The organism is Escherichia sp. WS3063, assembly GCF_046486595.1.
Lineage (GTDB): Bacteria > Pseudomonadota > Gammaproteobacteria > Enterobacterales > Enterobacteriaceae > Escherichia > Escherichia coli.
The window spans coordinates 1-112,718 of record NZ_JBJQKY010000014.1; the positions used below are offsets into that span (position 1 = coordinate 1).

The window sequence follows — 112,718 nt, forward strand, 5'->3', positions numbered from 1 at the left end:
AGACTAAAATTTGGCTCCTCTGACTGGACTCGAACCAGTGACATACGGATTAACAGTCCGCCGTTCTACCGACTGAACTACAGAGGAATCGTGTGAACGGGGCGCATATTACTTAGCGGTACCTTGTCTGTCAACAATAAATTTCATAAGTCATTTCAATTGGTTAATTAATCTGCAAAGTTGTTAATTAATGAACATTCGTCGCCGAAAACGAGTCTGTATCATTAGCGTGATGCAGTCTCTGCAAAGGATCTTGTTGATAAAATTGGCAGAAACGTTGCCACAATGAAGGGAAACGAGGAGCAAAAAGTTCTGGGGCGCTAAAGAAATATTCAGAAAGTACGGCAAAACATTCAGCAGGATCACTGGCAGCATAAGCATCGATGCTCGCCGCATTCTCGCCAACCAATTCGATTTCTTCCTGAATGTTGTTCATTGCAGCATGAAGATCGTGTTCCCAGCCAGCAACCTCACGCAACGGAATAAAGGGAACTCCGCTGGCGCGATCGCCGTTACGGGTGTCCAGCTTATGAGCGACTTCATGAATAATCAGGTTAAAACCAGAAGCATCAAAAGAATCTTGTATATCCAACCAGTTCAAAACGATAGGCCCTTGCTGCCAGCTCTGACCTGACTGAACAATACGTTGGTTATGCACCAGACCGATATCGTCTTCCCATTCATCATCGACCACAAATGGCGCAGGATAAATTAAGACTTCATGAAAACCATCCAGCCATTCCAGTCCTAACTCCAGAACGGGTAGGCAAAATAGAAGTGCTATCCGGCAGCTTCTTAATGAATCCAGTTCAAAGCCCTGTAAAGGAACAAGCCGCTTTTGCTGTAAAAAACGTTCGGCAAGAGTGACTAATTTGCTTTGTTCCTGTTCCGTCAGACACGTTAAAAGGGGGATCGATAGTGCTTCCTGCCAGGGAAGGGCAGTTTGATGTGCTGATTCTTGTACTTTCCAGGGCCACTTAATCATCGTTTTGCTCGCAAACTCGTCACTTGAACAAAATTGCACGGACAGGGACTGTTAAAATGCCAAATTTCCTGGCATCATGGCAACCATCTGAACGGAGAGATGCCGGAGCGGCTGAACGGACCGGTCTCGAAAACCGGAGTAGGGGCAACTCTACCGGGGGTTCAAATCCCCCTCTCTCCGCCAATCATTCAACAAAATCAATCACTTACAAAGTATTTTTGATTTTGTCATGCATAAATCCCTGCATTAAAATTCCTTTCTCTCGCTCAATTTTTCTTACTACTGATGCTGTTTTTTACCATTTTGCCGCGCGTCGGGCATCCACTTTTATGCTCTCGAGTTCACACTCTTAACAACAACTTAGCCATTCCCCCGTCTCTGATGACAAAACAGTTGAACTTCAATTGTTCCAAACGGATCCTGTGAAGATATATCAAAGGAAATGGATTGTTGGAGGATGGATGAAAAGAAGTGAAATCAGGAAAGCACTGGAAGCATGGTTTGATGTGGAACGATATGAGGCGATAGAGAAACTCACCTTACAGCAGTTTTATGTTGAGGTTGAGCGGCGTATCTTGGCTTACAGAATGTTGTTGAGCCGGAACACCATACCTACCTTTAACCGATTAATGCTGGATGATTACCGCAACAAGATCCTCAGCGGTGAAATCTTTTTCAGTGGTGATACCGCTACCCTTGGACATGAGCTTGCCAGAACCTACGCGGTAAATCCTACGACACGAAGCCACGCGCAATTTTATGCGAAAACGCTGGCATTAACCGAAGCCACGCCTGAGCTTTCCGCGTTAAGCGAATCCGAATTTCTGTCCGAGTATCTAAAAGAAACATCCCTTAATAATCTTTCACGCATTACTGTCGATATTCATCTGGAAGAGGCATCAACTGAAGAAATCATTGAACATCTGAAAGTGCTGATCCCTCAATGGAAGAGACAGCTTAAGATGAAGTCTCCAGCGCCAAGAGAGTATCGTTTCGGCAAAAGCACATTCAGAAAAATCATTGAATATCGTCTTATCCCGATGATGGACCTGATCTTCTGGGGAGAAGATAACGGCATTAAAATCCCGCTTTCACTGATTTCTTCGCTGCTTCACGAGGACAGCGACAACGATCGTGATGAAGGAATGCTAAAGGCAACGGACTACCCGTTAGCAATGGCTTTTCTGACGGATGCGAGCTATCTGAAATCGCTTGAAGATTACATGATGGAAAACAACCACTTGAAAGACTCCCCTGTTGAAAAGCATGTAGAAGACGACAGGAATAAGAAAAAATAAGCCAAGTAAAAGGGTTACGTTCGCTCCGAGCGAACGTGATCTCATCCAGTGTTAACCGTTATCTTTCCATCCGTGCCCCTTCGAATTTTTCAAAAAAAACTTCTTTGAACGTCCCTAAATTACCATAAGCAAAATCGCTATCATTGTTCACGTCGAAACAACATAGAGAAAAGCGAAATCTCATAGAGATTACTTACAATAATAGAGGACAGACAATGAAAGAAAATATTGAAACCAGCGTAAAACGATTTATCCGCGTTCCTGATGTTTTAAATCGAGTGGGATTCAGTCGCACGACTTTATATGAGCGTATTAAGGAAGGAAACTTTCCTGACAGAGTAAAAATAGGTCCGAGGTGTGTTGCTTTTGTTGAAAGTGAGATTGATGAATGGATTGAAACGACTATTCGAAACTCACGCCAGAACGCTGCATAAAAACAGAAACAAGATCTCGTGTCGAACAGATAACTGTTCGCACAGGGCATTTTATTATCCTAAATAATAATGGAGAAGAATATGAAGATAGAACTTATTACGACAAAACAGTTTATTGAACAAGCCGAATGTTATTTTAGGAACTATATGGACGAATTGCAGAGGAATGCACCAGATGATTTTTATTATTTTCTCAACAATAAATACAATATGAATGACATTATGGAAAGTATCATTAAAAAAACGAGATATCATTTTTATGATGACACAGAAGAAGACCAAAGGAATCGGATTTATGGAGAAGTAAGCCACAGTAAGGTAAAACAACACCTTCGTCAGCTTTGGATTGTCTATAAGTGTGTATACCGCTAATGCTACAGCATTTCATTTTTAATATTAACCAAAAGGAAAAGCCAATGAATACATTTAAAAATAAAAATACTGAAATCTTTTATGTTGTGTCCTTGCATATCTACGCGGAGCTTTTTAACTCAAAGGATAAAACGACCAGTAATATGATTATAACGCATGTAATGGATCATGAGTTTGTCTGTAGGCTAATCGATCTGGCGATGAGAAATGCGGAGAAACATCTTCTGAAAAAAGCATGGAAAAAGAACGCGGCTGAAAAACTATCTGAGGTGGATTTTAAGGGGGTTAAGCAGGCATTAGCCAAAATGCATTATACGGTTCTGGCGGAATCAATATGTTGATATGTTCTGGTGTCTATCGGCCCCTTCTTGGGGCTGATAACAAATATTATTTGTCTATTCAAGGAGCTAAAAAATGATCGATGAATTTCATGTGATGTATATGTATAAAAAAATCCAAGCGGAAGCCGCAACTACTGACATCAAAACACTTGAACAGCTTTTGAAAAATTTCAGGAGCGTGGTCAACGAACGTCGTGAAGAATACTATCAGGAGATTGGTGAGAAAAAAGCGCGTAAGTTGAAAATGAAAAGATTACAAAGAATGCTTGAGAAAATGGCATGTGACCGGGTTTCGCCAGAAGATCTAAAGGAATGACTATTTGAGTTATTTTTGACTTACATACATGGAATTGATAATCATTATTGTCTATTGTGGCTTTTTATCGATAGATGAGTAAAGGTGGAGCTGGAGGGAACCGTATGGGCTTTGAAGCTAAAAAGAAACACGCTATTGCCATCATGGAAAGCAAGAAGATGTGGCGAAGTAATTATGCCCCTCCTTTGCTACACCTCGCATGGAAAGCTGGACTCAAGATACCACCGCTACCTTTTGCCTCATTCTGGCAAATCACTTTGTTGATGGGTGGATGGTTTGGTCCGGCATGGGGGATCTGTATGTGGTTTTTTACTTGGAAGGATACAGGGATACAACCGGGCACTGCATTTGTCTCAAGCGTCGTCGCAGGTATTTGTTTTGGTGTTCTTATGGCTGCGTATCATTGGTGGCGAAAGGTCGTTAACAACCTGCCAGACTGGGATAGCCTTGGATGAAAAATCGAATATTTTCCGGGCCTGTTATCTTGAGAACAGTGAAGCCCGGATATGCTGTAGCGGTTAGATTGCAAAGTCTTCCAGTGTCTTACCAGCTTCGATAGCAGCGGCGATTGCTTTAGGAGTACGGCCCTGACCCGTCCAAGTCTGCTCATTACCGTTTTCATCTGTATATTTGTATTTAGCAGGACGAGGAGCACGAGTTGATTTGGCTTTAGGCTGGGATGAACTAACAGCAGCGAGTAGTTCTGTAGGATCGATACCGTCTTCTAACAATTTCTGGCGGAAGGCTTCCAGTTTAGCCTGACGTTCTTCTTGTTCTTTACGGGCTGAATTTTCTTCCTCACGGCGATCTTCAACGACAGCAGAGAGCTTTTCCAGCATCTCTTCCAGAGTTGTCAGATCTGTTTCACGAGCATGTGCGCGAAGTGTACGAATATTGTTCAGTGCCTTGAGAGCTTCACTCATAGTATGTCATCCGGTGTTTTAAAATAGGCGATTAATAAAAATAATGCTTACGGTGCTGTTGGAAAAATCAAAAAAAACAGTCAGTAAATAATATAGTAAACATTATTGCATAAGCAATCTAATACATCACATTTCACACGAATAGCATAGAGTCGTTTTAAAGAGACATTTTCCTGCGCTTTTGGCTTGCTGGTTCGAACTCTGACGAGATACGAGATAGTTGCTCAAGACTATGTTCAATTGAACGTTGGAACTCAACAGCGGCTTCTGTGCGTTGTTTTATGACCAAGGCTACTATTTCTTCATCACTCTTTTCTGAAATAGCCTTACGGTATAACACGCGTTCGTTAAATAAATCGAGATTACTAGTTGATCTCGCTGATGTGTTAGCTTTTGAACTGCTGATGGGATTTAACTCGTCAATAAAGTATTCAATAAGAGACTCTCTCTTTTTTTCAAGTCTGCGAAGTTCGGTATGGGCAGATTTAAATTTCTGAGCTTTAACCAATGGAATATCATCGGAACGCAGTTTACGATATTCATTTCTGTATTCTTCTATTGGAATGTGATTTTTTAGTTCTTTAACTGTATTTACGTATTCGATTAAATCACTGTTGTCTGTTTTTACTTTTCTCATAAGAAATACCTCGTAAATAAAATGGTTGATATATTTATATTACGAGATATGGTTCAGGTGTCAAATTGGTGATGTTTCTCTCTTGGCAAGAAAATACCTTTAATGTAATCGTAGTTTATTACGGCGATTTTTTAACCTGTTTTCCCGTTGGTAATTAATTTTTATTATTCGCTGTTTTCTTTTTACCCTTCAAGTAATAAGTTTTCATGAAAGTTAAACGATCACCATTAAACATATAGTCTGGATTAATAAAATAATAGTTCTGTATCATGGTCTCAGCAATAAATTTCTTGTCAGCAAGTTCTTTCATCCCTTTGAAATATGTCGTTCTTGATATTTTTACAATCTCTTGATCAACAATATCGAATGACATTAATATCGTATCTGTATCTTTATTGTCTCTAATAGCAAGATACAGTATCTTAAATACTTTCTTACCGGATGAGGATAAACCCTCAATAGCTGATACGCCATCCACATAAAGCTTCACGAACTGTGTCTTGTCTACTTCCATTGACTGAAAGAAACCACCATGCCCAACCTGTTCTCCTGTATTTTCATTTACTACGGCTAAGCGATCTTTTCCTGTTGTGATACGTCTGATACCTGTTTTTGTATGTATATTTGTATCATTAAGGAATGGGTTTTTTACATGGCGAGGTAGACCTCTTCTTGATTTTTTTATTTTATTATCTAACATAATACTTTCCCCTTTATTCTTTTTATATAAAGTAGATAACGTACTATTTTTAGTTAGTCAATATTTTAAGTGCAGTTTTTATAAAAATAATAATACTTGAAGTTTGGTTATTAAAAACTTCAAGTTCTGAAATAAGTAAAAATAGGAGCTGTATTATTTTTTATTATTGATAATGATTATCATCTTAAGTACCGGGATTCGGGACTTTAACTCCCGAGAGTGCGTACTTTGTTTTAAGCTATAACTGGCTTGAGAGCATTTTTCTTCTTCATTATTCAAATAGCGAAGCTTTGGATGACGTTTAAAAGGATGAAATATAGAAAACAGTTCTTCTTTTTAGTTGATTGGTGTCTTATATAAATGGCACCTACTAACGTTATTGAACTTTATCTTCCTTACTATGTTATTACAGCGAAGTGATTGTTGCATACAATCACGAACCGCTGCATTTACTGTGAGAGCTTAATTAATTTTCCTTTTACTTTATATGCGTCTTCGACGCGATCTTTTTTTGGATAAATCCATAATTAACAGGGACAAGCCCTGTTCAGCAAAGTGATTGTTGGCAACAATCACGAAGTGCTGCTACTAAAGATATAGTTTTCCTATACATTTAAGAGCAAATGCTATATGTCAGAGGAGGAATGCTATGTTCAAACATAGGAACCGAATTAAAAGTTAAAAGGAAAATAGATCTGACTATGATCGAATACATTCACTTATTACCTCATAGTAGTAAAATAAAATACAAAATGTCAGTTTTAGGGCGTAGCCGTGCATAAGCACAGAGATAAAAATCTTTTCAAAAAGAAGTTTAATAATAAGAAGTAAAATCATTAATAAATGAAAATATATTTGATTTTTACACTTGCGATAGAGTATTAACCAGTAATAAATAAAAAAGGACAAACACAATGAACAATATCAAAATGATCACACTCTTCCATCCACATGACAAAACACCATTTATGATCTGTATTATAAACAAAGTTGAAGATACAGAACTTGGATTGAAATTAACCCTTGAAAACGGCAACAATATTTGTGTCAATAATTATAGTCATTATCTGTTATCAGAGTCTGTAAGTCGTTGTGATAAAGACAGGTTGAAAAATATTTATATTCGTTTGGTTTCATAACTCACACAGATGAGTGAAGAAACTATAAAATCGCAGATGTTTTAAAAGTTATATTGAACATAATAAATATCTTTGATATTACGATCAGTTGCATGGTATTAAATAAAAACAATAACAGGAAAATATCATGCTAAAAATAAAAACAAAGATCTATATACCTACAACTTTAACAGGAACAATGGATAAACACTATATCCCTGTTTTAGAGGATTTAAGAAAATCGATATACAGCGACAGAATGTTATCAAGGCTTGCAGATAGCGGCAATATTGTTATCCATAGTTCAGTTGGGTATCCGGTTGCTAAATACAAAAATACGGGGATTAGCATAGGTATAGAATCATTGAATCCAATGATAAGACAAGATCTGACTCTTGGATATATTATGGTTGTCAGAAACGGAAAAGCATCACAGGAGATTAATGGTTTATTTAACAGGTCATTGCCCAAAGCAATAAGCACTTTTAAGGATCACACCAACGAATATGAATCAGTAAAAAGCAAAATGCGATAATAACCTATGATCTGGTAAAATATTTAGTCTGATAACTACAGGAGAAGGATGAGCAATGGAAGGTAAGTTAATTTTTGTTCCGATGCAATACTACGGTTTCAATCCAATTACGATGAAACCGCTGCCGTTCCATTGCTATCCATCCAGAACGTCATAGCCAATACCGATCCGTTCTTTCTTCTCCGGTTCTTCCACCATACCGTTCTGATTGAAGAAGGAACAACGCTGGCAAGTATCTTTCTGGCAATAGAACCATGGAAGGCTTTGTTAGCAGCTTATCTGGACAGAGATGTTGGTGCTTATATAGATGAGGTAAGAAAACCGTCCGGGCCAACGGCATGGGATATTGAATGGATCGGAATTGACCGTCGAAGCTCGGTTTATCGCGCTTACAAGCGTCAGGATATGGAAGAAGGGGAGGATTTTTCGACCTATTTTAATCGCGAGCGCTTCCCGACTGATGAGTTTGACATAGAAAGTAGCTGTGATGCTTCCGGCTTTATCAAAGGAGATAAAGAACGCTGGAGTATCAGCGGCGATGTTCAACAAATTAAAAATCTTCCTGTAATCCTCTATAGCAAACAGACATTAATGACTTCACCGAAAGACGGTTTGCTGAAGAAAAACGTATCGGGTGTGAAGAGTTCCAAGCACAGTTGCTTTGTTTATGGCGATACCTCGTTTTCTTTTAGAGAGGTTATGGAAGCCATCTTCATTAGCGGGCTGTTCTTCTATGCACCAAAAGACGCAGCCAGCAGCCTTGATGAGCTGAAAGCGAGTCTGGCTGAACTGGAAGAAGAACGTGCTGAAAGCACAAATACGGAGTCGATCGGCAATGAAACAGATGAAGAACCTACCATCGTCGTAGCCGACGGTGCTTTTGATTCGCTCACTTCTCACATGGAGTCTGAAAAGCGGAGTGGCAATCCATTAAGAAGTTGTGCCAGCAGGAAGGAGGGCTGCCCATACGTATTGGCAACATCAAAATGGCTGAGCCTCCAGCGTTATAGCTATTTTAAGAAAAGAAATGATGTAAATATGCATCTGGTTTTTCTTTATAATGTAAGGATGTCCGATGAAACATCACCATCGTGAATATTATCTGGTTAATAATTTTCGTATGTAATATTATCTATGCCATCTGGCCATGTTTTCAATTGTTTTAGTTCTCGACAACTGTTTTTATATCCAGTATGATTTTACTCGTATCCGGCAGAATATTTTTAGATGCTGTTTCATGAACTCCGGTTGAAAGGTTTATTCTCTACTTTTGGGAATAATAGTTAAAATGGAGATAAGTGTAATGACGTTTAGTAATGAAATTGAAGTTTTCATAAAAGATTTTGTTAAAGATCTTGAAAATGATTGTGCTGCTATTTTTTCTGGCGCAGGAATGTCTAAAAGTCAAGGTTATGTTGATTGGAAAGAATTACTTAGCGATATAGCAGAAGAGCTTAGTTTAGACATTAATAAAGAAGACGATCTAATATCGCTTGCTCAATTTCATGTTAATGAAAAGAAAGGGGCTACAAAACTCACAAGGAAGATAATCGAAGAGTTTTCTGAGCAAGCCGAGCCATCAGAGGTTCATAATATAATTGCTCGTTTACCGATTAAGACATTTTGGACAACAAACTATGACACTTTAATTGAAGATAGTCTGCGGAAAGTTTACAAAATTGCAGATGTAAAAAGAAACATAGATGATTTAAATACAACACGACCTAAGCGAGACGCGATAGTATATAAAATGCATGGTGATATTTCGTCCCCATCCAAGGCTATTTTATATAAAGAGCAGTATGAAAAATACTACAGAACACACGCTTCATTTATCACCGCACTTAGCGGAGATTTAATATCAAAAACCTTTCTATTCATAGGGTTTAGTTTTACCGACCCAAATCTGGATTACATTTTGAGTCGTTTGTATACTCATTCTGGGGACAAGAGGACACACTATTGCTTTATGAAGAATGAGGCTAATAATTCCCTAGATGATGAAGAAACAGTAAATTATAAGATCAGAAAACAAAAACTGCGAATCGATGATCTCAAGAGATTTGGTATACAAGTATTATTAATAGATGAATATTCTGACATCCCTAAAATTCTAGCTAAGATAGAGCAATCATTTAAAAAGAAAACGATATTTATTTCTGGTAGTGCAGAAAAATATGGGGATCTTGAAAGACCTAAAGCATTAGATTTTATTCACACATTAGCATATGAGATTATAAAGAATAATTATAGGATAGTGAATGGATTTGGATGGGGCGTCGGAAGTTCTGTGATAAATGGTGCGTTGGATGCAATTTATAGTAGGCCAGATAAATTATCAGAAGAACAGCTCATTGTTAGACCATTTCCACAAACTGTCAGTAAGGGGAAAGATATTCAAGAACTTTGGGAGGAGTATAGACAGAGAATGATTCCTCTTGGTGGTATTGCATTGTTTATTTTTGGAAATAAACAAGAGGAAAATAATGATATAGTAAATGCTAGGGGAGTATTTAGAGAGTTTGAGATTGCTGTTCAACATGGCCTTGTACCAATTCCTTTACCCAATACCGGGTATATGTCTAAATATATATTTGAACAAATATCACAAGATCCTAAGAAATATTATGGAAGTAATGAATGGATATATAATGATTTGTCTGAGCTTACTGAAAAAGATTTTTCGGTAAAAAAAACAATAGAAGTTGTAATAAAAATCATAAACAAACTGAATAAATAATATATTAGGTGAAGTTATGGCTCATGAAACATTCATATCATATAAATATAGTGAAGCACAGGATTTAAGAGACAAAATTGTCAAGGCATTAGGTGATGATGCTGTTTACTATAAAGGGGAAACATCGGAGTCTCCTGATATAAGTAATACAACAGTAGATAATATAAAGAACAATCTTAAAAATATGATTTTCGGGACATCTGTTTTAATCGTTATTATTTCCCCGAATATGATTAAAAGTAAATGGATTGACTGGGAAATTGAATATGCATTGAAAGAATACAAGAGAGGAGGAACCACTTCCCGAACTAATGGCATTGTTGGTGTGATAATGAAGGTTAATAATAGCTATGACTGGTTAGTATCTTCTTCAATCAAGCCTGATGGATGTTCATCAAGAACTATTGACACAACTAAACTATATGACATTATTAATAATAATAGGTTTAATTTAACTTCAGAAGATAAATATTGTTGCCCTGAGTGCAAATCATATGATCAATTGACTGGTTCTTATATTTCATTGATAGAAGAAGACCGATTTTTAGCAGATGTATCTTTATACATTGAAAATGCCTATGAGAAATCTAAAAAATTAAGTTCCTACGATTTATATAAACAAAAATAGATGATAACGGAAAAGGGCCACAACTATTTGTGGCCTATATATACACATATTAATCAAGCAGGCCACGAGATGTCTTACTTGCAGTCTGACGAAAATCATAACGTTCCACAACATCACCCTTAAACCAGATATCCAGTGATTTAATGTGTGCCGTGCTGCTATTGGTCAATAGAGCAAGGCCCGGTATGTAGTTAGATAGTTGGCTTTCTCCCGTCATACTTGAGTAGTTCCACATCTCCTGCCCATCATTCGTAGCGCGTGTCTGAGGCTCTCCAAAGGCAGCAAGAATTTCTTGTTGGGTAGTTTTCCCCTTGACGATTTTTAATTTAACCGTTTGATGATTTTCATCAGTTAGGGATTTATTACCATGAACCGTACAGCCACCAAGTGGTAATATGATAAAAATAGCAAGTAATAATTTTTTCATTTTTGTTCCATAAATAGATGAAAGGTGAGACTCAGAAAACATACTTTTTAAATACCAGCATCCATCGCTCACAAAGTTCGTGATTTGAAGTGCTTTTATTTTTCAGGGGAACATTAACTTTCCACATGGGATTTTTAATATCATCGGTTAAAATATTTAGGCCAGACCGTTTATTCGCTGAAAGTTGTTCTCTCCAGTTAGCAATAGCCGCATTATTCATACCTCGTAATGTTCCATTGCCGTAAAACTTACCACCCTCTGAAAGCGTATAATTTATTTCCCGGATTTCATCAAAAGTATATGTGCTGTCTTTATCTTTATTGAAAATACGGACAGTATGTTTTTGAGTATCAATTACAATACCTGTCTGCTGGCATTCATACGAAATAATGTCGCCGTCCAGAACTTCCGTAAAGCTGTTGTAGTGCTTTTTCTTCTGTATATCTGCTGCGGTCATGATAATGACGAAGAGCACCACTAAAAAAACGATACTTGTTGCTTCCACTCTTACTTCCTCCATGTAAATGAGTTAAAGAGACTGAACCCGCTCACAGAGCTTTGCTTCGTTTTATACGTCCTACTGCACCAAACTCATGGCGTCGGTCTCGGCGTTGCAAGGCTATCAGAACTTGAAATAATGATCGATATAAAAGATCGATAATGAGTTATTGATAGATTATAACGATTGAAATCGCGATATCGATCGGTTATTAATTGTTATAATCGATCGAATATCAATTTATGATAGTTAAAAACTATCATATGGTTGTTTTTGATCGTTTTAAACGATATGACGAGCCTCAAAAAGAATTGAATCCTATCAATTGGTTAAGCGGTGATTTTGCCATGTGATATCAGCCGGATCCCGCAACAACTCTAGCCCTGACCGGATTAGGTCAAAAAACATACGCAATTTTGATTATCAGGATGGATAAGCAGATGAAGAAGATTTTACTCGTTGTAGGCGCAACTCTGACACTGGCGGGATGTGGTGAGAAAGGTGAGTTTGAGAAAGCGATTAATGCCAAGATTGGGCAAGACAAATACTGCTTCTCGCTGGATAACAATAACACCAGCTTCCCCATCCGTCTTGCCAAGCCACGACTTGATTCGACTGGCACAGGGACGAATTCAGTGATCCTCGATGGTTTTATTGAGCAGGGCCTGATGGTTTTTGAGCAGGGTTATGATTCGAATGTATTAGGGATAACAGAGGAAGGCAAAAAAGCCAAAGTCTGGAGCACAACAGACGGTGCCTGTGTTGGTCGTCGTGCTGTTGACGAGATTAAGGAATGGACTGAGCCGGGAAACGGTAATCAGAAAGTAGTTCGCGTGACTTATACGTGGAAGCTGGTTGACGTTCCGGGCTGGATTGACAAAAAAGCCTTCGCCAGCGTTAAAGGGATGAATGAACCTGCTGATAGTGCCATGAATTTAGTTAAGACCAGTAATGGTTGGAAAGCTAACTAAAAGGATGCTGGATCAAAATGCCCCTGCTACGCTGTGGAAAGTGACAGAAGGGGCATGAATTGTATTTCATTTAATGTGGTGAATGATATTTTATTATATCGATTTGTTAGATACCTTCATCAATTTTTCTTGAGTTTTTCTTATTCTTTCAAGCTCTTCAACAATAGGATTTTTCTCACCTTCACTTTGCATGAAAGGGCTTAAGTCTATATTGTTTTTTTCAACAACTTCTTTATTCATATAACTATACGTTGCAGTTATTGTAAATTGTTGTGGTAAAGGGTTTTTGGATTCTCCAAAAATAACCCAACCTTGACCAAGGGCGAAGAATAACTCTTGATTGGGCGCTAAGCTATCAATAGTTGATGTAAAAACACTTGTTTCTTTTAGGTTTTTAGTTGGTTCATCGAACTGATAAAAATCCTTATCTAATTCTAATTTTACATTCAAGGCTGGTGTCTTACCGCTATTATAAATTTTCAGGTATAGGAATTGCGAGTGAGGTCTTACCATTGGCTGGATTATTATATAAGGACGAGACATTGCCTCGGTTTGCTCATTCATTATCTGAGCTGTTCGTTCGCTTATTCTCGACATCTTGTATGTCAAAAATGCATAAATTCCTGTAATGATAACAAGAATTGCTGTAAGTATTTCCATTGTCATGATTAACTCCTAAGTATAATGATTCATACCAGTAAGGTATAATATTTTAACTATTATTTCATTCTTTTCTGTTGAATAGTTGATTATATCCAAGTTCCATTTCTTCAATAAAATCTTCACTAAATGTTGGAAATCCATGTATAATAGGTTCTTTATCTCGAATTTTGAATAAGTTATAAAGATAACTACTTTCTTTATATACGACATGGATGGCAGGATATGGCCTGTTTTTTATAATTTTATTGTTTAGTTCCTTATCATTGATAATGTTATATTGATCCCCTGTTATATCAACTACAATATTATCTATCTCAAGCCAGTAATGGGTTATTTGACTATTTTTCCCGGTAGCTGCGCTAACTCCTTTTAGCTCACATTCAGGCCATAGTGTCAGAAAATGGTAAGAAAGAAGCATTGAGGTAAGCTTACAGCTCATAACAGGAAAACAGTCTATAACAAGGCTGGTATTCTTTTTATCACAACTTTCAATTAATCTACGAAATTTAACTGCTTCTACTTTTATTTCGTTAATGGTTGGCAAGATGAACTCCCTAACTACATGATGCGCCGAGTATTTAATATATACGATACTAAGATCATTAAAAAGTATGTTCTATATTTAATGTCTCTTATGGCTCGGTGGACTCAGTTTTGGCGCGCTTCCTTGCCTCATGTGTTCTGGTGGCATTGAAGGTGTGAGATCTATGCTTCTATTAACTTCCGGCTGTTCCTGATTAGGACGGCTTGGGAAACGCTTGATTTCATCAGGTGTTAATTTATAGTCACCATTGTTAAATTTGGTACGTTTTTCAAACTCCGAACGTGGAACATTGACACCCAGCACTTCATCATAGATATAGTTCTCTGCGATACGCTTGTCATGGTCAGCATCAGTGGTATCTGCTTTCCTTTTGGCCCAGATAAATTTCTCTCTTATATATCCTACTATCAGTAGCGTGAAACGTTTAAACAAACCATTCTGGCGGGGCTTGGTCTGTTTCCTACTCCTCACAGGAGCGCGGTTCATCGCTCTGGTTTTTTGAAGAGATGGGGTTTTCAATTTAGTGGATGCAGTTGGTTCAGGCGCAACCAGAACAGGGGATTTCTTCCCTGAAACATTTACTTTACTGACCTTACTGGGATCACGGTAAGATTTTGCTGCTGGTCTTCTGCTTATGGCTGGTGTCGCTGAAACAGGTTGCTGTTTAGTTGTAGCTGGGAAGTCAGGGAGAACGATCTCTTCCGGTTCAGGAAGCTGGTAAACAGAGTAAGAGCGAACATCAACCACGATTTCCAGTGGTAGCTCACTGAATGTAGTGTAGACCTTCTTTGCTTCCTCAATTTGATGATCGCGTTGAGCTTGTTCAGCAGCTCGCTGTTCCTGAGACTCGGTGTTATTCCATTTAGCACGATGAACACGCTGCATTGCCGGGCGGTTTGTTTCTGTTGCCTTGGCAAGCCAGAATGCTTTCTCTTCAGCGCTGAATGCTTCTTCTGCTTGGGTAAGGGCATCAGCACATTGCGTCCTGAGAGAACGGTGATCGATACGTTCTTCACTTCCAATAGCTTCAAGGTAGCTGTTTGACATCGTGGCCCATGACTCACGCCATTGGATCATTATCTTCTTATCATTCCAGCTTCTGTCTTTTTTACCGAAGCCTTCGGGACCAACAGTTTTCAGGGTTAACATAACGTGAGCATGGGGATTTTTACCGTCTAAATCATGAAATGCGATATCGGCAATCATTCCCTTATCAACAAAGTTCTTCTGGCAGTATTCAGCAACCAATTTTTTCTTGTCATCATTACTGAGTTCTACGGGGATAGCGACATCAAAATAACGGGCTGTTTGACCATTGTTCTGGCGTTCCACTCTTTCAACTTCATTCCAGAGTGTTGAGGAGCTTTCAACAATATGAGAGGGTGCGGAAACAGGTGCCAATATAATATGACCATGAAGATCTGTTCTGTGGCTGAAATCAAATGTTTCTCCAATGCGATCATCCGTAATACGTGTACGGGCATGGTAGGCAGCTTTCGCAACAGAAGTCATGCCTTCGCTTCGTTTCACAATTTTAAAATCCAGATGAAAAATCGCCATTAAAAATATAACCTCAAATATAAATGCTGCTGTTAGTTTTTCGTCAGAAAAACTTCGGGGTTGACGTTGACCTTGGTTTTGCTTTTAGCCTGCGGCAGGCAACCGTCGGTAGACCCCACACACTGCTACGCAGTGTATAGGTGGGCATTGTCTTTAAGAAAATAAGCCAATGTAAAATGCCCCTCTTATCAATTAATACGAAATATATGTATTGTTGTAAAATAATACGCCGGAATAAGCGGCGCAAACTGGATTAAAGGTGTAGGTTTCACATCCACAGGACAAAAAGAGTAAAGAAAAGGCCCGTAAGGGCAAAAGAGGTATTAATTATTCCCGCCGTAAGGCGGGATAGCTAAATTTGATGAAAAAAACCAATAAAACAGAGAGTGTTATGTGTTGCACAATTCACAGGTTGAGATTGAAAAATAGAGTTAAAAATTGATAGGTGAAAATAAAATCACGAATGCGCAAAAATAAGTAACGCGGAGAGTGTCAGATGTTTTTGGTTAGTAAATACTATCACATGCGTTGCACTATTTTATTTTTCTACTGAGCTTTACCCACTCATGGAATTTATTATAATTTTATGATTTGACTGATGAGAATAATTGTATTACTCCATGTATAATAATTAACATAAGGAGATATAATGGAGTTTAGAAAATCTAGATATGAAGACGGAACATATTTTCAGGAATTTACTTTTTGGGAAAATGCAACACTTAGAGCATTATTTGAATATCAAAAGTTACTGGATTTAGGATTGATTGAAAAACCAAAAACAGATCAAGAATTTTGTGATATTCTGGGAAAGATAATGGGGAATATAAAAGTGGTCGGCGATTTACCTTTTGCAGAGTATGAGTTGGAACAATTTGATACATCATCAATATCTATCGACTTGATAAAGCTGGTATTAAACCAGCCGTTATAAAAAATAATTAGCATTCCAGAATAAATACTATTGAATAATTGATTTTGCTAAATCGTTTAGCCGTGCTCTTTTTTTCATAGTATTAAAAAAATATGTGCCATCAAAATATATTTTTTCTTTATAGAGTATTTTTGCTGAATCTATAGTCTGATCCTGTTTTTTTTCTACAATATATAACATTACCGATTCATCATCATTTTCTGTCGAAATGGTATGATTAGAGAAATAAAACAGGATTTTATTATAAGGACTGCCTTTCTTTCTATTAACATAATACAGGCTCTTATCATAAAGTTCTGTACCGGATGTTATAAATGATTCTGAGTTTTTATCTATATTTTCTTTGATTTTTCCGTTTACTCTACAACCGTAAAGATCCTGAGCATTTGCGATGTAGACAAATGATAACGGTAAATTATATAAGTTAATCGCTCTATACTGGTGTCCATCACAAGCGTTGAAATCCTCAAGCATTTGAGCTAAAACGGAATCAGAAAAATTGATGCCTATATGTGATTCAATTGAGTATATAAGTAGATCGAAATAATTTTTAACAGCATCTTTTATTTCATTATTTGATTTATTATTAATATCTCTTTTGATTTTTGCATCAAGATTTGTTGGGTTTGCAAGTGAGCAATCATCATAACCTTGTTGAGAATATGATGCGATACCCATTACATCATGTTTAACATGCTTAGCATATAAAGTTTTTGATTCCGTCTGATTATTTATTCTATTAACCAAAAGGACCGGATTGTGACATCTTGGGCATAAAGCGTATGCTTTAGTTTCTCCATTAACCTTTTGAATATAGGGATAATGTCTATGCGTTTTTTTATAAAATTTATCTAAAGTCAAATAAACTGCATTATCAGGATCAGTGATGAGACTAAAAATATTCATAATTACCTCTTATGATTAATCGTTGCCTATCATGCATTGTAAACGTTGGAGGATATAGATAAAAGAAGTTTTAGAATAATGTGTATCATTTGATAACTTAATTACTGATGATTTTGGATTAGGTGAATCACTAATTATTGTGCATATGACTTAATATTTTAAATTAAGGATAATTACAAGGGATATTTTCGGTTGTAGATTTAGGATTAACATCCTATTGTAATATCTAATACTTTATTAATTTGACGTCATTTCTCTTTGGTGATAGTTAAATATAATATTCGATAACCAAAGGAGATAAAAAATGAATGCACAACTGGCCTATGTTTTTACTATTGATACTCATATTCTTCAGAGCAGTAATGAAAAAATTACTGAAATTTTCATTGCGAAATATAAAGACGGAATAACGTATCATTTTGGCCCTGATATAGAACGATTTCAGTCCTGCTTTGAAGCAGCGCTTTTTGCTATTGGTGAATGGCAAATAAAAGTTGATGCGATGACACGATACCATGAGGAAGATGAAGTGATGGAGTTCTTTAGGTCTATACCATCAGATGAAGCGGGAAATCTGGCGACGTCTATTTTGCTGTTCAGTGATGTTCTCGCCATGAAAGGCGTGGATGAAGTATTTGCCTATTTTTTGGGTAAGGATGATGTTGTATGAGTGATGAAAGTAAAAGATCAAGAACAGAAAAAACATTAAAGCAAAAGGTTGCTTTTGCTCAGCTTGAACTTAATCGTCTTAAGTCTCTGGAGAAATCAGAACGAAAGAAAATTGAAACAAGGCTAAAGATTATACTTGGCGCGGAAGTAGCTAAAGCTATGCATTGCGATATCGAACAGGTGGATAAAGAACTCGTTATGGGGATTTTGCTTTCAGTTCCTGACCTGAATGATATTGAAAAAATAACGTATATAAAAGCAGGCAGGAAGTTTCTGGCGCAAATGGATGGAAGACAAAAATAAAAAACTAAATTTATTTTGCTTCAGGTATTGATATCTAATTATTATCTGTTATCTATATAAAAGAACAGAACACAGGATCATCCTTTATTAATATTTTTTCCTTTTCAATCATGCGTTCTGTTTGACCAGTAATCTGTTAATTTTTATCTTTATGTAGTGAACGTCATTATTACTTTTTTATCAGATATGATAAATATCCCATGAGGAAGTAGTAATGACAGTAGTAGTGATAACAAATGTTGTTTTTAAATCTCCCGGAAGGCAAAGAGAAATCTTTGCCTTTTTTAATTCATCCGTCTGTCAGATAGAGTTAAATATATCTTGCTCTTTCTATTGCCAGATATGAGAGAAGCGTTATAACAGGAGTTATCATTAAAACAAAAAAGGAGATAATAATGGTTTTATTAAATAACAAAAGAAAAAGCAAGAAAGGTTTCTCACTACTCGAACTATTACTTGTTTTGGGCATCATTGCTGCATTAGTGGTAGCGGCTTTTATCGTTTATCCCAAGGTTCAGGCTTCACAAAGAGCGCAGGCAGAATCCAATAACATTGCCACCATACAGGCAGGTGTTAAAGCATTATACACGTCGGCATCAAGCTTTACTGGCCTGACAAATACTGTGGCTGTTCAGGCAAAAATCTTCCCTGACAATATGTTAAGTGGGTCAGGAACGGCAGCTAAACCCATTAATGCCTTTAAAGGTAATGTGACGCTGGCTGCTACAGCTACAGGACCATCATCAGCGGCTGGCTCTTCTTTCACTATCACATACGATAATGTGCCAGCAGCGGAATGTGTGAAGATTGCGACAGCGGCAGCAGGTAATTTCTACATTACCACGGTTGGAACCAAGGTTGTTAAAGCCGCAGGAGGAACACTCGATGTGGCAGCTACGGCAGCAGCATGTACGAATGCCACAAGTAATACATTAGTTTTCACGTCTATTTAATGAAGAGGGCGTAAGCCCTTTTCTTTCTTATTGCCAAAACAGGGAGATAATTATGATAAAGAATAAAGGATTTACCTTACTGGAAGTCAGTATTGTTTTAGGTATTGGAACGCTTATCGCTTTTATGAAGTTTCAGGATATGCGAAACAATCAGGAAGCGGTATTAGCAGATAATGTTGGAACACAGATTAAACAGCTTGGTGAAGCGGTTAACCGCTATATCAGTATTCGATATGACAAGATTTCCACACTGTCATCATCCAACAATCAAAGTAGCGATCCGGGGCCAAGAACATGTTCGGCTGCTGGTTGTGAAATCACTTACCAGACGTTAATTAATGAAGGTCTGTTGCCTGTAGGCTATACAGGAACTAACGCGCAAAAAGCATCCTATAAGATTGTGTTAAAGCGTTCAGGAACAGCGCCTGATTATGTCATTAACGGCCTTATAACAACCGCCAGCCCGTGGGAAGAAGGTGGTCGTATTCGTTATGACCTGTTAGGTAAAGCGGTTCAGGCGGCAGGTGTTGATGGTGGGATGAGCAGAAACACCAAGATAGCTTCCGGCTATGGTGGTCAGTGGAGTGAGAACTCTAACAGCTACAGCAATATTACGGGTGGTGGATTGCTGGCTTACCGCGTGGGGTATAACTCTTCAATGTATTCTGTTTATCTGCGCCGTGATGGAACGTTGCCGATGACGGGTGATCTGAATCTTGGTGGTAAGAGCATCAAAAACATCAAAGATATGACGGCATCAGGGACAACAACAACCGGAGCACTGAAAACCACGGGTAATGCGTCTGTTGCATCAGATCTGACTGTGGGTGGAACATCTACCCTTAATGGTCCTGTAAATATCAACAACAACCTGAAGGTAAAATCCGATACTTATCTGAATACGCTTTCAACAACAGGTCTGGCGAGATTTGGTAGTCGTATTGCCACGAACGGACTTAATCCAAACGATCTGCCAGCTGGCTGGGCTGGCGGTGTTCGCACCTATGACTTGTATGCGTCAGGGACTGTTGGTGTAGGAACCGGTAAAACAGTTAAAGCTTACATGAACAATGCGGGTAATATTTATGCGTCAGGTAATCTTACCGCCGGAACGATAAAATCCAATGGAACAATTGAATCAACTGGCAGGATCAAAGCAGGTGAATATCTCCATTTAAATGGTCAGGCAACGTTAAATGCGAAATGTACGCCTAATGGTCTGGTGGGGCGAGACAGTACAGGCCGAGTGTTATCGTGTGTCAGTGGTAAATGGCAGACAGCAAGTGGTGATGGCCTGAAAGGTATTTTTATAACAATAACCGATCAAGTATCTGGATATAAGTGTGTAATACCGAATAGTGATACAGGGACATGTGCCTGTCCGGGGTCAACGTATAGCCCTCAGTTTGGTTATATATCTGGAACTTTAATCGCTGAATATGATGAACAACGTTGTAGTGGTAGTAAGAACGAGCACTGTTATAGTAATTTCAGAAGGTTATATGCATGTAAATAAAAGTAGTATACAGAATTGATTTTGTATTAATTATTTGAATCAAAAATGCACGACATAGTAAGAATTAAATGTGTTGTGCATTTTGATTTCAACAGCCTACTTTAACCGAAAAGAGGAGTTGAACGATGATCTGACGATTTCTTTACAGTTTCTGTGCTATATCCCAGATAAAACCAAATGGGTCTTTCACACGGGCTTTTAAATCACCCCAGAACATTTCAGCAGGTTCATTTAGAACAGTCGAGCCAGCTTCAACCATTTCATTTACCAGAGTGATCATATCATCTACATACATATAAAAAATAAAGGGAGGCATAGCTCCCGAAGTATTTGGGCTTTTCAGGTCGGAATCCCATCCTTCCTTATTTATGGTGAAGTTTGTGCCACGGTAACGGATACGAGCAAATAATACATCACCACCATCACCCTCAAGTTCAGAAATTACCACCATCTTCATTACTTCAGTGTAAAAATTAATAGCTGCTTTTACATCAGGGACATTTAGTGCTGTTGTCAACCATGTCAGCCCCATACCTTCCCAAGGATGTGGGCGATTTTCTACGTTATTGAACCAGTCCAGTTTACTCGTTTCATTTTTCTCCTTAAAAACAGCATATTCATGTGAAACGTTTCTGTCGTATATTACTCTAAATTGATAAATCTTATACAATCATTAAGAATTTATGGTGTCAGTTCATAAAGGGCGGGGACTATTTGTAGCTAATTAGAACTTCTAAGAAACACAAAACCCCGTCCATTCATCCATCAACGCCACCCGCTTAGGCCATAATGTCCCACGTTGATACGCAGCCTCTGCCTTATCTGCCAACTGGTGAGCTAACGCATGTTCAATTACCTCACGCGGATAGTTGGTCGTTTCACCAGCCCAATCACGGAATGTCGATCTAAACCCATGCTGTGTTAAATCGGTGTATCCCATTCGCTTTAGGACTGCCAGCAAAGCCGTATCCGAGAGTTGTCCCTTTCGGGTGGCAGGGAATACAAAATTTATACCCTTAAAGCGTGGTAAAGCTTTTAACAAGGCAACAGCAGCATCAGACAGAGGAACTCGATGCTCCTTTGCTGCTTTCATTCGACTGGCGGGTATGGTCCACGTTTTACCTTCAAGATCGATCTCTGACCACTCGGCACCACGAATTTCACCTGAGCGTGCAGCGGTCAGTATGGCAAACTCAAGCGCACGAGGCGAAACGCCGCTTCGTTCACGCAGTTCTTTCATAAAGGAGCCGATCTGGCTATAGGGAAGAGCGGCATGGTGTTTGGTGATCTGAACTTTACTTGGCTGAGGCAACAGAGGTTTCAGCATACCTTTCCATGCGGCAGGATTATCACCTTCAAAGTATTCTTTGGCCTTAGCGTAATCAATCACTGTTTCAATGCGTCCACGTAGACGGCTGGCGGTTTCATTCTTGGTTAACCAGATAGGTTCGAGTATTGCCAGAAGATCTACTTTGGTGATTTCACTAACGGCCTTTTTGCCAATGAAAGGGTAGGCATAGGTTTCCAGTGTGGAACGCCATTGAGCAAGATGTTTTTTATTCTTCATCTCACTGTCTTTGACTTCCAGCACTTCTTCACAACATTCAGCAAAGGTCTTTTTCTTCCGGGCCAGTATTTCCTGCCGGGCTTTTTGCTCGTGTTTTTCCTGAAGGGGATTAATACCATTACGGATTTGTTTACGTAGCTCACGCGCTTTGTCACGCGCTTCGGCTAAGGAGACTTCCGGGTAGGGGCCAAGCCCCATATTCAAACGTCTTGGAACTGTTCTACCGAGATTGTTGATTCGGGTTCCCATAGCCACGCAAAGAACCCATGCACGGGACTGATTTCGGATGCGAAGGTATAAACCATCCACACCACCAACGGCATACATGCCTTCGGATTTTAATCGTGATACGACGAGTCCTGAGAGTTCCTTGGCCTTCTTTGGCATAGCAAAATCCTGTCATACAACCCGCCATACATACGGTACTGCATAAAATAGCTGATTGTTTGCACAGTAGCAATACACTACCGAACAAAAAAATAATGACAATATTTTGTTTTTAAAGGAAAAATAGCACTTAGGTGGGCATTGTCGAACACTAAAAATTTAGACCCTCTCTCCGCCACTTTATCAATGACTTATCTCCCGACTTCCCGCCTTGCTTTTCCTAAACAGAACAATCGTAGAATATTCTTGAAGGGGTAGATCGTCACTGTTTTCTGTTCGATACTGTGACATTCAGCACTTGATTCGCTATGGATCTGACAGGAAGGTTTCGAGCGAAAATCTGCAATTATTCAGTCGTTTTCTTATCGGTCACCATTATTCTTTTAGACATTGATCCTACAAAGCTGCCGCAAAGTTGGTGGTGGGAACTGAAGTTGCGTAGAGAAGGGGCCAATAATTGAGCAAAAAAAGGAGCGCGGCCGTCAGATTAAAGCCGCGGGACAAAGTCCATAATTTCCAAGAGTTGTTGAATTTCCCAGCTTTTTTGAAAGCCCTTGTATCATACTAACAAGTAAAAAAGGTTTAAATACCAAAATTAACCTATATTTATGGTTAGCTTTACCATGACAGATGACTTGCTCCTGGAGACATTGGCGCAGCCAGTCTGTATTGGTGAGTTGTATATTTATTGTTCGCCGTTTTCTCAGTTTTTTTCTGCAGACATAATAAAAAAGACACGTCTCAAGCATGAGCGTGTCTGAGTTTGTCTTATTTATTTGTCTTGGTAAATTATTGTCGTTACTACCAGGCACTGTTCTGTTAAATAATTGAAGTCAGCGCAAAAAAATCAATGAGACATCATCTCCTCGACTACTTCTTCGCTACTCAACTGATAGGGATAATACGTTGGCCAGTTTTCCATTTCATTCAATAAAGATTGCTGGGAATCATTACCCATAAAAATGTGAAAATGAGATGATTTTCGTGGTGCAATTATATGATCGCTAAATTGAATATATTTAGGGGCTTTGCTTTCAGGATCTTTACATTCGAATAAGTAACGAACGCCTTTCTTGCCTGATTTATAGGTGAGTATTTTGTATCCATCGTAATCATATTTGCAGGATGTTGTTTCATTATTTCTATGGAATTCAACAATGCCGTCCTCAATGCCAATCATCTCGATATCTGTCGCATAACCTTTGTGATAATAATCTTTAATTTCAGCAAATGTTTTAGTTTTATCTGCATCCGCTTTCTTCTGAAAGACGGGGTCAAGTTTGCCACTTTGCAGTAAAGGATAAACGGATTGCCAGACTCCATCCCAGTCACTGAGCGTTCGATTTTGTACATTGGCATCATCAAAAACACCATTAGCAGCTTTTTGTTCGATCTCTGTTAAAGGTTTGCCGTGTGAGTGATGACCATGCGAAAAGGCAGGAGCGCTGACAATAAAGACACCAAAAGCAACAGCCAGTTTATGAAGACGAATCGCCAAAACAGTTTCCTCCAGAGTTAATGTACATGATGTGTAATGTTATATTGTAACATATGAAAAAATGCAACAACTCATTAGGAAATGAGAGCATGGTATTCTCAGGTGTATTGAACTATCTTATTGAAATAAAATAAATTATTCTGGTGATGAAAGGTTGATGACAAACGAAACATAACCTGATGCGATCTGTGTGGGCCGGATAGGGCGCTCGCGCCGCATCCGGCCGGGATAACGCGAAGTTTGTCGGCAATATGAAGTTATAGAGATAATTTGTTGTGGGCCTGCTTGCGTAACCGGTTGAAAAGGGAAAGCAACTTCTTATACCGTAAGGCTAAAAGCAGTACAGCCAGCCCAGCGTAGATGAGTGGCTGCGGTGAAATAATCTTCACTGACCACAGATAATGTATTGGGGCCAGGATCGCGACAAGATAGACGAAGTTATGCAACTGTTGCCAGTGTTTGCCGAGTTTTCGCTGCATCGCCTGGGTTGAAGTGAACGCTAACGCAAGCAAAATTACCCAGCTGATAATACCTAACGTTAAATAAGGCCGGGTAATTAACTCCTTACCTAATAACGCCAGATTATTCACGCCCAGCTCCAGCAATGCGTAACTGGTTAAATGCAGTGTCGCCCAGGCAAAGCACCATAATCCTAACAGGCGGCGAGTGCGTATCAATAACGGCTGTTTTGCGTAGCGTGCCAGAGGTGTGATTAACAAGGTCGCCAGCAAAAATTTCAGTGCAGTGCGACCGGTAAAATGCTGAATATCTTTCACCGGATCGGCACCCAGTCCACCGTGATTAATCGCCCAGACCAGCCAGAGAAACGGCAACAATCCGGCAAGATGCAGGCAAACTTTCAGCCATGTCACCTGTTTTGCTGTCAGACGCATTTAGAAATTCTCCCGCAAATCCAGGCCACGATACAGCGATGCCACCTGCTCGGCGTAACCATTAAACAGTAGCGTTGGCTGGCGCTGTACATCGAGGATGCCGCCTGAACCAATAAATCGTTCGGTAGCCTGTGACCAGCGCGGGTGATCAACATGCGGATTAACGTTGGCGTAAAAACCGTATTCGTCAGGCGCTGCCAGATTCCAGGTGGTTGGCGGACGCTCGCGGGTCAGCTTAATACTGACTATCGATTTAATCCCTTTAAAGCCATATTTCCACGGCACAATCAGTCGCACCGGCGCGCCATTTTGTGGCGGTAACGCCTTGCCATAAACACCCACGGTCATCAGTGTGAGCGGATGCATTGCTTCGTCGAGACGCAATCCTTCGACATAAGGATATTTCAGCCCGCCGCCGATAAAGCGGTCCTGCTGGCCTGGCATCTGTTCCGGTGCATAAATTGTTTCGAAAGCGACATACTTCGCATTGCTGGTGGGTTCGGCAAGCGCCAGCAATTTGTGCAGCGGAAAACCAATCCACGGCACCACCATCGACCATGCTTCTACGCAGCGCATACGATAAATACGCTCTTCCAGCGGGAAGCGACGGGTTAAATCATCATGATCGAGGGTCAATGGTTTTGCCACTTCGCCGCTGATTTTCAGTGTCCATGGATCGGTTTTCAGGCTACCAGCATTAGCGGCGGGATCGGCTTTATCCAGCCCGAATTCATAGAAGTTGTTATAACCGGAAACTTTATCTGCTGGCGTCAGTGGCAGGTTATTTTGCCAGGCTGCAGGCTTGCTGAACTCCAGCGCTTTTCCGGCGGGGGCGGGTGGGCGATCGTTCCCTTTAAACCAGCTAAGCAGATCGGCATGCGCAGCGTGAGGCAAAGAAAGTGCAGCCGCGCTGATGCCCAGTGCTTTTAACACCTGCCGACGCTTCATAAAGAATACCGACTCGGCCGTAACATCTGATTCTTTTAAAAATTGATTCTTTTTCATAAGCCATCACACTTTTTTGTCTTTAGCCAGCAAGAGCCGTTTATTGTTAATCTGTCAGGGAGTGTCCTCCCTAACAGTAGCAGAGATCTGCTTTTACATATTTATGCATTAACTGCCACGATAGGTTGAATACCCATATTGGCTGAGTAACAAAGGCACATGATAATGCTCGTTCACTTTATTAATATGAAATTCAACGGGGATCTCAGGGAAGAAACTTTCAAGATTTTGTTTCTTGAAATAGTCCCCGGTTTTAAATACGACACGGTAATCGCCAGTAGTCGCAGTTTGCTCGGGCCACAGTGCCTTAATTCGTCCATCCTTATCTGTTTTGGCGGTATTAAGTTGTAACCAGCCGTTATCCGCTTTCTTTTCAAGAGTGACTGTCACGTCGGCAGCGGGTTTTCCTGTTTGCTGGTTCAAAATGTGCACGCTAAGAATGTTTTGTTGTGCGGCATAAACCAAAGAAGGTAATGAAAATGCAGCCGTTACTACGGAGAGTACTAAATAACGCTTTAACATGTTTATATCCTTGTCATGTGAATGAGTTTTGAGGATAGCGAAAAAACGTCCAGGGTAACCTTACAGCAGCATTACAATTTTGTAATGAACCAGGCTGTTTCTATAACATATGATTTATGGCATATTATTTTCATGAAGATTCTACTTATTGAAGATAATCAAAGGACCCAGGAATGGGTAACGCAGGGGCTTTCCGAAGCGGGTTATGTCATTGATGCCGTTTCAGATGGCAGAGATGGGCTTTATCTTGCGCTGAAGGATGATTATGCATTGATCATTCTGGATATTATGCTTCCGGGTATGGATGGCTGGCAGATCTTACAAACGTTAAGAACAGCAAAGCAAACCCCTGTTATTTGCCTTACTGCAAGGGATTCTGTCGATGACAGAGTCAGAGGGCTGGACAGTGGAGCAAATGATTATCTGGTAAAACCTTTTTCATTTTCTGAGTTGCTGGCAAGGGTTCGGGCACAATTAAGGCAACATCACGCTCTGAATTCATCATTAGAAATCAGCGGCTTAAGAATGGACTCTGTTAGTCAAAGTGTGAGCAGGGACAATATCAGTATTACACTGACGCGCAAGGAGTTTCAGTTACTTTGGCTACTGGCCTCCAGAGCTGGCGAGATTATCCCCAGAACGGTTATTGCGAGTGAAATTTGGGGAATCAACTTTGATAGTGATACCAATACGGTGGACGTCGCCATTCGCAGGCTCCGCGCAAAAGTTGATGATCCTTTTCCTGAAAAGCTAATCGCCACAATCCGGGGGATGGGCTATTCATTCGTAGCGGTAAAAAAATAATGAAAAGATTATCTATAACCGTCCGTTTAACCTTGCTTTTTATATTGCTGCTGTCTGTTGCTGGCGCTGGAATTGTCTGGACTCTCTATAATGGCCTGGCAAGTGAGTTGAAATGGCGCGATGATACAACACTCATTAACCGGACAGCGCAGATCAAGCAGTTGTTAATTGATGGGGTAAATCCAGATACGTTACCTGTGTACTTTAACCGGATGATGGATGTTAGTCAGGATATCTTGATCATTCATGGTGATGGCATCAATAAAATTGTTAACCGGACAAATGTCAGTGATGGCATGTTAAATAACATACCTGCTAGTGAGACAATTAGCGCAGCTGGCATTTACAGAAGCATTATTAATGACACAGAGATAGATGCTTTACGAATTAATATTGATGAAGTTTCGCCATCATTAACGGTTACTGTGGCTAAATTGGCTTCAGCCAGACATAACATGCTTGAACAGTATAAAATTAATAGCATTATAATTTGCATTGTCGCCATTATACTGTGCTCAGTATTAAGTCCGTTGTTAATCAGAACGGGGTTACGAGAGATCAAAAAGTTGAGTGGTGTAACGGAAGCGCTGAATTATAACGATAGCCGAGAGCCTGTTGAGGTTAGCGCATTACCGAGAGAACTAAAACCTCTTGGGCAGGCGTTGAATAAAATGCACCAAGCTTTAGTCAAAGATTTTGAGCGTCTAAGTCAGTTTGCTGACGATCTCGCTCATGAACTTAGAACGCCAATTAATGCATTACTGGGTCATAATCAGGTTACGCTCAGTCAAACCAGAAGTATCGCTGAATATCAAAAAACAATTGCCGGAAACATTGAAGAGCTGGAAAATATTTCGCGGTTAACAGAGAACATACTGTTTCTTGCCAGGGCAGATAAAAATAATGTTTTGGTGAAACTGGACTCGCTTTCTCTCAATAATGAAGTCGAAAATTTGTTGGACTATCTTGAATACCTTTCAGACGAGAAAGAGATTTGCTTTAAGGTCGAGTGCAATCAGCACATCTTTGCGGATAAAATTTTACTACAACGAATGTTATCGAATCTTATTGTTAACGCTATTCGATATTCGCCAGAAAAATCGCGTATTCAGATAACCAGTTTTCTTGATACCAACGGTTCTCTTAATATTGATATCGCCAGTCCTGGAACGAAAATTCATGAGCCTGAAAAACTCTTCCGTAGATTTTGGCGGGGAGATAATTCGCGTCATTCCGTAGGTCAGGGACTTGGTCTTTCTTTAGTCAAAGCGATTGCCGAATTGCATGGGGGAAGTGCTACGTATCACTATCTCAATAAGCATAATGTGTTCCGGATTACGTTACCGCAAAGAAATTAACATCGGGCTTCAGTACGCCATAAATTAACCGTGAAAAAACGCAGCCACGTCGTGAGTATTAACGTGGCTGCGATTGATTATACGCTTACATTACAATGTAACAGGGATTAACCCGCGTAAGCTGCCAGCATTTCCTGCGCCGCCAGTTTACCCAACGCATTCGCTGCGAAAGGACTGTCGCCGGTGAGAACTTTACGGTCCTTATGTACTCGCCCGGTGATGTCGTCATTAATGATGTTCATGCCCATTTTCTTCAGCTCTTCGCCGAAGTACCAGGTGAGATGACCCGGCATATAGCCTATCTCTGGCGTTTGTTTGTCTGCGGCGTCTGGGAATGCGCAAATAGAATAACCATTCAGTGGGTTATCGCCGTGGCGAAGCGCCAGAAAAGCCGCCGGGCCGTGGCAAAGGGAGATAACAAAACGGTCATTTTTGATTGCCCACTGTAAAGCGGCAGCCACGTCCTGGCTTTCAGGTAAACCAATAAGTGCGCCATGACCACCAGGAACAAAGATTGCTGCATATTCGCTGTCTGCGTTGAGGCTGGCGACAACATCCGCGAGTTTCTTCGGATTACGGAACAACGATTTATGCTGCTCAAAGAATGGCATTACTTTTTCATCTTTGTGTGGCATAGCCCAGTATTCAAACTTGGTCATCAGACCGGAAATCGTCGCCACTTCGAATTCGAAACCTGCAGCATGGAGATGATACAACGGCAGCAACGTTTCAATCGGATGGTTACCGGTCGAAAAAAGTTTGCCGTTATCGGTCGGCAAATAACGTTCGTCCGCGGCGATCACCAGAATTTTATGTTTACCGCGATACGGTTTTGGGTAGTCCACGCCATCAAGATCAGAGACGGGACTGGTATATTGGCTAAGCGAATATTCTGAAGGGAAGAAGGCATTATCTTCAGCAATATCGACCTGCGGATTTTTACTTATTTGAACAGTCATAGTGTATTCCTTGTTGTTGCTTAGTTAGGGTAGTCACTATATTTGCGACTGAGCTGGTCGCTATTTTTAACCAGGCTGGAAAATTGAGTCAATATATCGAAAGCGGTAGTCGGCGGGTGTAAGTATGTAATGATGATGCTGCACTGGTGTTGAATATTATTCACGCCAAATTTTCCTTATTGAACAACGTCGTCGCAAGTGGCCTCAATGATTTTAGACCATTATCAGAGGTACGGGGCGGCAGGGAGAGATTTAGTGCTGTGGAATATTGTGGTGCTGATGAATATTTATATCCCGGATTGGTAGAGAAAAAGCTTTTTCCATGCACTTTTTTTGCAAATATTTCTGTATGGGAGGCGGTTTTGTTGCAGATTAATTCATAAAGAAATGCATTTGGGTGTTGGCTGGAAGAGTCGCGGGTAGATGTTATTGTGCCAGCAGGGGCAGGGTAAGGTACTGTATCGATATGCTTTGGCAATTGCATGTGCCGCAGAGGGAGATGAAATGCCAATAAAAAAGCCTGAGTTCGATGAGGGACGAACTCAGGCTAGTGTTAAGTTTTACAGTAACACGCCGCGGCGCGTTGGCTGATTAGAACTGGTAGACGATACCAACTGCAAACTGGTCATCAGTTGCGGCATCGGTAATCGCTGCATCGTCTTTATCCAGCAGGTTAAATTTGTATGCTGTGTAGACGTTCATGTTCTTATTGAAGTAGTACCAGGTACCAACTTCGATATAATTTACGCGGTCAGCATCAACACCTTTATGTCCATCACGAGCATAAAGATCTTTGCCTTTGGAATATACGTAGCCTAAAGACGGACGTAAACCGAAGTCGAACTGATACTGTACAACAGCTTCAAAGTTTTGGGTTTTATTTGCAAAATGATCATTAGCCAAAACGGTCATGTTGCGGGTTTCACCGTACATCATTGCTGCATAGATATTATTTGCATCATACTTGGCTGCTAATGACCACACTTCAGCGTTATCACCGTAGCCGTCACCAGCTTGTTCATTAGTACGATCAGATTTGCTATATGCACCTACAAAACCAAAACCTTCGATGTTGTAGTCTACAGACAACGCATAGCCATCACCGTTTTGTTTAGTAACGCCACGATTGCTGTTCTTACCTTGATATTGCACAGCAAAATTCAGACCATCAACCAGACCAAAGAAATCAGAGTTACGGTAGGTTGCAACACCGTTGGTACGACCGTTCATGAAGTTGTCAGCGGACGCCCAGGAATCACCACCCCATTCAACTAACATATCGGTATAAGCTGCGGCATCATAAGCAACACCGTAGTTACGACCATAGTCGAAAGATCCTAACTCGTTATATTTCAAACCTGCGAAGGTTAAACGGGTTTTTTCCTGATTAGAGCCTTCGGGCTTGCTGGCGTCGAGGTTGTATTCAAACTGACCAAAACCAGTCAGTTCGCTGGTGATTTGGGTTTCACCTTTAACACCGAAACGAGCATAGGAGGTATCTTCGTTTTCGCTGTTATTATCATCAGTATTTGACCAGATGCGTTCGCCAACCATCTTGCCGTAGAAATCAACTTTATTGCCATCTTTATTATAAATTTCAGCCGCATTTGCTGCGCCAGCAACTAATAACGCCGGGACCAGCATTGCCAGAACTTTTCTTTTCATTATGTATTCCCTTGTGATTATAATCTTCATGAATATATCAATAAGTGCCGTTATCCAAAAAAAAGCACATTTGGATACTATTCTATGAAGTTCATTTTATTTTAAAGATTACATGTAACAAATGTATTTAAAAGATTTCAAAATGTTTCTAATCTATTTGATATAATTCAGAATTATGAATTCTAAATATAAATATTCATGAAAATTATAAATGTATATCAATATGTTATGAGTTGAGCGGAAACATGGGGGGTATCAATGATTGTTGCGCCAAACGGCTGGTGTGATCACGCGCACATTAATGAAGGCATAAAAAAAGCCGGCATCATGCCGGCCCAAAAAATATAAACAAGACGATAAAAGGCTAATAACGGAGGCATCATGACACAGAAAAATAAAAAGGTATAATTGTAATCAGTGCTAATATATTGATTGAATGAATTAATAAAGCCGATATCAAAGATAAATAAAATCGCTCAAAACGATTTTTCCTGTATTCACTGCCATTGCGCAAAAATTATCTATTTGTTCAAAAAATGATTGAGTCTTGACTGGCTCATCCAATGTGGAAAAATGTGACTTTTATCACATAATAGTTCTAAGTCTGAATTTTCCGGGTTATCTCAAAATGGAATACGGTTCGACAAAGATGGAAGAGAGACTCTCTCGCAGCCCTGGCGGCAAATTGGCTTTGTGGGCTTTCTATACATGGTGTGGCTATTTCGTCTGGGCAATGGCGCGATACATCTGGGTAATGAGCCGGATCCCCGATGCCCCCGTGTCGGGATTTGAAAGTGATTTAGGATCTACCGCGGGGAAGTGGTTAGGAGCATTGGTCGGCTTTTTATTTATGGCTCTGGTTGGGGCATTGTTAGGCAGCATTGCCTGGTACACCCGACCTCGTCCCGCACGTAGCAGACGCTATGAATAAAAACTGCTAAGGTTGCGACTCTTTGGCAACGGAGCGCGTATGGACTTACAACACTGGCAGGCACAGTTCGAAAACTGGTTGAAAAACCATCATCAGCACCAGGACGCGGCCCATGACGTATGTCATTTTCGCCGCGTCTGGGCTACGGCACAGAAGCTGGCGGCAGATGACGATGTCGATATGCTGGTGATTTTAACCGCCTGTTATTTTCACGATATTGTGAGCCTGGCGAAAGATCATCCACAACGGCAGCGTTCTTCAATCCTGGCGGCAGAAGAGACGCGTCGCCTGCTCCGTGAAGAGTTCGTGCAATTTCCGGCGGAGAAAATCGAGGCCGTTTGTCATGCCATTGCCGCTCACAGTTTCAGCGCGCAAATCGCCCCCTTAACAACGGAAGCTAAAATCGTCCAGGATGCGGATCGGCTGGAAGCCCTGGGGGCGATTGGCCTGGCGCGCGTGTTTGCCGTTTCAGGGGCATTGGGCGTGGCGCTGTTTGATGGTGAAGATCCGTTCGCACAGCATCGTCCGCTTGATGATAAACGCTACGCGCTGGATCATTTCCAGACTAAGTTGCTGAAGCTACCGCAAACCATGCAAACCGCAAGAGGCAAGCAGCTGGCGCAGCACAACGCGCAATTTTTAGTCGAGTTTATGGCGAAGCTCAGTGCCGAACTGGCGGGGGAGAATGAAGGTGTCGATCACAAGGTGATAGATGCGTTTTCACCCGCGGGCTGAGCGCGTGGCCCTAAATGGCTGTAATTATGTTAACCTGTCGGCCATCTCAGATGGCCGGTTAAATCTATGCAGGAAAATTTATCAGTAACCGATTCATACAGCACCGGGAATGCCGCACAGGTAATGCTGGAGAAACTGCTGCAAATTTATGATGTTAAAACGCTGGTGGCGCAGCTTAATGGTGTGGGTGAGAATCACTGGAGCGCGGCAATTTTAAAACGTGCGCTGGCGAATGACTCGGTATGGCACCGTTTAAGTGAGAAAGAGTTCGCCCATCTGCAAACGTTGTTACCCAAACCACCGGCACATCATCCGCATTATGCGTTTCGCTTTATCGATCTATTCGCCGGAATTGGCGGCATTCGTCGCGGTTTTGAATCGATTGGCGGACAGTGCGTGTTTACCAGCGAATGGAACAAACATGCGGTACGCACTTATAAAGCCAACCATTATTGCGACCCGGCGACGCATCATTTTAATGAAGATATCCGCGACATCACCCTCAGCCATAAAGAAGGCGTGAGTGATGAGGCGGCGGCGGAACATATTCGTCAACACATTCCTGAACACGATGTATTACTGGCGGGTTTTCCTTGTCAGCCATTTTCGCTGGCTGGCGTATCGAAAAAGAACTCGCTCGGGCGGGCGCACGGTTTTGCCTGCGATACCCAGGGCACGCTGTTCTTTGATGTGGTGCGCATTATCGACGCGCGTCGTCCGGCGATGTTTGTGCTCGAAAACGTCAAAAACCTGAAAAGTCACGACCAGGGTAAAACGTTCCGCATCATCATGCAGACGCTGGACGAACTGGGCTATGACGTGGCTGATGCAGAAGATAACGGGCCGGACGATCCGAAAATCATCGATGGTAAACATTTCCTGCCGCAGCACCGTGAACGCATCGTGCTGGTGGGTTTTCGTCGCGATCTGAATCTGAAAGCCGATTTTACTCTGCGTGATATCAGCAAATGTTTCCCTGCACAGCGAGTGACGCTGGCGCAGCTGCTGGACCCGATGGTTGAGGCAAAATATATCCTGACGCCGGTGCTGTGGAAGTACCTCTATCGATATGCGAAAAAACATCAGGCGCGCGGTAACGGCTTCGGTTATGGAATGGTTTATCCGAACAATCCGCAAAGCGTCACCCGTACGCTGTCTGCGCGTTATTACAAGGATGGCGCGGAAATTTTAATCGACCGCGGCTGGGATATGGCCACGGGTGAGAAAGACTTTGACGATCCGCTGAATCAGCAACATCGTCCACGTCGGTTAACGCCTCGTGAATGCGCGCGCTTAATGGGTTTTGAAGCGCCGGGAGAAGCGAAATTCCGCATTCCGGTTTCGGACACTCAGGCCTATCGCCAGTTCGGTAACTCGGTGGTCGTGCCGGTCTTTGCCGCGGTGGCAAAACTGCTTGAGCCAAAAATCAAACAGGCGGTGGCGTTGCGTCAGCAAGAGGCACAACATGGCCGACGTTCACGATAAGGCCACTCGCAGCAAAAATATGCGCGCGATTGCCACGCGTGATACGGCGATAGAGAAGCGCCTCGCCAGTCTGTTAACCGGGCAGGGCCTGGCGTTTCGCGTTCAGGACGCCAGTCTGCCCGGACGCCCGGATTTTGTCGTTGATGAATATCGCTGCGTGATATTTACCCATGGCTGCTTCTGGCATCATCATCACTGCTATCTGTTTAAAGTGCCTGCGACTCGAACCGAGTTCTGGCTGGAGAAGATAGGTAAAAATGTTGAGCGGGATCGCCGTGATATCAGTCGCTTGCAGGAGCTTGGCTGGCGCGTACTGATTGTCTGGGAGTGTGCGTTACGTGGGCGCGAGAAGCTGACGGATGCGGCGCTTACCGAGCGTCTGGAAGAGTGGATCTGCGGCGAAGGTGCCAGCGCGCAGATCGACACGCAGGGGATTCATTTACTCGCTTGATGCATCCTGAATAACTGGCGCGACAACGGGTTTGGCCGGGAAGAGATATTTTCCCAACGTGACCAGTACCACTGCGAAGACAATCACGCCGAGCGCCAGCCATTCAATCTTCGACAGCGTTTCGCCGCCCAGTCCCGTACCCAGCAAGACCGCAACCACCGGGTTAACGTAGGCGTAGCTGGTGGCGAGAGCCGGACTGACGTTGCGGATTAAATACATATAAGCGTTAATGGCGATAATCGAACCAAACAGCGCCAGATAGCCGACCGCAAGGAAGCCTGAAAGGGAAGGGAGCGCCGTCAGTTTTTCACCCGCAATCATCGACGCAATCATTAACACCACGCCAGCCGCCAGCATCTCAATCGCACCCGCCATCATCCCTACAGGTAAGGTAATGCGCGAGCCATAAACCGAGCCATAAACCGAGCCAAACGCCCAGCTAATCGAGCCGATTAAAATAAGAATCGCGCCCCACGGATTGCCGCTTAAGTTTCCACCGCTATTGAGCATGATGATTCCGGCAAGCCCAATGGCGATACCCACCCATTCCAGTTTGCGCGTTTTAATGCCAAACAGGCGGCTGAAGCACAGGGTAAAGAGGGGCACGGTTGCAACCACTACGGCGGCGATGCCGGAAGGAACATTTTGATGTTCGGCAACCGTCACCATGCCATTACCGACAGCCAGCAATAACAGGCCAATCAGCACGGCATTGAGCAGCGGACGTGGCGGGGGAAGTTTGTGTCCGCGCAGTAGCAAAAATGCCAGCAATAAAATACCGGCTGCCAGGAATCGAACGCCCGCCATCATTAATGGAGGCCAGCTTTCCACTCCAATCCGAATGACAAAATAGGTTGAGCCCCAAATGATATACAACGCAAACAGCGCGCCAAAAAGCGGTAACAACTGGCGGAAACGCATAATCCCTCACGGTGGAAATAAAAAGGTGGTTCATAGTAAACGTGAAAATCATTCTGCTGGCGAGAGATATAATTGCACTTGATTGTTAAAAAAATGTTGACCTGTGAAGCAAGTATCAGAGCTGCCGTTTTTGCTTCATACTTACACCCTTCAAAAATAAAAATGAGAGGGAATGCTTTTGGCCGGGAGTAGTTTACTGACGTTGCTCGATGATATCGCCACACTGCTGGACGATATCTCCGTGATGGGCAAACTGGCGGCGAAGAAAACCGCCGGTGTATTAGGGGATGATTTATCGCTCAATGCGCAACAAGTTTCAGGCGTGCGCGCCAACCGGGAACTTCCCGTGGTCTGGGGCGTGGCGAAAGGATCGCTGATCAATAAAGTGATTCTGGTGCCGCTGGCGCTGATCATCAGTGCGTTTATCCCGTGGGCGATTACGCCACTGTTGATGATTGGCGGCGCGTTTCTCTGCTTTGAAGGGGTAGAGAAAGTGCTGCATATGCTGGAGGCGCGTAAACATAAAGAAGATCCGGCGCAGAGTCAGCAGCGTCTGGAGAAGCTGGCGGCGCAGGATCCGCTGAAGTTTGAAAAAGACAAAATAAAAGGGGCGATTCGTACCGATTTTATTTTGTCTGCGGAAATCGTCGCCATCACGCTGGGGATTGTGGCAGAGGCACCGTTGCTTAATCAGGTGCTGGTGCTTTCAGGCATCGCGCTGGTAGTGACCGTGGGCGTCTACGGTCTGGTAGGGGTTATCGTTAAGATTGATGACCTGGGGTATTGGCTGGCGGAAAAATCCAGCGCGCTGATGCAGGCATTAGGTAAAGGGTTATTGATTATCGCGCCCTGGCTGATGAAAGCATTATCGATTGTCGGCACGCTGGCGATGTTCCTCGTCGGCGGCGGGATTGTGGTACATGGTATTGCGCCGTTGCATCACGCCATTGAACATTTCGCCGGGCAGCAAAGTGCAGTGGTGGCGATGATATTACCGACTGTTTTAAATCTGATTCTTGGATTTATCATCGGCGGCATCGTGGTGCTGGGAGTGAAAGCCGTAGCGAAAATGCGCGGTCAGGCACATTAATACTCGCACAGGCTATTATGCAAAATTCGCCATCTTCAACTAAGGTGAACAAGTTTCACTCGAAAAAAGGAGGCGAGTATGAGCTTTATGGTTAGTGAGGAAGTTACGGTTAAAGAGGGCGGCCCGCGGATGATTGTCACTGGATACTCCAGCGGTATGGTTGAGTGTCGTTGGTATGACGGTTACGGGGTCAAGCGGGAAGCTTTTCATGAAACCGAGCTTGTTCCGGGGGAGGGGAGTCGTTCTGCGGAAGAAGTTTGAAAGGGTATCATTAACACCAGGCCGGATCACATCCGGCCTGGTGTGCCAATGCCTGCAATGAATGATAGTCGCGTCTTATCATGCCACCATTATAAAATTATCGCTGTTTTGCGGTACGTTATCGCCGGGTTATGCCAGAATCATAAAAAAGCAGGTTTGGAGTCGTCAGGGTGCAGCACGAGACAAAAATGGAAAACCAGAGCTGGTTGAAAAAACTCGCACGCCGCCTGGGGCCTGGTCATATCGTTAATCTCTGCTTTATCGTGGTATTGCTTTTTTCCACCTTGCTGACCTGGCGTGAAGTGGTAGTGCTGGAAGATGCCTATATCTCCAGCCAGCGTAATCATCTGGAAAACGTAGCCAACGCGCTCGATAAGCATTTGCAGTATAACGTCGACAAACTGATCTTTTTGCGTAATGGCATGCGCGAAGCTCTCGTAGCGCCACTGGATTTCACCTCTCTGCGTAATGCCGTAACCGAGTTCGAACAGCATCGCGACGAGCACGCCTGGCAAATCGAACTCAACCGACGGCGCACCCTGCCAGTCAATGGCGTATCGGATGCATTAGTCAGCGAGGGGAATCTCCTGTCTCGCGAAAATGAAAGCCTCGACAATGAAATTACCGCTGCACTGGAAGTTGGTTACTTGCTGCGACTGGCGCACAACTCCTCGTCGATGGTTGAACAGGCGATGTATGTCTCGCGTGCCGGATTTTACGTTTCGACGCAGCCGACCTTGTTTACGCGCAATGTACCAACGCGTTATTACGGCTATGTCACCCAACCCTGGTTTATCGGCCATTCGCAACGAGAAAATCGTCACCGCGCGGTACGCTGGTTCACTTCGCAACCGGAACACGCCAGCAATACTGAACCGCAGGTTACCGTCAGTGTTCCGGTAGACAGTAATAACTACTGGTATGGCGTGCTGGGGATGAGTATTCCCGTGCGTACTATGCAGCAATTTTTAAGAAACGCCATCGATAAAAACCTCGATGGTGAGTATCAGCTCTATGACAGTAAGCTGAGATTTTTGACCTCTTCCAATCCTGACCATCCAACAGGGAATATTTTTGATCCTCGTGAACTGGCCTTGCTGGCGCAGGCAATGGAACATGACACGCGGGGCGGCATTCGTATGAACAGTCGTTATGTTAGCTGGGAACGTCTGGACCATTTCGACGGTGTGCTGGTGCGCGTCCATACGCTAAGCGAAGGCGTGCGTGGTGATTTCGGCAGTATCAGCATTGCATTAACTCTGCTGTGGGCGCTCTTTACCACCATGTTACTCATCTCCTGGTATGTGATTCGCCGGATGGTTAGCAACATGTATGTTTTGCAAAGCTCGTTGCAGTGGCAGGCGTGGCACGACACCTTAACGCGTTTATATAACCGTGGCGCACTGTTCGAAAAAGCCCGTCCGCTCGCTAAATTGTGTCAGACGCACCAACATCCTTTTTCTGTCATTCAGGTCGACCTTGACCATTTTAAAGCGATTAATGACCGCTTTGGTCATCAGGCGGGCGACCGTGTTCTTTCCCATGCTGCCGGATTAATTAGCAGTTCCTTGCGTGCGCAGGACGTTGCCGGGCGGGTCGGTGGTGAGGAGTTTTGTGTGATTCTGCCTGGCGCGAGTCTGACGCAGGCTGCGGAGGTCGCAGAACGTATTCGCCTGAAGTTAATTGAAAAAGAGATGTTGATCGCCAAGAGTACGACGATACGCATCAGTGCCTCGCTGGGGGTAAGCAGCAGCGAGGAAACCGGTGATTATGATTTTGAACAACTCCAGTCACTGGCCGACCGTCGGCTTTATCTCGCTAAACAGGCCGGGCGCAATCGGGTATTCGCGAGCGATAACGCTTAACGGGCGGAGAAAAAATGGTCCAGCCCTTCACGCCAGCCTTCCGGTCCTTCACGCTGCGTTCGCCAGACGCGGGCCGGATCCTCATCATGCAGATGCACCCCATCACGGTTTAACCCTTTCACAATCACCGCGTAATCCATTACCTCCAGTAAGGGCGCATCGTTTGGCCCATCGCCCAGGCCAAGTGTGGTTGGGCGTTTGCCTGACGATTGTTGATAGGTCGCGATAATCCAGTTGGCAGCCTGATCTTTTCCGGCAGAGGCATCCAGGACGTGCCAGAAGCGCGCACCCTGCATAAACTGCAAGCCCAGTTCGTTCAGACGAGCGGTAAATTGTGCCATACGCTCGTCACTGTCGCGCCAGATTAGCGTTACCGACGCCTCATGTAGCTGCGTCAGCGCCGCCTGGCTACGGCTTAATCCCGTCCATTCGGCGATGGTTGCATCGTCGACATCATCAAAAGTTGTGAATTTAAAATGTTCTTTCTCGCGTAGCGTATTTAAAACCTGGCTGATTTCGCCATGGCTAATACCTGAGATGATGCGTGGAAAACCGTCTATATCCTGCCATTGCTCAGCAAGCTGGATCACTGCGCCATTTTCGGCAATCAGCGGTAAACCTTGTAGCCCCAACGTTTTTTGCAAGTACAGCATTTCGGCTGATGTCTTACTGCTACAGAGAATGACGGGAACATTCGCTTCGCGTAAACGGCTGAGCCAGGGGGCAGCTGGTTGCCAGTCATAACTATGACTGTCCAGCAGGGTGCCATCAAGATCGCTAAAAACCAGTAGTGGTTGTTGAATTGAAAGCATGGTTGCGCAGTACTCCCCTTACCAGGATGATTCTCAAAACAGCACAAATTATCAAAGATGATTTTTTCGGGAGCGATCCCGTTGACGCCAGAGCCACCAAGGGGTGACGCGCGTCACATTTCTATTCATAAGTAGCGTTAATCATTCATATCACGAATATTTTCTTGTCAGCGAAAAAAATTGCGGATAAGGTGATGAACACATCAGATTTCCTGGTGTAACGAATTTTTTAAGTGCTTCTTGCTTAAGCAAGTTTCATCCCGACCCCCTCAGGGTCGGGATTTTTTTATTGTGCATTCAACGATTCACTTCAGAGACGCTGAAGTCATGAATATCCAGTTCGAAGGCATCCGCCAATTCACGCCATGTATGATATTCACGTCCATCGACGCTAACGTGTTCAGAATCGTTCTGGCTGCGATGAACTTCGCTTTCGCTAATTTCATTGATCGCCGCCAGCAGGGCATCGACATCGACGCTGACCTCACGTTTTGCGGTATCGCTGTACTCTTTTGCGGTTTTCATCATCTTTCCTCGCAACCGTTACTCTGTTGTTGCCGCCAGTCGTTAAGTCCGCCTGGCATCTCTTAAGTATAGACCGTCGAGAAAATCAGCACTCGCGCGCGCCTGGCGCTGCCAGAAAAACGAAATTGTTCTACACTGGCACAAAGCCACAGGAGGAAAACGATGAAGGTGAATGATCGGGTAACAGTCAAAACGGATGGCGGTCCGCGTCGTCCTGGCGTGGTACTGGCAGTTGAGGAGTTTAGTGAAGGCACAATGTACCTGGTTTCGCTGGAAGACTACCCGCTCGGCATCTGGTTCTTTAATGAAGCAGGGCATCAGGACGGTATCTTTGTGGAGAAAGCAGAGTAATCTAATTCAGCCTGACTGGTGGGAAACCACCAGTCAGAATGTGTTAGCGCATGTTGACAAAAATACCATTAGTCACATTATCCGTCAGTCGGACGACATGGTAGATAACCTGTTTATTATGCGTTTTGATCTTACGTTTAATATTACCTTTATGCGATGAAACGGTCTTGGCTTTGATATTCATTTGGTCAGAGATTTGAATGGTTCCCTGACCTGCCATCCACATTCGCAACATACTCGATTCGGTTCGGCTCAATGATAACGTCGGCATATTTAAAAACGAGGTTATCGTTGTCTCTTTTTTCAGAATATCGCCAAGGATATCGTCGAGAGATTCCGGTTTAATCGATTTAGAACTGATCAATAAATTTTTTCTGACCAATAGATATTCATCAAAATGAACATTGGCAATTGCCATAAAAACGATAAATAACGTATTGGGATGTTGATTAATGATGAGCTTGATACGCTGACTGTTAGAAGCATCGTGGATGAAACAGTCCTCATTAATAAACACCACTGAAGGGCGCTGTGAATCACAAGCTATGGCAAGGTCATCAACGGTTTCAATGTCGTTGATTTCTCTTTTTTTAACCCCTCTACTCAACAGATACCCGGTTAAACCTAGTCGGGTGTAACTACATAAATCCATAATAATCGTTGACATGGCATACCCTCACTCAATGCGTAACGATAATTCCCCTTACCTGAATATTTCATCATGACTAAACGGAACAACATGGGTCACCTAATGCGCCACTCTCGCGATTTTTCAGGCGGACTTACTATCCCGTAAAGTGTTGTATAATTTGCCTGGAATTGTCTTAAAGTAAAGTAAATGTTGCGATATGTGAGTGAGCTTAAAACAAATATTTCGCCGCAGGAGTATCCTGGAAGATGTTCGTAGGTATTATTTTTCGGATAATCCTTAGGATAACATGATAAACGTTACGGAATTATATTAATGGCAATTCACTAATAATATCAGCCAGCAAATTAAACATCTCACTGAATAAATGTTCGCAAAAAGGCGCAATTAACGGCATTAATGCCGCCATTAAAGAGATACCGACAGTCAGAGTTAATGGAAATCCAATAACAAAAATGGATAATTGCGGGGCCATACGATTAAGTAAGCCTAATGCCAGATTCAGGGTCAGCAGCAGAGTAATGAGCGGTAATGCCAGCATCAGCCCGTTAAGGAAAATCAAACTCCCTGCTTTGGTGAGTGCCAGAAACGCATTGCTGTTCAACGGTTCGCCACCAATTGGCAGGGTGTGAAAGGTATCGACCAGCAGTGAAATCAACCATAAATGACCGTTAAATGTCAGGAACAGCAGTAACGCCAGCATATCCATGATACGCGCTAAAACGGGCATATTGAGATGGCTGGCCGGATCGACAAACGTCGCAAATGACAGCCCCATTTGCAGACCGATAATTTCACCAGCGGTTCGCACAGCGGCAAAGGCAAATTGCATGGTAAACCCAAGCGCAATGCCGATCAGGATCTGCTGCACGGCCAGCCACAGAGCAAAGAACGAAAAAACAGGAACATCGTTGGCAGGTAATGATGGGGCAATAGCGAACGTGATCATCATTGCCAGACCCAGTTTTACCCGTTTCGGCACGCTGCGTTCGCTCAGAATTGGTGCGGTAGAAATGAGCGCCAGCACGCGCAGTAACGGCCAGAAGTACAGGCTTAACCAGGAAAGCCATTGATCGCTTGTTACCTGCATCATTGTACGGCCTACCCGATGATATACGGCAGGTTAGTGAACAAGGTGCGGACGTAATCCAGCAACAGATTGAGCATCCACGGTCCGGCAATAATAATGGCGATAAATACGGCGATGATTTTCGGAATAAACGACAGCGTCATTTCGTTAATCTGGGTGGCGGCCTGCAAAATACTGATGATAAGACCCGTGACCAGCGCCACCAGCAACAGTGGGGCAGCCATTGCCAGCGCGACTTTCATCGCTTCAGTCCCCATCATCATGACCGATTCAGGTGTCATTTTGCCTCTCTAGCTGTAAAAGCTCTGCGCCAGCGAACCGACCAGCAATTGCCAGCCATCCACCAGTACAAACAGCATCAGTTTAAAGGGCAGAGCAATGGTGGCTGGGGGAACCATCATCATCCCCAATGCCATCAACACGCTGGCAATCACCAGGTCGATAATCAAAAAAGGAATGAAAATCGTGAAGCCTATCTGAAATGCGGTTTTCAACTCGCTGGTCACGTAGGCCGGGAGCAAAATGCGCATCGGCACAGCTTCAGGTCCCTGCAACGGGCCAGTATTCGCCAGTCTGGCAAACAACCCTAAATCCGCCTCACGGGTCTGACGCAGCATAAACTCACGCAGCGGCTGCGCCCCTTTTTCCAGCGCCTCCTGCATTGAGATTTTCTCTTCGCTGAATGGCTGGTACGCATCGACATAAATTTTATCGATCACCGGCGACATAATAAAAAAGGTCAAAAACAGCGCCAGTCCCAGCAATACCTGGTTAGGTGGCGCGGAGGGTGTTCCCAACGCGTTACGCAATAAACCAAAAACAATGATGATGCGGGTGAAACTGGTCATCATCAGTAAAATTGCCGGAATAAACGTCAACGAGGTGATGAACACCAGCGTCTGCACCGGGAGCGACCAGCTTTGTCCACCGCCAGGCAGCGGCTGGCTGGTGATACCCGGCAGTTGCGCGAAGGCGAGGGGCGTAACCAGCCAGAGAAGGACAGGTGCGACAGACAACAAACGACGCATCAGGATCTCCCGCTACGCTTAAGCAAGTTTTTCATAACCGACTGAAAATCGGTCTGCGGTATCTCTTCCGTTGGTGCTGAAGGGGGAAGTTTATGCAGCAGATTGATTTGCCCTGCGGTAACGCCGAGCACCAGCCGTGCATCTTCCACATCGACAACCACAACCCGTTCACGCGCGCCCAGTGAAGCACTGGCGCTAATTTTCAGACCGTTAACGCCAGTGCGTTTCGGGGCAAATCCCAGCCGTTTTACCAGCCAGGCAGCAGCGAGGATCAGGGCAATAATGGCGATGAGTGCGCCGCTCACCTGCAGCAGTGGCGCAGCAGATACCGGCGCGGAAGATTGCACAGTAGCGTGGTTATTCATCACTAACGGCTCAGGCGACGCATCCGCTCAGACGGAGTAATGATATCGGTGATCCGCACGCCATATTTATCAGCGACTACGACAACTTCGCCCTGAGCAATTAAATAACCGTTGATCAGAATATCCAGCGGTTCGCCCGCCAGACCGTCCAGCGCCACGACGGACCCTTGCGTCAGACGCAATAACTCTTTGATGGTCATTCGTGTGCGGCCCAGCTCGACGGTCAGCTTGACCGGAATATCCATAATCAGGTCGATATCCTGCAACGTTCCGCTGACATCACCACCGCCAAATTGCTGGAACACCGCGTCGGCAGCGCTTTTGCTGCTGGTTGATTTTTGCTCGCTCAACGCTTCAGCCCACAGATCGTCCATTGCGCCGTTGTTGTCATCGGCCGGATTATTCATGTCACTCATTTGGGCTGTTCCTCGTTCAGAGAATTTAAAATCGGGTTAATCAAATGTTCTATCCGTAACGCATACTGACCGTTGAGGGTGCCGTACTGACTGGTCAGCACCGGGACGCCGTCAACATGGGCGATGATGCGATCGGGTTTTTCTATCGGCAGGACGTCGCCGGGTTTCAGTTTTAAAATCTGCGACAGGCGTAGCGAGATATCGGCAAAGTTGGCCACCAGTTCCAGCTGTGAATGCTGCACCTGGCGCACCAGGTTATCGCGCCAGTTCTGATCTTCATTACGCGAGTTTTCCAGCGGCGGGTTAACCAACAATTCCCGTAGCGGCTCGATCATGCTGAATGGCAGGCAGATATTAAATTCGCCGGTCAGGTTGCCAATCTCCACATGGAACGGCGTGTTAACCACAATGTCGTTCGGCGAGGTGGTGATATTGGTAAATTTCACCTGCATTTCCGAACGCACGTACTCAACTTCCAGCGGATTAATCGCCTTCCAGGCGTCGCTATAGCCTTCAAGCGCCAGCTTTAACATGCGATTGATGACGCGCTGTTCTGTATGGGTAAACTCGCGGCCTTCCACTTTGGTCGGGAAGCGTCCATCGCCGCCAAACAGGTTATCCACAGCGATAAACACCAGACTCGGTGAGAACACCACCAGCCCTGTGCCGCGCAGCGGTTTCAGATGGATAAGGTTCAGGTTGGTCGGCACCGGCAGGTTGCGGGCAAATTCATGGTACGGCTGAATGCGGATGGCCCCGACGGTAATATCCGGGCTACGGCGCAGCAGGTTGAACAGCCCCATACGAAAATGGCGGGCAAAGCGCTCATTAATGATTTCCAGCGCCTGCAAACGTTCGCGCACAACCCGTCGTTGGGTATTCGGATCGTACGGACGAATGTCACTATCGCCGCTAACACTGGCCGTCGGTTCGTCTTTGACTTCGCTGTCACCATTCAACAGCGCATCAATTTCAGCTTGAGAAAGAATACTATCGCCCATGTCGTTATCGCAGAATAAAAGCGGTATACAGCACGTCGGTGACATCCTGTTTCGGTTGCCCGGCAACAAGCGGGGTGGAAAGTGTGGTTTTAATCTCGGCAATCAGGTTTTTCTTGCCTTCTTCTGTCGCCAGTACGGCAGCATCCTGACGCGAAAACAGTAACAGCAAACGGCTACGGACTTCCGGCAAATACTCACTCAGCCGCGAGCGGGTAGCTTCATCTTTCAGTCGCAGGGTTATGCCGATATAAAGCACGCGATCCGCATCGCCCAGATTGACTGTAAAGGTATCCAGCGCATAGAAGACCGGGGAGGGCACGACGCGTTGCTGCGCTTTGTCTTCAGCGGCAACCTGATGCGAATGCCAGTAGCTGTAACCTGCGCTGGCACAGGCCGCGAGGGTAATGAATACCAGAATCGGGATCCAAAGCGATCGCTTGCTTTTCTTGCTTATCGCGTAATCAGTCATGTGTTGCGGTCTTCCTGTATCGCTACTGCTTATCGGCTAATTATCCTGCGTCTTGAGCGCAACAAAGCGGGGAAAAGACGCGGATTACGGTGCTACCTCTGACGTTAGGCGAAAATATCAACGCCGCTGTTGCCTGTTACACGCCCTTGTAAAGAGACGGGAACCGGAAGCGTATCGTCGTCTTCCCCCGCCAGAGGTTCATGGTTTGCTGTGCGTTGGCTTTGCTGTTGTTGGGAAGCGGCCTGCTGCTGACCACTAAAGCTTTCGCCACTGATGTTGCTTTGCCCTAACTGAATGCCACTTTCGGCCAGCTGCGTACGCAGTACCGGCAGCGCTGCTTCCAGGGCGGCGCGTACGTGCTGATGCGGTGAAACCATCTGGATTTGCGCCTGGTTATCATCCACTTTGAGGGAAATTTGCACTTCACCTAAATCCTGTGGGTGCAGACGCAACTCTGCACTTTGTTGCCCCTGGCGGGTGAACAGCGAAATATGCTGGCTTAATGATTGTTGCCATTCGTGAGAACCCAGCGGTGCACTCAAAACAGGCGCGGCGACGGTGGGCAGTGGCTGTGTCTGGTGTGGAGTGATTAGCGGGCTGGCGGCAGCGGTCACCGACGAAGGCGTGCTGATGACTTCCGCTTTACTCTGGGCTTCTGCTACCAGCGGTGTTAATGGCTGAGCTGGCGTGCCGGGGCCGTCATCAGGCTGTGCTGTAGTGAGTTGCGCAGAAGTCAGTTTTGTGAAAAGCGTTGGTTTCTCTGTCGGTAACACGGTTGACGGTGCATCAGTCACTTTGGGCGTATTGTCAAAACCCGGCAACATCGCAAAAAGGGCACTCAGGCTTGCGGTGACGTCTTCATTCAGATCATCCGCTTTTTCGTCTTTTGCCGTATTGTTGTCAGCCGCCGCAGCCAACGTTATCGTCTGAGCGGTGGTTAACGGTGTTAATGTGGATTGTTCGTCGTTGATGACAGGCGGTGTTTCATCCACAGGGATCAGTAAATCTGCTTGTTGCGCGTCTGAAAGAATATCGCTGACCAGCGGCTCGCCTTTTGCCGTGGGCTTATCTGTTGCCACCAGCAACTGGGGAGTCGCTTTGTCGGTTGTTGCCTCACCTGTTAATGCTTCGCTCAACAACGCGAGAAAATCTTGTGCAGCATCGCTGGCTTTGCCGCCAGGCAATGTGGCGTTATCAACGTCAGCGGTAATCAAGGGCGCTATGCGAATCATTCAGGTTTCCTCATGGCGGCGCGCTGGGCGAACTCATCCATCTTTTTCTGATCGAGGCGGTTTTCTGCAAGCAGTGCCGCCGTGGATTGCCGTTCCTGCAGTGTCTGCCAGGCCTGCAAACGTTGTTTCTTTTCTCGCCAGCTGTTCAGGGCAATGTCAACTTTCTGCGTCCACTGATTAAGTTGCTGGCGATGCTGAGTAATGGCTTTTTCCAGCGTCTGGATAAACTGCTGATAGTTGATCCAGCGGTTGCTGGTCATCCCGGCACTCATATCGCTATTGAGGTTATTGCGATATTCATTCTGATAATCGATCAGCATTTTGAGCTGTTCTTCCGCCTGCTGACATCCGCGACGCATTTCACCCAGCAGGCGCGCGGCATCCTCTACCTCTTTTTCTGCCAGATCTTTCAGGGTCGCCAGCGCACCATGTTCTGCCATCTGCCGTTATCTCCTGGGTTATGACACTGTCGGGAAAATACGCTCCAGCCCCTGGAGAGACGCTTCCCAGTCCGCGCGTTCAAAAATGCCTTGTTGCAAATAGCCCTCCAGCTGCGGCCACAGGGCGATGGCTTTATCGAGCATTGGATCGCTGCCTTTGGCATACGCACCGACGCTAACCAGATCGCGGTTACGCTGAAAACTCGACAACAGCTGTTTGAAGGTGCGCACTCGCGCATAATGTTGCTCGCTGATCAACGCCGTCATTGCGCGGCTGATCGACGCTTCAATATCGATAGCCGGATAGTGCCCGGCTTCCGCCAGTCGGCGAGACAGCACAATGTGACCGTCGAGGATTGCCCGCGCGGAGTCGGCAATGGGGTCCTGCTGGTCATCGCCTTCGGTGAGCACGGTATAAAACGCGGTAATCGAGCCGCCGCCGCTAATGCCATTTCCGGCACGCTCGACCAGTGCCGGTAATTTGGCAAACACCGACGGTGGATAACCTTTAGTGGCAGGTGGTTCGCCAATCGCCAGCGCAATTTCACGCTGGGCCATCGCGTAGCGGGTGAGGGAGTCCATAATCAGCAACACATGCTGACCACGATCGCGAAAATCTTCGGCAATGCGCGTGGCATAGGCGGCACCCTGCATTCGCAGGAGCGGAGAAACATCCGCTGGAGCGGCAATCACCACGGAGCGTGCACGTCCTTCGGCACCGAGGATATTCTCAATAAAATCTTTTACTTCGCGCCCTCGTTCACCAATCAAACCCACGACAATGACATCGGCGCGGGTGTAACGGGCCATCATCCCCAGCAGCACACTTTTACCAACTCCGGACCCGGCAAACAGCCCCATACGCTGCCCGCGCCCGACGGTAAGCAGGGCATTGATTGGGCGCACGCCGGTGTCCAGCACATGTTCAATCGGTGTACGTTGCAATGGGTTAAATGGCGGGGTAATCAGCGCACCGGTTTCCGTCGTATCGGGGGAGGGGAGGCCATCAAGCGGTTTACCGCTGCCGTCCAGAACGCGACCTAATAACGCCGGACCGAGCGGCAACTGCTTGCCGCTTTGCAGCCCTTCTGCCGAAATGTTTTTGGCATAAACACGCGCGCCGGGCAGGACACCTTCGACTTCCTCCAGCGGCATTAAAAACAGCCGTTGACCGTTAAAGCCAACGACTTCGCTTTCTACTTCGTGAGTTTCGCTGCCGTTCTGGCGCTCAATCACACAGGTTGCGCCGAGCGGCAATTGTAATCCGGTGGCTTCCAGCACCAGCCCGGTAGCGCGGGTTAATCGCCCGTAGCGACGTACCGCAGGCAACTGCGCCATTTTAGCTTCGAAGTTATCCAGCGTGGTTAGCCAGCGAGTCAGGCGCGTGGTCATTACACCACTCCTGGTGCTGCCAGACGGCAGAGTTCTTGCCAGCGGGTGGCGACACTGGCGTCGAGATCGCCTTCATCGGCGGAGACTTTACAGCCGCCAGGATGGAGGGTGGGATCGCCCCGCAAGCGCCAGCCATGCAAACTTAAAGTTGCGCCGAGCATATCATCAACACGTTGCAGATCATCGGGGTGCACGCGCAGCTGCGGTTTACCGCTGAACAACGGTTCTTGCTGCAACAACTGTTGGATCTGTTTGATCAGTGCCGAGTTGTCCACCGTTGGCGTCTGACCGATCACCTGGCGTGCCGCCTCCAGCGCCATCTGCATCAGGCGCGAAGCAATCACACTATCAAGCGCATCAAGGGTAGTTTGAAATTCGCTGACCAGTTGCTGCATCCGGGCATGAATTGGCGCTTGTTGAGACTTCGCCTCTGCCAGACCTTGTTCCAGCCCCTGGGCCAGGCCTTCCTGATAGCCCTGCTCATGACCTTGCTGGCGACCTTCGGCAATCCCCGCCTGATAACCTTGCTCGTGGGCCTGCATTTGCAGTTGCGCCAGTTGCTGCTCAAGGCTGGGTTCGGCCTCTTCAATGATGGTTTCTTCCGGCTCGACCATTGGCACAAACTCCGCCTGTGGTGGCGCGAGATCGTCCGGCATCCAGGTTTTCCACGGCAGATTATCAGACATAGGTATCCTCGCCGCTGCCAATCACCATCTCGCCGGTTTCGGCAAGGCGGCGCACAATCAGCAGAATCGCTTTCTGTTCGTTTTCCACCTGCGACAGACGCACCGGACCACGGTTGGCGAGATCGTCGCGCAGAATATCGGCGGCACGCTGCGACATATTGCGCAGGAATTTCTCGCGCAGTGGCTGCTCGGCCCCTTTCAGCGCGATCAACAGCGATTCGGAATCCACTTCCTGCAACAGTCGCTGAATGCTGCGATCGTCGACATCCACCAGATTCTCGAACAGGAACATCTCGTCGATGATTTTCTGCGCCAGCTCGCCGTCGAATTCACGCACGGCGGTAATAACGGCTTCTTCCTGCTGAGTTTTCATCAGGTTGATAATTTCGGCTGCTGTTCTCACGCCGCCCATTTTACTGCGCTTGAGATTCTGACCGTCGAGCAAGCCATTCAGTACTTCGGTCAGCTCCGCCAGCGCGGCAGGCTGCACGCCGCCAAAGGTGGCGATACGCAACATCACGTCGTGGCGCAGACGTTCATCGAACAACGCCAGAATATCGGCGGCCTGGGCGCGCTTCAGATGCACCAGAATGGTGGCGATAATTTGCGGATGCTCATCGCGAATCAGATCGGCGGCGCTCTGCGGCTCCATAAAGTTGAGCGTTTCAATACCGCTGGCGGTATCGCGAGTTTCGAGAATATCTTCCAGCAGGCTGGCGGCACGTTCTTCACCCAGAGCTTTGACCAATACCGAACGCAGATAATCGTTGGCGTTGATATTCAGTGCGGCAAACTGTTCAGCTTCTTGCTCAAACTCCGCCAGCACATCGGTTAGCTGCTTGTTGGAAATCTGCGTGACGTTCGCCATTGCAGCGCTCAGGGTTTGCACCTCGCGCTGGGAGAGGTGCTTGAACACCTCTGCCGCCCGGTCTTCGCCAATGGTCATCAGCAGGATGACGCTTTTATCGGTGCCTGTCAGGTTACTCATGATCGTTATTTATCCACTGGCGAATGACCAGCGCCACCACGCGCGGATCGTTATCAGACATTTCACGGATACGCTGGCTCATGACTTCTGCCCCCAGTCGTTGGTTAGCGCGCCGTTGTTGGAGTTGTTCGTCTTTGCTCAGACGGACTTCCACCGCATCTTCCACTTCCTCGCGGGCCTGCGCCTGTTGCTGCACAGTCTTCACCGCCTCGGCGCGACGTGTTAGCTGCGGGCGTACCGCTTTCCGCCACAGCAGCCACGCCACCAGCAGTACCAGCAACCAGCGACCGGCAGCAAGTAACTGATCGATAAACGCTTGCTGTTGCCAGAACGGCAGTTCTCCGCCGCTTTCGTCACTGCTATTGAACGGCGAGTTGACGACATTGAGCGAGTCACCGCGTTTTTCAGAAAAGCCCATCGCCTCGCGGGTCAGATCTTCAATTTGCTTCATCTGTTCGTTGCTGAGAGGCAACGGTTTACCGTCTGGCAAGGTTTTGTAATTCACCACTACCGCGACTGACAGACGTTGCACATCGCCCACGTTCATTTTGGTATGACGAATGGTGCGATCGACTTCGTAGTTACTGGTTTCATTCCGCTGTGTGCTACGCGGCCCGCTATTGCTGGTGGTGCTCGCCTGCTGCTGGCGGTTATTTTGATTTGCCGGAGGCGTGCTGATTGGCGCGTTATTCGCAGGTGCCGGTTGATTCGACAACGCCCCCGGTACGCCGCCCGGATAACCGGAACCGCTTTGCTCGCTCTCATTAAGCTGGCGTGAACGAAGCGCCGCATGAGATTCATCACCGTTAGGGCGATACTGTTCTTCCGTTTGTTCTTTACTGGCGAAGTCCAGCTGCGCCGTGACCTGGGCGTGAATATTACCGTTACCAACAATAGGCGACAGGATTGCTTCAATACGCCGCTGAATACGGCCTTCGACATCGCTGGCATATTTCAACTGAGCATCATTAAGATCGCGCCCGCTGGTATTGGACTGGGTTAACAGATGTCCGCCCTGATCCACCAGCGTGACGTTTCCCGGCGGCAGACCAGCAACGGCGCTGGAAACCAGATGCACAATGGCGCTAATTTGCCCTTCATCGAGTGCGCGGCCGGGTAACAGATTTACCGTCACCGATGCAGAAGGGGATTTTTGTTCACGGACGAATAAAGACGGTTTCGGCATTGCCAGATGTACGCGCGCCCCTTTTACCGGGCCGATAGTTTCGATGGTACGAGAAAGCTCGCCTTCCAGCGCCCGCTGATAATTCACCTGTTCGCTGAACTGGCTGATACCAAACTTTTCCTGATCGAGTAGTTCGAAACCGACCGCGCCGCCTTTGGGCAAACCTTGTTGTGCCAGGCGCAGACGCAGTTCGTGAACTTTATCTGCCGGAACTTCAATAGCGCCGCTGGCTTCGCTGAAGCGGTAAGGAATATTCATTTGCGTCAGTTGGCTGACAATTGCGCCACCATCCTGATCGGAAAGATTGCTGAATAATGTGCGGTAGTCGGGGGCTTTCGCCCACAGGATCAGTGCGACCATGACCGCCACTGCCGCGGAACCGGCAACAATCAATGGAATTTTCGGATTCGCACGCAGGCGATTAAGCCACTCAAGAGATTTTGTCTGGGCTGCAGTCGCATTCATCGCGCACCTCGTGGCTGATTATGGACGGCGTTATTGGCAAAGTGGAACAAGACTCACTCCCGGGTCAGCAAACTCGAAAAATTGACGCTGCCATTATTTGTGCTTTCGTTTTTTTCTATCCGCCAATAAACCCGTTTTTTTGTTGCTATTTAGCGCCTTTGTCTTATTGACTTACTGGTAGGCTTTGCTACCAGAAATTATTCGGGAGACGAAAATGTCAGCGATACAGGGGATTGAAGGGGTTATCAGCCAGTTACAGGCTACGGCGATGAGTGCGCGTGCGCAGGAATCACTGCCACAACCGACCATTAGTTTTGCCGGGCAGCTGCACGCCGCGCTCGATCGCATAAGCGATACACAAACAGCCGCCCGCACGCAGGCAGAAAAATTCACCCTCGGTGAACCCGGCGTGGCGTTAAACGATGTGATGACCGATATGCAAAAAGCCTCAGTTTCAATGCAAATGGGGATTCAGGTGCGTAATAAGCTGGTGGCGGCGTATCAGGAAGTGATGTCCATGCAGGTGTAGGTTTTGTAACCTGTTGACTATGCTTGTTTAATTACATCCGATCCCACAGCGTGGGGCATGGATGGGGCAAACTCACTCAATTTCTGGTTTAAAATGGATACCTGATCCTGATTGTTTTCTGCCATCCACGATCCGTATACGTGATAACCCCCCTGAACATCAGAGTGTCTCCTTTAACACGCATCACCAGGTCGGTTGTTGTTACGACCGCAGACGCAACAGTAACGTTTGAATAATTTAATCTTTGTTGATGTTTTTATTCATATTCCGGGCTAGGGAAATAATCAGGCGTAATTGTGTCACTGGAATAGAGGTTTCTTGTGGCGCATGTGGAAGGAGCGTCTACTTTGTCTAATAGAGATTTCTTATGACGCAGTATTATTGATCAATAGTCTCCTGGCTTATCAAACCGGTTGAATTAACTCCGCTCCCTGGTTTTTGATATTACCCACCGCGCGCGATACCGGGTGCCAGGTGAACTGGTTTGCTGGCACACAGCCGTTGGTAGCAATTTCTGATGCTTCTTTACCGCCAATCTCTTGCCGCATCCATTCCTGTGCAGCTTCTGGCGACAGAACCAGCGGGCGGCGGTCATGAATATCTACCAGACCCTGGTCTGCTGCTGCAGTGACAATTAAAAATCCTTCGGCTTCGTCACCGCGCTCAAACGGTGTGCTACCTATCGCGGCCATAAAAACAGGTTGTCCATCAGCGCGATAGATAAAATAAGGCTGTTTTTTGTCGCCTTCTTTTTTCCACTCAAACCAGCCATCGGCAAAACAGATTGCCCGACCATGTTGCCAGAGCGGTTTAAACATACGACTGGTGGCCGCAGTTTCTACGCGGGCGTTAATCAGCGGCGGTTTATCCCACCATCCGGGAGCATATCCCCAGAAAACCGGATCCAGATGAAGGTGTTCATCACGTTCACTGAGCAGAAGAACTTTGGTTCCCGGCGCGACGTTGTATCTGCCAATGGGTTCGGGATCGTAGGGAATATCGCGTTCAATATCTTCCGCGAGAAGCGCAAGGTAATCTTCACGCGTTTGGGATTGGGCAAAGCGTCCACACATAGAAACCTCCTGAGATCATACTGAAAAGAATAGGAGAGGGGGCGGGTAAAATCTATGTGTCAGAGGCAACGATGTTCCCGCTGTGGGCCACAGCGGGAATGAGGGATTACTTCTGAATTAAATAACGAATGGTCGGCCCGTCTTGCTGAATATCCAGCACCGTATAGCCGTGATTACGCGCATCCAGTGGAATATTATTGATCGACTGTGGACAGTCGCTCACCACTTCCAGGATTTCCCCTTTTTTTAACTGCGGCATCGCCTCAAGAGTTGCGACTGCCGGATAAGGGCAGGGTTCACCCACCATATCAAGGCGGTAATCAGGAACGATATTTTTCATGCGATCTCCTTAGCAGTCTGCGGTGCCGCACGGCGGAAGAAGCGTTTTTCCCAGCCGATAATCAACATCAGCGCAGTAAACAACAGCAAATATGTCACCAGCAGGCCACCCATCGGGCCAAAGGTTTTCAGCAGGTTGATTTTGTCCCAGTCGGTGGCCAGCGCCGGAGCGAAATCATCCCAGTAATACGCCAGAATCGTTGAGCCGATCACGTTGCCCAGACCGACCCACCAGTAGTGCACCTGGCCTTCTACCGCGCGGTACATCCAGCCGGTTTCGCAGCCGCCTGCCAGCACGATGCCAAAACCAAACAGTAAACCACCAATTACCGCGTTTGGTCCCGCCCACATGATTTTGGGTTCAACGCCTAACTGTACGTAACTGAAGATCCCGATGGCACTCACCGCCATACCGATAATGATTGCTTTCGCCATATGGGTACGTCCGGTGATCCACATATCGCGGAACGCCGAAGTAAAGCAGATTTGCGCACGTTCAATCAGTAAACCAAAGCCGACGCCAAACAGCATTGCCAGCCCCAGTTTTGGTTGGTTCATCGCCGTGAGCAGCGCCCAGCCCAGCATGCCGAAAAAGACCAGCATCCCGAGACGAAAACGACGCCGCGCCTGATCCGGTTTTTGCGTCAGCGGTGAGGCGGCAGAAACTTTCTGCATTTTCACGGGAATACGGAAGATGGGCAGCAGGGTAAAGCGCGCGCCAAACCATGAACCAATGGCAGTGGCGATGGCAAAGAACCAGGCATGCAGCGAGAACTGAGGAATACCGGTAAAGAACGCCGCCAGGTTACAGCCCATTGCCAGACGCGCGCCAAAACCAGCGATAATGCCGCCAATGATGGCCTGCATAATGCGGATACGGCTGCGCGGCATGCGTAGTTTGATATTGTTGGCCCACAGCGCTGCAGCAAAGCAGCCGCCAAACATACCGAGGATCATCATGCCGTCGATGCGGGTTAATGGCGATCCTTCCAGATGGATAATTTTAAAATAACCCCACTCTTCAGCATGGACGCCGAACAGCTGCAGGAGCTGACCGCCCCAACGGGTAAATTCACCCGTGACAGCCCAAAAGGTGCCAGTGATGCCAAAGTAGTAAGTGGAGAGAATACCCGCCGCGATGACCGCGGGGATGGGCGCCCAGAATTTGATCAACCAGGCGTGTTTGAATTGCTGCCATGACATGAATGTAGCCTCTGAACTCAGAAGGTTTGAAACAAGAGTCGCGAATCATACACCATGCAAATTTATTTTCGGGGTAATAATTCACAAAAATAATGGTTAGATCAAATTTCTCTCTGAACCTGGAAAGGCTGGCGACATCAGGGCTTTAATGCCACAATCCTCTTTTCTTCTCATGCAGGACGAATGATGAAAAAACTCGCAATTGCAGGCGCGCTCATGTTGCTGGCGGGCTGTGCCGAAGTCGAAAACTATAACAATGTCGTGAAAACCCCCGCGCCGGACTGGCTGGCGGGCTACTGGCAGACCAAAGGGCCGCAACGTGCGCTGGTCAGTCCGGAAGCGATAGGCAGCCTGATTGTCACTAAAGAGGGCGATACTCTGGATTGCCGTCAGTGGCAGCGGGTGATTGCTGTGCCGGGTAAGTTGACATTGATGTCTGATGATCTCACTAACGTTACCGTAAAACGTGAGCTGTACGAGGTTGAGCGTGACGGTAACACCATTGAGTACGATGGTATGACGATGGAGCGTGTGGATCGCCCGACGGCAGAGTGTGCCGCTGCGCTGGATAAAGCGCCGTTACCGACGCCATTGCCGTAATGAAATCTCCCCGGCTTGCCGCCGGGGATGAATTTAAATCACCTCTTCGATAACCCACACGCTGACGCTGCCGCCGTTGCAAAAGAAGGTCGCTTCGCCGTTTTCGTCGGTTACTACGCTCTCTTGCCGGTTCCCCAGAAAATCACGCCAGGTTTTATTGCCGTAATTCTCTCCCAGATGAATGGTTTTTTCGCCATCATCCCCGTTCGACATGACCACCACGCAGCCGGGATATTCGTCAGTGCCACTGCGGCTAAAGGCAATGCAGTTCGGATGGTCGAAAAATAACGTCTGTACACCGTGGGCGAAACGCTGACGGGCGAGAATTAACTCATCAAGCTGTTCGATTATTGGCATATCTATCGGATAGGTTTGCCCGTCACCGCCGATATCTTCGTAATGTGCACCATAGAGGTCAGGATAGAACACCGAAGGAACGCCATTTTCCCGCAACAAAATTAAAGCATACGCCAGCGGTTTAAACCACGGTTCGACGGGGGCTTCGAGGGCTTGCAACGGTTGGGTGTCGTGGTTGGCAACGAGGGTTACGGCGTGGAAAGGATCGGCTTCCACTAATGTACCCGTGAAAATCTGCGTCATGTCGTAGTCGCGCCCCATGCGCGATGCTTCATGGAATTTCATCTGCAGCGGCGCATCAAACAGCATGGTTTTGCCTTCCACCTGATCAATATACGTTTGCAGTTTATCGACTTCATGCGACCAGTATTCAGCCACAATAAACAGCAGCTTTGGCGCAACTTCCTGTACGTGTTCGATCCACTCTTTATAAAACCATGCCGGAATATGTTTGACCGCATCAAGACGAAAGCCGTCGCATTGCGTTTGTTCCATCACCCAGCGCGCCCAGTATTTAATCTCTTCCGTCACGGCATGATTGCGGAAATCGATATTCTCGCCCATCAGGTAATCGAAATTACCGAGTTCATCATCAACCTGATCGTTCCAGCCTTCGCCGGTGTAGTCGTTAACAATTTTAAAAATGCCATCTTCATCAGGGTTTTCGATATGGTCGATACCGCTAAAACATTTAAAATCCCAGATAAACTGCGAGTATTGCCCGGCACGCGCGGGGAAGGTGTAACGCGTCCAGCCTTCGCACTCAATGATTTCTTCGTCAATTTGCGTACGATCGTCAGCATTTACACGTTGCACGCGAATAGCTTCTTTTTCATCCGCCCCCATTTTGTGGTTGACTACCACGTCCAACAGCACCGCAATGTCATTACGTTTCAGGGCGTCAATGGCGGCCAGCAGTTGTGCTTTATCGCCATATTTAGTAGGGATGCTGCCTTTCTGATCAAACTCACCTAAATCAAATAAATCATAGGAGTCGTAGCCGACCGAATACCCGCCCGATGCGCCTTTATAGGCGGGCGGCAACCAGACCATATTGATACCAATATCATTAAAACCGTCGGCGCGCTCGGCCAGTTCAGGCCAGAGCTTACCGCCTTCCGGGTAATACCAGTGAAAACATTGTAACAGCGTGGGATTACGCATTCTTCGACTCCATTCAAGGGGAACATTAGAAGCGTAGCCGTAATCGGATTATTCGCGAGCCATTAGCTCGTTAAGATTCACGAGAAGTTATCTTGCGGAGCCAGCACAAAGCCGCCCTGATCGCCATAGGCACTTAACACCGATTTTTGCACCGATGACTGACCGACCAGTTTCGCCAGTTCATCCATCCGAATCTGTAATAACTGCTTTACCTTGCTTTCGTTATCGAGAATCAGGAGCAGCATCGGGCGGAGCTGCTCCTGCATCGTGATGGACGGGTCAATCTCTTCAGTCAGATGTGCAATCTCCTGCACCGCATTCACATACGCCATTTCGCTGGCGATGAGTTCGTCCCATTGTTCTTCCGTTGCCAGGCGTAACATGAGCTGGCTTTTTTCGACGAGTTGTTGCCAGGCGAAATACAAATGCGGTGCGTGGTTCATCAGACTGGGTCCTGAATCAAAGAAGGGGAGAGTAAAGACTCTTTCCAGGCATCGGCAATATTGCGCATTAATGCTTCCACTTCTTCGACTGCGGAGACATCGTTGCGTAAATTGGCTTGCAGCAAACGCCTGACCATATAGCTATAAAGAGCAATCAAGTTTTGGGTTAATTCGTCTTTGCTCTCTTCATCAAGACTCACCCGCAGCCCGTTCTCAATGATGTTGATCGCTTTTGATAAAGAGACGCCTTTGCCTTGCTGATTGTTGTCCTGCATAAACAGGCGCGCTCTAACCAGTGCGCTCAGCACTCCATCAAATAGCATGGTGACCAGCTGCTGTTGGCTGGCGCTCATTACGGCGCTTTCGACGCCAATTTGTGCATAGGCCTGGGTGCCTTTTGCCGCGTACATAGTTTCTCCTGAAGATTATTTCGAGTTGCTATTTGAGGTGTCGAATTGCTGTGTCAGATAGCTACTGGTGGAGTTAAGCGAGTTCATTAACACATCTAATTGGGTGAACTGGGCTTTATAGCGCGTCATTAAGGTATCGATACGCTCACTGGCTGCGTTGTACTGGTCGGTCAAATTATTCAGCGTTTTGCTGACGCCATCTTTTGCGGCCTGGATTATCCCGGTGGAAGAGAGCCAACTGGTTAGGTTGCTACTAATGCCGGTGGTTACCCCTGTACTTTTACCGTCACCTATAAACATTTCACTGATGCCAGCGGCATCTTTTTTTAGCGCCGTTTGCAGTTTGTCGGTCGCGATTTCCAGCTTGCCGGTACTGGCATCGCTGGTAATGCCAATCTGTGCCAGCGTTTTATAGTTTGAACTGCTGTGAGTATTGGCGAGCAAGGTTTTAAGCTGAGTCTGGATGGTACGCAGTGTGGAGTCACCGAGTAATGCGCCATTGCTGGAGTCCTGACTCTCTGCTCCGGCATCGACAGCGGTGTATTTGGTTAAGCTGCTGAACGTATCCTGCAATGAGTTATAGGCATCCACCCACGTTTTAACCGCATTTTCAGCTTTGGATGTGTCTTTACTGATGGTCAGTGTCTGATTACCGGTGGTGACGTCATTCAGGTTGAGGGTGATATCTTCCAGCGCGTCGCTGATAGTGTTACTGCTGTTTTCAATCTCAACGTTATTGACTGTCAGTTTGGCGTTTTGCGCAGTGACGCTTTCAATCATGCCATTGCTGCTATCACCCGACGTTCCGTTGTAACCCATAAAACTTTCCAGGGCGCTGTCGCCGCTGACGCTAAGTTTCATAGCGTTATCGCTGCCCGTATCGTTAGCAGTGATGGACAGACGATACTCGCCGTTACCCACATGGATGATACTGGCGCTGACACCAGCTTTGGCGTTGTTAATGGCATCGCGAATGCCGGAAAGTGACGAGTTAGCCGCGCTGATATCAATCGTGACCGGATCTTTACCGCCACCTTGCTGGATGGTTAGTACGCTATCGCTGGTGGCGATGGCAGCTTTACTGTCTTTTTGACTATTTTGGGTGGTCAGCGTCTGTGCCTGCGCCAGTTGGCTAACGCTAATGGTGTATTTCCCGGCAATCGCGCTGCCCGTGGTGGTGGCGCTGAAAGCCGATGAACTGCTGGTGGTTGAGGTGGCGGTAAATAAATCGGCTTTATTCAGTGCTGTGTTGGCTGTCTGGAAGCTCTCTAGTGCGCTTTTCAGCGTCCCGTAGGCGCTCAGTTTCGCGGTATAAGAGCTTTGCTGTTTTGATATCGGCGTCAGGGTAGATTTTTCTGCCGCCTCCAGACTGTCAAGGATGCTGCTTAAGTCCAGCCCCGACCCAACCCCAAGCGTTGAAATACTAGCCATATAGATTCCTTAATCATGCGACGTATAGAACGAATATCGGGGTTATCGGCGTAAGCGGGGCAAAGTTTACGATTTATTTTTTGGCTTAATGACACGAACAGCAACGAGGAAGGGGAGTATTTCGACCGCTAGAAAAAAATTCTAAAGGTTGTGAGTGACCAGACGATAACAGGGTTGACGGCGACGAAGCCGAAGGGTGGAAGCCCAATACTTAAACCGTAGACTTGAAAACAGGAAAAGAAATCATGGCACAAGTCATTAATACCAACAGCCTCTCGCTGATCACTCAGAACAACATCAACAAAAACCAGTCTGCGCTGTCGACTTCTATCGAGCGCCTCTCTTCTGGTCTGCGCATTAACAGCGCTAAAGATGACGCTGCGGGCCAGGCGATTGCTAACCGCTTCACTTCTAACATCAAAGGTCTGACTCAGGCCGCACGTAACGCCAACGACGGTATCTCTCTGGCGCAGACCACTGAAGGCGCACTGTCTGAAATCAACAACAACTTGCAGCGTGTTCGTGAACTGACCGTTCAGGCCACTACCGGTACTAACTCTGATTCTGACCTATCTTCAATCCAGGACGAAATCAAATCCCGTCTCGATGAAATTGACCGCGTATCCGGTCAGACTCAGTTCAACGGCGTTAATGTTCTTTCCAAAGATGGTTCAATGAAAATTCAGGTTGGTGCGAATGATGGTCAAACTATCTCCATCGATCTGAAGAAAATTGATTCTTCAACTTTGGGGCTGAATGGCTTCTCAGTTTCTAAAAACTCTCTTAATGTCAGCAATGCTATCACATCTATCCCGCAAGACGCTGGCGATAAACCTGTTGATGTTAACTTCGGTAATACTGATGAGTCTGCAGCAATTGCAACTAAATTGGGTGTATCCGATACGTCAAGCCTGTCGCTGCACAACATCCTTGATAAAGATGGTAAGGCAACAGCTGATTATGTTGTTCAGTCAGGTAAAGACTTCTATGCTGCTTCTGTTGATGCCGCTTCAGGTAAAGTAACCTTAAACACCATTGATGTTACTTATGATGATTATGCGAACGGTGTTGACGATGCCAAGCAAACAGATCAGCTGATCAAAGTTTCAGCAGATAAAGACGGCGCAGCTCAAGGTTTCGTCACACTTCAAGGCAAAAACTATTCTGCTGGTGATGCGGCAGACATTCTTAAGAATGGAGCAACAGCTCTTGAGTTAACTGATCTGAATTTAAGTGATGTTACTGATACTAATGGTAAGGTAACTACAACTGCGACTGAGCAATTTGAAGGTGCTTCAACTGAGGATCCGCTGGCGCTTCTGGATAAAGCTATTGCAACAGTCGACAAATTCCGCTCTTCTCTAGGTGCCGTGCAGAACCGTCTCGATTCCGCTATCACCAACCTGAACAACACCACTACCAACCTGTCTGAAGCGCAGTCCCGTATTCAGGACGCCGACTATGCGACCGAAGTGTCCAACATGTCGAAAGCACAGATCATCCAGCAGGCGGGTAACTCCGTGCTGTCTAAAGCCAACCAGGTACCGCAGCAAGTTCTGTCTCTGTTACAAGGCTAATGGCCTTAACCTGCCTGACCCCGCCACCGGCGGGGTTTTTTCTGCCCGCAATTTACCGGTAACCCCCAAATAACCCCTCATTTCACCCACTAATCGTCCGATTAAAAACCCTGCAGAAACGGATAATCATGCCGATAACTCATATAACGCAGGGCTGTTTATCGTGAATTCACTCTATACCGCTGAAGGTGTAATGGATAAACACTCGCTGTGGCAGCGTTATGTCCCGCTGGTGCGTCACGAAGCATTGCGCCTGCAGGTTCGACTGCCCGCGAGCGTGGAACTTGACGATCTGCTACAGGCGGGCGGCATTGGGTTACTTAATGCCGTCGAACGCTATGACGCCCTACAAGGAACGGCATTTACAACTTACGCAGTGCAGCGTATCCGTGGCGCTATGCTGGATGAACTTCGCAGCCGTGACTGGGTGCCGCGCAGCGTGCGACGCAACGCGCGTGAAGTGGCACAGGCAATAGGGCAACTGGAGCAGGAACTTGGCCGCAACGCCACGGAAACTGAGGTTGCGGAACGTTTAGGGATCGATATTGCCGATTATCGCCAAATGTTGCTCGACACCAATAACAGCCAGCTCTTCTCCTACGATGAGTGGCGCGAAGAGCACGGCGATAGCATCGAACTAGTTACTGATGATCATCAGCGAGAAAACCCGCTACAACAACTGCTGGACAGTAATCTGCGCCAGCGGGTGATGGAAGCTATCGAAACGTTGCCGGAGCGCGAAAAACTGGTATTAACCCTCTATTACCAGGAAGAGCTGAATCTCAAAGAGATTGGCGCGGTGCTGGAGGTCGGGGAATCGCGGGTCAGTCAGTTACACAGCCAGGCCATTAAACGGTTACGCACTAAACTGGGTAAGTTATAACGTCAGTAAATGCCGCACTTTAATTTTGACTACCAGGAGTTCTTAATGATGGTGCAGCACCTGAAAAGACGGCCATTAAGCCGCTATCTTAAAGACTTTAAACACAGCCAGACCCATTGCGCGCATTGCCGTAAATTACTCGATCGCATTACCTTAGTTCGCGACGGCAAAATAGTGAATAAAATCGAGATTTCCCGCCTGGACACGCTGCTTGATGAAAATGGCTGGCAAGTGGAACAACAATCATGGGCAGCATTGTGCCGATTTTGCGGTGATTTACATTGCAAAACGCAGAGTGATTTTTTCGATATTATCGGCTTTAAGCAATTTCTTTTTGAGCAAACTGAAATGAGCCCTGGTACGGTGCGTGAATATGTCGTTCGTCTGCGCCGTTTGGGGAATCATCTACACGAGCAAAATATTTCCCTCGATCAGCTGCAGGACGGTTTCCTTGATGAAATCCTCGCCCCGTGGCTGCCCTCCACCAGCACCAACAATTACCGCATCGCGTTACGGAAGTATCAACACTATCAGCGTCAAACGTGTACCGGACTTGTGCAGAAATCCTCCAGCCTGCCTGCTTCTGATATATATTAAATAAGAATAAGATGTAGCGGAGTTGTTTTTGTGTTTACAAACAATGGCTCTACACTGCAAACAGACATAACAACATTCGGGGTGAATATGAAATTAGCACATCTGGGACGTCAGGCATTGATGGGTGTGATGGCCGTGGCGCTGGTTGCGGGTATGAGCGTTAAAAGTTTTGCAGATGAAGGTCTGCTTAATAAAGTCAAAGAGCGCGGCACGCTGCTGGTAGGGCTGGAAGGAACTTATCCGCCGTTCAGTTTTCAGGGGGATGACGGCAAATTAACCGGTTTTGAAGTGGAATTTGCCCAACAGCTGGCAAAACATCTTGGCGTTGAGGCGTCACTAAAACCGACCAAATGGGACGGTATGCTGGCGTCGCTGGACTCTAAACGCATTGATGTGGTGATTAATCAGGTCACCATTTCTGACGAGCGCAAGAAAAAATACGATTTCTCTACCCCGTACACCATTTCCGGTATTCAGGCGCTGGTGAAAAAAGGTAACGAAGGCACCATTAAAACGGCTGATGATCTGAAAGGCAAAAAAGTGGGTGTCGGTCTGGGCACCAACTATGAAGAGTGGCTGCGTCAGAATGTTCAGGGCGTCGATGTGCGTACCTATGATGATGACCCGACCAAATATCAGGATCTGCGCGTAGGCCGTATCGATGCGATCCTCGTTGACCGTCTGGCGGCGCTGGATCTGGTGAAGAAAACCAACGATACGCTGGCAGTAACCGGTGAAGCATTCTCCCGTCAGGAGTCTGGCGTGGCGCTGCGTAAAGGAAATGAAGACCTGCTGAAAGCGGTGAATGATGCAATTGCGGAAATGCAAAAAGATGGCACTTTGCAAGCCCTTTCCGAAAAATGGTTTGGTGCTGATGTGACCAAATAATCAGCATAATGACAAAAAAGGGCGCTTTCACTAGCGCCTTTTTTATTTACGCGTTTTCAGCGTGCATAATAAGAAAATCACAACAACACACATCGGAGGCTGTTATGCCACTGCATAATTTAACCCGTTTTCCACGGCTGGAGTTTATCGGCGCGCCAACGCCGCTCGAATATCTGCCGCGCTTTTCTGATTATCTTGGACGGGAAATTTTCATCAAACGGGATGACGTCACCCCCATGGCAATGGGCGGCAATAAATTACGTAAGCTGGAATTTCTCGCGGCAGATGCCCTGCGCGAAGGTGCCGATACGCTGATTACTGCCGGGGCGATCCAGTCTAACCATGTGCGCCAGACTGCCGCAGTCGCTGCGAAACTCGGTCTGCACTGCGTGGCGCTGCTGGAAAATCCTATTGGCACAACCGCAGAAAACTATTTAACCAACGGCAATCGTTTGTTGCTGGATCTGTTCAATACCCAGATTGAAATGTGCGACGCACTGACCGATCCCAATGCCCAACTGGAAGAGCTGGCGACGCGAGTCGAAGCACAAGGTTTTCGCCCGTATGTCATTCCGGTTGGCGGTTCTAATGCTTTGGGCGCGCTGGGTTATGTGGAGAGTGCGCTGGAAATCGCGCAACAGTGTGAAGGGGCGGTTAATATTTCGTCGGTGGTGGTCGCATCGGGCAGTGCCGGAACTCACGCCGGACTGGCTGTTGGGCTGGAACACCTGATGCCTGAAAGCGAGCTGATTGGCGTGACCGTGTCGCGTTCTGTTGCCGATCAATTGCCGAAAGTGGTTAACCTCCAACAGGCGATTGCGAAAGAACTGGAGCTGACCGCATCAGCGGAAATTTTACTCTGGGATGACTATTTTGCACCTGGCTACGGCGTGCCGAACGACGAAGGCATGGAAGCAGTGAAATTGCTGGCGCGGCTGGAAGGCATTCTGCTTGATCCTGTGTATACCGGAAAAGCGATGGCGGGGCTGATTGACGGTATCAGTCAGAAACGCTTCAAAGATGAAGGGCCGATTCTGTTTATTCATACCGGCGGCGCGCCTGCGCTGTTCGCCTATCATCCCCACGTTTAGCTCCGGAAATGCTCATGCAAGAAAGTATACAACTGGTTATTGATTCCTTGCCGTTCCTGCTGAAAGGGGCTGGGTATACGCTGCAACTCAGTATCGGCGGTATGTTTTTTGGCTTACTGCTAGGGTTTATTCTCGCGCTGATGCGCCTTTCGCCAATCTGGCCCGTGCGCTGGCTGGCGCGTTTTTATATCTCTATTTTTCGTGGTACGCCACTCATCGCACAACTGTTTATGATCTATTACGGCTTGCCGCAGTTTGGCATCGAACTAGATCCCATTCCGTCAGCAATGATTGGTCTGTCGCTAAACACTGCCGCCTATGCTGCCGAAACGCTGCGTGCCGCCATTTCTTCTATTGATAAAGGTCAGTGGGAAGCTGCTGCCAGTATTGGTATGACGCCGTGGCAGACCATGCGTCGCGCGATTTTGCCACAGGCGGCGCGGGTGGCGTTGCCGCCGCTGTCGAACAGCTTTATCAGCCTGGTAAAAGATACGTCGCTGGCCGCGACAATCCAGGTGCCGGAGCTGTTCCGTCAGGCGCAGTTGATTACCTCGCGCACGCTGGAGGTGTTCACCATGTATCTGGCGGCTTCGCTCATCTACTGGATTATGGCGACTGTGTTATCGACGTTGCAGAACCATTTTGAGAATCAACTTAATCGCCAGGAGAGGGAACCCAAATGAGTGCCATTGAAGTTAAGAACCTGGTGAAAAAATTCCACGGTCAGACGGTGCTGCACGGTATCGACCTCGAGGTAAAGCCTGGCGAAGTAGTGGCAATTATCGGTCCGAGTGGTTCCGGTAAAACCACGTTGCTACGCAGCATAAATCTGCTGGAACAACCGGAAGCGGGAACCATCACCGTTGGCGATATCACTATTGATACTGCACGTTCATTAAGTCAGCAAAAATCGCTGATTCGCCAGTTGCGTCAACACGTCGGGTTTGTCTTCCAGAACTTTAATTTGTTTCCACATCGTACGGTGCTGGAAAACATTATTGAAGGGCCGGTGATCGTCAAAGGCGAACCGAAAGAAGAGGCCACGGCGCGCGCTCGCGAGCTGCTGGCGAAAGTTGGGCTGGCCGGTAAAGAAACCAGTTATCCACGTCGTTTGTCTGGCGGTCAACAGCAGCGCGTTGCGATTGCGCGTGCTCTGGCAATGCGTCCTGAAGTGATTTTGTTTGATGAGCCAACGTCGGCGCTGGATCCAGAGCTGGTGGGCGAAGTCCTGAACACCATTCGTCAGCTGGCGCAGGAAAAGCGCACGATGGTGATTGTGACGCACGAAATGAGCTTTGCCCGGGATGTTGCGGACCGGGCGATTTTTATGGACCAGGGGCGGATAGTCGAGCAGGGGGTAGCAAAAGCGTTATTTGCCGATCCTCAGCAGCCTCGCACCCGCCAGTTCCTCGAGAAGTTTCTGCTGCAATAATAAGAAAAAATCAGCCCCGACGATTCACCAGTCGGGGCGGTGCGCCACTTCAAACGTGATAAAACTGCTTAACAAATCAGCATAACTCATTAATAACATAAGAGAATGCGATGGCTTGCAAAAGTAATTCATTGCCTGAATAATATAAATTATATATAAATCTTATTTATGTGATAGTTTGAATTATCATTATAAATGATACTCACTCTCAGGGGCGTTGCGGTTTACTATGCAGGATACGGATTTTTTCAGCTGGCTTCGCACGATGCTGTTGCGTTTTCAGAGGATGGAGGCCGCAGAAGAGGTCTACCATGAAATAGAGCTTCAGGCTCAGCAGCTGGAGTACGATTACTATTCGTTATGTGTTCGCCACCCGGTACCATTCACGCGACCTAAAGTGGCTTTCTACACCAATTACCCTGAGTCGTGGGTTAGTTATTATCAGGCAAAAAATTTTCTCGCAATTGATCCGGTGCTGAACCCTGAAAACTTTAGTCAGGGCCATTTAATGTGGAATGATGACTTATTCAGCGAAGCACAGCCGTTATGGGAAGCTGCGCGCGCACATGGTTTACGCCGCGGTGTCACTCAGTATTTAATGCTGCCAAATCGGGCGCTGGGCTTTTTGTCCTTTTCCCGTTGCAGCACGCGCGAAATACCCATTCTTAGTGATGAACTGCAATTAAAAATGCAGTTACTGGTGCGCGAAAGTCTGATGGCTCTAATGCGTTTAAATGATGAAATAGTGATGACGCCAGAGATGAATTTCAGCAAGCGCGAAAAAGAAATTCTGAAATGGACGGCGGAAGGGAAGACATCAGCAGAGATAGCGATGATTTTGTCAATCTCTGAGAATACGGTCAATTTCCATCAGAAAAACATGCAGAAAAAAATCAATGCACCGAATAAGACCCAAGTGGCCTGTTACGCGGCCGCTACTGGCTTAATTTGATCGCTTTTCTTTCTGCGTGCCAGATGCAAAAACCGGCTGAAAGACACGCTCTCAGCCGGTTTTATATTACTGACGGTAGGCTTGTTTAATTTGCTTAACCGTTTTGGAAAATACTGCAGCCTGGGTTTCGTCTTCGATCAGCGCAAGCTGTTTTTCCATCTTTAACATCACGCGGCCCGCGTCAGCTTGTCCCATCGCCTGCAGCATCAGCGTCAGCATCGCTTTCAGGCAGGAGACTTCATTTGCCAGTTCTTGATTATTCTCGGCAGTAGAAAAATCAGGCGTACTCATTTATTTTCCTCGTCATGTTGCAATGAAAATTTGCGGTGAAAAATGTTAAGGCGGCGGAGTATACCATAAGCTTTGCTAAAAATAGCAGTGGTTGTTTTTTGAGCGTGCCGTCAACGGTGCTATTAAATGTGTTAATATAATGACCAATAAATATTTTTATCATGAATGTTTTTTGCCCGTATTGTTCGGGTTAATTAATGTTACATATTCAGCGGGCTGATTTTCATTTTTGCTGAATAAAGTCAATTTTTGTCACATTTCATCGCAGGGCTTACTGTGAAACGATCCCGGAGCCGTTGGTGACGGGCGTGACCATAACTGTGGACAATCGAATTTACAAAAACGAGAGAAAAATCGAATACCCACCATTTTTAACGTTTCAAAGTTGCAATAAAAACCGCTAATATACGAATGACTAACTATCAGTAGCGTTATCCCTATTTCTGGAGATATTCCTTTGATCAACGTTCTACTTGTTGATGACCACGAACTGGTGCGCGCAGGGATACGACGCATTCTGGAAGATATAAAGGGTATAAAAGTCGTCGGTGAGGCATCGTGCGGTGAAGACGCCGTTAAGTGGTGCCGGGCAAATGCCGTTGACGTGGTGCTAATGGACATGAGTATGCCGGGCATTGGCGGCCTTGAGGCAACGCGTAAAATCGCGCGTTCCACAGCTGATGTCAAAATCATCATGCTTACTGTCCATACAGAAAACCCTTTACCAGCGAAAGTCATGCAGGCCGGTGCTGCTGGCTACCTCAGCAAAGGCGCGGCTCCGCAGGAAGTCGTGAGTGCGATTCGTTCTGTCTATTCTGGGCAGCGTTACATTGCTTCTGACATCGCTCAACAAATGGCATTAAGCCAGATCGAACCAGAAAAAACAGAAAGTCCATTTGCCAGTTTGTCTGAACGTGAATTGCAGATTATGCTGATGATCACTAAGGGCCAGAAGGTCAATGAGATCTCAGAACAGCTCAATCTCAGTCCGAAAACGGTGAACAGCTACCGCTATCGTATGTTCAGTAAACTAAACATTCATGGCGATGTTGAGCTGACTCACCTGGCAATTCGCCATGGTCTGTGTAATGCGGAGACATTATCAAGTCAGTGAGTGATCAGTTTGACGCAAAAGCGTTTTTAAAAACCGTAACCAGCCAGCCAGGCGTTTATCGCATGTACGATGCTGGTGGTACGGTTATCTATGTCGGCAAAGCGAAAGACCTGAAAAAACGGCTTTCCAGCTATTTCCGTAGCAACCTCGCTTCGCGCAAAACCGAAGCGCTGGTCGCCCAGATCCAGCAAATTGATGTAACGGTTACTCATACAGAAACCGAAGCGCTGTTGCTGGAACACAACTACATCAAACTCTATCAGCCGCGTTACAACGTTTTGCTACGCGATGATAAATCTTATCCCTTTATCTTCCTGAGTGGCGATACTCACCCGCGTCTGGCTATGCATCGTGGAGCGAAGCATGCCAAAGGTGAATATTTCGGCCCGTTCCCGAATGGCTATGCCGTACGTGAAACACTGGCGCTACTGCAAAAGATTTTTCCCATTCGCCAGTGCGAAAATAGTGTTTATCGCAATCGCTCGCGTCCGTGTCTGCAATATCAGATAGGGCGCTGTCTGGGACCGTGCGTTGAAGGACTGGTGAGTGAAGAAGAATACGCTCAGCAGGTCGAGTATGTGCGCCTGTTTTTGTCTGGCAAAGATGATCAGGTGCTTACGCAACTCATTAGCCGTATGGAAACTGCCAGCCAGAATCTGGAGTTTGAAGAAGCGGCACGTATTCGCGACCAAATTCAGGCGGTGCGACGCGTCACCGAAAAACAGTTTGTGTCCAATACCGGCGACGACCTTGACGTTATTGGTGTGGCGTTCGATGCGGGCATGGCTTGTGTCCACGTATTGTTCATTCGTCAGGGCAAAGTGCTCGGCAGCCGTAGCTATTTCCCGAAAGTGCCTGGCGGTACGGAACTGAGCGAGGTGGTGGAAACCTTCGTAGGTCAGTTCTATTTACAAGGCAGCCAGATGCGCACCTTACCGGGTGAGATCCTGCTCGATTTTAATCTTAGCGATAAAACGCTGCTCGCCGATTCCCTTTCAGAACTGGCAGGACGCAAGATTAATGTTCAAACCAAACCTCGCGGCGATAGGGCGCGTTATCTGAAACTCGCGCGCACCAATGCGGCGACGGCCTTAACCAGCAAACTTTCGCAGCAATCTACCGTTCACCAGCGACTGACCGCGCTTGCCAGCGTGTTGAAATTACCGGAAGTGAAGCGGATGGAGTGCTTTGACATCAGCCATACCATGGGTGAACAAACCGTCGCTTCCTGTGTGGTGTTTGATGCTAACGGCCCGCTGCGTGCGGAGTATCGGCGCTATAACATTACTGGCATCACGCCGGGCGATGATTATGCGGCGATGAATCAGGTGCTGCGTCGGCGTTATGGTAAAGCCATTGACGACAGTAAGATCCCGGATGTGATCCTTATCGACGGCGGCAAAGGCCAGCTTGCGCAGGCGAAAAATGTCTTCGCCGAACTGGATGTCTCATGGGATAAAAATCATCCGCTGCTACTTGGCGTTGCCAAAGGTGCAGATCGTAAGGCTGGGCTGGAAACGCTGTTCTTTGAGCCGGAAGGTGAGGGATTCAGTTTGCCGCCAGATTCTCCCGCGCTGCATGTTATCCAGCATATACGCGATGAATCTCACGATCACGCGATTGGTGGGCACCGTAAGAAACGGGCGAAGGTCAAAAATACCAGTTCCCTGGAAACCATTGAAGGCGTCGGGCCAAAACGTCGGCAAATGTTGTTGAAATATATGGGCGGTTTGCAAGGTTTACGTAACGCCAGCGTTGAGGAAATTGCAAAAGTGCCGGGTATTTCGCAAGGTCTGGCAGAAAAGATCTTCTGGTCGTTGAAACATTGATGTCTCTGTAGCAACATAGGGGTAATCTTACTGACAACAGATAGTTACCCGTCATTATGCAATTTAATATCCCTACGTTGCTTACACTGTTCCGTGTCATCCTTATCCCATTCTTTGTATTGGTCTTTTATCTGCCTGTCACCTGGTCGCCGTTTGCCGCCGCGCTCATTTTCTGCGTCGCGGCGGTGACTGACTGGTTCGATGGTTTTCTGGCACGCCGCTGGAACCAGAGTACCCGGTTTGGTGCTTTCCTTGACCCTGTCGCAGATAAAGTTCTCGTGGCTATCGCCATGGTGCTGGTAACCGAGCATTATCACAGCTGGTGGGTGACCTTACCGGCGGCAACGATGATCGCCCGTGAAATTATTATTTCTGCGCTACGCGAATGGATGGCGGAGTTGGGTAAACGCAGTAGCGTGGCTGTCTCCTGGATTGGGAAAGTGAAAACAACTGCCCAGATGGTGGCGCTGGCCTGGCTGCTGTGGCGTCCGAACATTTGGGTTGAGTACGCCGGTATTGCACTTTTCTTTGTGGCTGCGGTACTGACTCTGTGGTCAATGTTGCAATATTTGAGCGCTGCGCGTGCAGATTTGCTTGATCAGTGATCGTTTCGGCGCAATTTTCAGCAAACGATCAAAAGTGGTGAAAAATATCGTTGACTCATCGCGCCAGGTAAGTAGAATGCAACGCATCGAACGGCGGCACTGATTGCCAGACGATAATAAAATCAAGTGATTAACTGATTGCTTGATGAATGCGGGAATAGCTCAGTTGGTAGAGCACGACCTTGCCAAGGTCGGGGTCGCGAGTTCGAGTCTCGTTTCCCGCTCCAGTTTAAAAGACATCGGCGTCAAGCGGATGTCTGGCTGAAAGGCCTGAAGAATTTGGCGCGTTAACAAAGCGGTTATGTAGCGGATTGCAAATCCGTCTAGTCCGGTTCGACTCCGGAACGCGCCTCCACTTTTTTCCCGAGCCCGGATGGTGGAATCGGTAGACACAAGGGATTTAAAATCCCTCGGCGTTCGCGCTGTGCGGGTTCAAGTCCCGCTCCGGGTACCATGGGAAAGATAAGAATAAAATCAAAGCAATAAGCAGTGTCGTGAAACCACCTTCGGGTGGTTTTTTTGTGCCTGCAACTTGTCGTTACACCCTCCTTAATTTTTAATCACCGGCAAAGCCACTCAAAAAGTATCTCTGATACGGACCGGCATGTAAGATAGGTGCTGGCGAGTTGAGATCCACAAGGAAAAGCGTATGAAAACGGGACCGTTAAACGAAAGTGAGTTGGAATGGCTGGACGATATTCTGACCAAATACAACACTGACCACGCCATTCTTGATGTGGCGGAGCTGGACGGTTTATTGACGGCGGTGTTGAGTTCTCCGCAAGAGATTGAACCGGCACAGTGGCTGGTTGCCGTGTGGGGTGGGGCTGACTATGTGCCGCGCTGGGCGTCAGAGAAAGAGATGACGCGCTTTATGAACCTGGCTTTTCAGCATATGGCCGATACCGCAGAGCGTCTGAACGAATTCCCGGAGCAGTTTGAGCCGTTATTCGGCTTGCGAGAAGTCGATGGCAGCGAGCTGACGATTGTTGAGGAGTGGTGCTTTGGCTATATGCGGGGCGTGGCACTTTCTGACTGGTCAACGTTGCCCGATTCGTTAAAACCAGCGCTGGATGCGATTGCGCTGCACGGTACTGAGGAAAACTTCGAGCGGGTAGAGAAGATGTCGCCAGAAGCGTTTGAAGAGAGCGTAGATGCTATTCGGCTGGCGGCGCTTGATTTACATGCATACTGGATGGCGCATCCGCAGGAAAAAGCTGTTCAGCAACCGATCAAAGCAGAAGAGAAACCGGGGCGTAACGATCCTTGTCCGTGTGGCAGTGGTAAGAAATTTAAGCAGTGCTGCCTGCATTAAGAGGTCACATTGGGTGTCAGCGTTAATTCTGGCACCCAATAAGAATCTAATCACCCCACTTCTGGTAACAAGCCTGCCGCAATCAAAAATTGCACGCCAATCACAGCAATACCACAGAGAAACACCACCACCAGCGCCGGACGACCACCTTTCACCCGGTAACCCGCCTGAGGATTGTGCTTCCTGCTTTGCCAGGTCAACAGCGAAGGGATAATCAATGCCAGTACCGCCAGCGCCACACCGGCGTAACCCAGCGCCATCACAAATCCTCGTGGATAAAACAGTGCAAACGCCAACGGCGGCAGAAAGGTAATTGCACCAGTTTGCAACCGTCCACCAACGGTATTTGAACGCTGAAATAAATCAGCCAGATAATCAAATAAGCCTAACGCAACGCCGAGAAATGACGTGGCGAGGGCTAAATCAGCAAATAAATGCACTGCCAGCTCAACATGCGGAGAGGCCACCATTTCGCGTAACGCCTGTAACAGCCCGTTTAATCCAGCATGATTAGCCAGCAATCCCATAAAGGTTGTTGAATCAATGCTGCCAAGCGTTGCCACCTGCCAGAAAATATATGCCACCAGGGGGATCGCACTACCGGTTATAAACACCCAGCGTAGCTTACGAACGTTGCCATCCATATAGCTGACAATACTCGGCACGCTACCGTGAAAACCAAATGAGGTAAAAATCACCGGGATTGCTGACAGAGCCAGCCCCTGTTGCAACGGCAGGGTTAAAAGATTCACTTTGTGAATATGCGGCAGCAGTAGTACCAGCATTACCACCAGAAAAATAATCTTGGCGCTGAACAGAAAACGGTTAAACAAATCGACCAGCGATGTCCCGACACAAACCACGCCACCGGCAACAAAAGTGAACAACAGCACGCCAGCGGTTGCCGACATTGAAATACCTGTCCAGTCGCTGATGCTGGAGGCCAACAATTCACCGGCACCGCTGATGTATGCCGCAGTTAGAGCATACATTAAGAACATCATACTGAAGCCCGTCAGCCACTGACCGTAGCGTCCCAGATAGCGTTTTGCCAGCGTGCCCAGGCCGGTATCTGCCGGGACATGCTGGTACACCTCCAGCAGTAATAGCGCCGTGTAGCACATCAACGCCCAAAGCCCAATCAACAAGATTAACGTGACGCTAAAACCAACACCTGCCGCAGCCAGCGGCATTGCCAGCATGCCTGCGCCAATTGTGGTTCCCGCCACGATAAAAACACTTCCCAGAGTTCTGTTTTTCACGCTTTCTTCTGTCCTGACGATCTTTATGAGTGATATCTGCGGCGCAGGTTAAGGCATAACGGCTGGTTCGTCAAACCGGCGTTACATGTGGTGTAAATATAAATGTACAATAAAATGCGTTCAGTCCTGCGCTGGCGCAAAGTCTTGGTAAGCGGCAATCGCGACGCTAGGCCTTTTTAAGGAGGAACGATGGACTCTATTCACGGTCACGAAGTGTTAAATATGATGATTGAATCAGGCGAGCAATATACGCATGCCAGTCTGGAAGCTGCGATTAAAGCGCGTTTTGGTGAACAGGCACGTTTTCACACCTGCTCGGCAGAAGGGATGACAGCGGGAGAGCTGGTAGCGTTTCTGGCAGCAAAAGGCAAATTTATACCTTCGGAAGAAGGTTTTTCGACCGATCAGAGTAAGATTTGCCGTCACTGATTTGAAACGGCGGCAGTAAACCTGCCGCCGGAGAACATTAGTTTTGTGTGTCGAGGGTAGAGAGTTCTTTGTCGATAAAATACAGACCTTCGCCGCTTTTGCCTGCCAGGCTTAATTTATCAATAATCGATTTGAACAGTTTCTCTTCTTCATGCTGCTCAGAAACATACCATTGCAGGAAATTAAATGTTGGGTAGTCCTGATTGGTCATCGCAGCATGAGCCAGTTCGTTAATTTTCTGCGTGATTAATTGTTCGTGTTTATAGGTTTCCTGGAATAATTCATCAAGTGAGGAATATTCAGCAAACGGAGATTCAACGGTATTAATACGCGGTAAGTTGCCGGTATCAGTCAGATAATCAAACAGACGCTGCATATGCGTCATCTCTTCCTGGGCGTGGCGGCGCAGGAACGCGGCAGCACCTTCGAAGGTATGATAGCTGCACCAGGCGCTCATTTGCTGATAAAGCAGTGAAGAGTACAGTTCCAGGTTCATCTGCTCATTAAGTTTTTCAATCATTTCTGGTTTCAGCATGATAGTGCTCCACAAAGGTTATATTTGTTGCTGTGGCGTCACTATAATTTGTTATTTTATTATTTGCAAAAGGTAAAATATAAACTTCAATTATTAAAAATACGAATGGGAATAAAACGCATTACCGCTATTTATTTAATCAGCGAAGATCCCCCTCGCTGATTAAAACATTTAGAGAAAGACAGGGAAGGCGGAATGATGGCACTGATATGACAAAGTGAATTCCGTATTCAAACATAAGGAACCCGCAAAAAGGCTACAGTTGCCTACTGGCTGACCAAAGGGGATAGCGTGGGTATAGCCTTCCTGCTGGCATGCGCGATCGGCGATCCCGCGACTGACATAACGATCGGTACGGGCATGCTGCAAAAAAGCCTGATCATAAACCAACCGAACAATACCTGTTGCCGTGTCAACTTCGCCCACATGAGCCTGGCGAGTAACCGTACACCCCGCCAGCGTTATTAATGAAAGAGTCAGAATCAGAAGTCTCATGGTCCAGCCAGAAGAGTAAGAGAAAGCACTATTTTACGTGTTACAGCGCTGCGACAATGGCCGAAAAAGACGCCTGGCAGGCGCTATTTCTTGCCATCTGTAGGTGTCAGAAATGGGGGGGCTGCTTTTTGATTATCATTTTTATAACATTAAAGGGGTATTTATGTGATTTGCATCACATAAAGATTGATTTTTGTGATGGCTGTCATATTATAAGTGCAAAGACAATAACACCTGTATAACAAATGGTCGGAGTGCCGCGATGAAACTGCGCAAAATCCTGAAAAGTATGTTCAATAACTATTGCAAGACGTTCAAAGACGTACCGCCAGGCAATATGTTCCGATAACAAAAAACCTGCTCCGGCAGGTTTTTTTGTGTCCTGATGACGGTGGATGTGACTATCGCTGAAGATGTGAAGCCGCTACTATAACGGCTTTCAAAATGCTATCAGGAGTTTACGATGTCCCAGCCGCTGAATGCCGATCAGGAACTGGTTTCTGATGTGGTTGCTTGCCAGTTGGTTATCAAACAAATTCTCGACGTTCTGGATGTAATCGCGCCCGTTGAAGTTCGCGAAAAAATGTCCAGCCAGCTGAAGAATATCGACTTTACTCACCATCCCGCCGCCGCAGACCCGGTCACCATGCGGGCAATCCAAAAAGCCATCGCGCTGATTGAACTCAAGTTTACCCCACAGGGCGAATCCCATTAAAAAACCGCTGCTTCAAAAAGATGAGGCAGCGGTTTCTCAAAAACTTCTTCGGCGCAATTGCATTAGCGCCGATGACGATCAATGCAGCTGATGCGACACGACATTCAGAACATGTTGGTCGGTCTGCACAGGGCACATACCAGCAAGTTTCGCACTGCGCACTTCATCAAGAATGGTTTGCAGCAACAGGCCATCATGCTGCTGTTCTTTTTCCAGATCGCGCAGGAAATTGACGGTTGAATCATCATTCAGTTCTTTAGCTTCATCGGCTAACTGTGCCAGCGTGCTTGAACGTTGCTCGTATTCTTCCATCGTTTTTTGGAAAAGTTCTTCCAGTGAGTTCAGTTTTTCACCGGGAACATCAATGGCTTTAACGATGGGAGTAGCGCCGACACTCTTCATAAAGTTAAACATGCGCATCATTTGGGTCACATTACTCTGTGCCTGGGCGCGAAGGAAAGTGGCGGTGCCGTTCAGACTCTGTTCAGAACACCAGTTACTCAGGTGAAGGTAGAGATTGGATGCGTAAAACTCGCGGTTCATTTGAGAGTTGAGTTTGAGAAGCATTCCAGCGGTTGCCATACCTAATATCCTTATATCCAGAAGTGGAGAGGTGCAAGATAAATCAAAACACCATAATTACTGTTTGCAGAATAATTCCTTTCTGCCGGTCCGAAATGTGATCGTGGAGTCAATTCTGACGATGATCTGAAATAAGAATAACGTCTGAACGGGTATAAGAAAATGCTTAAATCATCAAGTTTATATATTTTTACATTTCATTGATGAAATCAATGTAACTGCAATGAATTTTAATGATAGTGCTTTTTGTATCTTGTTGATATTAATCGGTGAATTTGAATTCATGATGAAGCAATGATTTTTTAAAACGTTTTTTCATTTTTGCGATATGGCTCTCAGTATACGTGTTCTGTTAATTAATGAACACGGTGATAATTAATGGCGAAATGAATGACGCGCTTTTTCCACATCTTTGAGTTGCGGTTATTACACCATTGCAAAAACTCAACGCCAGGTAATGTGGCCTATTGACTGGTTAAAAAAAAGACATCCCGCTGGGTACCAAAGACAACAAGGATTTCCAGGCTAATCTTATGGATTAATCTGCTGTGCACTAGACAATTTGTCAGACAAATTGGCTTTTCCTTATGTCTTTTCCCGCTAAATTTATGCACGTTCTCACTGTAATTCTGCGATGTGATATTGCTCTCCTATGGAGAATTAATTTCTCGCTAAAACTATGTCAACACAGTCACTTATCTTTTAGTTAAAAGGTAATGCTTTGTTTTCCGATTAATTTAACGAATGTCATTCGTTTTTGCCCTACACAAAACGACACTAAAGCTGGAGAGAACCATGCACAAATTTACTAAAGCCCTGGCAGCCATTGGTCTGGCAGCCGTTATGTCACAATCCGCTATGGCGGAGAACCTGAAGCTCGGTTTCCTGGTGAAGCAACCGGAAGAGCCGTGGTTCCAGACCGAATGGAAGTTTGCCGATAAAGCCGGGAAGGATTTAGGGTTTGAGGTTATTAAGATTGCCGTGCCGGATGGCGAAAAAACATTGAACGCGATCGACAGCCTGGCAGCCAGTGGCGCAAAAGGTTTCGTTATTTGTACTCCGGACCCCAAACTCGGCTCTGCCATCGTCGCGAAAGCGCGTGGCTACGATATGAAAGTCATTGCCGTGGATGACCAGTTTGTTAACGCCAAAGGTAAGCCAATGGATACCGTTCCTCTGGTGATGATGGCGGCGACTAAAATTGGCGAACGTCAGGGCCAGGAACTGTATAAAGAGATGCAGAAACGTGGCTGGGATGTCAAAGAAAGCGCGGTGATGGTGATTACCGCCAACGAACTGGATACCGCCCGCCGCCGTACAACGGGTTCTATGGACGCACTGAAAGCGGCCGGATTCCCGGAAAAACAAATTTATCAGGTACCTACCAAATCTAACGACATCCCGGGGGCATTTGACGCTGCCAACTCAATGCTGGTTCAACATCCGGAAGTTAAACATTGGCTGATCGTCGGTATGAACGACAGCACCGTGCTGGGCGGCGTACGCGCGACGGAAGGTCAGGGCTTTAAAGCGGCCGATATCATCGGTATCGGTATTAACGGTGTGGATGCGGTGAGCGAACTGTCTAAGGCACAGGCAACCGGCTTCTACGGTTCCCTGCTGCCAAGCCCGGACGTACATGGCTATAAATCCAGCGAAATGCTTTACAACTGGGTAGCAAAAGACGTTGAACCGCCAAAATTTACCGAAGTTACCGACGTGGTACTGATCACGCGTGACAACTTTAAAGAAGAACTGGAGAAAAAAGGTTTAGGCGGTAAGTAATTTGCCGGAAAAATTCCCCTCTGCATGATGCAGAGGGGGTGTGAACGACCAGTGATTCACGGAGACGTTATGCAACAGTCTACCCCGTATCTCTCATTTCGCGGCATCGGTAAAACATTTCCCGGCGTTAAGGCGCTGACGGATATTAGTTTTGATTGCTATGCCGGTCAGGTTCATGCGTTGATGGGTGAAAATGGCGCAGGAAAATCAACTCTCTTAAAAATCCTCAGCGGCAACTATGCGCCAACCACGGGTTCTGTAGTGATTAATGGGCAGGAAATGTCCTTTTCCGACACGACCGCAGCACTTAACGCGGGGGTGGCGATTATTTACCAGGAACTGCATCTCGTGCCGGAAATGACCGTCGCGGAAAACATCTATCTCGGCCAGCTGCCGCATAAAGGCGGCATTGTGAATCGCTCATTGCTGAATTATGAGGCGGGTTTACAACTTAAACATCTTGGTATGGATATTGACCCGGACACGCCGCTGAAATATCTCTCCATTGGTCAGTGGCAGATGGTTGAAATTGCCAAAGCGCTGGCGCGTAATGCCAAAATTATCGCCTTTGATGAGCCAACCAGCTCCCTCTCTGCCCGTGAAATCGACAATCTTTTTCGCGTCATTCGTGAACTGCGAAAAGAGGGGCGGGTGATCTTATACGTTTCTCACCGTATGGAAGAAATATTTGCCCTAAGCGATGCCATCACTGTCTTTAAAGATGGGCGTTATGTCAAAACCTTTACCGATATGCAGCAGGTTGACCACGACGCACTGGTACAGGCGATGGTTGGGCGCGACATCGGCGATATCTACGGCTGGCAACCGCGTAGTTATGGCGAGGAGCGGCTGCGTCTTGATGCTGTGAAAGCACCAGGCGTGCGTACGCCAATAAGTCTGGCGGTTCGCAGTGGTGAAATTGTCGGTCTGTTTGGTCTGGTCGGGGCAGGGCGTAGCGAATTAATGAAAGGCATGTTTGGCGGGACGCAAATCACCGCCGGTCAGGTTTATATCGACCAACAGCCGATCGATATTCGTAAACCGAGCCACGCCATTGCCGCAGGCATGATGCTCTGTCCGGAAGATCGCAAAGCGGAAGGCATTATTCCCGTGCACTCCGTTCGCGACAATATCAACATCAGTGCCAGACGTAAACATGTGCTTGGCGGTTGTGTAATCAACAACGGTTGGGAAGAAAACAATGCCGATCACCACATTCGTTCGCTCAACATCAAAACGCCGGGCGCTGAGCAACTGATCATGAATCTCTCAGGCGGAAATCAGCAAAAAGCCATTCTGGGCCGCTGGTTATCGGAAGAGATGAAGGTCATTTTGCTGGATGAACCTACGCGTGGCATTGATGTTGGTGCTAAGCATGAAATTTACAACGTGATTTATGCGCTGGCGGCGCAGGGTGTGGCGGTGCTGTTTGCCTCCAGCGACTTACCTGAAGTCCTCGGCGTTGCCGACCGGATTGTGGTGATGCGGGAAGGCGAAATCGCCGGTGAATTGTTACACGAGCAGGCAGATGAGCGTCAGGCACTGAGCCTTGCGATGCCTAAAGTCAGCCAGGCAGTTGCCTGAGAAAGGAGAGTATGATGTCTTCTGTTTCTACATCGGGGTCTGGCGCACCTAAGTCGTCATTCAGCTTCGGGCGTATCTGGGATCAGTACGGCATGCTGGTGGTGTTTGCGGTGCTTTTTATCGCCTGTGCCATTTTTGTCCCAAATTTTGCCACCTTCATTAATATGAAAGGGTTGGGCCTGGCAATTTCCATGTCGGGGATGGTGGCTTGTGGCATGTTGTTCTGCCTTGCTTCCGGTGACTTTGACCTTTCTGTCGCCTCCGTAATTGCCTGTGCGGGTGTCACCACGGCGGTGGTTATTAACCTGACTGAAAGCCTGTGGATTGGCGTGGCAGCGGGTTTGTTGCTGGGCGTTCTCTGTGGCCTGGTCAATGGCTTTGTTATCGCCAAACTGAAAATAAATGCCCTGATCACGACACTGGCAACGATGCAGATTGTTCGAGGTCTGGCGTACATCATTTCAGACGGTAAAGCGGTCGGTATCGAAGATGAAAGCTTCTTTGCCCTTGGTTACGCCAACTGGTTCGGTCTGCCTGCGCCAATCTGGCTCACCGTCGCGTGTCTGATCATCTTTGGCTTGCTGCTGAATAAAACCACCTTTGGTCGTAATACCCTGGCGATTGGCGGGAACGAAGAGGCTGCGCGTCTGGCGGGTGTACCGGTTGTTCGCACCAAAATTATTATCTTTGTTCTCTCTGGTCTGGTATCAGCGATAGCCGGAATTATTCTGGCTTCACGTATGACCAGTGGGCAGCCAATGACGTCGATTGGTTATGAGCTGATTGTTATCTCCGCCTGCGTTTTAGGTGGCGTTTCTCTGAAAGGCGGCATCGGAAAAATCTCATATGTGGTGGCGGGTATCTTAATTTTAGGCACCGTGGAAAACGCCATGAACCTGCTTAATATTTCTCCTTTCGCCCAGTACGTGGTTCGCGGCTTAATCCTGCTGGCAGCGGTGATTTTCGACCGTTACAAGCAAAAAGCGAAACGCACTGTCTGATGCTTTTTTCCACAACAATTTAGCGTTTTTTCCCACCACAGCCAGCCGCCACAACGGTTGGCTGTTCTTCGTTGCAAATGGCGACCCCCGTCACACTGTCTATACTTACATGTCTGTAAAGCGCGTTCTGCGCAACACAATAAGAAAAGAGAAGGAGGAGAACCGGGTGACAGAACCGTTAACCGAAACCCCTGAACTATCCGCGAAATATGCCTGGTTTTTTGATCTCGATGGAACGCTGGCGGAAATCAAACCGCATCCCGATCAGGTCGTCGTGCCTGACACTATTCTGCAAGGACTTCAGCTACTGGCAACCGCAAGTGATGGTGCATTGGCATTGATTTCAGGGCGCTCAATGGTGGAGCTTGACGCACTGGCAAAACCTTATCGCTTCCCGTTAGCGGGCGTGCATGGGGCGGAGCGCCGTGACATCAATGGTAAAACGCATATCGTTCATCTGCCGGATGCGATTGCGCGTGATATTAGCGTGCAACTGCACACGGCTATCGCCCAGTTTCCGGGCGCGGAGCTGGAGGCGAAAGGCATGGCTTTTGCGCTGCATTATCGCCAGGCTCCGCAGCATGAAGACGCATTAATGACATTAGCGCAACGTATTACTCAGATCTGGCCACAAATGGCGTTACAGCAGGGAAAGTGTGTTGTCGAGATCAAACCGAAAGGTACCAGTAAAGGTGAGGCGATTGCTGCTTTTATGCAGGAAGCTCCCTTTATCGGGCGAACGCCCGTATTTCTGGGCGATGATCTAACCGATGAATCTGGCTTCGCAGTCGTTAACCGGCTGGGCGGAATGTCAGTAAAAATTGGCACAGGTGCAACTCAGGCATCATGGCGACTGGCGGGCGTGCCGGATGTCTGGAGCTGGCTTGAAATGATAACCACCGCATTACAACAAAAAAGAGAAAATAACAGGAGTGATGACTATGAGTCGTTTAGTCGTAGTATCTAACCGGATTGCACCACCAGACGAGCACGCCGCCAGTGCCGGTGGCCTTGCCGTTGGCATACTGGGGGCACTGAAAGCCGCAGGTGGACTGTGGTTTGGCTGGAGCGGTGAAACAGGGAATGAGGATCAGCCGCTAAAAAAGGTGAAAAAGGGTAACATTACGTGGGCCTCTTTTAACCTCAGCGAACAGGACCTTGACGAATACTACAACAAATTCTCCAATGCCGTTCTCTGGCCCGCTTTTCATTATCGGCTCGATCTGGTGCAATTTCAGCGTCCTGCCTGGGATGGCTATCTACGCGTAAATGCGTTGCTGGCAGATAAATTACTGCCGCTGTTGCAAGACGATGACATTATCTGGATCCACGATTATCACCTGTTGCCCTTTGCGCATGAATTACGCAAACGTGGGGTGAATAATCGCATTGGTTTCTTTTTGCATATTCCTTTCCCGACACCGGAAATCTTCAACGCGCTGCCGACATATGACACCTTGCTTGAACAGCTTTGTGATTATGATTTGCTGGGGTTCCAGACAGAAAACGATCGTCTGGCGTTCCTGGATTGCCTTTCTAACCTGACCCGCGTCACGACGCGTAGCGCAAAAAGCCATACAGCCTGGGGCAAAGCATTTCGAACGGAAGTTTACCCGATTGGCATTGAGCCGAAAGAAATAGCCAAACAGGCTGCCGGGCCACTGCCGCCAAAACTGGCGCAACTTAAAGCGGAATTGAAAAACGTACAAAATATCTTTTCTGTCGAACGGCTGGATTATTCCAAAGGTTTGCCAGAGCGTTTTCTCGCCTATGAAGCGTTGCTGGAAAAATATCCGCAGCATCATGGTAAAATTCGTTATACCCAGATTGCACCAACGTCGCGTGGTGATGTGCAAGCCTATCAGGATATTCGTCATCAGCTCGAAAATGAAGCTGGACGAATTAATGGTAAATACGGGCAATTAGGCTGGACGCCGCTTTATTATTTGAATCAGCATTTTGACCGTAAATTACTGATGAAAATATTCCGTTACTCTGACGTGGGCTTAGTGACGCCACTGCGTGACGGGATGAACCTGGTGGCAAAAGAGTATGTTGCCGCTCAGGACCCAGCCAATCCGGGCGTTCTTGTTCTTTCGCAATTTGCGGGAGCGGCAAACGAGTTAACGTCGGCGTTAATTGTTAACCCCTACGATCGTGACGAAGTTGCAGCTGCGCTGGATCGTGCATTGACTATGTCGCTGGCGGAACGTATTTCCCGTCATGCAGAGATGCTGGACGTTATCGTGAAAAACGATATTAACCACTGGCAGGAGTGCTTCATTAGCGACCTAAAGCAGATAGTTCCGCGAAGCGCGGAAAGCCAGCAGCGCGATAAAGTTGCTACCTTTCCTAAGCTTGCGTAGGAGCGGTTAATCTCCCGTAAGTGGAACTAACAGCACATCGACCTCACTAGAGGCAATCACTCTTTTCGCCGAGCAGGATGCTCGCGAAAAGAAACTGTGATTGTGATTACCGCAAATCACCAAATCGAAATGATGTTTGCGACAAACCTCCAGAATATGTTCGCTTAACTCACCGTAGGCAATAAACGTCTCGTCAACGGGATACCCCGCATCCTGAATTAACTTATCAAGAAAGCTTTGCGTTTCTTCCTGCATCACGCTGCGTAAATCTTCAAGCATCGGCGCGGCTAATTGATTGTACATTTCCGGGTCGGAAGCGAGAGTAATTAAACTGATGTGTCCCTTTACTGGCCTGGCGATAGATACCGCTTTTGCCAGCAGTTGCTGACTTTCCGGTGTAACCGCAACGGCGACAAGAATATTGCTATAGCTCATAACCTGTTCCTTATTCTGTGAACTTCAGGTGACATTAAAGCTTTACTCCTAATGGAGAAACGACGCAATCCCAACTCAGTCAAACAGGTAAATATTAGTCTGGTCATTAGTAAAGACAATTAATCAATCACTCTTGGTTATCATATGATTTCAACTGTATTTATAAGAAAATAATGTACTGATTCCCCATATTAAACAAGTGGTTAATATATGCAAAACATTTTATTAACATTAGGTTGATTGTTGCCTTTCTTTGTATTTAATTAGTTTGTTGTGCGGTAAGTGTCTGTTTAAAAATAGCTTATCTGGTATTGCATGAAAGTGATTATTTATAGCAGATGATTATTTACGGTGAGTTATTTTAACTGTGCGCAACATCCCATTTCGATTATTCCTGTTTCATTTTTGCTTGCTAGCGTTGCGAAAAACTTTTTAACAGATTGAAATACACCCAAAACAAAAGTATGACTTATACATTTATGTTAAGTAATTGAGTGTTTTGTGTGATCTGCATCACACATTATTGAAAATCGCAGCCCCCCTCCGTTGTATGTGCGTGTAGTGACGAGTACAGTTGCGTCGATTTAGGAAAAATCTTAGATAAGTGTAAAGACCCCTTTCTATTTGTAAGGACTTATTAAACCAAAAAGGTGGTTCTGCTTATTGCAGCTTATCGCAACTATTCTAATGCTAATTATTTTTTACCGGGGCTTCCCGGCGACATCACGGGGTGCGGTGAGACCGCATAAAAATAAAGTTGGTTATTCTGGGTGGGAATAATGCATACCTCCGAGTTGCTGAAACACATTTATGACATCAACTTGTCATATTTACTACTTGCACAGCGTCTGATTGTTCAGGACAAAGCGTCCGCTATGTTTCGTCTCGGCATAAATGAAGAAATGGCGACAACATTAGCGGCACTGACTCTTCCGCAAATGGTTAAGCTGGCAGAAACCAATCAACTGGTTTGTCACTTCCGTTTTGACAGCCACCAGACGATTACTCAATTGACGCAAGATTCCCGCGTTGACGATCTCCAGCAAATTCATACCGGCATCATGCTCTCAACACGCTTGCTGAATGATGTTAATCAGCCTGAAGAAGCGCTGCGCAAGAAAAGGGCCTGATCATGAGTGAAAAAAGCATTGTTCAGGAAGCGCGGGATATTCAGCTGGCAATGGAATTGATCACCCTGGGCGCTCGTTTGCAGATGCTGGAAAGCGAAACACAGTTAAGTCGCGGACGCCTGATAAAACTCTATAAAGAACTACGCGGAAGCCCACCGCCGAAAGGCATGCTGCCATTCTCAACCGACTGGTTTATGACCTGGGAACAAAACGTTCATGCTTCAATGTTCTGTAACGCATGGCAGTTTTTACTGAAAACCGGCTTGTGTAATGGCGTCGATGCGGTGATCAAAGCCTACCGTTTATACCTTGAACAGTGCCCGCAAGCAGAAGACGGACCGCTGCTGGCATTAACCCGTGCCTGGACATTGGTACGGTTTGTTGAAAGTGGATTACTGCAACTTTCCAGCTGCAACTGCTGCGGCGGCAATTTTATTACCCACGCTCACCAGCCTGTTGGCAGCTTTGCCTGCAGCTTATGTCAGCCGCCATCCCGGGCAGTAAAAAGACGTAAACTTTCCCAGAATCCTGCCGATATTATCCCACAACTGCTGGATGAACAGAGAGTACAGGCTGTTTAACTTATACGGTGTGGCGCAACATTCCAGCAGCGGTAACGACGTACCGCTGCTTTTTTTTGCCCCAATCGCGCGTTAACGCCTGACGACTGAACATCCTGTCATGGTCAACAGTGGAAGGATGATGTCGTGCTTATCTTATTAGGTTACCTGGTTGTTCTCGGTACAGTTTTCGGCGGTTATTTGATGACCGGTGGAAGCCTTGGAGCACTCTATCAACCCGCTGAACTGGTGATTATTGCCGGTGCAGGGATTGGGTCGTTTATCGTCGGCAATAATGGCAAAGCGATTAAAGGCACGCTGAAGGCGCTGCCGTTGCTGTTTCGTCGCTCCAAATACACCAAAGCAATGTATATGGATCTGCTGGCTCTGCTTTATCGGTTGATGGCGAAATCGCGGCAGATGGGGATGTTTTCGCTGGAACGTGATATTGAAAATCCCCGTGAGAGCGAGATCTTCGCCAGCTACCCACGCATCCTTGCGGATAGCGTCATGCTTGATTTTATCGTCGATTATCTGCGTCTGATTATCAGCGGTCACATGAACACCTTCGAAATCGAAGCCCTGATGGATGAAGAGATTGAGACGCACGAAAGCGAGGCAGAAGTTCCGGCGAACAGTCTGGCGCTGGTCGGGGACTCACTTCCGGCGTTTGGTATTGTTGCGGCTGTAATGGGGGTCGTTCACGCGTTAGGTTCAGCCGATCGTCCTGCCGCCGAGCTGGGGGCGCTTATCGCTCATGCGATGGTGGGGACTTTCCTCGGTATTTTATTGGCTTACGGATTTATTTCCCCATTAGCGAGTGTTTTACGTCAGAAAAGCGCCGAAACCAGCAAAATGATGCAGTGCGTCAAAGTCACTCTGCTTTCAAATCTGAACGGTTACGCACCGCCTATCGCCGTTGAGTTTGGTCGCAAAACGCTCTATTCCAGCGAACGTCCGTCGTTTATTGAGCTGGAAGAGCATGTGCGTGCGGTGAAAAATCCGCAACAACAGACGACAACCGAGGAAGCATGAAGAATCAAGCGCATCCGATTATTGTCGTCAAACGACGCAAAGCCAAAAGCCACGGGGCAGCACATGGATCGTGGAAGATTGCTTATGCCGACTTTATGACCGCAATGATGGCCTTTTTTCTGGTGATGTGGCTGATCTCTATCTCCAGTCCAAAAGAGCTGATTCAGATTGCGGAGTACTTCCGGACTCCGCTGGCGACAGCGGTTACGGGCGGCGATCGCATTTCTAATAGTGAAAGCCCAATTCCCGGTGGGGGTGATGATTACACCCAAAGCCAGGGGGAAGTGAATAAGCAGCCGAACATCGAAGAGCTGAAAAAACGCATGGAGCAAAGTCGATTGCGGAAATTGCGTGGCGATCTCGACCAGTTGATTGAATCCGATCCGAAACTGCGGGCGTTACGTCCACATCTCAAAATCGATCTGGTCCAGGAAGGTCTACGTATTCAGATCATCGATAGCCAGAATCGCCCGATGTTTAGAACTGGCAGTGCCGACGTCGAACCCTATATGCGCGACATTCTGCGCGCCATCGCGCCCGTACTGAACGGTATTCCCAACCGAATTAGCCTCTCGGGTCATACCGATGATTTTCCCTACGCCAGCGGTGAGAAAGGTTACAGCAACTGGGAGCTTTCTGCCGATCGTGCCAATGCATCCCGCCGCGAACTGATGGTTGGCGGGTTGAATGGCGGCAAAGTGTTACGTGTCGTCGGCATGGCGGCAACGATGCGCTTAAGCGATCGCGGACCTGATGATGCCGTCAACCGTCGCATCAGCCTGCTGGTACTGAACAAACAAGCCGAACAGGCCATTTTGCATGAAAACGCCGAAAGCCAGAATGAGCCAGTAAGCGCCCTGGAAAAACCTGAGGTTGCACCACAGGTCAGTGTTCCCACAATGCCATCAGCCGAACCGAGGTGACAGCGTGAGCATGGATATAAGCGATTTTTATCAGACATTTTTTGATGAAGCGGACGAACTGTTGGCTGACATGGAGCAGCATCTGCTGGTTTTGCAGCCGGAAGCGCCAGATGCCGAACAATTGAATGCCATCTTTCGGGCTGCCCACTCGATCAAAGGAGGGGCAGGAACCTTTGGCTTCAGCGTTTTGCAGGAAACCACGCATCTGATGGAAAACCTGCTCGATGAAGCCAGACGAGGTGAGATGCAACTCAACACCGACATTATCAATCTGTTTTTGGAAACGAAGGACATCATGCAAGAACAGCTCGACGCTTATAAACAGTCGCAAGAGCCGGATGCTGCCAGCTTCGATTATATCTGCCAGGCCTTGCGTCAACTGGCATTAGAAGCGAAAGACGAAACGCCATCCGCAGTGACCCGATTAAGTGTGGTTGCCAAAAGTGAACCGCAAGATGAGCAGAGTCGCAGTCAGTCGCCGCGACGAATTATCCTTTCGCGCCTGAAGGCCGGGGAAGTCGACCTGCTGGAAGAAGAGCTGGGGCATCTGACAACGTTAACTGACGTGGTGAAGGGGACGGATTCTCTCTCGGCAATATTAACGGGCGACATCGCCGAAGATGACATCACAGCGGTACTCTGTTTTGTGATTGAAGCCGATCAGATTACCTTTGAAACAGTAGAAGTCTCGCCCAAAATATCCACCCCACCAGTGCTTAAACTGGCAGCCGAACAAGCGCCAACCGGTCGCGTGGAGCGGGAAAAAACGACGCGCAGTAGTGAATCCACCAGCATCCGTGTAGCGGTAGAAAAGGTTGATCAATTAATTAACCTCGTCGGCGAGCTGGTCATCACCCAGTCCATGCTTGCCCAGCGCTCCAGTGAACTGGACCCGGTTAATCATGGTGATTTGATTACCAGCATGGGGCAGTTACAACGTAACGCTCGTGATTTGCAAGAATCAGTGATGTCGATTCGTATGATGCCGATGGAATATGTCTTTAGTCGCTATCCCCGGCTGGTGCGTGATCTGGCGGGAAAACTCGGCAAGCAGGTAGAACTGACGCTGGTGGGCAGTTCTACTGAACTCGACAAGAGCCTGATAGAACGCATTATCGACCCGCTGACCCACCTGGTACGCAATAGCCTCGATCACGGTATTGAACTGCCAGAAAAACGGCTCGCCGCAGGTAAAAACAGCGTCGGAAATTTAATTCTTTCTGCCGAACATCAGGGCGGCAACATTTGCATTGAAGTGACCGACGATGGTGCAGGGCTAAACCGTGAGCGAATTCTGGCAAAAGCGGCCTCGCAAGGTTTGACTGTAAGCGAAAACATGAGCGACGACGAAGTCGCGATGCTGATATTTGCACCTGGCTTCTCCACGGCAGAGCAGGTCACCGACGTCTCCGGGCGCGGCGTCGGCATGGACGTCGTTAAACGTAATATCCAGGAGATGGGCGGTCATGTCGAAATCCAGTCGAAGCAGGGTACTGGCACTACGATCCGCATTTTACTGCCGCTGACGCTGGCCATCCTCGACGGCATGTCCGTACGCGTTGCGGATGAAGTTTTCATACTGCCGCTGAATGCTGTTATGGAATCACTGCAACCCCGTGAAGCCGATCTGCATCCACTGGCAGGCGGCGAGCGGGTGCTGGAAGTGCGGGGTGAATATCTGCCCATCGTCGAACTGTGGAAAGTGTTCAACGTCGCGGGCGCGAAAACCGAAACTACCCAGGGAATTGTGGTGATCTTACAAAGTGGCGGTCGCCGCTACGCCTTGCTGGTGGATCAATTAATTGGTCAACACCAGGTTGTGGTTAAAAACCTTGAAAGTAACTATCGCAAAGTCCCCGGCATTTCTGCTGCGACCATTCTTGGCGACGGCAGCGTGGCACTGATTGTTGATGTCTCCGCCTTGCAGGCGATAAACCGCGAACAACGTATGGCGAACACCGCCGCCTGAATGAGTAAAAAGGTAACAATATGACCGGTATGACGAATGTAACAAAGCTGGCCAGCGAGCCGTCAGGCCAGGAATTTCTGGTATTTACCCTTGGTGATGAAGAGTACGGTATTGATATTCTGAAAGTGCAGGAGATCCGTGGCTACGATCAGGTGACACGGATTGCGAACACGCCAGCGTTTATCAAAGGCGTCACGAATCTGCGCGGCGTTATTGTGCCGATTGTTGACTTACGAATTAAGTTCAGCCAGGTGGATGTGGACTATAACGACAACACGGTAGTTATCGTCCTGAATCTCGGACAGCGGGTGGTCGGCATCGTGGTTGACGGCGTCTCAGACGTGCTTTCATTGACGGCGGAGCAAATTCGTCCGGCACCGGAATTTGCCGTGACGCTTTCAACCGAATATCTCACAGGACTGGGCGCACTGGGCGACCGGATGTTGATTCTGGTGAACATCGAAAAACTGCTGAACAGCGAAGAGATGGCGCTGTTAGATAGCGCGGCGTCAGAAGTGGCGTAATTCTCCCGATTTCCTCAATTGAAATGAACCCGATGATCTGCGCATCGGGTTTTTTATTTCAATTTCGCGGCGGGTGGCATCAGCAATAAAGTTTCCCCCTTCCTTGCCGATAACGAGATCAACTTGTTTTCAGGAAGGTGCCTTATGATTAACCGTATCCGCGTAGTCACGCTGTTGGTAATGGTGCTGGGGGTATTCGCACTGTTACAGCTTATTTCCGGCAGTCTGTTTTTTTCTTCCCTTCACCATAGCCAGAAGAGCTTTGTGGTTTCCAATCAATTACGGGAACAGCAGGGCGAGCTGACGTCAACCTGGGATTTAATGCTGCAAACGCGCATTAACCTGAGTCGTTCAGCGGTGCGGATGATGATGGATTCATCCAATCAGCAAAGTAATGCCAAAGTTGAATTGCTCGATAGCGCCAGGAAAACATTGGCCCAGGCCGCGACGCATTATAAAAAATTCAAAAGCATGGCACCGTTACCTGAAATGGTCGCTACCAGTCGTAATATTGATGAAAAATATAAAAACTATCACACAGCGTTAACTGAACTGATTGATTATCTTGATTATGGCAATACTGGAGCTTATTTCGCTCAGCCAACCCAGGGAATGCAAAATGCAATGGGCGAAGCGTTTGCTCAGTACGCCCTCAGCAGTGAAAAACTGTATCGCGATATTGTCACTGACAACGCAGATGATTACCGATTTGCCCAGTGGCAACTGGCGGTTATCGCGCTGGTGGTGGTATTAATTCTGCTGGTGGCGTGGTACGGCATTCGCCGTATGTTGCTTACACCGCTGGCAAAAATTATTGCTCACATTCGCGAAATCGCCGGTGGTAACCTGGCGAATACCCTGACCATTGACGGGCGCAGTGAAATGGGCGACCTGGCGCAGAGCGTTTCACATATGCAACGCTCTTTGACTGACACCGTCACTCATGTGCGTGAAGGTTCAGATGCCATCTATGCCGGTACCCGTGAAATTGCGGCGGGCAACACCGATCTTTCCTCCCGTACGGAACAGCAGGCATCCGCGCTGGAAGAAACTGCTGCCAGCATGGAGCAGCTCACCGCGACAGTGAAGCAAAACGCCGATAACGCCCGCCAGGCCTCGCAACTGGCGCAAAGTGCCTCCGACACCGCCCAGCACGGCGGCAAAGTGGTGGATGGCGTAGTGAAAACGATGCATGAGATCGCCGATAGTTCGAAGAAAATTGCCGACATTATCAGCGTTATCGATGGTATTGCCTTCCAGACTAATATACTCGCGCTGAATGCCGCTGTTGAAGCCGCGCGAGCGGGTGAACAAGGCCGTGGTTTTGCCGTGGTGGCGGGCGAAGTGCGTAATCTTGCCAGTCGCAGCGCCCAGGCGGCAAAAGAGATCAAAGCCCTCATTGAAGACTCCGTCTCGCGCGTTGATACCGGTTCGGTGCTGGTCGAAAGCGCCGGGGAAACAATGAACAATATCGTCAATGCTGTCACTCGCGTGACTGACATTATGGGCGAGATTGCATCGGCATCGGATGAACAGAGCCGTGGCATCGATCAAGTCGCATTGGCGGTTTCGGAAATGGATCGCGTCACGCAACAGAACGCATCGCTGGTGCAGGAATCAGCTGCCGCCGCAGCTGCGCTGGAAGAACAGGCGAGTCGTTTAACGCAAGCGGTTTCCGCGTTTCGTCTGGCAGCCAGCCCACTCACCAATAAACCGCAAACACCATCCCGTCCTGCCAGTGAGCAACCACCGGCACAGCCACGACTGCGAATTGCTGAACAAGATCCAAACTGGGAAACATTTTGACGAGTATTTACTAACGCGGTCATTGCCGCCTGATGGGGAGCGTTGATGTTTAATCGTATTCGAATTTCGACCACGCTGTTTTTAATTTTGATTCTCTGCGGGATCTTGCAGATTGGCAGTAACGGCATGTCTTTTTGGGCATTTCGCGACGATTTGCAACGACTGAATCAGGTCGAGCAGAGCAATCAGCAACGTGCGGCATTAGCGCAAACTCGGGCGGTAATGTTACAGGCCAGTACCGCGCTGAACAAAGCGGGCACTCTGACGGCGCTTAGCTATCCGGCGGATGACATTAAAACGTTGATGACGACGGCGCGCGCCAGTCTGACGCAATCCACCACGCTGTTTAAAAGTTTTATGGCGATGACTGCGGGCAACGAGCACGTCAGGGCGTTGCAAAAAGAGACGGAGAAAAGTTTTGCCCGCTGGCACAACGATCTCGAACATCAGGCGACCTGGCTTGAAAGTAATCAACTTTCGGATTTCCTCACTGCGCCGGTGCAGGAATCACAGAATGCGTTTGACGTTAACTTTGAGGCCTGGCAGCAGGAGATCAACCATGTGCTGGAAGGTGCCAGTGCGCAAAGCCAGCGTAACTATCAGATTTCGGCGCTGGTGTTTATCAGCATGATTATTGTTGCGGCGATCTACATCAGCAGTGCGCTGTGGTGGACGCGCAAGATGATTGTTCAACCACTGGCCATTATCGGTAGCCATTTTGACAGCATTGCTGCGGGTAATCTGGCGCGTCCGATTGCGGTGTATGGTCGCAATGAGATCACCGCCATTTTTGCCAGTCTGAAGACCATGCAGCAGGCTTTGCGTGGGACGGTAAGTGATGTGCGTAAGGGAAGCCAGGAGATGCACATTGGTATCGCGGAGATTGTCGCAGGCAATAACGATCTCTCAAGTCGTACCGAACAGCAGGCGGCATCGCTGGCACAAACGGCCGCCAGTATGGAGCAATTAACCGCCACGGTAGGGCAAAACGCCGATAACGCACGACAGGCGTCGGAACTGGCAAAAAATGCCGCGACAACGGCGCAGGCGGGCGGTGTTCAGGTCAGTACCATGACTCACACCATGCAGGAGATCGCCACCAGCTCGCAAAAAATTGGCGACATTATCAGCGTTATCGACGGCATTGCTTTCCAGACCAATATTCTGGCCCTGAATGCGGCAGTGGAAGCGGCTCGCGCCGGAGAGCAGGGGCGTGGTTTTGCGGTAGTGGCAGGTGAAGTGCGCAATCTTGCCAGCCGTAGTGCGCAGGCAGCAAAAGAGATCAAAGGACTGATCGAAGAGTCAGTCAATCGTGTCCAGCAGGGTTCGAAACTGGTGAATAACGCCGCCGCGACCATGACTGATATTGTCAGTTCGGTGACCCGCGTGAACGACATTATGGGAGAAATTGCTTCGGCCTCGGAAGAACAACGGCGGGGGATTGAGCAGGTTGCGCAGGCTGTCAGCCAGATGGATCAGGTGACACAGCAGAACGCCTCGCTGGTAGAAGAAGCGGCGGTGGCAACGGAACAACTGGCGAATCAGGCCGACCATCTTTCTTCGCGTGTGGCGGTATTTACCCTTGAAGAACATGAAGTAGCACGACATGAGTCGGCGCAGTTACAAATTGCGCCAGTGGTATCCTGAAGTGATTGAGAAGGCGCTATGACTTCATCTCTGCCCTGTGGGCAAACGTCTTTATTGTTACAGATGACCGAGCGCCTGGCGCTTTCCGACGCGCATTTTCGGCGGATAAGTCAATTGATCTATCAACGAGCCGGGATCGTCCTGGCCGACCATAAACGCGACATGGTTTACAACCGACTGGTTCGTCGTTTGCGTTCGCTGGGACTGACGGATTTCGGCCATTACCTGAACTTGCTGGAATCTAATCAGCACAGCGGTGAGTGGCAGGCGTTTATCAATTCGCTGACCACGAATCTGACGGCATTTTTCCGTGAGGCACACCATTTCCCTCTGCTCTCGGATCACGCACGTCGCCGTTCTGGCGAGTATCGCGTATGGAGCGCGGCGGCTTCGACCGGCGAAGAGCCGTACAGCATTGCGATGACGCTGGCTGAAACATTGGGCACCGTGCCCGGACGCTGGAAAGTGTTTGCCAGCGATATCGACACCGAAGTGCTGGAAAAAGCCAGAAGCGGTATTTATCGCCATGAAGAGTTGAAAAACCTGACGCCGCAGCAACTGCAACGGTATTTCATGCGAGGGACGGGACCGCATGAAGGGCTGGTACGCGTGCGTCAGGAGCTGGCGAACTATGTTGATTTTGCCCCGCTGAATTTACTGGCGAAACAGTACACCGTGCCGGGGCCGTTTGATGCGATCTTCTGTCGTAACGTCATGATCTACTTCGATCAAACTACCCAGCAGGAGATTTTGCGCCGCTTTGTTCCGCTCCTTAAACCCGACGGATTGCTGTTTGCGGGTCACTCTGAAAACTTTAGCCACCTTGAGCGCCGCTTCACGCTGCGTGGTCAGACGGTGTATGCGCTAAGTAAGGATTAACGATGAGCAAAATCAGGGTGTTATCTGTCGATGATTCGGCACTGATGCGCCAAATCATGACAGAAATCATCAACAGCCATAGCGACATGGAAATGGTGGCGACCGCCCCTGATCCGCTGGTTGCGCGTGATTTGATTAAAAAATTCAATCCCGATGTATTGACGCTGGATGTTGAAATGCCGCGGATGGACGGACTGGATTTTCTCGAAAAATTAATGCGTTTGCGTCCAATGCCCGTTGTGATGGTTTCTTCCCTGACCGGCAAAGGGTCAGAAGTCACGCTGCGCGCGCTGGAGCTGGGGGCGATAGATTTTGTCACCAAACCGCAACTGGGTATTCGCGAAGGAATGCTGGCGTATAGCGAAATGATTGCTGAAAAGGTGCGTACAGCAGCAAAGGCGAGCCTTGCAGCACATAAGCCATTGTCGGCACCGACAACGCTGAAGGCAGGGCCGTTGTTGAGTTCTGAAAAACTGATTGCGATTGGTGCGTCAACGGGGGGAACTGAGGCAATTCGTCACGTACTGCAACCGTTGCCGCTTTCCAGCCCGGCACTGTTAATTACCCAGCATATGCCGCCCGGTTTCACTCGCTCTTTTGCCGACAGACTTAATAAGCTTTGCCAGATCGGGGTTAAAGAAGCCGAAGACGGAGAACGTGTCTTACCGGGGCATGCCTATATTGCGCCGGGCGATCGGCATATGGAGCTGGCGCGTAGTGGCGCAAATTACCAAATCAAAATTCACGATGGCCCGGCGGTTAACCGTCATCGGCCTTCGGTAGATGTGTTGTTCCATTCTGTCGCCAAACAGGCGGGGCGTAATGCGGTTGGAGTGATCCTGACCGGTATGGGCAACGACGGCGCGGTGGGAATGTTGGCGATGCGTCAGGCGGGGGCATGGACCCTTGCACAAAACGAAGCAAGTTGCGTGGTGTTCGGCATGCCGCGCGAGGCCATCAATATGGGTGGTGTTTGCGAAGTGGTCGATCTTAGCCAGGTAAGCCAGCAAATGTTGGCAAAAATTAGTGCCGGACAGGCGATACGTATTTAAATCAGGAGTGTGAAATGGCGGATAAAGAACTTAAATTTTTGGTTGTGGATGACTTTTCCACCATGCGACGCATAGTGCGTAACCTGCTGAAAGAGCTGGGATTCAATAATGTTGAGGAAGCGGAAGATGGCGTCGACGCTCTCAATAAGTTGCAGGCAGGCGGTTATGGATTTGTTATCTCCGACTGGAACATGCCCAACATGGATGGCCTGGAATTGCTGAAAACGATTCGTGCGGATGGCGCGATGTCAGCATTGCCAGTGTTAATGGTGACTGCAGAAGCGAAGAAAGAGAACATTATTGCTGCGGCGCAAGCGGGGGCCAGTGGCTATGTGGTGAAGCCATTTACCGCCGCGACGCTGGAGGAAAAACTCAACAAAATCTTTGAGAAACTGGGCATGTGAGGATGCGACTATGATGCAACCATCAATCAAACCTGCTGACGAGCATTCAGCTGGCGATATCATTGCGCGCATCGGCAGCCTGACGCGTATGCTGCGCGACAGTTTGCGGGAACTGGGGCTGGATCAGGCCATTGCCGAAGCGGCGGAAGCCATCCCTGATGCGCGCGATCGTTTGTACTATGTTGTGCAGATGACCGCCCAGGCTGCGGAGCGGGCGCTGAACAGTGTTGAGGCGTCACAACCGCATCAGGATCAAATGGAGAAATCAGCAAAAGCGTTAACCCAACGTTGGGATGACTGGTTTGCCGATCCGATTGACCTTGCCGACGCCCGAGAACTGGTAACAGATACGCGGCAATTTCTGGCAGATGTCCCCGCGCATACCAGCTTTACTAACGCGCAACTGCTGGAAATCATGATGGCGCAGGATTTTCAGGATCTCACCGGGCAGGTTATTAAGCGGATGATGGATGTCATTCAGGAGATCGAACGCCAGTTGTTGATGGTGCTGTTGGAAAACATCCCGGAACAGGAGTCGCGTCCAAAACGTGAAAACCAGAGTTTGCTTAATGGACCTCAGGTCGATACCAGCAAAGCCGGTGTGGTAGCCAGTCAGGATCAGGTGGACGATTTGTTGGATAGTCTTGGATTTTGATTTGTATTGCCTGATGTGGCGTGACCACGTCATATCAGGCGATGACGCCGCATCCGACAAACGCATACTATGCTTGATGTGTGGCAGCAAAAGCCCTAAATCCCGCCTGTTTTGCCCCTTACTCAAACCATTGAACGCTTTGCGCTCTGGCATCATTTACGCTTAATACTCTTTCCAGGATTGGCGACGTGTCTGACGAGAGCGACGACAAAACAGAAGCCCCCACACCTCACCGACTAGAAAAAGCGCGGGAAGAGGGGCAAATCCCGCGTTCCCGTGAACTGACTTCACTGCTGATTTTGCTGGTGGGCGTTAGTGTTATCTGGTTTGGCGGTGTGTCGCTGGCCCGTCGATTGTCGGGCATGCTCTCCGCTGGGCTGCATTTTGATCACAGTATTATCAATGACCCGAATCTGATCCTCGGGCAAATTATTCTGCTGATCAGAGAAGCCATGCTGGCGCTGCTGCCGCTGATTAGCGGCGTGGTGCTGGTGGCGCTCATTTCTCCGGTCATGCTGGGAGGGCTGGTATTTAGCGGCAAATCCTTGCAGCCGAAGTTTTCCAAACTCAACCCGCTACCGGGGATTAAACGGATGTTCTCGGCACAGACTGGCGCGGAGTTGCTTAAAGCAATTTTGAAAACCATCCTGGTTGGCAGCGTGACGGGATTTTTTCTCTGGCATCACTGGCCGCAGATGATGCGCTTAATGGCCGAGTCTCCGATTACCGCCATGGGTAATGCGATGGAGCTGGTAGGGCTATGCGCGCTGCTGGTGGTGCTTGGTGTCATTCCAATGGTGGGATTTGACGTCTTTTTCCAAATCTTCAGCCACCTGAAAAAGCTGCGAATGTCACGGCAGGATATTCGTGATGAGTTCAAACAAAGCGAAGGCGACCCCCATGTTAAAGGGCGGATCCGTCAGATGCAGCGAGCGGCCGCACGGCGTCGGATGATGGCCGATGTGCCGAAAGCGGATGTCATTGTCAATAACCCGACCCACTATTCGGTAGCGTTGCAGTATGACGAAAACAAAATGAGCGCACCGAAAGTGGTCGCTAAAGGTGCAGGGCTGGTCGCGCTGCGCATTCGTGAAATTGGCGCTGAAAATAACGTCCCGACGCTTGAAGCGCCGCCGCTGGCGCGTGCGCTGTATCGACATGCGGAGATCGGTCAACAAATCCCGGGTCAACTGTACGCCGCGGTGGCGGAAGTGCTGGCCTGGGTCTGGCAACTGAAACGCTGGCGTCTGGCTGGTGGACAACGCCCTGTACAACCTACTCATCTTCCGGTGCCGGAAGCCCTGGATTTTATTAACGAGAAACCGACCCATGAGTAATCTGGCCGCGATGCTGCGCCTGCCCGCAAACCTGAAATCGACACAATGGCAGATCCTTGCCGGACCGATTTTGATCCTGTTGATCTTGTCGATGATGGTGCTGCCACTGCCCGCATTCATACTCGACCTGTTGTTTACCTTCAATATTGCCTTGTCGATCATGGTGTTGCTGGTGGCGATGTTTACCCAGCGCACGCTTGAGTTTGCTGCGTTTCCGACCATTCTGTTGTTTACCACGCTGTTGCGTCTGGCACTTAACGTGGCTTCAACCCGTATCATTTTGATGGAAGGGCATACCGGCGCGGCGGCGGCTGGAAAGGTGGTCGAAGCGTTCGGTCACTTCCTCGTTGGTGGCAATTTCGCTATCGGTATCGTGGTGTTTGTCATTCTCGTGATCATCAACTTTATGGTCATTACCAAAGGTGCCGGGCGTATCGCAGAAGTGGGTGCGCGCTTTGTTCTCGATGGTATGCCGGGTAAGCAGATGGCGATTGACGCCGACCTTAACGCCGGATTGATTGGTGAAGATGAAGCGAAAAAACGCCGCTCCGAAGTGACTCAGGAAGCCGATTTTTACGGTTCAATGGACGGGGCAAGTAAGTTTGTTCGCGGCGATGCCATCGCCGGGATCCTCATCATGGTCATAAACGTTGTCGGTGGGTTGCTGGTCGGTGTGCTGCAACATGGCATGAGCATGGGACACGCGGCGGAAAGTTATACGCTATTGACCATTGGCGACGGTCTGGTGGCACAAATTCCGGCGTTGGTGATTTCTACCGCCGCGGGGGTCATCGTTACGCGTGTCAGCACCGATCAGGATGTTGGCGAGCAGATGGTGAATCAGCTTTTCAGTAACCCAAGCGTTATGTTGTTAAGCGCTGCCGTGCTCGGTTTACTCGGCCTGGTGCCAGGAATGCCAAACCTGGTATTTTTGCTGTTCACTGCCGGATTGCTGGGGCTGGCCTGGTGGATCCGCGGACGCGAACAAAAAGCGCCTGCCGAACCAAAACCGGTAAAAATGACAGAGAATAATGCCGTTGTCGAAGCGACGTGGAACGATGTACAACTGGAAGATTCTCTGGGAATGGAAGTGGGTTATCGCCTGATCCCGATGGTCGATTTCCAGCAGGATGGTGAGTTGCTGGGCCGTATACGCAGTATTCGCAAGAAATTTGCCCAGGAGATGGGGTTTCTGCCACCGGTGGTGCACATTCGCGACAATATGGATCTGCAACCTGCCCGCTATCGCATTTTGATGAAAGGCGTGGAGATAGGCAGTGGTGATGCTTATCCGGGGCGTTGGTTGGCGATTAACCCTGGTACCGCTGCCGGGACGTTACCTGGTGAGGCGACCGTCGATCCGGCATTTGGCCTGAATGCTATCTGGATTGAAAGTGCGCTTAAAGAACAGGCGCAGATTCAGGGGTACACCGTGGTTGAGGCCAGCACGGTGGTGGCAACGCATCTTAACCACCTCATTAGCCAGCATGCCGCAGAGCTGTTTGGTCGTCAGGAGGCGCAACAGCTGTTGGATCGCGTCGCCCAGGAGATGCCAAAGCTGACGGAAGATCTCGTTCCTGGCGTCGTCACGCTCACCACACTGCATAAAGTGCTGCAAAATCTGCTCGATGAAAAAGTGCCGATTCGCGATATGCGCACCATTCTCGAAACGCTGGCGGAACATGCGCCCATCCAGAGCGATCCACATGAATTAACCGCCGTCGTGCGCGTGGCGTTGGGACGGGCGATTACCCAGCAGTGGTTTCCTGGCAAAGATGAAGTTCATGTTATTGGCCTCGATACACCGCTGGAACGTTTGTTGCTACAGGCGTTGCAGGGCGGGGGCGGACTGGAGCCAGGGCTGGCGGATCGTTTACTGGCGCAAACTCAGGAAGCGCTATCCCGTCAGGAGATGTTGGGTGCGCCGCCGGTATTGTTGGTGAACCACGCGCTGCGACCATTATTGTCTCGCTTCCTGCGCCGCAGCTTGCCGCAGTTAGTGGTGCTGTCGAATCTGGAACTGTCTGATAACCGACATATCCGCATGACGGCGACAATTGGCGGTAAATGATGAGAACCTTATTAGCAATATTATTGTTTCCGCTGCTGGTGCAAGCCGCGGGGGAGGGGATGTGGCAGGCGAGTAGTGTGGGCGTTACGCTGAATCACCGTGGTGAATCGATGTCGTCAGCGCCTCTTTCTACTCGACAACCTGCTGCAGGATTGATGACGCTGGTGGCGTGGCGTTATCAGCTTATCGGCCCGACACCTGCAGGACTGCGGGTTCGCTTGTGTTCGCAATCTCGTTGTGTCGAATTAGAAGGGCAGAGTGGAACCACCGTGGCCTTTTCCGGTATACCGGCGATAGAACCGTTGCGATTTATCTGGGAAGTGCCTGGCGGTGGGCGGTTAATTCCGCCGCTAAAGGTACAACGGAATGAAGTGATTGTGAATTATCGTTAATGATAAAAAAGCCGATGTCTGCCATGACATCGGCTTTTGCCGTATAACGCGATTACATACGCTCTACTGTCTCAATACCCAGCGTATCCAGACCCAGTTTCAGCGTCTTCGCCGTCAGTTGTGCCAGTTTCAGACGGCTGTTACGCACTTCTTCGTTTTCTGCGCTGAGGATCGGGCAGTGCTCGTAGAAGCCAGAGAACAGACCGGCCAGATCGTACAGGTAAGCACACATCACATGCGGCGTGCCTTCACGGGCAACCACAGTGAGGGTTTCTTCAAACTGCAGCAGGCGAGCTGCCAGTTGTGCTTCACGATCTTCACGGATGATTACCGGAGCTGCAGCCAGTTGCTCTTCGTCAATTTCTGCTTTACGGAACACGGATAATACACGCGTGTAAGCATACTGCATGTATGGCGCGGTATTACCCTCAAACGCCAGCATGTTGTCCCAGTCGAAGATGTAGTCCGTGGTGCGGTTTTTGGAGAGATCCGCATATTTCACCGCACCAATACCAACCGCGTTAGCCAGTTTTTCCAGCTCGTCGGCTGGCATATCCGGGTTCTTTTCTGCCACCAGACGGCGTGCACGCTCCAGGGCTTCATCCAGCAGGTCTGCCAGTTTCACTGTACCACCCGCGCGGGTTTTGAACGGTTTGCCGTCTTTACCCAGCATCATGCCGAACATGTGGTGTTCCAGCGGTACGGATTCCGGTACATAGCCTGCTTTGCGGACGATAGCCCACGCCTGCATCAGGTGTTGATGCTGACGGGAGTCGATGTAATACAGCACGCGATCGGCATGCAGTGTTTCATAACGATATTTCGCACAGGCGATATCAGTGGTGGTGTAGAGATAGCCACCATCTTTCTTCTGAATGATCACGCCCATCGGTTCGCCTTCCTTGTTTTTGAACTCATCAAGGAATACGACGGTCGCGCCTTCACTTTCTACTGCCAGACCTTTGGCTTTCAGGTCCGCCACGATACCCGGCAGCATTGGGTTGTAGAGGCTTTCACCCATCACGTCATCACGGGTCAACGTCACGTTCAGACGATCGTAGGTGATCTGGTTCTGCGTCATGGTGATGTCGACCAGTTTGCGCCACATCTCGCGGAAATATTCGTCACCGCTTTGCAGTTTTACCACGTAGTTACGTGCACGCTCGGCAAACTCTTCATCTTCGTCGTAATGCTTTTTCGCATCGCGGTAGAAACCTTCAAGGTCAGCCAGCTCCATTTCACCGGCGTTTTCCTGCTGCTGCTTTTCCAGCCACGCAATCAGCATACCGAACTGAGTGCCCCAGTCGCCGACGTGGTTTGCGCGAATCACTTTGTGACCGAGGAACTCCAGAGTACGAACTGCTGCGTCACCAATAATGGTAGAGCGCAGGTGACCGACATGCATCTCTTTCGCCACGTTTGGCGCAGAGTAGTCAACCACAATGGTCTGTTTTTCTGGCGTAGCAACACCGAGACGATCGGACGCCAGCGCCTGCTGAACATGATCAGCCAGGAATGCCGGATCAAGGAAAATGTTGATAAAGCCAGGACCCGCGATCTCAACTTTGCTGGCGATACCGTTAAGATCCAGATGAGTCAGCACCTGCTCTGCTAATTGTCGCGGTCCCATACCCAGTTTTTTAGCAACTGCCATCATGCCGTTAGCCTGATAGTCGCCGAACTGAACTTTTGCTGACTGACGAACCTGCGGTTCGCAATCCGCAGGCGCGCCTGCCGCAATCATGGCCTGACGGACTTTTTCTGAGAGAAGAGCCTGAATATTCACCGGAATACCTTACATTGATGAAGCGAGCAAAAATTGCCCGCACCAGTTAAAGAAATTAGGGCGGGAGTATACTGCAAATGGCTGTTTTCGTCAGCAACGTGCGCGTGGCGTATTGTCGTTTTCACTATTGCATCAGAAGCGGCGTGAAATCAGCGGTTGGTTGGCGCAGGGCAACAGGGTAAATTAACGCTTTTACTGGAAGACGAAGAGTGATTATGGCGAACTGGCAATCTATCGACGAGCTGCAGGATATTGCATCGGATTTACCGCGATTTACCCACGCATTAGATGAACTTTCCCGCCGTCTGGGGTTGGATATCACTCCGCTGACTGCCGATCACATTTCCTTGCGTTGCCATCAAAACGCCACCGCTGAGCGCTGGCGTCGCGGGTTTGAACAGTGCGGCGAGCTTTTGTCAGAAAATATGATCAATGGCAGACCGATTTGTCTGTTTAAATTGCATGAACCGGTACAGGTTGCTCACTGGCAGTTTTCCATTGTGGAGCTACCGTGGCCTGGGGAAAAACGTTACCCGCACGAAGGTTGGGAACATATTGAAATCGTTCTGCCGGGTGATCCAGAAACGCTGAATGCCCGTGCGCTGGCATTGCTTTCTGATGAAGGACTCAGCCTGCCGGGGATCTCAGTTAAAACCAGTTCGCCAAAAGGTGAGCATGAACGATTACCGAATCCGACGCTGGCGGTCACCGATGGTAAAACAACCATTAAGTTTCATCCGTGGTCCATTGAAGAGATCGTTGCCAGCGAGCAGTCGGCGTAACTAAGGAGCAAAAATGGCATTACTGGAAGTTTGCTGTTACAGCATGGAATGCGCGCTAACGGCGCAGCAAAACGGCGCTGACAGAGTTGAATTATGCGCAGCTCCAAAAGAGGGGGGCTTAACGCCGTCGTTGGGGGTACTGAAATCCGTGCGCCAGCGGGTGACGATCCCTGTGCATCCGATTATCCGCCCACGGGGTGGTGATTTTTGCTACAGCGACGGTGAATTTGCCGCCATTCTTGAGGATGTGCGCACAGTCCGCGAATTAGGTTTTCCTGGACTGGTGACGGGCGTTCTCGATGTTGACGGGAATGTCGATATGCCACGAATGGAAAAAATAATGGCTGCTGCCGGTCCGCTGGCAGTGACTTTTCATCGCGCCTTCGATATGTGCGCTAACCCTTTAAATACACTCAATAATCTTGCGGGATTGGGCATTACCCGGGTACTGACATCAGGGCAAAAATCAGACGCACTGCAAGGTTTATCAAAAATTATGGAACTTATTGCCCATGGTGATGCTCCAATCATTATGGCCGGAGCAGGAGTCCGTGCGGAAAACCTGCACCACTTCCTCGATGCCGGAGTGCTGGAAGTCCATAGCTCCGCGGGAGCGTGGCAAGCCTCACCGATGCGTTATCGTAATCAAGGATTGTCCATGTCATCAGATGCACACGCGGACGAGTATTCGCGTTATGTCGTAGACGGGGCGGCGGTTGCTGAAATGAAAGGAATCATTGAACGCCATCAGGCCAAATGATTTTTACCGTTGCATCATGTCGCCCAATATGATGCTTGCTCGTACCAGGCCCCTGCAATTTCAACAGGGGCCTTTTTTTATCCATGAGTAGTATAAAAAATGAACGATTACCGCGATCTGTTGAGCGGGTGACAGTGCACATAGTGTTGTGCTAAAAATATTTTATATATTCACATTAATTATGTAATTTAAATTACTAAAACTGACAAATATATATTCTAAATAACAGCTGGGTTATTCCTTAGCAATTAATGATTACATTGTAATAAATCATATTCTTTATCGATTATTTCAGGCAGTGTTGTGCCGAATTATGCAAGCGGTCAATTCGTTGTATATTTAATTATACAATGATTTCGGTGTTCTGGAATTAATTAGAGGAATCTATGCGAGGGAAAAAACGCATTGGGTTATTATTTTTGCTGATAACGGTTGTGGTTGGTGGCGGCGGGTTATTACTGGCGCAAAAAGCCTTACATAAAACGTCGGATACAGCATTTTGCCTTTCCTGCCACTCGATGAGTAAACCTTTTGAGGAATATCAGGGAACTGTCCACTTTTCTAACCAGAAAGGGATACGTGCGGAATGTGCCGATTGCCATATTCCAAAGTCAGGGATGGATTATTTATTTGCTAAATTAAAAGCATCTAAAGATATTTATCATGAATTTGTTAGCGGCAAAATAGACAGTGACGATAAGTTCGAAGCGCATCGTCAGGAAATGGCCGAAACAGTATGGAAAGAATTAAAAGCATCGGATTCTGCAACGTGCCGTAGTTGCCATTCTTTTGATGCGATGGATATTGCCTCGCAAAGTGAATCTGCGCAGAAAATGCATACCAAAGCGCAAAAGGACGGTGAAACGTGTATTGATTGTCATAAAGGCATTGCCCATTTCCCGCCAGAAATAAAAATGGATGACAACGCGGCGCATGAACTGGAAAGTCAGGCTGCCACTTCTGTGACCAATGGCGCACATATTTATCCTTTCAAACCTTCCCGCATAGGCGAACTGGCCACTGTGAATCCTGGTACCGATCTCACCGTCGTTGATGCCAGTGGCAAACAGCCGATCGTTCTGTTGCAGGGTTATCAAATGCAGGGCAGTGAAAGCACGCTCTATCTGGCGGCAGGTCAACGTCTGGCGCTAGCCACATTAAGTGATGAAGGTATCAAGGCGCTAACGGTAAACGGGGAATGGCAGGCTGACGAATACGGCAATCAATGGCGTCAGGCGTCTTTACAGGGTGCGCTTACCGATCCCGCATTAGCGGACCGTAAACCGCTATGGCAATACGCTGAAAAACTTGACGATACCTATTGCGCTGGTTGCCATGCCCCTATTGCCTCCGACCATTACACCGTCAATGCATGGCCGTCCATTGCCAAAGGAATGGGTGCGCGAACCAGCATGAGCGAAAACGAACTGGACATTTTGACGCGGTACTTCCAGTACAACGCCAAAGATATTACCGAGAAACAGTGATCCTCGTTGATCAGGGAGGAAGTTATGACATTAACAAGACGTGAATTTATTAAACACAGCGGTATTGCCGCTGGGGCGCTGGTGGTGACATCGGCTGCACCGCTACCCGCATGGGCAGAAGAGAAGGGGGGCAAAATCCTCACCGCGGGCCGTTGGGGAGCGATGAACGTAGAAGTGAAGGACGGCAAGATTGTTTCTTCGACAGGCGCGCTGGCGAAAACCATACCGAACTCCTTACAGTCTACGGCGGCGGATCAGGTACACACCACGGCGCGTATTCAGCATCCGATGGTGAGAAAAAGCTATCTCGATAATCCACTACAACCGGCGAAAGGTCGTGGCGAAGATACCTATGTACAGGTGAGCTGGGAACAAGCATTAAAACTGATTCATGAGCAACACGATCGTATTCGTAAAGCTAACGGACCATCGGCCATTTTTGCCGGATCTTACGGCTGGCGCTCTTCTGGCGTGTTGCATAAAGCGCAAACCTTACTGCAACGTTATATGAACCTGGCGGGCGGTTATTCCGGGCATAGCGGCGATTATTCAACCGGGGCGGCACAGGTGATCATGCCGCATGTGGTGGGTTCCGTGGAGGTGTATGAACAGCAGACCTCCTGGCCGCTGATTCTGGAAAACAGCCAGGTTGTGGTGCTGTGGGGGATGAACCCGCTGAATACCTTAAAAATTGCCTGGAGCAGTACCGATGAGCAAGGGCTGGAATACTTCCATCAGCTGAAAAAATCTGGCAAACCCGTGATTGCCATTGATCCTATCCGCTCCGAAACCATCGAATTCTTTGGCGATAATGCCACCTGGATCGCGCCGAATATGGGCACCGACGTGGCACTGATGTTAGGGATTGCACATACCCTGATGACACTAGGCAAACACGATAAAGTGTTCCTTGAAAAATACACCACCGGGTATCCGCAGTTTGAAGAGTATCTGACAGGTAAGAGCGATAATACGCCGAAGAGCGCGGCCTGGGCGGCGGAAATTACTGGCGTACCGGAAGCGCAGATAGTCAAACTCGCTGAACTGATGGCGGCAAATCGCACAATGCTGATGGCAGGCTGGGGAATTCAGCGCCAGCAATATGGTGAACAGAAACACTGGATGCTGGTGACGCTGGCGGCGATGTTAGGGCAGATTGGTACACCGGGCGGCGGGTTTGGTTTCTCTTATCATTACTCCAACGGTGGCAACCCGACGCGTGTTGGCGGCGTGCTGCCGGAAATGTCTGCAGCGATTGCCGGACAGGCCAGCGAGGCCGCTGATGATGGCGGAATGACGGCGATTCCTGTTGCCCGTATCGTCGATGCGCTGGAAAATCCTGGCGGCAAATATCAGCATAACGGTAAAGAACAAACGTATCCGAATATCAAAATGATCTGGTGGGCGGGTGGCGGTAACTTTACCCATCACCAGGATACTAATCGTCTGATTAAAGCATGGCAGAAACCGGAGATGATCGTCGTTTCTGAATGCTACTGGACCGCAGCTGCTAAACATGCAGATATCGTATTACCGATCACCACATCGTTTGAGCGCAATGACTTGACGATGACCGGTGATTACAGCAACCAGCATATTGTACCGATGAAGCAGGCTGTCGCTCCGCAATTTGAAGCGCGTAACGATTTTGACGTGTTTGCCGATCTTGCTGAATTACTGAAACCTGGCGGAAAAGAGATCTATACCGAAGGTAAAGATGAGATGGCGTGGCTGAAATTTTTCTATGATGCCGCTCAGAAAGGTGCCCGTGCGCAACGCGTGACTATGCCGATGTTTAATGCTTTCTGGCAGCAAAATAAACTGATCGAAATGCGCCGCAGCGAGAAGAACGAACAGTACGTTCGTTATGGTGATTTCCGCGCCGATCCGGTGAAAAATGCGCTGGGTACGCCAAGCGGCAAAATTGAGATTTACTCCAAAACGCTGGAAAAATTTGGCTATAAGGATTGCCCGGCACACCCAACCTGGCTTGCGCCTGATGAGTGGAAGGGTACCGCCGACGAGAAGCAGTTGCAGCTTCTGACCGCACATCCGGCACACCGTTTACACAGTCAGCTTAACTATGCGGAACTGCGTAAAAAATATGCGGTTGCCGATCGTGAACCGATCACTATTCACACCGAAGATGCTGCTCGCTTTGGTATTGCGAATGGCGATCTGGTGCGTGTCTGGAACAAACGTGGTCAGATTCTGACAGGCGCTGTGGTGACTGACGGGATCAAAAAAGGCGTGGTATGCGTGCATGAAGGTGCATGGCCGGATCTGGAAAATGGCTTGTGTAAAAACGGTAGTGCGAACGTGTTAACGGCGGATATCCCCAGCTCGCAGCTGGCGAATGCCTGTGCCGGTAACACTGCGCTGGTGTATATCGAAAAATATACGGGCAATGCGCCGAAGTTAACGGCGTTTGATCAGCCAGCTGTTCAGGCATAAGACGTGAAAAGCGCCCGGAAACGGGCGCTAAATTTTTACGGCTTGCGCGCAATCAGCACCGCGCGTTTAGGTGCCGGATAACCTTCAACTGTCTTACTCGGATCATGCGGGTCGAGGAAATCGGCCAGCGATTCAGTAACCATCCATTCGGTGCGTCGCTGTTCTTCTGTGGTGGTAACGCTCACATCCGCAATGCGAATATCAACAAAACCACACTTCTTCAGCCAGTTTTTCAGCGCCAGCGCAGAAGGGATGAAATAGACATTACGCATTTGCGCGTAACGATCGCCTGGTACCAGCACCGTGTTCTCATCGCCATCAATAACCAGCGTTTCAAGCACCAGTTCGCCTTCATTCACCAGTTGATCTTTCAACTGCCAGAGATGCTCCAGTGGTGAACGGCGATGATAAAGCACGCCCATCGAAAAGACGGTATCAAAGGCTTTCAGTGCCGGAAGTTGTTCAATACCTAACGGTAACAAATGCGCGCGCTGATCGTTACCCAGCAGTTTACGCACTGCTTCAAACTGGCAGAGGAATAGCTGCGTGGGATCGATACCCACCGCCAGATGCGCCCCTGCGCCAATCATGCGCCACATGTGATAACCGCTGCCGCAGCCGACATCAAGAATGGTGCGCCCGGTTAAATCAGAAAGATGGGGCAGAACGCGATCCCATTTCCAGTCGGAACGCCATTCTGTATCGATGTTGACGCCATACAGTGAGAACGGCCCTTTGCGCCACGGCATCAGGTTGCGCATCAGCGTTTCAATGCGTTTAATTTGCCCGGCGCTCAGTGGCTCTTCGCTTTCAGCGGTTACGCTATGCAATAAATCCAGACGATACGGTTTAATTTCAGGCAGAAATTCCACCGCGTTGGACCACTGCTTAAACAGCCCGTGCTGCTGCTCGCGCTGCCAGTTAGCAATCTGCGCGGGCAGCGTTTCCAGCCAGTGTGAAAGATGATTTTTGGCAATCAGAGAATAAAAGTTACCAAAGTCGATCATGCAGCGTCCTCTGCTTTTAATGCCACCAGTGAACCAAAGTTAAAGCACTGGAACCACAGCTCGCTATGCTCAAAACCAGCTTGATGCAGGCGTGCTTTATGGGTTTCCACAGAATCGGTTAGCATCACGTTTTCCAGCATGCTGCGCTTCTGGCTGATCTCCAGTTCGCTGTAACCGTTGGCACGTTTAAAGTCGTGGTGCATGTTGAACAGCAGTTCACCAACTTTGGCATCTTCGAAACTGAATTTTTCCGAAAGCACCAGCGCACCGCCCGGGTTCAGTCCTTGATAAATTTTATCCAGTAACGCCTGGCGCTCGGAAGGTTCCAGGAATTGCAGGGTAAAATTCAGCACCACCATCGATGCATTTTCAATGGCGATATCGCGAATATCACCTTCAATAACGTCTACTGGCGTAGGAGCTTTATAGGCGTCAATATGACGACGGCAGCGTTCAATCATCGCCGGGGAGTTATCGATGGCAATAATTTTGCAATTATCATGATGAATGTTGCGACGCACCGAGAGCGTCGCCGCGCCCAGAGAACAACCCAGATCGTAAACCTGCGTACCAGGTTGAACGAAGCGCTCGGCTAACATACCAATCATGGAAATAATATTGGAATAGCCGGGAACGGAACGCTGGATCATATCCGGGAAGACTTCAGCTACCCGTTCATCAAAGGTCCAGTCGCCCAGTCTGGCGATAGGGGCAGAAAATAGCGTGTCGCGGTGAGACATAACGTAAAAATCCGGGAAAAAGAAAGTGGCGTATTGTGCGCTAACGCAGGGAGAAAACCAACTCCCAGGGCATATACCAAAGATTCGCCAGCACCATCAGCAACAGCGCACACCAGGTGGCGCTCATGCCGGAACGTCGCCAGCGGAACAGACGGTGATGAAAACCGTAATAATGCATCAGACGACCAGCAAGCAAAACGATGCCGCAAATATGCACCATCCAGGTTTCTGCGCCATTCATTTCCATAAACAGCATCAACACAATCGCGATGGGAATATATTCCACCGCGTTACCATGAATGCGAATAGCGCTTTGCAGTTCGCTAAAACCGCCGTCGCCATAGGCAACGCGGTACTGCATGCGCAGGCGAACGACATCAAAAGAGAACTTCATTAATAACAACGCACTTAAAACGGCATACAGCGCGCTTACCATACAAACTCCCTTTAAAATGGCCGATGGCACCTGTCTATGATAGGTGGCAAATTCAGAAAAGAGAAGATTGCTGTGGAATTGCCGGAACTGCTCCGATCTCTGGAAGCGTTTTACGTAAGTCTTCCCACAGGGTATGTACCAGTTCCGGGGCCTGGGCAATATCTGGCGTATGTAAAAAAAGATAAGGCGTAGTGGTCTGATGCCACTGCGCTAATTTTTGTAACCAGACCTGAAATAATTCCCGGTTTTGCGTCATATCATCACTACCGATAAAACGGATCAGCGGATTTGTCGCCGTCAGTACAGCATGTACCGGAACTCTAGGTTTTTTTCGTTGAGCGTCGCGAATAGCTTCACTGTGTGGACGTGCTGCATGAACCGGGCGGCTGTCTAAAATCACCCGATTAACGCCGCGCTGATGTAAACCGCGATTAAGCGTTTGTTCCTCTTCCCCTTTGGCGAAAAACTGTGGATGGCGGACTTCCACACCATAATTAAATTCGCCGGGAAGAGAATCGAGAAAATGCCAAAGCGCAGGCAGCTCCCGTGGGCCGAATGTGGCAGGCAGTTGCAGCCAGTATTGTCCAATGCGCGGAGCCAACGGTGACATGCGGGTCAAAAATTCAGTCACTAAATCATCGCAATGCCGTAATGCTGCCTGATGCGAAATGGTCGCCGGAAACTTAAAACAGAAGCGGAAGTCATCTGTGGTCTGCTCACGCCAGCGCAGGACAACCTCGGGTTTCGGCAGGGCATAAAGCGTAGTGTTACCCTCCACACAGTTAAAGTGGCGGGCATACTCTTCAAGGCTGGTGATCCCCAACCGCACCCATTTAGGATGCGACCATTGTGGCAAACCGATGTAAATCATAACGCGTGGAGGATCTCTTCAACGCTACGCACACGGGCGATGCGCGGGTAGATATGATTAATGCTGTTATTGTGCTGCTCGGCGCTGGCTGCGCTACATGCATCTTCGGCAATCACCAGATTAAAACCGAGTTCCCAGGCATTGCGGGCGGTGGATTCAACACCGATATTGGTCGAGATCCCACATAACACTATTGTATCGATACCCCGGCGGCGCAACTGCAATTCCAGATCCGTACCGTAAAACGCACCCCATTGACGTTTGATGATTTCGATATCGCTGTCGGTTGCACCTAATGCTACAGGATGTTGCCACCAATTTTCGGGCAACACTTTAGCGGGGGAAGGGGCATCAACCGGCTGTTTTAATGCTTCGGCGTAATCGGCAGACCAGCCAACACGCACCAGAAACACGGGCTGACCGCTGGCGCGAAATTTCGCCGCCAGCTTCCCGGCGCGATTAACCACCTCATCGGCAGTATGTGGACCACCGGCAAAAGGCAAGATGCCTTCTTGTAAATCAATCACCACCAGCGCGGTGGTTTTAGCATTAAGTTCAAGCATGATGACTCCTGATAAAACAAAATCGTGCCTCTCACCTTAATGCGATTAGCCGATGGCGGAACGACAAATTTTGTTAATTTTTATGAGTTCGGGCAACACCTTTATAGCAAACTGGCGTAGAGTCTGATTTCAGGCCCGATATAAAGTGGTAACGAGGCGTTCCAGCGCGGGCCAGGCTCTTACGGTGCGGCAGAATTTCCAGTATAATAGCCGCCTTTTTTCATTCAGTTGTGACATACAGCTAACGCTGCGACTTGGTCACCTGCGCAGCAGGGGGCATCCGCCGGCAGCTAAGTTAAGGGATATCTCATGCGTACAGAATATTGTGGACAGCTCCGTTTGTCCCACGTGGGGCAGCAGGTGACTCTGTGTGGTTGGGTCAACCGTCGTCGTGATCTTGGTAGCCTGATCTTCATCGATATGCGCGACCGCGAAGGTATCGTGCAGGTATTTTTCGATCCGGATCGTGCGGACGCGTTAAAGCTGGCCTCTGAACTGCGTAATGAGTTCTGCATTCAGGTCACGGGCACCGTACGTGCGCGTGACGAAAAAAATATTAACCGCGATATGGCGACTGGCGAAATCGAAGTACTGGCGTCCTCGCTGGCTATCATCAACCGTGCAGATGTTCTGCCGCTTGACTCTAACCACGTCAACACCGAAGAAGCGCGTCTGAAATACCGCTACCTCGACCTGCGTCGCCCGGAAATGGCTCAGCGCCTGAAAACACGCGCTAAAATCACCAGCCTGGTGCGCCGTTTTATGGATGACCACGGCTTCCTCGACATCGAAACTCCGATGCTGACCAAAGCCACGCCGGAAGGCGCGCGTGACTACCTGGTGCCTTCTCGTGTGCACAAAGGTAAATTCTACGCGCTGCCGCAATCCCCGCAGTTGTTCAAACAGCTACTAATGATGTCCGGCTTTGACCGCTACTATCAGATCGTTAAATGCTTCCGTGACGAAGACCTGCGTGCTGACCGTCAGCCTGAATTTACTCAGATCGATGTGGAAACTTCTTTCATGACCGCGCCGCAAGTGCGTGAAGTGATGGAAGCGCTGGTGCGTCATCTGTGGCTGGAAGTGAAGGGCGTGGATCTGGGCGATTTCCCGGTAATGACCTTTGCAGAAGCAGAACGCCGTTATGGTTCTGATAAACCGGATCTGCGTAACCCGATGGAACTGACCGACGTTGCCGATCTGCTGAAATCCGTTGAATTTGCAGTATTTGCAGGTCCGGCGAACGATCCGAAAGGTCGCGTAGCGGCTCTGCGCGTTCCGGGCGGCGCATCGCTGACCCGTAAACAGATCGACGAATACGGTAACTTCGTTAAAATCTACGGCGCGAAAGGTCTGGCGTACATCAAAGTTAACGAACGCGCGAAAGGTCTGGAAGGTATCAACAGCCCGGTAGCGAAGTTCCTTAATGCAGAAATCATCGAAGCCATCCTGGATCGTACTGCCGCGCAAGATGGCGATATGATTTTCTTCGGTGCCGACAACAAGAAAATTGTTGCCGACGCGATGGGCGCACTGCGCCTGAAAGTGGGTAAAGACCTTGGTCTGACCGACGAAAGCAAATGGGCACCGCTGTGGGTTATCGACTTCCCGATGTTTGAAGACGACGGTGAAGGCGGCCTGACGGCAATGCACCATCCGTTCACCTCACCGA

General features: G+C 47.8%; 123 protein-coding genes, 5 tRNA genes and 2 pseudogenes (1 of these 130 running past the window's edge). 73 read left to right on the top strand and 57 right to left on the bottom strand.

The features are described 5' to 3' along the window. Window positions 1-11: 11 nt before the first annotated feature. Window positions 12-87 (bottom strand) — tRNA-Asn (locus ACJHYW_RS14455). Between the two features lie 100 nt (window positions 88-187). Next, window positions 188-985: a DgsA anti-repressor MtfA gene (gene mtfA / locus ACJHYW_RS14460; RefSeq protein WP_001302302.1), complete on the bottom strand. Its 798-nt coding sequence runs from the start codon at window positions 983-985 to the stop codon at window positions 188-190. 93 nt (window positions 986-1,078) lie between these two features. On the opposite strand from mtfA, the gene ACJHYW_RS14465 reads away from it, so the two are divergent. The 7 genes from ACJHYW_RS14465 (at window position 1,079) to ACJHYW_RS14495 (ending at window position 4,201) form a co-directional block, all read left to right on the top strand. After that, window positions 1,079-1,168: transfer RNA gene (locus tag ACJHYW_RS14465), tRNA-Ser, on the top strand. A 278-nt stretch (window positions 1,169-1,446) separates the two neighbouring features. Continuing rightward, window positions 1,447-2,283, top strand: a complete 837-nt coding sequence (locus ACJHYW_RS14470; protein ID WP_021524272.1) for a DUF6387 family protein — start codon at window positions 1,447-1,449, stop codon at window positions 2,281-2,283. Between the two features lie 215 nt (window positions 2,284-2,498). After that, on the top strand, window positions 2,499-2,717 hold the full coding sequence (locus ACJHYW_RS14475; RefSeq protein WP_021580845.1) for a helix-turn-helix transcriptional regulator: 219 nt from the start codon (window positions 2,499-2,501) through the stop codon (window positions 2,715-2,717). Between the two features lie 81 nt (window positions 2,718-2,798). Beyond that, window positions 2,799-3,089: a hypothetical protein gene (locus ACJHYW_RS14480; protein ID WP_059256365.1), complete on the top strand. Its 291-nt coding sequence runs from the start codon at window positions 2,799-2,801 to the stop codon at window positions 3,087-3,089. Between the two features lie 44 nt (window positions 3,090-3,133). Next, window positions 3,134-3,430 (top strand): hypothetical protein, encoded by a 297-nt coding sequence (locus ACJHYW_RS14485; RefSeq protein ID WP_032283297.1) that lies wholly within the window; start codon window positions 3,134-3,136, stop codon window positions 3,428-3,430. Between the two features lie 73 nt (window positions 3,431-3,503). Next, window positions 3,504-3,746 (top strand): hypothetical protein, encoded by a 243-nt coding sequence (locus tag ACJHYW_RS14490; RefSeq protein ID WP_001519860.1) that lies wholly within the window; start codon window positions 3,504-3,506, stop codon window positions 3,744-3,746. A gap of 104 nt (window positions 3,747-3,850) precedes the next feature. Beyond that, on the top strand, window positions 3,851-4,201 hold the full coding sequence (locus ACJHYW_RS14495) for a DUF6404 family protein (protein WP_000505227.1): 351 nt from the start codon (window positions 3,851-3,853) through the stop codon (window positions 4,199-4,201). 63 nt (window positions 4,202-4,264) lie between these two features. On the opposite strand, the gene ACJHYW_RS14500 is transcribed toward ACJHYW_RS14495, so the two are convergent. The 3 genes from ACJHYW_RS14500 to ACJHYW_RS14510 form a co-directional block, all read right to left on the bottom strand. Then, complete coding sequence (locus tag ACJHYW_RS14500; protein ID WP_061093068.1) at window positions 4,265-4,669, bottom strand: H-NS family nucleoid-associated regulatory protein; 405 nt, start codon at window positions 4,667-4,669, stop codon at window positions 4,265-4,267. A 157-nt stretch (window positions 4,670-4,826) separates the two neighbouring features. After that, on the bottom strand, window positions 4,827-5,306 hold the full coding sequence (locus ACJHYW_RS14505; protein ID WP_061093067.1) for a DUF4756 family protein: 480 nt from the start codon (window positions 5,304-5,306) through the stop codon (window positions 4,827-4,829). 154 nt (window positions 5,307-5,460) lie between these two features. Next, on the bottom strand, window positions 5,461-6,006 hold the full coding sequence (locus tag ACJHYW_RS14510) for a replication/maintenance protein RepL (RefSeq protein WP_001519857.1): 546 nt from the start codon (window positions 6,004-6,006) through the stop codon (window positions 5,461-5,463). A 914-nt stretch (window positions 6,007-6,920) separates the two neighbouring features. On the opposite strand from ACJHYW_RS14510, the gene ACJHYW_RS14515 reads away from it, so the two are divergent. From ACJHYW_RS14515 to ACJHYW_RS14535, 5 genes and pseudogenes are all read left to right on the top strand, one after another. Then, window positions 6,921-7,145, top strand: a complete 225-nt coding sequence (locus ACJHYW_RS14515) for a hypothetical protein (protein ID WP_021513674.1) — start codon at window positions 6,921-6,923, stop codon at window positions 7,143-7,145. 127 nt (window positions 7,146-7,272) lie between these two features. Beyond that, on the top strand, window positions 7,273-7,659 hold the full coding sequence (locus ACJHYW_RS14520; protein ID WP_021513673.1) for a hypothetical protein: 387 nt from the start codon (window positions 7,273-7,275) through the stop codon (window positions 7,657-7,659). A 55-nt stretch (window positions 7,660-7,714) separates the two neighbouring features. After that, a pseudogene (locus ACJHYW_RS14525) lies at window positions 7,715-8,669 on the top strand (hypothetical protein). A gap of 293 nt (window positions 8,670-8,962) precedes the next feature. Further along, the gene (locus ACJHYW_RS14530) at window positions 8,963-10,399 is read left to right on the top strand and encodes an SIR2 family protein (protein WP_001519853.1); all 1,437 of its coding nucleotides are present in this window, start codon (window positions 8,963-8,965) and stop codon (window positions 10,397-10,399) included. A gap of 16 nt (window positions 10,400-10,415) precedes the next feature. After that, complete coding sequence (locus tag ACJHYW_RS14535) at window positions 10,416-11,027, top strand: TIR domain-containing protein (RefSeq protein ID WP_001519852.1); 612 nt, start codon at window positions 10,416-10,418, stop codon at window positions 11,025-11,027. Between the two features lie 49 nt (window positions 11,028-11,076). On the opposite strand, the gene ACJHYW_RS14540 is transcribed toward ACJHYW_RS14535, so the two are convergent. Continuing rightward, window positions 11,077-11,454 (bottom strand): hypothetical protein, encoded by a 378-nt coding sequence (locus ACJHYW_RS14540; protein WP_001519851.1) that lies wholly within the window; start codon window positions 11,452-11,454, stop codon window positions 11,077-11,079. Between the two features lie 31 nt (window positions 11,455-11,485). Further along, on the bottom strand, window positions 11,486-11,959 hold the full coding sequence (locus ACJHYW_RS14545; RefSeq protein ID WP_061093011.1) for a DUF4755 domain-containing protein: 474 nt from the start codon (window positions 11,957-11,959) through the stop codon (window positions 11,486-11,488). Between the two features lie 434 nt (window positions 11,960-12,393). On the opposite strand from ACJHYW_RS14545, the gene ACJHYW_RS14550 reads away from it, so the two are divergent. After that, a complete protein-coding gene (locus ACJHYW_RS14550; protein ID WP_021513669.1) occupies window positions 12,394-12,924 on the top strand; it encodes a lipoprotein in 531 nt (176 codons plus the stop codon). A gap of 93 nt (window positions 12,925-13,017) precedes the next feature. Here the strand turns inward: ACJHYW_RS14550 and ACJHYW_RS14555 are convergent, their stop codons facing one another. The 3 genes from ACJHYW_RS14555 to mobQ all read right to left on the bottom strand — a co-directional run bounded on the left by ACJHYW_RS14555 (window position 13,018) and on the right by mobQ (window position 15,691). After that, a complete protein-coding gene (locus ACJHYW_RS14555; protein ID WP_000177655.1) occupies window positions 13,018-13,590 on the bottom strand; it encodes a hypothetical protein in 573 nt (190 codons plus the stop codon). A gap of 58 nt (window positions 13,591-13,648) precedes the next feature. Further along, complete coding sequence (locus ACJHYW_RS14560; RefSeq protein WP_001142313.1) at window positions 13,649-14,131, bottom strand: hypothetical protein; 483 nt, start codon at window positions 14,129-14,131, stop codon at window positions 13,649-13,651. Between the two features lie 78 nt (window positions 14,132-14,209). Further along, on the bottom strand, window positions 14,210-15,691 hold the full coding sequence (gene mobQ / locus ACJHYW_RS14565) for a MobQ family relaxase (RefSeq protein ID WP_061093010.1): 1,482 nt from the start codon (window positions 15,689-15,691) through the stop codon (window positions 14,210-14,212). Window positions 15,692-16,340: 649 nt separating this feature from the next. Here mobQ and ACJHYW_RS14570 point away from each other — a divergent pair. Further along, entirely contained in the window at window positions 16,341-16,625 is a 285-nt protein-coding gene (locus ACJHYW_RS14570; protein ID WP_410233365.1) for a hypothetical protein, read from the top strand. 27 nt (window positions 16,626-16,652) lie between these two features. On the opposite strand, the gene ACJHYW_RS14575 is transcribed toward ACJHYW_RS14570, so the two are convergent. Further along, window positions 16,653-17,531 (bottom strand): hypothetical protein, encoded by an 879-nt coding sequence (locus ACJHYW_RS14575; RefSeq protein ID WP_001608346.1) that lies wholly within the window; start codon window positions 17,529-17,531, stop codon window positions 16,653-16,655. A 304-nt stretch (window positions 17,532-17,835) separates the two neighbouring features. Here ACJHYW_RS14575 and ACJHYW_RS14580 point away from each other — a divergent pair, with 304 nt between their 5' ends. The 4 genes from ACJHYW_RS14580 to pilV all read left to right on the top strand — a co-directional run bounded on the left by ACJHYW_RS14580 (window position 17,836) and on the right by pilV (window position 20,972). Then, window positions 17,836-18,201, top strand: a complete 366-nt coding sequence (locus ACJHYW_RS14580; protein WP_061093009.1) for a hypothetical protein — start codon at window positions 17,836-17,838, stop codon at window positions 18,199-18,201. Beyond that, window positions 18,198-18,503: a conjugal transfer protein TraD gene (locus ACJHYW_RS14585; protein ID WP_061093008.1), complete on the top strand. Its 306-nt coding sequence runs from the start codon at window positions 18,198-18,200 to the stop codon at window positions 18,501-18,503. The genes ACJHYW_RS14580 and ACJHYW_RS14585 overlap by 4 nt, the downstream gene beginning before the upstream one ends. Window positions 18,504-18,898: 395 nt before the next feature. Beyond that, on the top strand, window positions 18,899-19,456 hold the full coding sequence (bfpA, locus tag ACJHYW_RS14590; protein ID WP_000243502.1) for a type IV pilus major subunit protein BfpA: 558 nt from the start codon (window positions 18,899-18,901) through the stop codon (window positions 19,454-19,456). 52 nt (window positions 19,457-19,508) lie between these two features. Then, the gene (pilV, locus tag ACJHYW_RS14595) at window positions 19,509-20,972 is read left to right on the top strand and encodes a shufflon system plasmid conjugative transfer pilus tip adhesin PilV (RefSeq protein ID WP_061093007.1); all 1,464 of its coding nucleotides are present in this window, start codon (window positions 19,509-19,511) and stop codon (window positions 20,970-20,972) included. Between the two features lie 142 nt (window positions 20,973-21,114). Here pilV and ACJHYW_RS14600 read toward each other — a convergent pair whose 3' ends face one another. The 6 genes from ACJHYW_RS14600 to hiuH all read right to left on the bottom strand — a co-directional run bounded on the left by ACJHYW_RS14600 (window position 21,115) and on the right by hiuH (window position 26,844). Next, entirely contained in the window at window positions 21,115-21,642 is a 528-nt protein-coding gene (locus tag ACJHYW_RS14600; RefSeq protein ID WP_223963366.1) for a VOC family protein, read from the bottom strand. Between the two features lie 63 nt (window positions 21,643-21,705). Then, window positions 21,706-22,926 (bottom strand): tyrosine-type recombinase/integrase, encoded by a 1,221-nt coding sequence (locus ACJHYW_RS14605; protein WP_061093005.1) that lies wholly within the window; start codon window positions 22,924-22,926, stop codon window positions 21,706-21,708. A gap of 847 nt (window positions 22,927-23,773) precedes the next feature. Beyond that, the gene (gene zinT / locus ACJHYW_RS14610; RefSeq protein ID WP_061093003.1) at window positions 23,774-24,424 is read right to left on the bottom strand and encodes a metal-binding protein ZinT; all 651 of its coding nucleotides are present in this window, start codon (window positions 24,422-24,424) and stop codon (window positions 23,774-23,776) included. Between the two features lie 257 nt (window positions 24,425-24,681). Continuing rightward, window positions 24,682-25,317 carry a protein-methionine-sulfoxide reductase heme-binding subunit MsrQ gene (gene msrQ / locus ACJHYW_RS14615; protein ID WP_061093002.1) on the bottom strand — a complete coding sequence of 212 codons (636 nt, stop codon included), beginning with the start codon at window positions 25,315-25,317 and terminating at the stop codon, window positions 24,682-24,684. Then, complete coding sequence (gene msrP, locus ACJHYW_RS14620; RefSeq protein ID WP_000740080.1) at window positions 25,318-26,322, bottom strand: protein-methionine-sulfoxide reductase catalytic subunit MsrP; 1,005 nt, start codon at window positions 26,320-26,322, stop codon at window positions 25,318-25,320. A 108-nt stretch (window positions 26,323-26,430) separates the two neighbouring features. Then, window positions 26,431-26,844, bottom strand: coding sequence for a hydroxyisourate hydrolase (gene hiuH / locus ACJHYW_RS14625; RefSeq protein WP_000920132.1), 414 nt, complete (start codon window positions 26,842-26,844; stop codon window positions 26,431-26,433). 132 nt (window positions 26,845-26,976) lie between these two features. Between hiuH and hprR the strand changes: the two genes are divergently transcribed. Together hprR and hprS are read left to right on the top strand one after the other, a co-directional pair. Continuing rightward, window positions 26,977-27,648 carry a response regulator transcription factor HprR gene (gene hprR, locus ACJHYW_RS14630; RefSeq protein ID WP_001362894.1) on the top strand — a complete coding sequence of 224 codons (672 nt, stop codon included), beginning with the start codon at window positions 26,977-26,979 and terminating at the stop codon, window positions 27,646-27,648. Then, on the top strand, window positions 27,648-29,006 hold the full coding sequence (gene hprS / locus ACJHYW_RS14635) for a two-component system sensor histidine kinase HprS (RefSeq protein ID WP_061093001.1): 1,359 nt from the start codon (window positions 27,648-27,650) through the stop codon (window positions 29,004-29,006). Before hprR ends, hprS begins: the two co-directional genes overlap by 1 nt. Before the next feature lie 107 nt (window positions 29,007-29,113). Here hprS and hchA read toward each other — a convergent pair whose 3' ends face one another. Then, window positions 29,114-29,965, bottom strand: a complete 852-nt coding sequence (gene hchA, locus ACJHYW_RS14640) for a glyoxalase III HchA (RefSeq protein ID WP_061093000.1) — start codon at window positions 29,963-29,965, stop codon at window positions 29,114-29,116. A gap of 591 nt (window positions 29,966-30,556) precedes the next feature. After that, window positions 30,557-31,630 carry a porin gene (locus ACJHYW_RS14645; protein WP_000824361.1) on the bottom strand — a complete coding sequence of 358 codons (1,074 nt, stop codon included), beginning with the start codon at window positions 31,628-31,630 and terminating at the stop codon, window positions 30,557-30,559. A gap of 649 nt (window positions 31,631-32,279) precedes the next feature. Here ACJHYW_RS14645 and drpB point away from each other — a divergent pair. The 4 genes from drpB to vsr all read left to right on the top strand — a co-directional run bounded on the left by drpB (window position 32,280) and on the right by vsr (window position 35,232). Continuing rightward, entirely contained in the window at window positions 32,280-32,561 is a 282-nt protein-coding gene (gene drpB / locus ACJHYW_RS14650; RefSeq protein WP_001297704.1) for a cell division protein DrpB, read from the top strand. A 39-nt stretch (window positions 32,562-32,600) separates the two neighbouring features. Next, the gene (locus ACJHYW_RS14655; protein WP_000365553.1) at window positions 32,601-33,296 is read left to right on the top strand and encodes a phosphohydrolase; all 696 of its coding nucleotides are present in this window, start codon (window positions 32,601-32,603) and stop codon (window positions 33,294-33,296) included. Between the two features lie 66 nt (window positions 33,297-33,362). Next, the gene (gene dcm / locus ACJHYW_RS14660) at window positions 33,363-34,781 is read left to right on the top strand and encodes a DNA-cytosine methyltransferase (RefSeq protein ID WP_061092999.1); all 1,419 of its coding nucleotides are present in this window, start codon (window positions 33,363-33,365) and stop codon (window positions 34,779-34,781) included. After that, entirely contained in the window at window positions 34,762-35,232 is a 471-nt protein-coding gene (gene vsr / locus ACJHYW_RS14665) for a VSPR family DNA mismatch endonuclease (protein ID WP_000786002.1), read from the top strand. The genes dcm and vsr overlap by 20 nt, the downstream gene beginning before the upstream one ends. Here the strand turns inward: vsr and yedA are convergent. Further along, window positions 35,221-36,153 (bottom strand): drug/metabolite exporter YedA, encoded by a 933-nt coding sequence (gene yedA / locus ACJHYW_RS14670; protein ID WP_061092998.1) that lies wholly within the window; start codon window positions 36,151-36,153, stop codon window positions 35,221-35,223. The two genes, vsr and yedA, sit on opposite strands and share 12 nt — an antisense overlap. Before the next feature lie 172 nt (window positions 36,154-36,325). Here yedA and ACJHYW_RS14675 point away from each other — a divergent pair, with 172 nt between their 5' ends. The 3 genes from ACJHYW_RS14675 (at window position 36,326) to dgcQ (ending at window position 39,369) form a co-directional block, all read left to right on the top strand. Further along, on the top strand, window positions 36,326-37,243 hold the full coding sequence (locus ACJHYW_RS14675) for a DUF808 domain-containing protein (RefSeq protein WP_000922683.1): 918 nt from the start codon (window positions 36,326-36,328) through the stop codon (window positions 37,241-37,243). 78 nt (window positions 37,244-37,321) lie between these two features. Next, entirely contained in the window at window positions 37,322-37,504 is a 183-nt protein-coding gene (locus ACJHYW_RS14680) for a YodC family protein (protein WP_000009307.1), read from the top strand. Window positions 37,505-37,674: 170 nt separating this feature from the next. After that, complete coding sequence (gene dgcQ, locus ACJHYW_RS14685) at window positions 37,675-39,369, top strand: cellulose biosynthesis regulator diguanylate cyclase DgcQ (RefSeq protein WP_077249131.1); 1,695 nt, start codon at window positions 37,675-37,677, stop codon at window positions 39,367-39,369. On the opposite strand, the gene ACJHYW_RS14690 is transcribed toward dgcQ, so the two are convergent. Beyond that, on the bottom strand, window positions 39,366-40,181 hold the full coding sequence (locus tag ACJHYW_RS14690; protein ID WP_061092996.1) for a mannosyl-3-phosphoglycerate phosphatase-related protein: 816 nt from the start codon (window positions 40,179-40,181) through the stop codon (window positions 39,366-39,368). The genes dgcQ and ACJHYW_RS14690 overlap by 4 nt on opposite strands. 297 nt (window positions 40,182-40,478) lie before the next feature. Next, entirely contained in the window at window positions 40,479-40,706 is a 228-nt protein-coding gene (yodD, locus tag ACJHYW_RS14695; protein ID WP_000844800.1) for a peroxide/acid resistance protein YodD, read from the bottom strand. A gap of 162 nt (window positions 40,707-40,868) precedes the next feature. Here yodD and dsrB point away from each other — a divergent pair, with 162 nt between their 5' ends. Next, on the top strand, window positions 40,869-41,057 hold the full coding sequence (dsrB, locus tag ACJHYW_RS14700) for a protein DsrB (protein ID WP_000867217.1): 189 nt from the start codon (window positions 40,869-40,871) through the stop codon (window positions 41,055-41,057). A gap of 43 nt (window positions 41,058-41,100) precedes the next feature. Here dsrB and rcsA read toward each other — a convergent pair whose 3' ends face one another. The 14 genes from rcsA to fliF form a co-directional block, all read right to left on the bottom strand. After that, on the bottom strand, window positions 41,101-41,724 hold the full coding sequence (rcsA, locus tag ACJHYW_RS14705) for a transcriptional regulator RcsA (RefSeq protein WP_000104001.1): 624 nt from the start codon (window positions 41,722-41,724) through the stop codon (window positions 41,101-41,103). Window positions 41,725-42,013: 289 nt separating this feature from the next. Then, window positions 42,014-42,799: a flagellar biosynthetic protein FliR gene (gene fliR, locus ACJHYW_RS14710; RefSeq protein ID WP_000983977.1), complete on the bottom strand. Its 786-nt coding sequence runs from the start codon at window positions 42,797-42,799 to the stop codon at window positions 42,014-42,016. 8 nt (window positions 42,800-42,807) lie between these two features. Then, entirely contained in the window at window positions 42,808-43,077 is a 270-nt protein-coding gene (fliQ, locus tag ACJHYW_RS14715) for a flagellar biosynthesis protein FliQ (RefSeq protein ID WP_280740080.1), read from the bottom strand. A gap of 9 nt (window positions 43,078-43,086) precedes the next feature. After that, window positions 43,087-43,824: a flagellar type III secretion system pore protein FliP gene (fliP, locus tag ACJHYW_RS14720; RefSeq protein WP_001253450.1), complete on the bottom strand. Its 738-nt coding sequence runs from the start codon at window positions 43,822-43,824 to the stop codon at window positions 43,087-43,089. Continuing rightward, window positions 43,824-44,189, bottom strand: coding sequence for a flagellar biosynthetic protein FliO (gene fliO / locus ACJHYW_RS14725; protein WP_001302429.1), 366 nt, complete (start codon window positions 44,187-44,189; stop codon window positions 43,824-43,826). The genes fliP and fliO overlap by 1 nt, the downstream gene beginning before the upstream one ends. A gap of 2 nt (window positions 44,190-44,191) precedes the next feature. Beyond that, entirely contained in the window at window positions 44,192-44,605 is a 414-nt protein-coding gene (fliN, locus tag ACJHYW_RS14730; RefSeq protein ID WP_001282098.1) for a flagellar motor switch protein FliN, read from the bottom strand. Continuing rightward, window positions 44,602-45,606 carry a flagellar motor switch protein FliM gene (gene fliM, locus ACJHYW_RS14735; protein ID WP_001374845.1) on the bottom strand — a complete coding sequence of 335 codons (1,005 nt, stop codon included), beginning with the start codon at window positions 45,604-45,606 and terminating at the stop codon, window positions 44,602-44,604. The genes fliN and fliM overlap by 4 nt, the downstream gene beginning before the upstream one ends. Before the next feature lie 4 nt (window positions 45,607-45,610). After that, window positions 45,611-46,075, bottom strand: a complete 465-nt coding sequence (gene fliL, locus ACJHYW_RS14740; RefSeq protein WP_000133119.1) for a flagellar basal body-associated protein FliL — start codon at window positions 46,073-46,075, stop codon at window positions 45,611-45,613. Window positions 46,076-46,179: 104 nt separating this feature from the next. Further along, window positions 46,180-47,307: a flagellar hook-length control protein FliK gene (locus tag ACJHYW_RS14745; protein WP_061092995.1), complete on the bottom strand. Its 1,128-nt coding sequence runs from the start codon at window positions 47,305-47,307 to the stop codon at window positions 46,180-46,182. Beyond that, window positions 47,304-47,747 (bottom strand): flagellar export protein FliJ, encoded by a 444-nt coding sequence (gene fliJ / locus ACJHYW_RS14750; RefSeq protein WP_000807584.1) that lies wholly within the window; start codon window positions 47,745-47,747, stop codon window positions 47,304-47,306. Before fliJ ends, ACJHYW_RS14745 begins: the two co-directional genes overlap by 4 nt. An 18-nt stretch (window positions 47,748-47,765) precedes the next feature. After that, window positions 47,766-49,139 (bottom strand): flagellar protein export ATPase FliI, encoded by a 1,374-nt coding sequence (fliI, locus tag ACJHYW_RS14755; RefSeq protein WP_000213294.1) that lies wholly within the window; start codon window positions 49,137-49,139, stop codon window positions 47,766-47,768. After that, a complete protein-coding gene (gene fliH / locus ACJHYW_RS14760) occupies window positions 49,139-49,825 on the bottom strand; it encodes a flagellar assembly protein FliH (protein WP_001282665.1) in 687 nt (228 codons plus the stop codon). Before fliH ends, fliI begins: the two co-directional genes overlap by 1 nt. Then, complete coding sequence (fliG, locus tag ACJHYW_RS14765; RefSeq protein WP_000067950.1) at window positions 49,818-50,813, bottom strand: flagellar motor switch protein FliG; 996 nt, start codon at window positions 50,811-50,813, stop codon at window positions 49,818-49,820. The genes fliH and fliG overlap by 8 nt, the downstream gene beginning before the upstream one ends. Then, window positions 50,806-52,464: a flagellar basal-body MS-ring/collar protein FliF gene (gene fliF, locus ACJHYW_RS14770; protein ID WP_061092994.1), complete on the bottom strand. Its 1,659-nt coding sequence runs from the start codon at window positions 52,462-52,464 to the stop codon at window positions 50,806-50,808. The genes fliG and fliF overlap by 8 nt, the downstream gene beginning before the upstream one ends. A 214-nt stretch (window positions 52,465-52,678) precedes the next feature. On the opposite strand from fliF, the gene fliE reads away from it, so the two are divergent. Further along, window positions 52,679-52,993, top strand: coding sequence for a flagellar hook-basal body complex protein FliE (gene fliE / locus ACJHYW_RS14775; RefSeq protein ID WP_001274299.1), 315 nt, complete (start codon window positions 52,679-52,681; stop codon window positions 52,991-52,993). 17 nt (window positions 52,994-53,010) lie between these two features. Here the strand turns inward: fliE and ACJHYW_RS14780 are convergent. From ACJHYW_RS14780 to yedE, 4 genes and pseudogenes are all read right to left on the bottom strand, one after another. Beyond that, window positions 53,011-53,160 (bottom strand): annotated as a pseudogene (locus tag ACJHYW_RS14780) (integrase); the annotation flags it as partial. Window positions 53,161-53,397: 237 nt separating this feature from the next. Next, on the bottom strand, window positions 53,398-54,066 hold the full coding sequence (locus ACJHYW_RS14785; RefSeq protein WP_000334596.1) for an SOS response-associated peptidase: 669 nt from the start codon (window positions 54,064-54,066) through the stop codon (window positions 53,398-53,400). A 106-nt stretch (window positions 54,067-54,172) separates the two neighbouring features. After that, the gene (yedF, locus tag ACJHYW_RS14790) at window positions 54,173-54,406 is read right to left on the bottom strand and encodes a sulfurtransferase-like selenium metabolism protein YedF (RefSeq protein WP_000790504.1); all 234 of its coding nucleotides are present in this window, start codon (window positions 54,404-54,406) and stop codon (window positions 54,173-54,175) included. After that, window positions 54,403-55,608: a selenium metabolism membrane protein YedE/FdhT gene (gene yedE, locus ACJHYW_RS14795; protein WP_061092993.1), complete on the bottom strand. Its 1,206-nt coding sequence runs from the start codon at window positions 55,606-55,608 to the stop codon at window positions 54,403-54,405. The genes yedF and yedE overlap by 4 nt, the downstream gene beginning before the upstream one ends. Before the next feature lie 186 nt (window positions 55,609-55,794). On the opposite strand from yedE, the gene yedD reads away from it, so the two are divergent. Then, window positions 55,795-56,208, top strand: coding sequence for a lipoprotein YedD (gene yedD, locus ACJHYW_RS14800; RefSeq protein WP_001295642.1), 414 nt, complete (start codon window positions 55,795-55,797; stop codon window positions 56,206-56,208). 33 nt (window positions 56,209-56,241) lie between these two features. On the opposite strand, the gene amyA is transcribed toward yedD, so the two are convergent. The 4 genes from amyA to fliD all read right to left on the bottom strand — a co-directional run bounded on the left by amyA (window position 56,242) and on the right by fliD (window position 60,013). Continuing rightward, entirely contained in the window at window positions 56,242-57,729 is a 1,488-nt protein-coding gene (gene amyA, locus ACJHYW_RS14805; protein ID WP_061092992.1) for an alpha-amylase, read from the bottom strand. 77 nt (window positions 57,730-57,806) lie between these two features. Next, window positions 57,807-58,172, bottom strand: coding sequence for a flagella biosynthesis regulatory protein FliT (gene fliT, locus ACJHYW_RS14810; protein WP_061092991.1), 366 nt, complete (start codon window positions 58,170-58,172; stop codon window positions 57,807-57,809). Next, entirely contained in the window at window positions 58,172-58,582 is a 411-nt protein-coding gene (gene fliS / locus ACJHYW_RS14815; RefSeq protein WP_000270663.1) for a flagellar export chaperone FliS, read from the bottom strand. The genes fliT and fliS overlap by 1 nt, the downstream gene beginning before the upstream one ends. Before the next feature lie 15 nt (window positions 58,583-58,597). Next, on the bottom strand, window positions 58,598-60,013 hold the full coding sequence (gene fliD, locus ACJHYW_RS14820; RefSeq protein WP_000146836.1) for a flagellar filament capping protein FliD: 1,416 nt from the start codon (window positions 60,011-60,013) through the stop codon (window positions 58,598-58,600). Between the two features lie 245 nt (window positions 60,014-60,258). On the opposite strand from fliD, the gene ACJHYW_RS14825 reads away from it, so the two are divergent. The 8 genes from ACJHYW_RS14825 to sdiA all read left to right on the top strand — a co-directional run bounded on the left by ACJHYW_RS14825 (window position 60,259) and on the right by sdiA (window position 67,433). Beyond that, window positions 60,259-61,590, top strand: a complete 1,332-nt coding sequence (locus ACJHYW_RS14825) for a FliC/FljB family flagellin (RefSeq protein ID WP_000079777.1) — start codon at window positions 60,259-60,261, stop codon at window positions 61,588-61,590. A gap of 163 nt (window positions 61,591-61,753) precedes the next feature. Further along, the gene (fliA, locus tag ACJHYW_RS14830; RefSeq protein ID WP_001087467.1) at window positions 61,754-62,473 is read left to right on the top strand and encodes an RNA polymerase sigma factor FliA; all 720 of its coding nucleotides are present in this window, start codon (window positions 61,754-61,756) and stop codon (window positions 62,471-62,473) included. A 45-nt stretch (window positions 62,474-62,518) separates the two neighbouring features. Further along, complete coding sequence (fliZ, locus tag ACJHYW_RS14835) at window positions 62,519-63,070, top strand: flagella biosynthesis regulatory protein FliZ (protein ID WP_001296169.1); 552 nt, start codon at window positions 62,519-62,521, stop codon at window positions 63,068-63,070. Between the two features lie 87 nt (window positions 63,071-63,157). Continuing rightward, the gene (tcyJ, locus tag ACJHYW_RS14840; RefSeq protein WP_001296168.1) at window positions 63,158-63,958 is read left to right on the top strand and encodes a cystine ABC transporter substrate-binding protein; all 801 of its coding nucleotides are present in this window, start codon (window positions 63,158-63,160) and stop codon (window positions 63,956-63,958) included. A gap of 104 nt (window positions 63,959-64,062) precedes the next feature. Next, the gene (gene dcyD, locus ACJHYW_RS14845) at window positions 64,063-65,049 is read left to right on the top strand and encodes a D-cysteine desulfhydrase (protein ID WP_001128215.1); all 987 of its coding nucleotides are present in this window, start codon (window positions 64,063-64,065) and stop codon (window positions 65,047-65,049) included. Between the two features lie 14 nt (window positions 65,050-65,063). Continuing rightward, the gene (gene tcyL / locus ACJHYW_RS14850; RefSeq protein WP_001158220.1) at window positions 65,064-65,732 is read left to right on the top strand and encodes a cystine ABC transporter permease; all 669 of its coding nucleotides are present in this window, start codon (window positions 65,064-65,066) and stop codon (window positions 65,730-65,732) included. Then, window positions 65,729-66,481: an L-cystine ABC transporter ATP-binding protein TcyN gene (tcyN, locus tag ACJHYW_RS14855; protein ID WP_001273000.1), complete on the top strand. Its 753-nt coding sequence runs from the start codon at window positions 65,729-65,731 to the stop codon at window positions 66,479-66,481. The genes tcyL and tcyN overlap by 4 nt, the downstream gene beginning before the upstream one ends. A gap of 229 nt (window positions 66,482-66,710) precedes the next feature. Continuing rightward, entirely contained in the window at window positions 66,711-67,433 is a 723-nt protein-coding gene (sdiA, locus tag ACJHYW_RS14860) for a transcriptional regulator SdiA (protein ID WP_001154255.1), read from the top strand. A 66-nt stretch (window positions 67,434-67,499) separates the two neighbouring features. Here the strand turns inward: sdiA and yecF are convergent, their stop codons facing one another. Next, window positions 67,500-67,724, bottom strand: coding sequence for a DUF2594 family protein YecF (gene yecF / locus ACJHYW_RS14865; RefSeq protein WP_000106474.1), 225 nt, complete (start codon window positions 67,722-67,724; stop codon window positions 67,500-67,502). Next, window positions 67,711-67,887 carry a protein YecU gene (yecU, locus tag ACJHYW_RS14870; RefSeq protein WP_032245964.1) on the bottom strand — a complete coding sequence of 59 codons (177 nt, stop codon included), beginning with the start codon at window positions 67,885-67,887 and terminating at the stop codon, window positions 67,711-67,713. Before yecU ends, yecF begins: the two co-directional genes overlap by 14 nt. Before the next feature lie 294 nt (window positions 67,888-68,181). Here yecU and uvrY point away from each other — a divergent pair, with 294 nt between their 5' ends. The 7 genes from uvrY (at window position 68,182) to yecA (ending at window position 72,587) form a co-directional block, all read left to right on the top strand. Continuing rightward, a complete protein-coding gene (gene uvrY, locus ACJHYW_RS14875; protein WP_000611328.1) occupies window positions 68,182-68,838 on the top strand; it encodes a UvrY/SirA/GacA family response regulator transcription factor in 657 nt (218 codons plus the stop codon). Beyond that, on the top strand, window positions 68,835-70,667 hold the full coding sequence (gene uvrC / locus ACJHYW_RS14880) for an excinuclease ABC subunit UvrC (RefSeq protein WP_001283421.1): 1,833 nt from the start codon (window positions 68,835-68,837) through the stop codon (window positions 70,665-70,667). The genes uvrY and uvrC overlap by 4 nt, the downstream gene beginning before the upstream one ends. A 56-nt stretch (window positions 70,668-70,723) precedes the next feature. Further along, a complete protein-coding gene (gene pgsA, locus ACJHYW_RS14885; RefSeq protein ID WP_001160187.1) occupies window positions 70,724-71,272 on the top strand; it encodes a CDP-diacylglycerol--glycerol-3-phosphate 3-phosphatidyltransferase in 549 nt (182 codons plus the stop codon). Between the two features lie 151 nt (window positions 71,273-71,423). Continuing rightward, window positions 71,424-71,499 (top strand) — tRNA-Gly (locus tag ACJHYW_RS14890). Window positions 71,500-71,553: 54 nt separating this feature from the next. Next, window positions 71,554-71,627 (top strand) — tRNA-Cys (locus ACJHYW_RS14895). Between the two features lie 12 nt (window positions 71,628-71,639). Continuing rightward, window positions 71,640-71,726, top strand: a tRNA-Leu gene (locus ACJHYW_RS14900). 195 nt (window positions 71,727-71,921) lie between these two features. Next, on the top strand, window positions 71,922-72,587 hold the full coding sequence (gene yecA, locus ACJHYW_RS14905; protein ID WP_000847877.1) for a UPF0149 family protein YecA: 666 nt from the start codon (window positions 71,922-71,924) through the stop codon (window positions 72,585-72,587). Between the two features lie 50 nt (window positions 72,588-72,637). On the opposite strand, the gene tyrP is transcribed toward yecA, so the two are convergent. Further along, window positions 72,638-73,849: a tyrosine transporter TyrP gene (tyrP, locus tag ACJHYW_RS14910; RefSeq protein ID WP_000797573.1), complete on the bottom strand. Its 1,212-nt coding sequence runs from the start codon at window positions 73,847-73,849 to the stop codon at window positions 72,638-72,640. Between the two features lie 189 nt (window positions 73,850-74,038). Between tyrP and ACJHYW_RS14915 the strand changes: the two genes are divergently transcribed. Beyond that, window positions 74,039-74,278 carry a YecH family metal-binding protein gene (locus ACJHYW_RS14915; protein WP_000377224.1) on the top strand — a complete coding sequence of 80 codons (240 nt, stop codon included), beginning with the start codon at window positions 74,039-74,041 and terminating at the stop codon, window positions 74,276-74,278. A 37-nt stretch (window positions 74,279-74,315) separates the two neighbouring features. Here ACJHYW_RS14915 and ftnA read toward each other — a convergent pair whose 3' ends face one another. Together ftnA and ACJHYW_RS14925 are read right to left on the bottom strand one after the other, a co-directional pair. Next, entirely contained in the window at window positions 74,316-74,813 is a 498-nt protein-coding gene (gene ftnA, locus ACJHYW_RS14920) for a non-heme ferritin (RefSeq protein ID WP_000917208.1), read from the bottom strand. Between the two features lie 171 nt (window positions 74,814-74,984). Next, window positions 74,985-75,308, bottom strand: coding sequence for a YecR-like lipofamily protein (locus ACJHYW_RS14925; RefSeq protein WP_001237861.1), 324 nt, complete (start codon window positions 75,306-75,308; stop codon window positions 74,985-74,987). A 262-nt stretch (window positions 75,309-75,570) separates the two neighbouring features. Between ACJHYW_RS14925 and azuC the strand changes: the two genes are divergently transcribed. Together azuC and yecJ are read left to right on the top strand one after the other, a co-directional pair. Beyond that, on the top strand, window positions 75,571-75,657 hold the full coding sequence (gene azuC, locus ACJHYW_RS14930; RefSeq protein ID WP_010723106.1) for a stress response protein AzuC: 87 nt from the start codon (window positions 75,571-75,573) through the stop codon (window positions 75,655-75,657). A 114-nt stretch (window positions 75,658-75,771) separates the two neighbouring features. Then, window positions 75,772-76,023, top strand: a complete 252-nt coding sequence (gene yecJ / locus ACJHYW_RS14935; RefSeq protein WP_000082120.1) for a DUF2766 family protein YecJ — start codon at window positions 75,772-75,774, stop codon at window positions 76,021-76,023. 78 nt (window positions 76,024-76,101) lie between these two features. On the opposite strand, the gene ACJHYW_RS14940 is transcribed toward yecJ, so the two are convergent. After that, complete coding sequence (locus ACJHYW_RS14940; RefSeq protein WP_000179469.1) at window positions 76,102-76,605, bottom strand: non-heme ferritin-like protein; 504 nt, start codon at window positions 76,603-76,605, stop codon at window positions 76,102-76,104. 795 nt (window positions 76,606-77,400) lie between these two features. On the opposite strand from ACJHYW_RS14940, the gene araF reads away from it, so the two are divergent. The 5 genes from araF to otsA all read left to right on the top strand — a co-directional run bounded on the left by araF (window position 77,401) and on the right by otsA (window position 83,341). Beyond that, entirely contained in the window at window positions 77,401-78,390 is a 990-nt protein-coding gene (araF, locus tag ACJHYW_RS14945) for an arabinose ABC transporter substrate-binding protein AraF (protein ID WP_410233366.1), read from the top strand. Between the two features lie 69 nt (window positions 78,391-78,459). Continuing rightward, window positions 78,460-79,974 carry an arabinose ABC transporter ATP-binding protein AraG gene (gene araG, locus ACJHYW_RS14950; protein ID WP_001187819.1) on the top strand — a complete coding sequence of 505 codons (1,515 nt, stop codon included), beginning with the start codon at window positions 78,460-78,462 and terminating at the stop codon, window positions 79,972-79,974. A gap of 14 nt (window positions 79,975-79,988) precedes the next feature. After that, window positions 79,989-80,975: an arabinose ABC transporter permease AraH gene (gene araH, locus ACJHYW_RS14955; RefSeq protein WP_000100205.1), complete on the top strand. Its 987-nt coding sequence runs from the start codon at window positions 79,989-79,991 to the stop codon at window positions 80,973-80,975. Between the two features lie 166 nt (window positions 80,976-81,141). After that, window positions 81,142-81,942 (top strand): trehalose-phosphatase, encoded by an 801-nt coding sequence (gene otsB / locus ACJHYW_RS14960; protein WP_061092990.1) that lies wholly within the window; start codon window positions 81,142-81,144, stop codon window positions 81,940-81,942. Beyond that, window positions 81,917-83,341, top strand: coding sequence for an alpha,alpha-trehalose-phosphate synthase (otsA, locus tag ACJHYW_RS14965; protein ID WP_001361494.1), 1,425 nt, complete (start codon window positions 81,917-81,919; stop codon window positions 83,339-83,341). Before otsB ends, otsA begins: the two co-directional genes overlap by 26 nt. 6 nt (window positions 83,342-83,347) lie before the next feature. Here the strand turns inward: otsA and uspC are convergent, their stop codons facing one another. Further along, window positions 83,348-83,776, bottom strand: a complete 429-nt coding sequence (uspC, locus tag ACJHYW_RS14970) for a universal stress protein UspC (protein ID WP_000122421.1) — start codon at window positions 83,774-83,776, stop codon at window positions 83,348-83,350. A 779-nt stretch (window positions 83,777-84,555) separates the two neighbouring features. Here uspC and flhD point away from each other — a divergent pair. The 15 genes from flhD (at window position 84,556) to flhe (ending at window position 100,160) form a co-directional block, all read left to right on the top strand. Continuing rightward, on the top strand, window positions 84,556-84,906 hold the full coding sequence (gene flhD / locus ACJHYW_RS14975) for a flagellar transcriptional regulator FlhD (protein WP_001295647.1): 351 nt from the start codon (window positions 84,556-84,558) through the stop codon (window positions 84,904-84,906). Between the two features lie 2 nt (window positions 84,907-84,908). After that, the gene (flhC, locus tag ACJHYW_RS14980; RefSeq protein WP_001291591.1) at window positions 84,909-85,487 is read left to right on the top strand and encodes a flagellar transcriptional regulator FlhC; all 579 of its coding nucleotides are present in this window, start codon (window positions 84,909-84,911) and stop codon (window positions 85,485-85,487) included. A gap of 126 nt (window positions 85,488-85,613) precedes the next feature. Next, window positions 85,614-86,501 (top strand): flagellar motor stator protein MotA, encoded by an 888-nt coding sequence (gene motA / locus ACJHYW_RS14985; protein WP_000906336.1) that lies wholly within the window; start codon window positions 85,614-85,616, stop codon window positions 86,499-86,501. Next, entirely contained in the window at window positions 86,498-87,424 is a 927-nt protein-coding gene (gene motB, locus ACJHYW_RS14990; RefSeq protein WP_000795636.1) for a flagellar motor protein MotB, read from the top strand. Before motA ends, motB begins: the two co-directional genes overlap by 4 nt. Before the next feature lie 4 nt (window positions 87,425-87,428). Beyond that, window positions 87,429-89,393 carry a chemotaxis protein CheA gene (gene cheA / locus ACJHYW_RS14995; protein WP_001361493.1) on the top strand — a complete coding sequence of 655 codons (1,965 nt, stop codon included), beginning with the start codon at window positions 87,429-87,431 and terminating at the stop codon, window positions 89,391-89,393. Between the two features lie 20 nt (window positions 89,394-89,413). Further along, window positions 89,414-89,917: a chemotaxis protein CheW gene (gene cheW, locus ACJHYW_RS15000; RefSeq protein WP_000147302.1), complete on the top strand. Its 504-nt coding sequence runs from the start codon at window positions 89,414-89,416 to the stop codon at window positions 89,915-89,917. Window positions 89,918-90,061: 144 nt separating this feature from the next. After that, a complete protein-coding gene (tar, locus tag ACJHYW_RS15005) occupies window positions 90,062-91,723 on the top strand; it encodes a methyl-accepting chemotaxis protein II (RefSeq protein WP_001313042.1) in 1,662 nt (553 codons plus the stop codon). A gap of 45 nt (window positions 91,724-91,768) precedes the next feature. Then, the gene (gene tap / locus ACJHYW_RS15010) at window positions 91,769-93,370 is read left to right on the top strand and encodes a methyl-accepting chemotaxis protein IV (protein WP_000483207.1); all 1,602 of its coding nucleotides are present in this window, start codon (window positions 91,769-91,771) and stop codon (window positions 93,368-93,370) included. 18 nt (window positions 93,371-93,388) lie between these two features. Beyond that, the gene (gene cheR, locus ACJHYW_RS15015; protein ID WP_000204347.1) at window positions 93,389-94,249 is read left to right on the top strand and encodes a protein-glutamate O-methyltransferase CheR; all 861 of its coding nucleotides are present in this window, start codon (window positions 93,389-93,391) and stop codon (window positions 94,247-94,249) included. Window positions 94,250-94,251: 2 nt separating this feature from the next. Beyond that, window positions 94,252-95,301, top strand: a complete 1,050-nt coding sequence (gene cheB / locus ACJHYW_RS15020; RefSeq protein WP_000036374.1) for a protein-glutamate methylesterase/protein glutamine deamidase — start codon at window positions 94,252-94,254, stop codon at window positions 95,299-95,301. Between the two features lie 14 nt (window positions 95,302-95,315). Continuing rightward, window positions 95,316-95,705 carry a chemotaxis response regulator CheY gene (gene cheY, locus ACJHYW_RS15025; RefSeq protein WP_000763867.1) on the top strand — a complete coding sequence of 130 codons (390 nt, stop codon included), beginning with the start codon at window positions 95,316-95,318 and terminating at the stop codon, window positions 95,703-95,705. A 10-nt stretch (window positions 95,706-95,715) separates the two neighbouring features. Continuing rightward, the gene (gene cheZ / locus ACJHYW_RS15030; protein WP_000983609.1) at window positions 95,716-96,360 is read left to right on the top strand and encodes a protein phosphatase CheZ; all 645 of its coding nucleotides are present in this window, start codon (window positions 95,716-95,718) and stop codon (window positions 96,358-96,360) included. Between the two features lie 188 nt (window positions 96,361-96,548). Then, window positions 96,549-97,697 carry a flagellar biosynthesis protein FlhB gene (gene flhB, locus ACJHYW_RS15035; RefSeq protein ID WP_001278957.1) on the top strand — a complete coding sequence of 383 codons (1,149 nt, stop codon included), beginning with the start codon at window positions 96,549-96,551 and terminating at the stop codon, window positions 97,695-97,697. Further along, a complete protein-coding gene (gene flhA, locus ACJHYW_RS15040) occupies window positions 97,690-99,768 on the top strand; it encodes a flagellar biosynthesis protein FlhA (RefSeq protein WP_000066991.1) in 2,079 nt (692 codons plus the stop codon). Before flhB ends, flhA begins: the two co-directional genes overlap by 8 nt. After that, a complete protein-coding gene (gene flhe, locus ACJHYW_RS15045; protein WP_001259590.1) occupies window positions 99,768-100,160 on the top strand; it encodes a flagellar protein FlhE in 393 nt (130 codons plus the stop codon). Before flhA ends, flhe begins: the two co-directional genes overlap by 1 nt. 52 nt (window positions 100,161-100,212) lie before the next feature. Here flhe and argS read toward each other — a convergent pair whose 3' ends face one another. Further along, a complete protein-coding gene (gene argS, locus ACJHYW_RS15050; RefSeq protein WP_001025349.1) occupies window positions 100,213-101,946 on the bottom strand; it encodes an arginine--tRNA ligase in 1,734 nt (577 codons plus the stop codon). A 215-nt stretch (window positions 101,947-102,161) separates the two neighbouring features. Between argS and ACJHYW_RS15055 the strand changes: the two genes are divergently transcribed. The 4 genes from ACJHYW_RS15055 (at window position 102,162) to torZ (ending at window position 107,429) form a co-directional block, all read left to right on the top strand. After that, window positions 102,162-102,728, top strand: a complete 567-nt coding sequence (locus ACJHYW_RS15055) for a VOC family protein (RefSeq protein ID WP_001307851.1) — start codon at window positions 102,162-102,164, stop codon at window positions 102,726-102,728. A gap of 13 nt (window positions 102,729-102,741) precedes the next feature. Beyond that, complete coding sequence (gene cutC, locus ACJHYW_RS15060; RefSeq protein ID WP_001185976.1) at window positions 102,742-103,488, top strand: copper homeostasis protein CutC; 747 nt, start codon at window positions 102,742-102,744, stop codon at window positions 103,486-103,488. 386 nt (window positions 103,489-103,874) lie between these two features. Further along, entirely contained in the window at window positions 103,875-104,975 is a 1,101-nt protein-coding gene (locus ACJHYW_RS15065; RefSeq protein ID WP_001214337.1) for a NapC/NirT family cytochrome c, read from the top strand. A gap of 24 nt (window positions 104,976-104,999) precedes the next feature. After that, window positions 105,000-107,429 carry a trimethylamine N-oxide reductase TorZ gene (gene torZ, locus ACJHYW_RS15070; RefSeq protein ID WP_061092989.1) on the top strand — a complete coding sequence of 810 codons (2,430 nt, stop codon included), beginning with the start codon at window positions 105,000-105,002 and terminating at the stop codon, window positions 107,427-107,429. Between the two features lie 35 nt (window positions 107,430-107,464). Here torZ and cmoB read toward each other — a convergent pair whose 3' ends face one another. The 5 genes from cmoB to ACJHYW_RS15095 are packed head-to-tail and all read right to left on the bottom strand — an operon-like array spanning window position 107,465 to window position 111,046. Continuing rightward, on the bottom strand, window positions 107,465-108,436 hold the full coding sequence (cmoB, locus tag ACJHYW_RS15075; RefSeq protein ID WP_000564726.1) for a tRNA 5-methoxyuridine(34)/uridine 5-oxyacetic acid(34) synthase CmoB: 972 nt from the start codon (window positions 108,434-108,436) through the stop codon (window positions 107,465-107,467). Then, window positions 108,433-109,176: a carboxy-S-adenosyl-L-methionine synthase CmoA gene (gene cmoA, locus ACJHYW_RS15080; RefSeq protein WP_000019591.1), complete on the bottom strand. Its 744-nt coding sequence runs from the start codon at window positions 109,174-109,176 to the stop codon at window positions 108,433-108,435. The genes cmoB and cmoA overlap by 4 nt, the downstream gene beginning before the upstream one ends. Window positions 109,177-109,216: 40 nt before the next feature. Beyond that, window positions 109,217-109,612, bottom strand: a complete 396-nt coding sequence (locus tag ACJHYW_RS15085) for an MAPEG family protein (RefSeq protein ID WP_000252980.1) — start codon at window positions 109,610-109,612, stop codon at window positions 109,217-109,219. A gap of 52 nt (window positions 109,613-109,664) precedes the next feature. Further along, the gene (locus ACJHYW_RS15090) at window positions 109,665-110,483 is read right to left on the bottom strand and encodes a DUF72 domain-containing protein (RefSeq protein WP_000639276.1); all 819 of its coding nucleotides are present in this window, start codon (window positions 110,481-110,483) and stop codon (window positions 109,665-109,667) included. Beyond that, window positions 110,480-111,046 (bottom strand): hydrolase, encoded by a 567-nt coding sequence (locus tag ACJHYW_RS15095; protein WP_000891625.1) that lies wholly within the window; start codon window positions 111,044-111,046, stop codon window positions 110,480-110,482. Before ACJHYW_RS15095 ends, ACJHYW_RS15090 begins: the two co-directional genes overlap by 4 nt. A 309-nt stretch (window positions 111,047-111,355) precedes the next feature. Here ACJHYW_RS15095 and aspS point away from each other — a divergent pair, with 309 nt between their 5' ends. After that, a protein-coding gene (gene aspS / locus ACJHYW_RS15100; protein ID WP_061092988.1) for an aspartate--tRNA ligase crosses the window boundary here: on the top strand, window positions 111,356-112,718 show its 5' portion. 410 nt of this gene lie beyond the right edge of the window; only the first 1,363 of its 1,773 coding nucleotides appear in the window; the start codon lies at window positions 111,356-111,358; the stop codon falls past the right edge of the window.

Coding starts and splice junctions, on each gene's coding strand:
- ACJHYW_RS14585 (WP_061093008.1), top strand. CDS start 18,198: ATGAGTGATGAAAGTAAAAGATCAAGAACAGAAAAAACATTAAAGCAA.
- tar (WP_001313042.1), top strand. CDS start 90,062: ATGATTAACCGTATCCGCGTAGTCACGCTGTTGGTAATGGTGCTGGGG.
- ACJHYW_RS15090 (WP_000639276.1), bottom strand. CDS start 110,483: ATGATTTACATCGGTTTGCCACAATGGTCGCATCCTAAATGGGTGCGG.
- msrP (WP_000740080.1), bottom strand. CDS start 26,322: ATGAAAAAGAATCAATTTTTAAAAGAATCAGATGTTACGGCCGAGTCG.
- tcyJ (WP_001296168.1), top strand. CDS start 63,158: ATGAAATTAGCACATCTGGGACGTCAGGCATTGATGGGTGTGATGGCC.
- cheW (WP_000147302.1), top strand. CDS start 89,414: ATGACCGGTATGACGAATGTAACAAAGCTGGCCAGCGAGCCGTCAGGC.
- hiuH (WP_000920132.1), bottom strand. CDS start 26,844: ATGTTAAAGCGTTATTTAGTACTCTCCGTAGTAACGGCTGCATTTTCA.
- ACJHYW_RS14530 (WP_001519853.1), top strand. CDS start 8,963: ATGACGTTTAGTAATGAAATTGAAGTTTTCATAAAAGATTTTGTTAAA.
- amyA (WP_061092992.1), bottom strand. CDS start 57,729: ATGCGTAATCCCACGCTGTTACAATGTTTTCACTGGTATTACCCGGAA.
- yedA (WP_061092998.1), bottom strand. CDS start 36,153: ATGCGTTTCCGCCAGTTGTTACCGCTTTTTGGCGCGCTGTTTGCGTTG.
- fliE (WP_001274299.1), top strand. CDS start 52,679: ATGTCAGCGATACAGGGGATTGAAGGGGTTATCAGCCAGTTACAGGCT.
- flhC (WP_001291591.1), top strand. CDS start 84,909: ATGAGTGAAAAAAGCATTGTTCAGGAAGCGCGGGATATTCAGCTGGCA.
- dcm (WP_061092999.1), top strand. CDS start 33,363: ATGCAGGAAAATTTATCAGTAACCGATTCATACAGCACCGGGAATGCC.
- cmoA (WP_000019591.1), bottom strand. CDS start 109,176: ATGTCTCACCGCGACACGCTATTTTCTGCCCCTATCGCCAGACTGGGC.
- tcyN (WP_001273000.1), top strand. CDS start 65,729: ATGAGTGCCATTGAAGTTAAGAACCTGGTGAAAAAATTCCACGGTCAG.
- ACJHYW_RS14475 (WP_021580845.1), top strand. CDS start 2,499: ATGAAAGAAAATATTGAAACCAGCGTAAAACGATTTATCCGCGTTCCT.
- yecF (WP_000106474.1), bottom strand. CDS start 67,724: ATGAGTACGCCTGATTTTTCTACTGCCGAGAATAATCAAGAACTGGCA.
- ACJHYW_RS14495 (WP_000505227.1), top strand. CDS start 3,851: ATGGGCTTTGAAGCTAAAAAGAAACACGCTATTGCCATCATGGAAAGC.
- otsA (WP_001361494.1), top strand. CDS start 81,917: ATGAGTCGTTTAGTCGTAGTATCTAACCGGATTGCACCACCAGACGAG.
- cutC (WP_001185976.1), top strand. CDS start 102,742: ATGGCATTACTGGAAGTTTGCTGTTACAGCATGGAATGCGCGCTAACG.
- fliL (WP_000133119.1), bottom strand. CDS start 46,075: ATGACTGATTACGCGATAAGCAAGAAAAGCAAGCGATCGCTTTGGATC.
- ACJHYW_RS14940 (WP_000179469.1), bottom strand. CDS start 76,605: ATGGCAACCGCTGGAATGCTTCTCAAACTCAACTCTCAAATGAACCGC.
- yedD (WP_001295642.1), top strand. CDS start 55,795: ATGAAAAAACTCGCAATTGCAGGCGCGCTCATGTTGCTGGCGGGCTGT.
- fliR (WP_000983977.1), bottom strand. CDS start 42,799: ATGATGCAGGTAACAAGCGATCAATGGCTTTCCTGGTTAAGCCTGTAC.
- tcyL (WP_001158220.1), top strand. CDS start 65,064: ATGCAAGAAAGTATACAACTGGTTATTGATTCCTTGCCGTTCCTGCTG.
- pgsA (WP_001160187.1), top strand. CDS start 70,724: ATGCAATTTAATATCCCTACGTTGCTTACACTGTTCCGTGTCATCCTT.
- fliG (WP_000067950.1), bottom strand. CDS start 50,813: ATGAGTAACCTGACAGGCACCGATAAAAGCGTCATCCTGCTGATGACC.
- motB (WP_000795636.1), top strand. CDS start 86,498: ATGAAGAATCAAGCGCATCCGATTATTGTCGTCAAACGACGCAAAGCC.
- yodD (WP_000844800.1), bottom strand. CDS start 40,706: ATGAAAACCGCAAAAGAGTACAGCGATACCGCAAAACGTGAGGTCAGC.
- araF (WP_410233366.1), top strand. CDS start 77,401: ATGCACAAATTTACTAAAGCCCTGGCAGCCATTGGTCTGGCAGCCGTT.
- fliT (WP_061092991.1), bottom strand. CDS start 58,172: ATGAACCACGCACCGCATTTGTATTTCGCCTGGCAACAACTCGTCGAA.
- ACJHYW_RS14515 (WP_021513674.1), top strand. CDS start 6,921: ATGAACAATATCAAAATGATCACACTCTTCCATCCACATGACAAAACA.
- ACJHYW_RS14510 (WP_001519857.1), bottom strand. CDS start 6,006: ATGTTAGATAATAAAATAAAAAAATCAAGAAGAGGTCTACCTCGCCAT.
- ACJHYW_RS14555 (WP_000177655.1), bottom strand. CDS start 13,590: ATGACAATGGAAATACTTACAGCAATTCTTGTTATCATTACAGGAATT.
- fliN (WP_001282098.1), bottom strand. CDS start 44,605: ATGAGTGACATGAATAATCCGGCCGATGACAACAACGGCGCAATGGAC.
- fliO (WP_001302429.1), bottom strand. CDS start 44,189: ATGAATAACCACGCTACTGTGCAATCTTCCGCGCCGGTATCTGCTGCG.
- ACJHYW_RS14485 (WP_032283297.1), top strand. CDS start 3,134: ATGAATACATTTAAAAATAAAAATACTGAAATCTTTTATGTTGTGTCC.
- ACJHYW_RS14520 (WP_021513673.1), top strand. CDS start 7,273: ATGCTAAAAATAAAAACAAAGATCTATATACCTACAACTTTAACAGGA.
- drpB (WP_001297704.1), top strand. CDS start 32,280: ATGGAAGAGAGACTCTCTCGCAGCCCTGGCGGCAAATTGGCTTTGTGG.
- ACJHYW_RS14535 (WP_001519852.1), top strand. CDS start 10,416: ATGGCTCATGAAACATTCATATCATATAAATATAGTGAAGCACAGGAT.
- fliS (WP_000270663.1), bottom strand. CDS start 58,582: ATGTACGCGGCAAAAGGCACCCAGGCCTATGCACAAATTGGCGTCGAA.
- fliI (WP_000213294.1), bottom strand. CDS start 49,139: ATGACCACGCGCCTGACTCGCTGGCTAACCACGCTGGATAACTTCGAA.
- fliM (WP_001374845.1), bottom strand. CDS start 45,606: ATGGGCGATAGTATTCTTTCTCAAGCTGAAATTGATGCGCTGTTGAAT.
- rcsA (WP_000104001.1), bottom strand. CDS start 41,724: ATGTCAACGATTATTATGGATTTATGTAGTTACACCCGACTAGGTTTA.
- dsrB (WP_000867217.1), top strand. CDS start 40,869: ATGAAGGTGAATGATCGGGTAACAGTCAAAACGGATGGCGGTCCGCGT.
- ACJHYW_RS14925 (WP_001237861.1), bottom strand. CDS start 75,308: ATGAGACTTCTGATTCTGACTCTTTCATTAATAACGCTGGCGGGGTGT.
- flhA (WP_000066991.1), top strand. CDS start 97,690: ATGAGTAATCTGGCCGCGATGCTGCGCCTGCCCGCAAACCTGAAATCG.
- ACJHYW_RS15055 (WP_001307851.1), top strand. CDS start 102,162: ATGGCGAACTGGCAATCTATCGACGAGCTGCAGGATATTGCATCGGAT.
- fliD (WP_000146836.1), bottom strand. CDS start 60,013: ATGGCTAGTATTTCAACGCTTGGGGTTGGGTCGGGGCTGGACTTAAGC.
- yecA (WP_000847877.1), top strand. CDS start 71,922: ATGAAAACGGGACCGTTAAACGAAAGTGAGTTGGAATGGCTGGACGAT.
- ACJHYW_RS15065 (WP_001214337.1), top strand. CDS start 103,875: ATGCGAGGGAAAAAACGCATTGGGTTATTATTTTTGCTGATAACGGTT.
- araG (WP_001187819.1), top strand. CDS start 78,460: ATGCAACAGTCTACCCCGTATCTCTCATTTCGCGGCATCGGTAAAACA.
- mobQ (WP_061093010.1), bottom strand. CDS start 15,691: ATGGCGATTTTTCATCTGGATTTTAAAATTGTGAAACGAAGCGAAGGC.
- cheZ (WP_000983609.1), top strand. CDS start 95,716: ATGATGCAACCATCAATCAAACCTGCTGACGAGCATTCAGCTGGCGAT.
- flhe (WP_001259590.1), top strand. CDS start 99,768: ATGAGAACCTTATTAGCAATATTATTGTTTCCGCTGCTGGTGCAAGCC.
- ACJHYW_RS14675 (WP_000922683.1), top strand. CDS start 36,326: ATGCTTTTGGCCGGGAGTAGTTTACTGACGTTGCTCGATGATATCGCC.
- bfpA (WP_000243502.1), top strand. CDS start 18,899: ATGGTTTTATTAAATAACAAAAGAAAAAGCAAGAAAGGTTTCTCACTA.
- ACJHYW_RS14480 (WP_059256365.1), top strand. CDS start 2,799: ATGAAGATAGAACTTATTACGACAAAACAGTTTATTGAACAAGCCGAA.
- ACJHYW_RS14580 (WP_061093009.1), top strand. CDS start 17,836: ATGAATGCACAACTGGCCTATGTTTTTACTATTGATACTCATATTCTT.
- ACJHYW_RS14470 (WP_021524272.1), top strand. CDS start 1,447: ATGAAAAGAAGTGAAATCAGGAAAGCACTGGAAGCATGGTTTGATGTG.
- torZ (WP_061092989.1), top strand. CDS start 105,000: ATGACATTAACAAGACGTGAATTTATTAAACACAGCGGTATTGCCGCT.
- cmoB (WP_000564726.1), bottom strand. CDS start 108,436: ATGATCGACTTTGGTAACTTTTATTCTCTGATTGCCAAAAATCATCTT.
- ACJHYW_RS14680 (WP_000009307.1), top strand. CDS start 37,322: ATGAGCTTTATGGTTAGTGAGGAAGTTACGGTTAAAGAGGGCGGCCCG.
- ACJHYW_RS15095 (WP_000891625.1), bottom strand. CDS start 111,046: ATGCTTGAACTTAATGCTAAAACCACCGCGCTGGTGGTGATTGATTTA.
- fliP (WP_001253450.1), bottom strand. CDS start 43,824: ATGCGTCGTTTGTTGTCTGTCGCACCTGTCCTTCTCTGGCTGGTTACG.
- yecU (WP_032245964.1), bottom strand. CDS start 67,887: ATGATAAAAATATTTATTGGTCATTATATTAACACATTTAATAGCACC.
- ACJHYW_RS14745 (WP_061092995.1), bottom strand. CDS start 47,307: ATGATTCGCATAGCGCCCTTGATTACCGCTGACGTTGATAACGCCACA.
- pilV (WP_061093007.1), top strand. CDS start 19,509: ATGATAAAGAATAAAGGATTTACCTTACTGGAAGTCAGTATTGTTTTA.
- ACJHYW_RS15085 (WP_000252980.1), bottom strand. CDS start 109,612: ATGGTAAGCGCGCTGTATGCCGTTTTAAGTGCGTTGTTATTAATGAAG.
- uspC (WP_000122421.1), bottom strand. CDS start 83,776: ATGAGCTATAGCAATATTCTTGTCGCCGTTGCGGTTACACCGGAAAGT.
- tap (WP_000483207.1), top strand. CDS start 91,769: ATGTTTAATCGTATTCGAATTTCGACCACGCTGTTTTTAATTTTGATT.
- ACJHYW_RS14690 (WP_061092996.1), bottom strand. CDS start 40,181: ATGCTTTCAATTCAACAACCACTACTGGTTTTTAGCGATCTTGATGGC.
- ACJHYW_RS14550 (WP_021513669.1), top strand. CDS start 12,394: ATGAAGAAGATTTTACTCGTTGTAGGCGCAACTCTGACACTGGCGGGA.
- hprS (WP_061093001.1), top strand. CDS start 27,648: ATGAAAAGATTATCTATAACCGTCCGTTTAACCTTGCTTTTTATATTG.
- cheY (WP_000763867.1), top strand. CDS start 95,316: ATGGCGGATAAAGAACTTAAATTTTTGGTTGTGGATGACTTTTCCACC.
- yedE (WP_061092993.1), bottom strand. CDS start 55,608: ATGTCATGGCAGCAATTCAAACACGCCTGGTTGATCAAATTCTGGGCG.
- mtfA (WP_001302302.1), bottom strand. CDS start 985: ATGATTAAGTGGCCCTGGAAAGTACAAGAATCAGCACATCAAACTGCC.
- ACJHYW_RS14540 (WP_001519851.1), bottom strand. CDS start 11,454: ATGAAAAAATTATTACTTGCTATTTTTATCATATTACCACTTGGTGGC.
- cheR (WP_000204347.1), top strand. CDS start 93,389: ATGACTTCATCTCTGCCCTGTGGGCAAACGTCTTTATTGTTACAGATG.
- ACJHYW_RS14575 (WP_001608346.1), bottom strand. CDS start 17,531: ATGAATATTTTTAGTCTCATCACTGATCCTGATAATGCAGTTTATTTG.
- ACJHYW_RS14605 (WP_061093005.1), bottom strand. CDS start 22,926: ATGCCAAAGAAGGCCAAGGAACTCTCAGGACTCGTCGTATCACGATTA.
- fliJ (WP_000807584.1), bottom strand. CDS start 47,747: ATGGCAGAACATGGTGCGCTGGCGACCCTGAAAGATCTGGCAGAAAAA.
- ACJHYW_RS14825 (WP_000079777.1), top strand. CDS start 60,259: ATGGCACAAGTCATTAATACCAACAGCCTCTCGCTGATCACTCAGAAC.
- hprR (WP_001362894.1), top strand. CDS start 26,977: ATGAAGATTCTACTTATTGAAGATAATCAAAGGACCCAGGAATGGGTA.
- ACJHYW_RS14500 (WP_061093068.1), bottom strand. CDS start 4,669: ATGAGTGAAGCTCTCAAGGCACTGAACAATATTCGTACACTTCGCGCA.
- dcyD (WP_001128215.1), top strand. CDS start 64,063: ATGCCACTGCATAATTTAACCCGTTTTCCACGGCTGGAGTTTATCGGC.
- ACJHYW_RS14915 (WP_000377224.1), top strand. CDS start 74,039: ATGGACTCTATTCACGGTCACGAAGTGTTAAATATGATGATTGAATCA.
- hchA (WP_061093000.1), bottom strand. CDS start 29,965: ATGACTGTTCAAATAAGTAAAAATCCGCAGGTCGATATTGCTGAAGAT.
- ACJHYW_RS14490 (WP_001519860.1), top strand. CDS start 3,504: ATGATCGATGAATTTCATGTGATGTATATGTATAAAAAAATCCAAGCG.
- ACJHYW_RS14570 (WP_410233365.1), top strand. CDS start 16,341: ATGGAGTTTAGAAAATCTAGATATGAAGACGGAACATATTTTCAGGAA.
- ACJHYW_RS14785 (WP_000334596.1), bottom strand. CDS start 54,066: ATGTGTGGACGCTTTGCCCAATCCCAAACGCGTGAAGATTACCTTGCG.
- ftnA (WP_000917208.1), bottom strand. CDS start 74,813: ATGCTGAAACCAGAAATGATTGAAAAACTTAATGAGCAGATGAACCTG.
- sdiA (WP_001154255.1), top strand. CDS start 66,711: ATGCAGGATACGGATTTTTTCAGCTGGCTTCGCACGATGCTGTTGCGT.
- ACJHYW_RS14655 (WP_000365553.1), top strand. CDS start 32,601: ATGGACTTACAACACTGGCAGGCACAGTTCGAAAACTGGTTGAAAAAC.
- fliH (WP_001282665.1), bottom strand. CDS start 49,825: ATGTCTGATAATCTGCCGTGGAAAACCTGGATGCCGGACGATCTCGCG.
- yedF (WP_000790504.1), bottom strand. CDS start 54,406: ATGAAAAATATCGTTCCTGATTACCGCCTTGATATGGTGGGTGAACCC.
- vsr (WP_000786002.1), top strand. CDS start 34,762: ATGGCCGACGTTCACGATAAGGCCACTCGCAGCAAAAATATGCGCGCG.
- fliZ (WP_001296169.1), top strand. CDS start 62,519: ATGATGGTGCAGCACCTGAAAAGACGGCCATTAAGCCGCTATCTTAAA.
- azuC (WP_010723106.1), top strand. CDS start 75,571: ATGAAACTGCGCAAAATCCTGAAAAGTATGTTCAATAACTATTGCAAG.
- ACJHYW_RS14645 (WP_000824361.1), bottom strand. CDS start 31,630: ATGAAAAGAAAAGTTCTGGCAATGCTGGTCCCGGCGTTATTAGTTGCT.
- fliQ (WP_280740080.1), bottom strand. CDS start 43,077: ATGACACCTGAATCGGTCATGATGATGGGGACTGAAGCGATGAAAGTC.
- fliF (WP_061092994.1), bottom strand. CDS start 52,464: ATGAATGCGACTGCAGCCCAGACAAAATCTCTTGAGTGGCTTAATCGC.
- cheB (WP_000036374.1), top strand. CDS start 94,252: ATGAGCAAAATCAGGGTGTTATCTGTCGATGATTCGGCACTGATGCGC.
- flhD (WP_001295647.1), top strand. CDS start 84,556: ATGCATACCTCCGAGTTGCTGAAACACATTTATGACATCAACTTGTCA.
- araH (WP_000100205.1), top strand. CDS start 79,989: ATGTCTTCTGTTTCTACATCGGGGTCTGGCGCACCTAAGTCGTCATTC.
- yecJ (WP_000082120.1), top strand. CDS start 75,772: ATGTCCCAGCCGCTGAATGCCGATCAGGAACTGGTTTCTGATGTGGTT.
- msrQ (WP_061093002.1), bottom strand. CDS start 25,317: ATGCGTCTGACAGCAAAACAGGTGACATGGCTGAAAGTTTGCCTGCAT.
- ACJHYW_RS14505 (WP_061093067.1), bottom strand. CDS start 5,306: ATGAGAAAAGTAAAAACAGACAACAGTGATTTAATCGAATACGTAAAT.